Origin of the sequence: Photobacterium sp. S4TG1 (assembly GCF_036040035.1) — a bacterium.
In the GTDB taxonomy this organism is placed as follows: Bacteria; Pseudomonadota; Gammaproteobacteria; order Enterobacterales; family Vibrionaceae; genus Photobacterium.
The window spans coordinates 57,672-148,686 of record NZ_JAYXUH010000009.1; the positions used below are offsets into that span (position 1 = coordinate 57,672).

At 42.8% G+C, this 91,015-nt stretch carries 83 protein-coding genes and 1 other RNA gene (1 of these 84 running past the window's edge); 50 read left to right on the forward strand and 34 right to left on the reverse strand.

Features of this window, described 5'->3' with window-relative positions:
* The 4 genes in view from lptA to VXS03_RS12035 are tightly spaced (at most 56 nt apart) and all read right to left on the reverse strand, a layout consistent with a single transcriptional unit that may run on beyond the window.
* Positions 1-198 carry the 5' end (the start) of a lipopolysaccharide transport periplasmic protein LptA gene (gene lptA, locus VXS03_RS12020; RefSeq protein ID WP_327763971.1) on the reverse strand. The gene continues 309 nt to the left of window position 1, outside the view, so only the first 198 of its 507 coding nucleotides appear in the window; it begins with the start codon at positions 196-198; its stop codon lies off the left edge, out of view.
* The gene (gene lptC, locus VXS03_RS12025; protein WP_327763972.1) at positions 179-742 is read right to left on the reverse strand and encodes an LPS export ABC transporter periplasmic protein LptC; all 564 of its coding nucleotides are present in this window, start codon (positions 740-742) and stop codon (positions 179-181) included. Before lptC ends, lptA begins: the two co-directional genes overlap by 20 nt.
* A 56-nt stretch (positions 743-798) precedes the next feature.
* The gene (locus VXS03_RS12030; RefSeq protein WP_327763974.1) at positions 799-1,770 is read right to left on the reverse strand and encodes a KpsF/GutQ family sugar-phosphate isomerase; all 972 of its coding nucleotides are present in this window, start codon (positions 1,768-1,770) and stop codon (positions 799-801) included.
* Positions 1,771-1,785: 15 nt separating this feature from the next.
* Positions 1,786-2,745, reverse strand: coding sequence for a calcium/sodium antiporter (locus VXS03_RS12035; RefSeq protein ID WP_327763975.1), 960 nt, complete (start codon positions 2,743-2,745; stop codon positions 1,786-1,788).
* Positions 2,746-3,274: 529 nt separating this feature from the next.
* Between VXS03_RS12035 and mlaF the strand changes: the two genes are divergently transcribed.
* Genes mlaF through murA form a run of 7 tightly spaced genes read left to right on the forward strand, consistent with a single transcriptional unit; the run spans position 3,275 to position 7,959 of the window.
* The gene (mlaF, locus tag VXS03_RS12040; protein WP_327763976.1) at positions 3,275-4,078 is read left to right on the forward strand and encodes a phospholipid ABC transporter ATP-binding protein MlaF; all 804 of its coding nucleotides are present in this window, start codon (positions 3,275-3,277) and stop codon (positions 4,076-4,078) included.
* Between the two features lie 60 nt (positions 4,079-4,138).
* Complete coding sequence (mlaE, locus tag VXS03_RS12045) at positions 4,139-4,921, forward strand: lipid asymmetry maintenance ABC transporter permease subunit MlaE (RefSeq protein WP_327763977.1); 783 nt, start codon at positions 4,139-4,141, stop codon at positions 4,919-4,921.
* 52 nt (positions 4,922-4,973) lie between these two features.
* On the forward strand, positions 4,974-5,450 hold the full coding sequence (gene mlaD / locus VXS03_RS12050; RefSeq protein WP_327763978.1) for an outer membrane lipid asymmetry maintenance protein MlaD: 477 nt from the start codon (positions 4,974-4,976) through the stop codon (positions 5,448-5,450).
* A gap of 14 nt (positions 5,451-5,464) precedes the next feature.
* Positions 5,465-6,100: a phospholipid-binding protein MlaC gene (mlaC, locus tag VXS03_RS12055; RefSeq protein ID WP_327763979.1), complete on the forward strand. Its 636-nt coding sequence runs from the start codon at positions 5,465-5,467 to the stop codon at positions 6,098-6,100.
* A gap of 2 nt (positions 6,101-6,102) precedes the next feature.
* Positions 6,103-6,414, forward strand: coding sequence for an STAS domain-containing protein (locus VXS03_RS12060; protein ID WP_327763980.1), 312 nt, complete (start codon positions 6,103-6,105; stop codon positions 6,412-6,414).
* A 19-nt stretch (positions 6,415-6,433) separates the two neighbouring features.
* Positions 6,434-6,688 carry a BolA family iron metabolism protein IbaG gene (gene ibaG, locus VXS03_RS12065; RefSeq protein ID WP_232567816.1) on the forward strand — a complete coding sequence of 85 codons (255 nt, stop codon included), beginning with the start codon at positions 6,434-6,436 and terminating at the stop codon, positions 6,686-6,688.
* 11 nt (positions 6,689-6,699) lie between these two features.
* Positions 6,700-7,959, forward strand: a complete 1,260-nt coding sequence (gene murA, locus VXS03_RS12070; protein ID WP_327764047.1) for a UDP-N-acetylglucosamine 1-carboxyvinyltransferase — start codon at positions 6,700-6,702, stop codon at positions 7,957-7,959.
* Positions 7,960-8,032: 73 nt separating this feature from the next.
* Here murA and degS read toward each other — a convergent pair whose 3' ends face one another.
* The 3 genes from degS to zapG all read right to left on the reverse strand — a co-directional run bounded on the left by degS (position 8,033) and on the right by zapG (position 11,180).
* Positions 8,033-9,109: an outer membrane-stress sensor serine endopeptidase DegS gene (degS, locus tag VXS03_RS12075; protein WP_327763981.1), complete on the reverse strand. Its 1,077-nt coding sequence runs from the start codon at positions 9,107-9,109 to the stop codon at positions 8,033-8,035.
* Between the two features lie 137 nt (positions 9,110-9,246).
* On the reverse strand, positions 9,247-10,617 hold the full coding sequence (locus VXS03_RS12080; protein ID WP_327763982.1) for a Do family serine endopeptidase: 1,371 nt from the start codon (positions 10,615-10,617) through the stop codon (positions 9,247-9,249).
* Positions 10,618-10,718: 101 nt separating this feature from the next.
* Positions 10,719-11,180, reverse strand: a complete 462-nt coding sequence (gene zapG, locus VXS03_RS12085; protein ID WP_327763984.1) for a Z-ring associated protein ZapG — start codon at positions 11,178-11,180, stop codon at positions 10,719-10,721.
* A gap of 192 nt (positions 11,181-11,372) precedes the next feature.
* Between zapG and zapE the strand changes: the two genes are divergently transcribed.
* The 8 genes from zapE to sspB all read left to right on the forward strand — a co-directional run bounded on the left by zapE (position 11,373) and on the right by sspB (position 17,888).
* On the forward strand, positions 11,373-12,518 hold the full coding sequence (gene zapE, locus VXS03_RS12090; protein ID WP_327764048.1) for a cell division protein ZapE: 1,146 nt from the start codon (positions 11,373-11,375) through the stop codon (positions 12,516-12,518).
* Positions 12,519-12,816: 298 nt separating this feature from the next.
* A complete protein-coding gene (rplM, locus tag VXS03_RS12095) occupies positions 12,817-13,245 on the forward strand; it encodes a 50S ribosomal protein L13 (RefSeq protein WP_060998308.1) in 429 nt (142 codons plus the stop codon).
* Between the two features lie 15 nt (positions 13,246-13,260).
* A complete protein-coding gene (gene rpsI, locus VXS03_RS12100; protein WP_060998307.1) occupies positions 13,261-13,653 on the forward strand; it encodes a 30S ribosomal protein S9 in 393 nt (130 codons plus the stop codon).
* A 412-nt stretch (positions 13,654-14,065) separates the two neighbouring features.
* Complete coding sequence (gene petA / locus VXS03_RS12105; protein WP_327763985.1) at positions 14,066-14,656, forward strand: ubiquinol-cytochrome c reductase iron-sulfur subunit; 591 nt, start codon at positions 14,066-14,068, stop codon at positions 14,654-14,656.
* On the forward strand, positions 14,656-15,921 hold the full coding sequence (locus tag VXS03_RS12110; RefSeq protein ID WP_327763986.1) for a cytochrome b: 1,266 nt from the start codon (positions 14,656-14,658) through the stop codon (positions 15,919-15,921). The genes petA and VXS03_RS12110 overlap by 1 nt, the downstream gene beginning before the upstream one ends.
* Positions 15,918-16,655: a cytochrome c1 gene (locus VXS03_RS12115; protein WP_327763987.1), complete on the forward strand. Its 738-nt coding sequence runs from the start codon at positions 15,918-15,920 to the stop codon at positions 16,653-16,655. The genes VXS03_RS12110 and VXS03_RS12115 overlap by 4 nt, the downstream gene beginning before the upstream one ends.
* Before the next feature lie 85 nt (positions 16,656-16,740).
* Positions 16,741-17,379: a stringent starvation protein SspA gene (gene sspA, locus VXS03_RS12120; protein ID WP_080158328.1), complete on the forward strand. Its 639-nt coding sequence runs from the start codon at positions 16,741-16,743 to the stop codon at positions 17,377-17,379.
* A gap of 2 nt (positions 17,380-17,381) precedes the next feature.
* Positions 17,382-17,888, forward strand: coding sequence for a ClpXP protease specificity-enhancing factor (gene sspB / locus VXS03_RS12125; RefSeq protein ID WP_327763988.1), 507 nt, complete (start codon positions 17,382-17,384; stop codon positions 17,886-17,888).
* A gap of 73 nt (positions 17,889-17,961) precedes the next feature.
* On the opposite strand, the gene VXS03_RS12130 is transcribed toward sspB, so the two are convergent.
* Genes VXS03_RS12130 through VXS03_RS12145 form a run of 4 tightly spaced genes read right to left on the reverse strand, consistent with a single transcriptional unit; the run spans position 17,962 to position 21,258 of the window.
* Positions 17,962-18,504: a BON domain-containing protein gene (locus VXS03_RS12130; RefSeq protein ID WP_327763989.1), complete on the reverse strand. Its 543-nt coding sequence runs from the start codon at positions 18,502-18,504 to the stop codon at positions 17,962-17,964.
* Between the two features lie 3 nt (positions 18,505-18,507).
* Positions 18,508-19,098 carry a phosphoheptose isomerase gene (locus VXS03_RS12135; protein ID WP_327763990.1) on the reverse strand — a complete coding sequence of 197 codons (591 nt, stop codon included), beginning with the start codon at positions 19,096-19,098 and terminating at the stop codon, positions 18,508-18,510.
* Positions 19,099-19,100: 2 nt separating this feature from the next.
* The gene (locus VXS03_RS12140; RefSeq protein WP_442957446.1) at positions 19,101-19,475 is read right to left on the reverse strand and encodes a YraN family protein; all 375 of its coding nucleotides are present in this window, start codon (positions 19,473-19,475) and stop codon (positions 19,101-19,103) included.
* On the reverse strand, positions 19,453-21,258 hold the full coding sequence (locus VXS03_RS12145) for a penicillin-binding protein activator (RefSeq protein WP_327763991.1): 1,806 nt from the start codon (positions 21,256-21,258) through the stop codon (positions 19,453-19,455). Before VXS03_RS12145 ends, VXS03_RS12140 begins: the two co-directional genes overlap by 23 nt.
* 103 nt (positions 21,259-21,361) lie before the next feature.
* Between VXS03_RS12145 and rsmI the strand changes: the two genes are divergently transcribed.
* From rsmI to lpxC, 17 genes are all read left to right on the forward strand, one after another.
* Complete coding sequence (gene rsmI / locus VXS03_RS12150; protein ID WP_327763992.1) at positions 21,362-22,222, forward strand: 16S rRNA (cytidine(1402)-2'-O)-methyltransferase; 861 nt, start codon at positions 21,362-21,364, stop codon at positions 22,220-22,222.
* A gap of 154 nt (positions 22,223-22,376) precedes the next feature.
* An RNA gene (gene rnpB, locus VXS03_RS12155) (RNase P RNA component class A) lies at positions 22,377-22,765 on the forward strand.
* A 271-nt stretch (positions 22,766-23,036) separates the two neighbouring features.
* On the forward strand, positions 23,037-23,495 hold the full coding sequence (mraZ, locus tag VXS03_RS12160; protein ID WP_327763993.1) for a division/cell wall cluster transcriptional repressor MraZ: 459 nt from the start codon (positions 23,037-23,039) through the stop codon (positions 23,493-23,495).
* A gap of 14 nt (positions 23,496-23,509) precedes the next feature.
* Positions 23,510-24,457: a 16S rRNA (cytosine(1402)-N(4))-methyltransferase RsmH gene (rsmH, locus tag VXS03_RS12165; protein WP_327763994.1), complete on the forward strand. Its 948-nt coding sequence runs from the start codon at positions 23,510-23,512 to the stop codon at positions 24,455-24,457.
* Complete coding sequence (gene ftsL, locus VXS03_RS12170; RefSeq protein ID WP_080158320.1) at positions 24,454-24,771, forward strand: cell division protein FtsL; 318 nt, start codon at positions 24,454-24,456, stop codon at positions 24,769-24,771. Before rsmH ends, ftsL begins: the two co-directional genes overlap by 4 nt.
* Positions 24,772-24,774: 3 nt before the next feature.
* On the forward strand, positions 24,775-26,517 hold the full coding sequence (locus tag VXS03_RS12175) for a penicillin-binding transpeptidase domain-containing protein (RefSeq protein WP_327763995.1): 1,743 nt from the start codon (positions 24,775-24,777) through the stop codon (positions 26,515-26,517).
* Positions 26,518-26,526: 9 nt separating this feature from the next.
* The gene (murE, locus tag VXS03_RS12180; RefSeq protein WP_327763996.1) at positions 26,527-28,050 is read left to right on the forward strand and encodes a UDP-N-acetylmuramoyl-L-alanyl-D-glutamate--2,6-diaminopimelate ligase; all 1,524 of its coding nucleotides are present in this window, start codon (positions 26,527-26,529) and stop codon (positions 28,048-28,050) included.
* Complete coding sequence (murF, locus tag VXS03_RS12185; RefSeq protein WP_327763997.1) at positions 28,047-29,429, forward strand: UDP-N-acetylmuramoyl-tripeptide--D-alanyl-D-alanine ligase; 1,383 nt, start codon at positions 28,047-28,049, stop codon at positions 29,427-29,429. Before murE ends, murF begins: the two co-directional genes overlap by 4 nt.
* Positions 29,429-30,511, forward strand: coding sequence for a phospho-N-acetylmuramoyl-pentapeptide-transferase (gene mraY, locus VXS03_RS12190; RefSeq protein ID WP_327763999.1), 1,083 nt, complete (start codon positions 29,429-29,431; stop codon positions 30,509-30,511). Before murF ends, mraY begins: the two co-directional genes overlap by 1 nt.
* A 1-nt stretch (position 30,512) precedes the next feature.
* Positions 30,513-31,850, forward strand: coding sequence for a UDP-N-acetylmuramoyl-L-alanine--D-glutamate ligase (gene murD, locus VXS03_RS12195; protein ID WP_327764000.1), 1,338 nt, complete (start codon positions 30,513-30,515; stop codon positions 31,848-31,850).
* On the forward strand, positions 31,850-33,163 hold the full coding sequence (ftsW, locus tag VXS03_RS12200; RefSeq protein ID WP_327764001.1) for a cell division protein FtsW: 1,314 nt from the start codon (positions 31,850-31,852) through the stop codon (positions 33,161-33,163). Before murD ends, ftsW begins: the two co-directional genes overlap by 1 nt.
* Positions 33,150-34,214, forward strand: coding sequence for an undecaprenyldiphospho-muramoylpentapeptide beta-N-acetylglucosaminyltransferase (gene murG, locus VXS03_RS12205; protein ID WP_327764002.1), 1,065 nt, complete (start codon positions 33,150-33,152; stop codon positions 34,212-34,214). The genes ftsW and murG overlap by 14 nt, the downstream gene beginning before the upstream one ends.
* Positions 34,215-34,228: 14 nt before the next feature.
* Positions 34,229-35,692 (forward strand): UDP-N-acetylmuramate--L-alanine ligase, encoded by a 1,464-nt coding sequence (gene murC, locus VXS03_RS12210; RefSeq protein WP_327764003.1) that lies wholly within the window; start codon positions 34,229-34,231, stop codon positions 35,690-35,692.
* Between the two features lie 273 nt (positions 35,693-35,965).
* Positions 35,966-36,751 carry a cell division protein FtsQ/DivIB gene (locus VXS03_RS12215; protein WP_327764004.1) on the forward strand — a complete coding sequence of 262 codons (786 nt, stop codon included), beginning with the start codon at positions 35,966-35,968 and terminating at the stop codon, positions 36,749-36,751.
* 12 nt (positions 36,752-36,763) lie between these two features.
* Positions 36,764-38,020 carry a cell division protein FtsA gene (ftsA, locus tag VXS03_RS12220; RefSeq protein ID WP_327764005.1) on the forward strand — a complete coding sequence of 419 codons (1,257 nt, stop codon included), beginning with the start codon at positions 36,764-36,766 and terminating at the stop codon, positions 38,018-38,020.
* A gap of 32 nt (positions 38,021-38,052) precedes the next feature.
* The gene (gene ftsZ, locus VXS03_RS12225) at positions 38,053-39,183 is read left to right on the forward strand and encodes a cell division protein FtsZ (protein ID WP_327764006.1); all 1,131 of its coding nucleotides are present in this window, start codon (positions 38,053-38,055) and stop codon (positions 39,181-39,183) included.
* Positions 39,184-39,408: 225 nt separating this feature from the next.
* A complete protein-coding gene (gene lpxC, locus VXS03_RS12230) occupies positions 39,409-40,326 on the forward strand; it encodes a UDP-3-O-acyl-N-acetylglucosamine deacetylase (RefSeq protein ID WP_327764007.1) in 918 nt (305 codons plus the stop codon).
* 72 nt (positions 40,327-40,398) lie between these two features.
* On the opposite strand, the gene VXS03_RS12235 is transcribed toward lpxC, so the two are convergent.
* Positions 40,399-40,857, reverse strand: a complete 459-nt coding sequence (locus VXS03_RS12235; protein ID WP_327764008.1) for a DUF721 domain-containing protein — start codon at positions 40,855-40,857, stop codon at positions 40,399-40,401.
* Between the two features lie 449 nt (positions 40,858-41,306).
* On the opposite strand from VXS03_RS12235, the gene secA reads away from it, so the two are divergent.
* Positions 41,307-44,042 (forward strand): preprotein translocase subunit SecA, encoded by a 2,736-nt coding sequence (gene secA, locus VXS03_RS12240; protein ID WP_327764009.1) that lies wholly within the window; start codon positions 41,307-41,309, stop codon positions 44,040-44,042.
* Positions 44,043-44,276: 234 nt separating this feature from the next.
* Here the strand turns inward: secA and mutT are convergent, their stop codons facing one another.
* From mutT to nadC, 9 genes are all read right to left on the reverse strand, one after another.
* On the reverse strand, positions 44,277-44,684 hold the full coding sequence (gene mutT, locus VXS03_RS12245; RefSeq protein WP_327764050.1) for an 8-oxo-dGTP diphosphatase MutT: 408 nt from the start codon (positions 44,682-44,684) through the stop codon (positions 44,277-44,279).
* 133 nt (positions 44,685-44,817) lie between these two features.
* Positions 44,818-45,018 (reverse strand): DNA gyrase inhibitor YacG, encoded by a 201-nt coding sequence (yacG, locus tag VXS03_RS12250; RefSeq protein WP_327764010.1) that lies wholly within the window; start codon positions 45,016-45,018, stop codon positions 44,818-44,820.
* 7 nt (positions 45,019-45,025) lie between these two features.
* Positions 45,026-45,763: a cell division protein ZapD gene (zapD, locus tag VXS03_RS12255; protein ID WP_327764011.1), complete on the reverse strand. Its 738-nt coding sequence runs from the start codon at positions 45,761-45,763 to the stop codon at positions 45,026-45,028.
* 49 nt (positions 45,764-45,812) lie between these two features.
* On the reverse strand, positions 45,813-46,418 hold the full coding sequence (gene coaE / locus VXS03_RS12260) for a dephospho-CoA kinase (RefSeq protein WP_327764012.1): 606 nt from the start codon (positions 46,416-46,418) through the stop codon (positions 45,813-45,815).
* A gap of 3 nt (positions 46,419-46,421) precedes the next feature.
* On the reverse strand, positions 46,422-47,297 hold the full coding sequence (locus VXS03_RS12265; protein WP_327764013.1) for a prepilin peptidase: 876 nt from the start codon (positions 47,295-47,297) through the stop codon (positions 46,422-46,424).
* Positions 47,298-47,360: 63 nt separating this feature from the next.
* Entirely contained in the window at positions 47,361-48,581 is a 1,221-nt protein-coding gene (locus VXS03_RS12270) for a type II secretion system F family protein (protein WP_327764014.1), read from the reverse strand.
* A 52-nt stretch (positions 48,582-48,633) separates the two neighbouring features.
* Positions 48,634-50,319, reverse strand: coding sequence for a type IV-A pilus assembly ATPase PilB (pilB, locus tag VXS03_RS12275; RefSeq protein ID WP_327764015.1), 1,686 nt, complete (start codon positions 50,317-50,319; stop codon positions 48,634-48,636).
* The gene (locus tag VXS03_RS12280; protein WP_107295153.1) at positions 50,320-50,703 is read right to left on the reverse strand and encodes a pilin; all 384 of its coding nucleotides are present in this window, start codon (positions 50,701-50,703) and stop codon (positions 50,320-50,322) included.
* Between the two features lie 341 nt (positions 50,704-51,044).
* Positions 51,045-51,932, reverse strand: coding sequence for a carboxylating nicotinate-nucleotide diphosphorylase (nadC, locus tag VXS03_RS12285; protein ID WP_327764051.1), 888 nt, complete (start codon positions 51,930-51,932; stop codon positions 51,045-51,047).
* A 321-nt stretch (positions 51,933-52,253) separates the two neighbouring features.
* Here nadC and ampD point away from each other — a divergent pair, with 321 nt between their 5' ends.
* The 5 genes from ampD to lpdA all read left to right on the forward strand — a co-directional run bounded on the left by ampD (position 52,254) and on the right by lpdA (position 60,150).
* Positions 52,254-52,799: a 1,6-anhydro-N-acetylmuramyl-L-alanine amidase AmpD gene (gene ampD / locus VXS03_RS12290; RefSeq protein ID WP_327764016.1), complete on the forward strand. Its 546-nt coding sequence runs from the start codon at positions 52,254-52,256 to the stop codon at positions 52,797-52,799.
* 306 nt (positions 52,800-53,105) lie between these two features.
* Positions 53,106-53,879 (forward strand): pyruvate dehydrogenase complex transcriptional repressor PdhR, encoded by a 774-nt coding sequence (gene pdhR / locus VXS03_RS12295; RefSeq protein WP_080158298.1) that lies wholly within the window; start codon positions 53,106-53,108, stop codon positions 53,877-53,879.
* Positions 53,880-53,960: 81 nt separating this feature from the next.
* Positions 53,961-56,624: a pyruvate dehydrogenase (acetyl-transferring), homodimeric type gene (gene aceE / locus VXS03_RS12300; RefSeq protein ID WP_327764017.1), complete on the forward strand. Its 2,664-nt coding sequence runs from the start codon at positions 53,961-53,963 to the stop codon at positions 56,622-56,624.
* A 12-nt stretch (positions 56,625-56,636) separates the two neighbouring features.
* Positions 56,637-58,523, forward strand: coding sequence for a pyruvate dehydrogenase complex dihydrolipoyllysine-residue acetyltransferase (gene aceF / locus VXS03_RS12305; RefSeq protein WP_327764018.1), 1,887 nt, complete (start codon positions 56,637-56,639; stop codon positions 58,521-58,523).
* A 196-nt stretch (positions 58,524-58,719) separates the two neighbouring features.
* Positions 58,720-60,150, forward strand: coding sequence for a dihydrolipoyl dehydrogenase (gene lpdA, locus VXS03_RS12310; protein ID WP_327764019.1), 1,431 nt, complete (start codon positions 58,720-58,722; stop codon positions 60,148-60,150).
* 125 nt (positions 60,151-60,275) lie between these two features.
* On the opposite strand, the gene VXS03_RS12315 is transcribed toward lpdA, so the two are convergent.
* The gene (locus tag VXS03_RS12315; RefSeq protein WP_327764020.1) at positions 60,276-62,195 is read right to left on the reverse strand and encodes a methyl-accepting chemotaxis protein; all 1,920 of its coding nucleotides are present in this window, start codon (positions 62,193-62,195) and stop codon (positions 60,276-60,278) included.
* Between the two features lie 415 nt (positions 62,196-62,610).
* Between VXS03_RS12315 and acnB the strand changes: the two genes are divergently transcribed.
* Complete coding sequence (gene acnB / locus VXS03_RS12320; protein ID WP_327764022.1) at positions 62,611-65,208, forward strand: bifunctional aconitate hydratase 2/2-methylisocitrate dehydratase; 2,598 nt, start codon at positions 62,611-62,613, stop codon at positions 65,206-65,208.
* Between the two features lie 123 nt (positions 65,209-65,331).
* Here the strand turns inward: acnB and VXS03_RS12325 are convergent, their stop codons facing one another.
* The 3 genes from VXS03_RS12325 to VXS03_RS12335 form a co-directional block, all read right to left on the reverse strand.
* On the reverse strand, positions 65,332-66,465 hold the full coding sequence (locus VXS03_RS12325; protein WP_327764024.1) for a glycerate kinase: 1,134 nt from the start codon (positions 66,463-66,465) through the stop codon (positions 65,332-65,334).
* Positions 66,466-66,480: 15 nt separating this feature from the next.
* The gene (locus VXS03_RS12330) at positions 66,481-67,746 is read right to left on the reverse strand and encodes a GntP family permease (RefSeq protein WP_327764025.1); all 1,266 of its coding nucleotides are present in this window, start codon (positions 67,744-67,746) and stop codon (positions 66,481-66,483) included.
* Between the two features lie 129 nt (positions 67,747-67,875).
* A complete protein-coding gene (locus VXS03_RS12335) occupies positions 67,876-69,033 on the reverse strand; it encodes a sugar diacid recognition domain-containing protein (protein WP_327764026.1) in 1,158 nt (385 codons plus the stop codon).
* A 94-nt stretch (positions 69,034-69,127) separates the two neighbouring features.
* On the opposite strand from VXS03_RS12335, the gene VXS03_RS12340 reads away from it, so the two are divergent.
* The 6 genes from VXS03_RS12340 (at position 69,128) to VXS03_RS12365 (ending at position 75,331) form a co-directional block, all read left to right on the forward strand.
* Positions 69,128-69,496, forward strand: a complete 369-nt coding sequence (locus tag VXS03_RS12340) for a YacL family protein (RefSeq protein WP_327764027.1) — start codon at positions 69,128-69,130, stop codon at positions 69,494-69,496.
* 191 nt (positions 69,497-69,687) lie between these two features.
* Positions 69,688-70,026, forward strand: a complete 339-nt coding sequence (locus VXS03_RS12345) for a P-II family nitrogen regulator (protein WP_297479952.1) — start codon at positions 69,688-69,690, stop codon at positions 70,024-70,026.
* A gap of 50 nt (positions 70,027-70,076) precedes the next feature.
* A complete protein-coding gene (locus tag VXS03_RS12350) occupies positions 70,077-71,306 on the forward strand; it encodes an ammonium transporter (RefSeq protein ID WP_327764028.1) in 1,230 nt (409 codons plus the stop codon).
* A 175-nt stretch (positions 71,307-71,481) separates the two neighbouring features.
* Positions 71,482-72,495 (forward strand): Fe(3+) ABC transporter substrate-binding protein, encoded by a 1,014-nt coding sequence (locus VXS03_RS12355; RefSeq protein WP_327764029.1) that lies wholly within the window; start codon positions 71,482-71,484, stop codon positions 72,493-72,495.
* 170 nt (positions 72,496-72,665) lie between these two features.
* The gene (locus VXS03_RS12360; RefSeq protein WP_327764030.1) at positions 72,666-74,294 is read left to right on the forward strand and encodes an ABC transporter permease; all 1,629 of its coding nucleotides are present in this window, start codon (positions 72,666-72,668) and stop codon (positions 74,292-74,294) included.
* Complete coding sequence (locus VXS03_RS12365) at positions 74,294-75,331, forward strand: ABC transporter ATP-binding protein (RefSeq protein ID WP_327764031.1); 1,038 nt, start codon at positions 74,294-74,296, stop codon at positions 75,329-75,331. The genes VXS03_RS12360 and VXS03_RS12365 overlap by 1 nt, the downstream gene beginning before the upstream one ends.
* A 52-nt stretch (positions 75,332-75,383) precedes the next feature.
* On the opposite strand, the gene VXS03_RS12370 is transcribed toward VXS03_RS12365, so the two are convergent.
* Positions 75,384-75,992 (reverse strand): TetR/AcrR family transcriptional regulator, encoded by a 609-nt coding sequence (locus VXS03_RS12370; protein WP_327764032.1) that lies wholly within the window; start codon positions 75,990-75,992, stop codon positions 75,384-75,386.
* Between the two features lie 226 nt (positions 75,993-76,218).
* Between VXS03_RS12370 and hpt the strand changes: the two genes are divergently transcribed.
* Positions 76,219-76,752, forward strand: coding sequence for a hypoxanthine phosphoribosyltransferase (hpt, locus tag VXS03_RS12375; RefSeq protein WP_327764033.1), 534 nt, complete (start codon positions 76,219-76,221; stop codon positions 76,750-76,752).
* A gap of 40 nt (positions 76,753-76,792) precedes the next feature.
* On the opposite strand, the gene can is transcribed toward hpt, so the two are convergent.
* Complete coding sequence (gene can / locus VXS03_RS12380) at positions 76,793-77,488, reverse strand: carbonate dehydratase (RefSeq protein WP_327764034.1); 696 nt, start codon at positions 77,486-77,488, stop codon at positions 76,793-76,795.
* A gap of 119 nt (positions 77,489-77,607) precedes the next feature.
* Between can and VXS03_RS12385 the strand changes: the two genes are divergently transcribed.
* Together VXS03_RS12385 and VXS03_RS12390 are read left to right on the forward strand one after the other, a co-directional pair.
* Positions 77,608-78,546, forward strand: a complete 939-nt coding sequence (locus tag VXS03_RS12385; protein ID WP_327764035.1) for an ABC transporter ATP-binding protein — start codon at positions 77,608-77,610, stop codon at positions 78,544-78,546.
* Positions 78,543-79,313, forward strand: a complete 771-nt coding sequence (locus tag VXS03_RS12390) for an ABC transporter permease (protein ID WP_327764037.1) — start codon at positions 78,543-78,545, stop codon at positions 79,311-79,313. Before VXS03_RS12385 ends, VXS03_RS12390 begins: the two co-directional genes overlap by 4 nt.
* 101 nt (positions 79,314-79,414) lie before the next feature.
* Here the strand turns inward: VXS03_RS12390 and panC are convergent, their stop codons facing one another.
* From panC to sfsA, 7 genes are all read right to left on the reverse strand, one after another.
* A complete protein-coding gene (gene panC / locus VXS03_RS12395; protein ID WP_327764038.1) occupies positions 79,415-80,308 on the reverse strand; it encodes a pantoate--beta-alanine ligase in 894 nt (297 codons plus the stop codon).
* 10 nt (positions 80,309-80,318) lie between these two features.
* Positions 80,319-81,113, reverse strand: coding sequence for a 3-methyl-2-oxobutanoate hydroxymethyltransferase (panB, locus tag VXS03_RS12400; protein WP_327764039.1), 795 nt, complete (start codon positions 81,111-81,113; stop codon positions 80,319-80,321).
* 24 nt (positions 81,114-81,137) lie between these two features.
* The gene (gene folK / locus VXS03_RS12405; RefSeq protein ID WP_327764040.1) at positions 81,138-81,623 is read right to left on the reverse strand and encodes a 2-amino-4-hydroxy-6-hydroxymethyldihydropteridine diphosphokinase; all 486 of its coding nucleotides are present in this window, start codon (positions 81,621-81,623) and stop codon (positions 81,138-81,140) included.
* Positions 81,620-83,050, reverse strand: a complete 1,431-nt coding sequence (gene pcnB / locus VXS03_RS12410; protein WP_327764042.1) for a polynucleotide adenylyltransferase PcnB — start codon at positions 83,048-83,050, stop codon at positions 81,620-81,622. Before pcnB ends, folK begins: the two co-directional genes overlap by 4 nt.
* A 54-nt stretch (positions 83,051-83,104) precedes the next feature.
* On the reverse strand, positions 83,105-83,989 hold the full coding sequence (gene gluQRS / locus VXS03_RS12415; RefSeq protein ID WP_327764043.1) for a tRNA glutamyl-Q(34) synthetase GluQRS: 885 nt from the start codon (positions 83,987-83,989) through the stop codon (positions 83,105-83,107).
* Positions 83,990-84,309: 320 nt separating this feature from the next.
* Positions 84,310-84,759 (reverse strand): RNA polymerase-binding protein DksA, encoded by a 450-nt coding sequence (gene dksA / locus VXS03_RS12420; RefSeq protein ID WP_080158274.1) that lies wholly within the window; start codon positions 84,757-84,759, stop codon positions 84,310-84,312.
* Between the two features lie 129 nt (positions 84,760-84,888).
* Entirely contained in the window at positions 84,889-85,602 is a 714-nt protein-coding gene (gene sfsA, locus VXS03_RS12425; RefSeq protein ID WP_327764044.1) for a DNA/RNA nuclease SfsA, read from the reverse strand.
* A gap of 91 nt (positions 85,603-85,693) precedes the next feature.
* On the opposite strand from sfsA, the gene hrpB reads away from it, so the two are divergent.
* Complete coding sequence (gene hrpB, locus VXS03_RS12430) at positions 85,694-88,174, forward strand: ATP-dependent helicase HrpB (RefSeq protein ID WP_327764045.1); 2,481 nt, start codon at positions 85,694-85,696, stop codon at positions 88,172-88,174.
* 127 nt (positions 88,175-88,301) lie between these two features.
* A complete protein-coding gene (gene mrcB, locus VXS03_RS12435) occupies positions 88,302-90,728 on the forward strand; it encodes a penicillin-binding protein 1B (RefSeq protein WP_327764046.1) in 2,427 nt (808 codons plus the stop codon).
* Positions 90,729-91,015 lie beyond the last annotated feature (287 nt).

Consider the following 91,015-nt stretch of genomic DNA (forward strand, 5'->3'; position numbering starts at 1 on the left):
CACTTTATTCGCTCGAATATCAATCGTTCCTTGGCGTAACTTCACATTCCCAATAAACGTAACAATATTATTCGGCATATCAACTTGTTGACTGTCTGAATCAATATAAATGGGTTGCTTGGTATCACTTTTCATTGCCCATGTTGGTGCACTGATACACAACAAGCATAGTAGAGTACTAATTTTTAGTCGGTTCATATCTACCTTTTACATTTTTTAGAAGAGTTGCCACATTACGATTCATATTGCCTTTCATGCCATCGCCTTGATTTTGGAAAACAGGACCATTGATGCTGACATGATCATCGGTACTAAAATCTTTATTGACTAAATTTAGGCGTAAACTATCTGTTTTAATAACTTGAACATCTGAATCAGGTAATAAATTGAAAATACGAACATTACCTTGTAAGTGTAAGATTTTATCTTGTTCTAGTTTGGCATTATTGGCACTGACTCGCCATTCAGCATTTTGCCCTTGCTTAAATACCCACAACACGGGTTGAGTAAATATTGTTTCGCCACTAACATTAAAGTGTTCAAGATGTTCAGCATCAATTTGATATTGACGGGTTCCCTTCAAATCAAAGCTGGTATTACTGACTTTATTACCAATAAACATCGGTTTTTCGTCATTAGGTTTAACTTGAACATCTTGTTTCCAATGTTGTTCAAGTAGGTAGTAGCCGAGCCATGCACATATAATCATTAACAGTACATAGAATAGCTTTTTAAAAGTCATAGACTTAAGCCTTTATTTTCTTTGGTGTTACCGATGATTTCAGAGATATAATGGTGCTACAGGACACCAGCTTTAAGCAAATCATGCATATTAAGCGCCCCAACTAATTGGTTGTTTTCTGTCACCAATAAGCCATTAATTTTGTTATCTTCCATTAATTTTAGCCCTTCTGCGGCTAATAGTTGTGGTGAAATTGTTTGTGGATTGGTTGACATTACCTGACCAATACTGGTGTTGTGAATATCAATGTGATTATCCAGTAAACGGCGTAAATCACCATCTGTAAAAATACCACGTAATTGTTGGTTATGATCAACAATTGCCGTCATTCCTAGCCCTTTATGTGATATTTCTAATAACGCATCTTTAATACTGGCATGTTCTTCAATCATAGGCAGTAACTCACCGCTATGCATGACATCTGCAATACGAAGTAATAATTTACGTCCTAGTGCGCCACCAGGATGAGATAGGGCAAAATCGTCAGCAGTAAAACCACGAGCTTCCATCACCGCAATGGCGACCGCATCTCCCATAACCAGAGTGGCGGTAGTACTTGAAGTAGGGGCGAGATTTAAAGGACAGGCTTCTTTATCAACTGTGACTTGAAGATTTACCTGTGCCATTTTTGCCATACTTGATTCAGGTTTGCCTGTCATGCTGATCATGGCAATACCGAGACGCTTGATAACCGGCAGTAATGCTAGAATTTCAGCCGCTTCACCTGAGTTTGAAATCGCAATCACGACATCATTTTTTTTGATCATTCCCAAGTCACCATGGCTCGCTTCGCCCGGATGAACAAAGAATGCTGGCGTTCCTGTGCTGGCCAATGTGGCGGCTATTTTTCGTCCAATATGCCCCGATTTACCCATGCCCATTACGATCACTTTACCTTGGCAATGCAGAATTAATTCGCAGGCAAGGGTAAAGCTGTCATTAATGTAACAACGGATTTTTTCAAGTGCTTGTAATTCAGTATCGAGTACTTTTTTACCATGGCTGCAAAAATCAAATTGACCAGACATCAGAGAATGCTCCTGTTATGCGGCGATATTAAGAAATAAAAATGCTTGATAAGCGATAAAACAAATCACTAATATTCCACCTTCAATGCGGTTAATGAGGCGGCGTTTACCGAGTGCCATAAGCAGTAATAGAACGGAAATAGCCAACATAACATAAAAATCACGACTCATAGCCAGTGGGCTTAATGCTGATGGATTGAGTAATCCTGGAATGCCCATTACTGCGAGAATATTAAAGATATTTGAGCCAATAATATTACCCACCGCCATATCATCTTCGCCTTTAAAGACACTTGCGACTGAAGCGGCAAGCTCTGGTAAACTGGTACCTACCGCAATAATGGTTAAGCCAATGACCAGATCACTCATACCATAGTATTTCGCGATAGTAACTGCTGACTCCACGACCATGTCTGAAGAATATAAAAGTAATCCTAAACCAATAAATACCCAGATAATTGCTTTTGTATTGCTGACGCCAGTTGGAATTTCTGATTGTTGTTCTTCTACTAATGGATCACTTTTACTGTCGCGGCTGATTTTAAGCATTACCACAAGGAAGATAGCAAACAGAACTGCAAGGATAATACCTTCATGGCGGCTTAAATAATTATCCCATAAAATCGCGCCAGCAATAACAGTAACGCCCAGCATAATTGGTAATTCACGGCGAATAATCGTCGAACTAATGCAGAGGGGCTTTATGATTGCAGTAATACCGAGAATTAGCGCAATATTAGCAATGTTTGACCCTAGCACATTACCGACGGCTGTATCTGTTTTATCGGCCAGTGCCGCCGTGGCTGAAACCATCATTTCTGGTGCAGAAGAGCCCATCGCCAGAATCGTCATACCAATAACCAGTGGCGCAACACCGAAATTTTTCGCTAATGCTGCTGCACCATATACCAATCTATCTGCACTCCAAACCAGTAAAGCTAATCCGATACAGAGCAACACAATGGCTTCTAGCATTTTAATTCCTTTTTAGTACGACCCGCTAAAAAAGCGATTTTTAGTCAATTGATGAAATATTTACAATTTGAGTTGCCAATTTTGACGTTAACTCATGCAAAAGGGAAGCATAAGCCAATACTAATTATCATCTCGGCGTGGTTTTGGGGAGATGACTTGATTAACTGCTGCTGAATCAGAACGGATTAGGGGGAGAAAAAGGGGCTTATCTATTTACACTATTAAAACGATGTTTTATTTTAGGTGAATTATAATGAGGTTGATTTGTTTTAGAATGGAATTATGCCGTTAGTGTTAGTTTTATCGTAAATAGATTGTTTTTGCTAAAAATTCATCATTAACGCGTGATAATACAGCGCTTAGGTTGAGTTGACGTTTAATTCCTCCTATCATCAACGCTCGATTTTTATAATGTCTACTGATTGTTTTTAAGTTGTTTATTATAAAGTGACATGAAACGCTATTATGTCAAATAACATCAATATTCATCGCTTACGCAAACAAGTTAGCGAGAGGTAACGTAAACATTATGCTCAATGATGATGTACTGGTTTCGATTAAAAATCTGAGCTTTTCCCGCGGTGATCGACATATTTTTGATAATATTAGTCTTGATATTCCACGAGGAAAAGTCACCGCTATTATGGGGCCGTCAGGGATCGGCAAAACGACCTTATTACGCTTAATTGGTGGCCAGATTGCACCAGATAACGGTGAGGTATGGTTTGATCAATGGAATATACCCACATTACGTCGTAGTGAACTTTATCAAGCACGTAAACGAATGAGTATGCTGTTTCAGTCAGGCGCTCTATTTACCGATATGACTGTGTTTGAAAATGTTGCCTTTCCATTGCGTGAACATACTCAACTACCTGAAGATTTATTGCGAACATTAGTGTTGTTGAAATTAGAAGCCGTGGGGTTACGAGGTGCCGCACAATTGATGCCAAATGAGCTATCGGGCGGCATGGCACGACGAGCGGCATTGGCTCGTGCGATTGCACTTGATCCTGATTTGATGATGTACGATGAGCCGTTTGTCGGTCAAGATCCGATCACCATGGGTGTATTGGTTAAGTTAATCCGTGATTTGAACCAAGCGTTAAATATTACTTCTGTGATTGTCTCGCACGATGTGCCTGAAGTGATGAGTATTGCTGATCATGTCTATATTCTCTCAGGTGCTAAGATCATTGGTTGTGGTACACCGGATCAATTACGAACAGATACGAATCCTCAAGTTCGCCAATTTTTAGATGGTGACGCTGATGGTCCGGTACCGTTTCAATTCCCTGCACAACCATTAAGTGATGATTTATTTGGTAAGTAAGCAGCATGAGACTGTTTGTTACTTACATCAATAAATTACAACCGATAATATGAGCAAAAAATGATAATTAATGCTATTTCCCGAGTGGGACGAGCGACCATTGAAAAGTGCCAGGCATGTGGTCGTGCAAGCTTGATGTTATATGGGGCATTGGTGTGTAAGCCTCAACCTATAAAAATGTTGCCGCTATTGATTCGACAGCTGTATTCAGTTGGTGTGTTGTCAATGGCGATTATTTTAGTATCAGGGTTGTTTATCGGCATGGTATTAAGCCTACAAGGTTATTTAGTCCTTGCCGGTTATGGTGCCGAAACTAGCCTTGGACAAATGGTCGCATTATCCTTATTACGAGAATTAGGACCGGTTGTCACAGCGTTATTATTTGCTGGTCGTGCGGGCTCTGCGTTAACCGCTGAAATTGGGTTGATGAAAACCACTGAACAGCTATCAAGTATGGAAATGATGGCGGTTGATCCACTTCGCCGCGTGATTGCACCACGTTTTTGGGCAGGGGTTATTTCGATGCCATTATTGGCGTTGATGTTCTCTCTTGTCGGCTTATGGGGGGCGCAATTAGTGGGTGTTGATTGGAAAGGTATTGACTACGGCAGTTTCTGGTCGGTGATGCAATCATCGGTTGATTTTAGTACTGATATCGGTAATAGCATTATCAAATCAATCGTATTTGCTATCGTGATTACTTGGATTGCAGTCTTTAATGGTTATGATGCCGTACCGACGTCGGAAGGGATCAGCCGTGCAACAACCCGTACCGTGGTGAATTCGTCACTGGCGGTATTGGGACTTGATTTTGTGTTAACAGCATTAATGTTTGGTAGCTAAACATTCACTTAGCCGCATGCATACGACGGCATAAATTACATGGATAAAAACAATGCGACAAAATAAACGATTAGAATTGTGGGTTGGTGTATTTGTGCTAGCCGGCATTAGTGCTTTGTTAGTATTGGCGTTTAAAGTGGCTAACGTACAAAGTTTTGGTAGTGCAGAAACTTATACGCTACAAGCCCATTTTGACAACATAGGTGGCTTAAAAGTACGTTCTCCAGTCAAGGTCGGAGGGGTTACTGTTGGTGAAGTAACGTCGATTACCCTTGATGAACAGACGTATGTGCCAATTGTTACTTTAGACGTTAATAAAAAGTTTGGTTATTTCCCTGAAACCAGTTCTGCATCTATTCTGACATCAGGTCTACTAGGTGAACAATACTTAGGTATTAGTCCTGGATTTGTTGATACTGACACTGAAATGCTACATAACGGTGATTTAATTGAAGACACTAAATCTGCGTTAGTATTAGAAGATATGATTGGTCAAGTGCTGTATAGCCTTGGCGGCGATAAGAAGTAATAAGGAGAACCACCATGAAATTTGTACGTGGCTTAATGTTGTGTTTATTAGCCGTGCCAATGCTAGCTCAAGCAGCGGCGGTTGATCAGAGCGATCCCTATAAAATGATGGATCAAGTATCAGCACATTTATTTGGTACTTTAAAAGCGGAACAAGCGAAAATTCAAGCAAACCCAGAACAATTACGAGTGATAGTGAAGCAAGAATTATTGCCGTATATTAATACCCGCTATGCTGCTTACAAAGTTTTAGGCTCTAATTTACGTAATACCACAGCTGAGCAACGTGATGCGTTCACGGCGGCTTTTACTGATTATTTAGTGGCATCGTATGCACAGGTTTTAACGCAATATACCAACCAAAAAATTGAACTTGAATCATCAAAACCTATTCCAGCCGATCGTAGTATAATTTCGGTTCGCGTTGATATTATTGATCCTCAACGTCCACCTATTCGTCTTGATTTTAAATTACGATTGAATAAAAAAACAAAAGAATGGCAGGGATTTGACATGGTTGCTGAAGGTGTCAGTATGCTCTCTACTAAGCAAAGTGAATGGAGTGGACAGCTACGTACCAAAGGTATTGATGCGGTAACACAAAGTTTACGTGATTTGGCGGCTAAACCGATCCAAATTGAGAACAAATAATCATGACTGCTGATAAGATTTGTTGGCAGGTTGTCGCTGAAGGGCAATACCGCTTGTCAGGGTCGTTAGATCGTGACACAGTGCCAGCTTTTTGGCGTCAAAGAAGCGAATGGATGCCACATAATGAGCAGCTCGTGCTCGATCTTGTTGATTTATCTCGAGTAGACTCTGCTGGTATGGTGATGTTACTGCATTTGTGCCAGCACCTTAAGCAAGCAGGAAGTCACGTTATGTTGCACAATGTACCTCAACAGCTTAAGACGCTGTTTCGCTTAAGCCATATCGAACCAATGTTAACAGCTTGCATGGAGTAAGCTGTAGAGAGGATAGCTTGTGGAAATCTCTGAGATTAAACAAATTCTAGAAAGCGCTTTAGACGTTGATGAAATCATCGTTCAAGGTGAAGGTAGCCACTACCAAGTGATCGCAGTGGGTACACTGTTTGACGGTATGAGCCGTGTTAAGAAACAACAAACAATTTATGGTCCATTAATGGATCGTATTGCAGCAAACGACATTCACGCGTTAAGTATTAAAACATATACGCCTGAAGAGTGGGCGCGTGATAAAAAATTAATGTCGTTATAGAGAGCTAAATGATGCAAAAGTTTCGTATTCAGGGCAGCGGCCCATTAAGTGGTGAAGTGGCTATTTCTGGCGCAAAGAATGCAGCTTTACCGATTTTATTTGCCGCGTTACTTGCTGACGGTCCGGTAGAAATTGCCAATGTGCCTCAGCTACGTGATATTGATACTACCATGGAATTACTGTCTCGTTTAGGCGTGAAAGTATCTCGTAGTGGCTCATCAGTTAATATCGATGCTAGTGATGTTAATGAATTTTGTGCGCCTTATGATCTTGTGAAAACAATGCGTGCTTCTATTTGGGCATTAGGCCCATTAGTGGCTCGCTTTGGCCAAGGTCAAGTATCATTACCTGGTGGTTGTGCTATTGGTGCGCGTCCAGTTGATTTGCATATTGTGGGTCTTGAGCAACTTGGCGCAACAATCACCCTTGATGAAGGTTATGTGAAGGCTGCTGTCGATGGTCGTCTTAAAGGCGCACATATCGTGATGGATAAAGTCAGTGTCGGTGCAACAGTTACTATTATGTCTGCGGCAACATTAGCAGAAGGTACTACCGTAATTGAAAATGCTGCTCGTGAACCCGAGATTGAAGATACTGCTGCTTTCCTTAATGCTATCGGTGCGAAAATCACAGGCGCAGGCACAGCAACTATTACTATCGAAGGTGTTGATCGTCTTGCGGGTGGTTATCACGAAGTGGTTGCTGACCGTATCGAAACCGGTACTTTCTTAGTTGCCGCTGCGGTTTCAGGTGGCAAAATTGTTTGTCGCAATACTAAGCCTGAACTGCTTGAAGCAGTCTTAGCTAAATTAGAAGAAGCGGGTGCATTAGTTGAAACGGGTGAGGATTGGATCAGTCTTGATATGACGGATCGTGAACTTAAAGCTGTTAATATTCGCACCGCACCGCACCCTGGTTTTCCAACGGATATGCAAGCGCAATTTTCGTTATTAAACTTAATGGCGAAAGGCACTGGTATTATTACAGAAACGATTTTTGAAAACCGCTTTATGCATATTCCTGAATTGATTCGTATGGGCGCTCACGCTGAAATCGAAGGTAACACTGTGATTTGTGGTGACACCACGGGATTGAGTGGCGCACAAGTAATGGCGACAGATTTACGTGCATCTGCAAGCCTTGTGATTGCTGGCAGTATTGCTAAAGGCGAAACCATTGTTGATCGTATTTACCATATCGACCGTGGTTATGAGTTCATCGAACAAAAATTCAGTGCGCTAGGCATGAATATCGAACGCATTTCTGAATAAGTAAAACGCGTTTAAATGAAAAATAATAAAAAAGCCTCGCACTGCGAGGCTTTTTTGTGGCTGTTGATTGTGATTATTTAGGCGGATTAGCTAACGGAGGTCTATTAGCAACCGTAACCGGAATCATCATTGGTTTACCGTTACGTAGAATCTTCACCTCAATGTGAGTGCCTGGGCGAATATCAGTGACGATATCACGTACACTCTGCACATTAGTGACTTCTTTGCCTGCTATTTCAATTACAATATCATTTTTCTTAAATCCTGCTTTTGACGCTGGACCAGTTGGATCCATGCCATCAACAATAATGCCATTGACCTTTGCGACGTCATAAAGACGTGCCATTAATGGATTGATTTCACGTCCTTGAATGCCAATCCAACCTCGAATGACTCGGCCATCAGCAATCAGTTTTTGCATGATTTTAATTGTTAACTGATAGGGGATCGCAAATGAAATGCCATAAGTTTCAATATCTGTTGCTTGCTGAAAAGAAGCGGTGTTAATACCGACTAACTCTCCATCTGTGTTCACCAATGCGCCGCCTGAATTGCCTTTATTGATTGCCGCATCTGTCTGTAAAAAATCTTGTGGTCCATAAAAACTCATACCAGAGCGGCCAGTGGCAGAGATAATTCCAAAAGTGGTTGTTTGGCCAAGGTTGTAGGGATTGCCTATTGCAAGAACAACATCACCAACCGCGGCTTTATAGTGTGAATTAACTGGAATAACGGGCAGGTTATCGGCATTAATTTTTAATACAGCGAGATCTGTTAACTGGTCTAAGCCAATTAATTGTGCATTCAGCACTCGTCCATCTTGCAGTGCCACAATGATTTGATCTGCATGTGCCACAACATGGTAGTTAGTAACGATATAGCCTTTGTCACTCATTATGACACCGGAACCAAGGCCTTGGGTGCGTAACTCTCGTTCTTGGCTATTACTATTATCATAACGACGATTATAAATATTTACCACGGCAGGAGAGGCTCGGCGCACGGCATAATTAAAAGAAAGCGGGGTTGAATTGTTATCGGGTAATGATAAGGATACTGGCGTCGTCGGACGTAAATCAGGGACTGCAATCAGAACAATAATAGCAGTGATAAGGCCGAGCAAAATAGAACGACCAAGAAATGCTAGCATTAACAGTCCTTATAAAATGAGAAATAAAAAGGTGCTAACAGAATAGCACCCCTCTTAGGTGAGACCAACTATTGGCATTGATGCCGTTGTTAAATTTGTCCCACAATCAGACCGAAATACGTGTTGATAGGCTCAAATTAACGAATAATAAGATAGAGCACATTGTTGTCGCGTTGAATTTCTAGTGCGATAACTTTGGGTGGATGTGCTAATGCTTTTCGTAATTGACCCAGATTATTAATAGTGAGGCGATTAAGCCCAATAATAATATCACCTTCTTGTAATCCTGAGCGCGCAGCCGGTGATCCTTTCGTTAATTGCGTAACTTTAACGCCATGCGCCTTACCATTAACAGTGGTATTACTAAATTGTGCTCCACTTAAGCTAGAGTGAAGGTCATCAGCATTAACAATATTATCAGCACTAGCACTTAAAGTAACAGTGAATTGTTGTAGTTTACCATTTCTCATTGCTTGTAAGGTGAGGGTTTTACCTGCGCCTAAAGTCGCAACTTTTGCTCGTAATTCACTAAATGAACGAATGGGATCGCCATTTACGGCGGTAATAATATCGCCTGCTTTAAGGCCCGCTTTTTGTGCGGCTGAATTTGGCATTACTTGGTTTACAAACGCACCTTGATTGGTGTCATAGCCAAATGTTTGAGCTAATTCTGCAGTGAGTTCACGCCCTTGCACACCTAATGTGCCACGTCGAACTTGTCCAAATTTAATAATTTGTGCGGTAAGGTTATTTACCATGTTTGATGGAATCGCAAACCCAATACCGACGTTGCCTTTATCCGGCGCCAGAATAGCAGTGTTAATACCGATCAATTCACCCTTGAGATTAATCAGTGCGCCACCAGAATTACCACTATTAATTGCGGCATCGGTTTGAATAAAGTTTTCTATATTCTCAAGGTTTAAGCCACTACGACCTAAGGCTGAGACAATCCCTGAAGTTACTGTTTGTCCAAGACCAAAAGGGTTACCAATGGCAATTGCAAAATCACCCACGCGTAACTTGTCGGAATTAGCCAATTTAATTGCGGTTAATTTTTTGGGAGTATCAATTTGCAGTAAAGCGATATCAGATGATTTGTCACTGCCAATCAATTTTGCAGTAACTTCATGGCCGTCATAAAGTTGAACGGTGATTTTATCTGCGTTATTGATCACATGTTGGTTAGTGACAATATAGCCCTTGTTTGCATCGATAATAACCCCAGATCCTAGGCCACGAAAAGGACGTTCTTGTACTTGCTCTGTAGGGAAGTCTGGACCGAAGAAAAAACGATAAGCGTCTGGTACACGTTGCTTTGAAACATGTTTACCTTCAATCGCAATACTGACAACGGCAGGCGTAACTTGTTCAAGCATAGGTGCAAGGCTAGGCACCGATTGATTATTTACCGCGATAGGAAGTGCCGCATTCGCTGTCAGTGGCGCCATAAGCGTACTAACAGTTAACGCTAATGCACTAATAACGAAAAGGTTTTTTTTACGCATGATTTAACTCCGAGTTAACAAGTTAAAGTATGACTTGTTAACTGGAATTAAGTTCCCCAAATTATGATTTTGAAGCGAAGTATTGATCGTGTAAGTTAAGACTAACTTGCTTTGGCCGACGGTTCTGACGCCGCAATGTTATTTTCTTTACTGGATGTTGGCTTATCACTAAATAAGCCCGTTGCGCCATTAGCATAGTCTCGTGGTTGATGATCCATAACTTCATCTTCAACCGGTGTATCATTTTCCACTGGCTCTAAGGTGGTGATTCGCTGTGCAAATGGATTGTCTTGTGTCGGTAAATTAGGCATTAGCTCTGCAGATGTCTTGGCCATGTGCTCATAGAGTTTACCGTAATCTTTAGATACGTTGTCTAGTAATTCAGCGCTGCGAGCAAAATGGTCAACAAGTTCTTGGCGATATTGCTCTAATTCATACTTTGATTTATCAAGATCTTTTTTTAATGACGAGTGCTGATTTTGGTTTTTATTTGTTAACCGACTTATGATGGAACCAACAAAGATTCCCGCAATAAAAATAGCAATTGCAATAATCCAACTCATAACCATGATAACTCCTTGTGATTTTGGTGTTAATACGTGTTTTTCAGTCAGGTCGCTGTTTGTTCGAGCGTAATAACGCTATTACTATACCTTGAGCTAGTTGCGCATGATACTGATTCAATCATATATTGTGACGACGTATGCGCTGATTATTTCAGTAATCGATGAAAAGGATCTCATCATATGACGACGCTGACACCACTTTCTCAATATCATATGGATCTGCAACGTATTGATTTTTTTGCAGACCCAGCTCAAGCCAATGCTGTTATGCATTTGGATGATTTATATCATCGGTTATTGGAACCCCTTGCTCCCTTACCGGCAACTACGCGATGGCAACGTTTATTTTCTGCAACCAAAGCATTATTGCTAACGTCAACATTGTTAACATCAAAGACTAAAGCAGATATCGTGCCAGTTAGAGGATTGTATTTTTGGGGAGGCGTTGGCCGTGGAAAAACGTATTTAGTGGATACTTTTTTTGAATGTTTACCAACTCAACGAAAAATGCGGATTCATTTTCACCGTTTTATGTATCGAGTTCATCAACAGCTGCAACAACTTGATGGGATTGAGAATCCATTAGATCATGTGGCGGATAATTTTAAACAACAAACAGATGTTATTTGTTTTGATGAATTTTTTGTCAGTGATATTACTGATGCAATGATTTTGGCAACATTACTTGATGCTCTATTTAAACGCGGAATTACATTAGTCGCAACGTCAAATATCGCGCCCCATGACTTATATCGAAATGGTTTGCAACGTGCACGATTTTTACCTGCGATTACACTTATTGAGCAACACTGTGAGGTGGTTAATGTCGATGCTGGCATTGATTATCGCTTACGGTCATTGGCGCAAGCGGCAATATATTATTCACCATTAGGGCCGCAAGCGAATCAAAACTTAGCTAATTATTTTGAACAACTAAGTTTTGAACCTCGTTATAGTGAGCAAGCCATTATTATTAATAAGCGGTCGATCATGGCTCAACGTGAGGCGAATGGCATCGTTCAGTTTAGTTTTCATCAATTGTGCCAAACAGCGCGCAGTCAAAATGACTATATCGAAATCGCACAGCTGTACCATACGGTGTTAATTGCTGATGTGAAAATAATGACTGATCACCAAGATGCGGCTCGGCGTTTTATTGCGATGGTGGATGAGTTTTATGAACGCCATGTCACCTTAATTATGTCAGCAGAAGTGCCATTAACTGAACTTTATATTAGCGGGCGATTACTATTTGAATTTAAACGCTGTTGTTCTCGGCTAATTGAAATGCAAAGCGAACAATATTTAGCACGGCCACATTTGGTCGATGAATAAGATGAATTCGTTATTTCCAGATTTGTCGTATTAAAAGGGCAATTAACACACTTTAAATTGTGAATTATTGGCCTAATTAGCAATTAATGACCGCCGATATGAAAAAAAAACAATTTTTTTGGGAAAAAAGGTGATTTTTTCCGCACCCTTCTCTATAATCTTGCGACCCACCGTACCTGTATGGCGAAAGCCAGGAGTGCCACCCACTCGAAGGGGTGATGACTGGGCTCTTAACAGAGGAATCATCATTTGATGGTTCTAGTAAGTGAAACTATTTAAATAATGGGTATTAATTAGCATGAAAACTTTCGTTGCTAAACCAGAAACTGTAAAACGTGACTGGTATGTTGTTGACGCTGAAGGTAAAACTCTAGGTCGTCTATCAACTGAAATCGCTTCTCGTCTACGTGGCAAGCACAAGCCGGAGTACACTCCACACGTTGACACTGGTGACTACATTGTAGTTATCAATGCTGAGAAAGTAGCAGTAACTGGTGCAAAGCGTACAGATAAAATGTACCACCACCACACTGGCTTCATCGGCGGCCTTAAGTCAATCAGCTTTGATAAGCTAATTGCTAAGAAACCAGAAATGGTTATTGAAACTGCTGTTAAAGGCATGCTTCCAAAAGGTCCTCTAGGCCGTGCTATGTTCCGTAAACTTAAAGTTTACGCGGGTACTGAGCACAACCATGCTGCACAACAGCCTAAAGTACTAGACATCTAATTGGGAATTATGACAATGGCAGAGAATCAATACTACGGCACTGGTCGCCGTAAAAGCTCAGCAGCTCGCGTTTTCATCAAACCGGGTACTGGCAACATCGTAATCAACAAGCGTAGCATCGAAGAGTACTTCAGCCGCCCAACAGCGCGCATGGTAGTTCTTCAGCCTCTTGAGCTTGTAGGTATGACTGAGAATTTTGACCTATACATCACTGTTAAAGGTGGTGGTATCACTGGTCAATCTGGTGCTATCCGTCACGGTATCACTCGTGCTCTTATGGAATACGATGAAACTCTACGTCCTGCTCTACGTTCAGCTGGCTACGTTACTCGCGACGCTCGTTGCGTTGAGCGTAAGAAAGTTGGTCTACGTAAAGCACGTCGTCGTCCACAGTTCTCTAAGCGTTAATATTACGCTTCCAGATTTTATATCTGGTTTACTGTGTACAGAAAAGCTCAGCCCTCGGGTTGGGCTTTTTTTTGATTATTTTCTATAAAAGTATTATTTATTATCTTCAATAGAATATCCTCGCACCTCGCACCTCGCACCTCGCACCTCGCACCTCGCACCTCGCACCTGCTATTTCTGTATAAACTCCCGTTTATAATAACGAAAAATACCTTATATCCAACATTTGTTGCTAAACAAAGGCTTGAACTTGTGAATATGTTGACCTTTACTTATTCTTTAAATGTTGGTGATAATTTAAAACTGTAGCAAAATTGTTACTGCATTCTTTTTTAACTCGATCTCAAGTTGAATATTAGGGATATAAAAAGAACCAATAAAAAATCCAAGCAGGAGCTATTGGAGAAAATGGATGAGCAATGTGCGAATAAATAATGGAAGACGTCGCTTTTTAACGGCGACAACATCGGTTGTTGGTGGTATCGGTGCGGTTGCGATTGCAATCCCGTTTATTAAATCATGGAACCCCAGTGAAAAAGCAAAAGCTGCTGGTGCTCCAGTTAAAGTCAATATTAGTAAATTAGTTGACGGACAAATGATTCGTGTCGAATGGCGAGGAAAGCCTGTATGGATTGTGCGGCGTAGTGATGCGGTTTTACAACAGTTAACCACCCATGATAATCAGCTTCGAGATCCTACATCCGATGAACCACAGCAACCTAATTATGCCCAAAATGCTCACCGCTCATTAAAACCTGAAATCTTTTTAGCTGTCGGTATCTGTACCCATCTTGGTTGTTCTCCAACATATTTACCTAATAGTTTTAATGATCAAGTCAGTGGAATTTCTGCTGGCTTTTTTTGTCCCTGTCATGGTTCAACTTTTGATATGGCTGGACGAGTATTTGCAGGCGTACCAGCTCCGCTTAATTTGGTGGTACCACCACATCAATTTTTGGACGATGACACCATTTTGATTGGGCTTGATAAGGAGACAGCATAATGGCGGGCTTAGTTGATTGGATCGATAAACGATTACCTGTAACCAATGCGTACCGTAAGCATTTGTCTCAATATCCAATGCCAAAGAATTTTAATTTTTGGTATGTGTTTGGTTCGTTAGCGATGCTAGTACTGGTGAATCAGATTATTACGGGAATTTGGCTAACTATGAATTACGTACCGTCCGCCGATGGTGCATTTGCCTCTATTGAGTACATCATGCGTGACGTTGAGTATGGGTGGTTATTACGTTATATGCATTCGACCGGCGCATCCGCATTTTTTGTGGTGATCTATTTACATATGTTCCGTGGCCTAATTTATGGCTCTTATCAAAAACCACGCGAGCTATTATGGTTGTTTGGAATGTTGATTTTCTTAGTGTTAATGGCTGAAGCGTTTATGGGATATTTACTGCCGTGGGGGCAGATGTCTTATTGGGGGGCACAGGTTATCATTTCTTTGTTTGGTGCGATCCCTGTGATCGGCGATGATCTCACCTTATGGATTCGTGGCGATTATGTTATTTCTGGCGCAACCCTTAACCGTTTCTTTGCATTGCATGTTATTGCGTTACCGTTAGTGTTGTTATTACTGGTGGTGTTACATGTACTTGCATTACATGAGGTCGGCTCAAATAATCCAGATGGCATTGATACTAAGTTACCGAAAGGTAGCCAAGGGGATGATTATCAGACCCAGTTTACGTTTCATGAAGACTACACTAAGAAATATGACATTATTGATTCGATCCCTTTTCATCCGTATGGGACGGTAAAAGATCTGATTGGTGTGGCGGTATTTGCGTTGTTCTTTAGTTATGTGATCTTTTTTGCCCCAGAAATGGGCGGTTATTTTTTAGAAGCGCCAAATTTTGAAGCGGCTAACCCGATGAAAACGCCAGAGCACATTGCACCAGTTTGGTACTTTACTCCGTTTTATGCCATTTTGCGGGCAGTTCCCGATAAATTACTTGGGGTTGCTGCGATGGGGGCGGCGATCATCTTCCTGTTCTTATTACCGTGGTTTGATCGTTGTCGCGTTCGTTCATTTCGTTATCGTAGTAAATGGCATGTAATTAATCTGGCTCAGTTTACGGTGAGCTTTATAGCTCTGGGTATTCTAGGTGCGTTACCTGTTACTCCGTTATTTACGGTATTAGCGCAGATGTTCAGTTTTACCTATTTTATGTTTTTTATTGTGTTGTTTTTCTACAGTAAAAATGAAGCGACTCAACCGCTACCAAAGAGGGTAAACTTTAAATGAAACAATGGATTGTGGCATTACTATTGTGGTTGCCAACCAGTGCTATTGCTGGGGGCGGAAGCGCTAATTTACAAGCGGCGAATAATGATTTAACTGATCAGGCGTCTTTACAACGTGGCGCGCAATTGTTTGTCAATTATTGTGCTGGTTGCCATTCGACTCAATACCAACGTTATGAAAGGGTTGCTACCGATTTAGGGATCCCATTGGATCTTATGCAGCAAAATTTAATGTTTAACCCTAATGCAAAAATCGGCGATTTAATGACAAATGCAATGTCAAAACAATATGCAGCGGCTTCTTTTGGCGCACCTACGCCAGATTTGACCATGGTAGCAAGAGTACGAGGAACTGATTGGTTGTATACCTATTTACATTCATTTTATGCCGATCCTGAACGCCCGTTTGGAGTCAATAATAGCCTGTTTCCTAGTGTCGGCATGCCTCATGTGTTGGAAGAATTGCAAGGGGTGCCACGTAGAATTTATGAAACCCAAATGATCGATGGCAGCCCCACACAAGTTCTAATAGGTATTGAAACTGATGGTAGTGGCAGCTTAAATCCACAACAATATGATACAGCGGTACGTGATTTAGTGAATTTTTTAGATTATTCCGCAGAGCCGATGAAATTGGAACGACAGCGATTAGGGTTGTGGGTTATGGGATTTATTGCCATATTCTTAGTATTAACCGTGTTGTTGAAGAAAGAATATTGGCGTGATGTCCACTGATAAGGTAATCTAGTGGGTTAAGAATCTCGCAATGGGGGCTCAAGCCTCCATTGCTTTTTGTGTATTAAATATACTGGAGGGGTTGATGGCTGTTGCTGCCAATAAACGCTCTGTGATGACTCTGTATTCTGATGCTTCAGACATCTACAGCCATCAGGTGCGTATCGTACTAGCTGAAAAAGGCGTTAGTGTTGAAATTGAGCTGGTTGATCCAATGAGCCTGCCGGAAGATCTGTTAGAACTGAACCCATACAGTTCAGTTCCAACATTGGTTGATCGCGAATTAGCGCTATACCAAGCTAACATTATCATGGAGTACTTGGATGAGCGTTTCCCTCACCCACCTCTAATGCCTGTTTATCCTGTTGCCCGTGGTAATAGTCGTTTAATGATGTACCGTGTTGAACGTAACTGGTACTCACTAGCGAATAAGATTAACTCAGGTACTGCTGATGAAGCCGATAAAGCGCGTAAGCAATTACGTGAAGAGTTATTAGCGTTAGCACCTGTATTTGCTGAATACCCATTCTTTATGAGTGATGAATTTAGCTTAGTTGATTGCTACCTTGCTCCACTGCTATGGCGTTTACCTGAAATGGGTATTGAGCTAAGTGGTACTGGTGCTAAAGAAGTGAAAGCATACATGACGCGCGTATTTGAACGTGATTCATTCCTTGCTTCTTTAACTGAAGCTGAACGTGAAATGCGTTTAGCTGGCCAGTAATTATGGATATCGAAAATATGACGCCGCGCCGCCCTTATTTGTTGCGCGCGTTTTATGATTGGTTGGTTGATAATGACCTAACGCCACATTTAGTCGTTGATGCGACTTTACCTGGGGTTAAGGTGCCAATGGAATTTGTAAGTGATGGTCAAATCATCCTTAACATTGCTCCAATGGCGGTGGGTAACTTAGAACTGAGCAATGAAGCAGTAAGCTTTAGTGCGCGTTTCAGTGGTCGTCCACACTCAGTTATCGTACCTATGTATGCTGTGTTGGCTATTTATGCGCGTGAAAACGGTGCAGGAACTATGTTCGAGCCAGAAGCAGCATATGATACTGATACTGCTATCTATGATGATGAGCAAGCGTTAGAAGACGAGAGCAATGATGATGTTGTTGCTCCTTCAGTGTCACCATTTGCAGTCGTTACTGAAGCGGCTGACGGTGATGAACCTGATGATGAGCCACCACGTCCACGTGGTCGTCCAAGCTTACGTGTTGTCAAATAATATTGGCAATCAGCTACAACAAAAAACGCAGCCAGTGGCTGCGTTTTTTTTCGCTTAATAGTTAATAAGAGAATTAGTGCGTTAACGGTTTTTCAAATAGAGTAATAACATGCTCAACACCGGAGACATTGCGCGCAATATTGGTTGCTATAGTTGCTTGTTCTGGAGCGACATAACCTAATAAAAATACCCGTTTATTTTCAGTGATCACCTTGATAACCACATTGGTCAGTTGCTTACTGGCAATCAGTTGCGACTTCACTTTAGTGGTTAGCCAAGCATCTTCGCTAATACTTGCCATTGTTAACAAGGGGCGTACTTGAATTTGATCATAAACACGATCAACATCAGGAATATGGCGTACTTGATTAATAAAGGCTTGCTTAAGCGGTTGTGATGTTGCTTGACCAACCACCAATACCGAGCCATTTAAGGCTACGCTATCTATGCTCAATTGCTTAGTATATTCACGAGTATGGGCAATACCCGCAATATCCATGTCTATTTTTTGATCTTGCCAATGTTGAGTGTTATTTCGTGGGTCATTGGTTGAAAAAACTGAACATCCAGCGAGTGATAGACTTGATATAACGAGTAGCGTCAATAACCACTTCATTGATTAGCCTTCGTTATGTGGAAATAAAACTTGATCAATTAAATCGCATAAACAATGTATTGTTAATAAGTGACCTTCTTGAATGCGAACTGTGCGTTGGGATGGAATGCGAATTTCAACATCTTGAACACCTAATAATCCGGCCATTTCACCGCCATCTTTACCCGTTAAGGCGATGATGTTCATATCTCGTGCTAATGCCGCTTCCATTGCTTTAATGATATTTTTACTGTTACCACTGCTAGAGAGAACTAATAAAATATCTCCCGCTTGGCCTAAAGCGCGAACTTGTTTTGAAAAAACTTCATCGTGGTGATAATCGTTAGCAATAGCCGTTAAAACGGTGTTATCTGCTGTTAATGCTAGAGCCGGTAGACTTGGACGTTCAATTTCAAAACGATTAATTAAGCATGATGCAAGTTGCTGAGCATTGGCTGCTGAACCACCATTACCACAGCTTAAAATCTTATTGCCATTTAATAAGCTTTGAACCATGACTTGAGCGGCTTTTGAAATCGCATCAGGTAAAGCTTCTGCTGCTGCAATTTGGGTTTGAATACTTTCGGTAAAACTTTCTCGAATGCTCTCTAGCATGACTAACCTTCAACTAATATGTTAGTAAACCACTCAATATGGTGGTGGTGACCTTGGATGGCAATGACATCAAAACGAAATTGACAATGCTCAATTGAGTAGCCATTTTTTTTCATCCAAAAAAAGGCTGCTCGCTTGAGCTTTTGTTGTTTATGCCAATTAACGGCTTCAACTGCAGAACCATAATGAGATTGCGTTCGGTATTTTACTTCAATAAATACCAAACATTTACCTTGTTGCATGATTAAATCAATCTCACCGCTACGACAGCTAAAATTTCGAGCGATAGGCGTCAGATGATGGCGGCACAAATACTGTTCCGCCATCAGTTCATAGGCTTGGCCAATCTGACGCTTACTGGGCAGGCGTATCACCACTGATTAGATCAATACTATCAGGCATATCTGAGATAGTGGCTGCTGGCATTTGAGTGGTTGATAGCGGAGTAATGCCGTCACTACTAAACTTACCCCAATCTAGTTGTCGCTGCACGACACACTGGCTATTTACCGTTAGCTGTCCTGTTTCACCTTGAATAGCGTGATGTTGATTCACTCGCATTTCAGGTAATTGCTTGGCAATTGCGTAGGCATCCATACCAAAGGCATGTAAACGGATACTAGTGTTACCTTGATTTGGCCATAATTGATTGAAACGTTCCATATACGCTGAATGTGGGTTGATCAGTAATGGAATGTCGCTGACTTCAATACCGCGTAATTCACGGTTAGTGTTATGGCTATCAGGGTTACTGCGTGAGCTAGTATAGATCTGTGCTGGATCTCCTGTTGGCGGCATCGCAGCTTCAATGAAAGGTTTAAGCATCATTAGTTCATTGCGACTGGCTATCATATAAATTGCGTCAGCATGACTGCCTGCTCCACGACCAAAAGCACTTCTTATTTGTTGTGGAATTTGCGCTTGATTACCAAAGCTAACTGTCAATGCTGGTTGGCCATCAAGTTGAGCCCATTGTTGGTTAAATGCTTGCGCAATACGCTGGCCATAACTGTTTGAAGGGACTAATACAGCAGGGTTACGATGCCCTTGAGCATAAATACGTTCAGCAGCTTGTTGGGCTTCTTGTTCAGGCGATAACGCAAAATAACAAGCGTTAGGCTTATTATTACTGATTTGTGGCGGCATGTTTAATGCTAGGATATTGATATGACTAGTATTATCTTGCTGAAATTCAGTAATAACATTTTTACGCAATGGTCCTACAACAAACTGAGTACCGTTTTGTTGTAGTTGTGCCATGATAGTAGGGATTGATTGAGCTTCAGTATCATAAATATTGAGCTCATTATTCGTATCACGACTTTTATCATCCATCATTGCGTTGATAAAACCATCGCGAACCGCTTTACCTTGTGCAGCAAAACGGCCTGAAAGTGGCAATAACAAAGCAATATTATCCAGCTTAACGGCTTTCATTTCGATTAACGCTTTTAAATCGGCCGGTAAATATTGGTTTGCTGGATGGCTAGGATGACGATATAACCATTGTTCGATGGCTTGTTTAAGTTGCATTGGTGGCAACGTCGCACTGTTTTTCAACATTGCGAGTTCAACCCAACCTTTGAGCACACTTTCGTTATCAGTCAGCTTAACACTGCCTAATTGAGCATTAGTATAACCAGATAGGTCATGCCAAACTTGCTGCCAGTTAGCCGCTTTTTGTGATTGATCTAAATAAAAATCAAGTTTAGTACGCTCACGTGCAGCTTGGAACGGATGATTCAATTGTTCCAAAAGGTTAGCGCGTAGCATGTAATAACGTTGATACTGGCTTTTTGTTAGTGACCACGATGGCTGAAAGTTTAAACTGTTCAGTGCCGCTTGTGGTTGCCCTTGATGCTCACGTACCATTGCGCGTGCAAGTTGCCATTCCGCAATTTGAGTTGGGCTCATAGATTGCTGTGATAATTTAGCAATCCATTGATCGGCTTGTTGCCATTTATTTTCGAGGATCATAGCTTTAATAGCCATGATCTCCCAGTTAGTACGCTCTGGGCCCTCACTGGTATTAGCTTTACTTAAATAGGCGGCTGAGCTTTGAGCGGCTACCGCAGTGATATCCGTTAATGGCACCTGATTATTGTACAGGTTTGGCGTGCTACACCCTGCTAAAGCAACAGCAAGGGCTACAGGCGCCATCAGTCGTGATACACTTTTACGCTTATGGGTAAAATTGGGCATTGAATTTATTCAACTGTGACAAATTACTCTTGATATTAATTGCAGATGAGATCTTAGACAAATGAGTGAGAGCAATTCAGGCATGGTAGATGTCGCAACTTTGTACATCGTACCAACACCTATCGGTAATCTTGCTGATATAACGCAGCGCGCATTAGACGTATTAGCAAACGTAGATTTAATTGCTGCTGAAGATACACGTCATACATCGCGATTGTTGTCCCATTTCTCTATCTCGACCCGCACCTTTGCGCTTCACGATCATAATGAACAGCAAAAAGCTGACTTTTTGATTGAGAAACTTCAGGCAGGTACTAGCATAGCGCTTGTGTCCGATGCTGGTACGCCGCTGATCAGTGATCCAGGGTATCATCTTGTTAATCGCTGTCGTCATGCGGGTGTTAAAGTTGTGCCATTACCGGGTCCATGTGCTGTAATTACAGCCTTGAGTGGTTCTGGTTTACCTTCTGACCGTTTTAGCTTTGAAGGTTTTCTTCCTCCAAAAAGCAAAGGTCGCCGCGATTGTTTTCAAGCATTAGCTGATGATGCACGAACATTGATCTTTTATGAATCGCCGCATCGTATTAATGATTCCCTAAGTGATATGTTAGCCGTGCTTGGCCCTGATCGCCAAGTAGTATTAGCGCGTGAGTTAACAAAAACTTATGAAACTATCCATGGCGCACCTCTTGGCGAGTTGATTGATTGGATTGCAGAAGACAGTAATCGTGTTCGTGGTGAGATGGTGGTTTTAGTTGCAGGACATCGTGCACAGAAAGATGAATTATCAGCTGAGGTATTGCGTACACTGACCTTGCTTGCAAAAGAGCTGCCACTTAAAAAAGCAGCAGCTTTGGCCGCTGAAATACATGGTGCGAAGAAAAATGCATTGTATAAGTGGGGCCTTGAAAACCTAGAATAAGCCTTCTATGGGCAGGCTTAATTTTGCTCACAGTGTGATCATGGCGTGGATTTTATCTACGAATTAAAAATCAGCCGTTGGTTTTTTGTTCAAGCTGTAATTTTGGTGATTTTTTCACTGGTAACTGTGAGCGTTGTCTTATACAATTCGCGTCGGAGTTGGTCAGGTAATCGCTGCTTCGTTGGTAACCTTCGGGAAATCAATGAAGGGGAGGAAAGTCCGGGCTCCATAGGGCAGGGTGCCAGATAACGTCTGGGGGGCGCAAGCCTACGACAAGTGCAGCAGAGAGTAAACCGCCGATGGCCCATTGCTTGCAATGGTGCACAGGTAAGGGTGAAAGGGTGCGGTAAGAGCGCACCGCGCGGCTAGTAATAGTTTGTGGCAAGGTAAACTCCACCCGGAGCAAGACCAAATAGGTCCCTAATGGCGCGGCCCGCGTTGGGGACGGGTAGGTTGCTTGAGTCTGTGAGCGATTGCAGACCTAGACGAATGATTGCCGCCGCGAAAGCGGAACAAAACCCGGCTTATCGACCGACTCCCTACATTTAGAGAAGGTGGTGTTTGATTACAAGCACCACCTTTTTTTCGTTTTATTTTCCGCCAAAATTACATTTCGCAATCAGGTTTACTCGACCACTGTTAGAAGTGTGTCTGAATTACTGCCAATTGCTTGACATCGTTTTTGTCTCATACGTACACTTTGTGTGGGAATTTGTGGGGAAAAGTGGTGTTGTCTCATTATCTTTGTTGTTATTCTGCTAAAGTGAGTGATTAACGTACTCTTTTTATCGTGTAATTTAACCGAGATCCCCAAATGTTAAGAGGTGCCACTAACATTGTGCTTGATGATAAAGGTCGCTGGGCAATGCCTAAGCGTTACCGCGCTGCATTAATTGAACAATGTCAGGGACACTTTGTATGTACTATCGATCACCAGTTTTGTTGCTTGTTGCTATATCCCATCGATGAATGGGAACGAATTGAAGCTAAATTAGTACGTCTATCTAGCCTTCACCCCGCAGAGCGCCGATTACAACGATTGTTGCTTGGTCATGCTAGCGAATGTGAACTAGATGCGCAGGGACGGATATTAATTCCACCGACGTTAAGACAATACGCTCAGTTAGCGAATAAAATAGTGGTCGTCGGCCAGTTAAATAAATTTGAAATCTGGTCCGCGCCTTTATGGCAACAGCAAATTGAACATGATATCGACCTTCAGGCTGAGGATGCGCCGGAATGTTCCCCGCGCCTTAGTGAGCTTTCACTTTAGCTGAAATTATATTTATGTCTGAGCAATTTGAGCACGTTTCCGTTTTACTTAATGAATCAGTAGACGGGTTAGCGATTAAACCCGACGGTATCTATATAGATGGTACTTTCGGTCGCGGCGGTCATAGCCGTTTAATTCTTTCAAAACTAGGTGACAATGGTCGCCTTTACAGTATCGATCGTGATCCTCAAGCAATTGCTGAAGCGCAAAAAATTGATGATCCACGCTTTGAAATTATTCATGGCCCATTTTCTGGCATGGAAAAATACATGCAAGAGCGTGATCTTATTGGTCGTGTTGATGGTGTATTGCTTGATTTAGGCGTTTCATCACCGCAACTTGATGATGCTGAACGTGGTTTTAGTTTCATGCGTGACGGCCCATTGGATATGCGTATGGACCCAACATCAGGTATGTCTGCGGCTGAATGGCTAGCAGAAGCCGATGCTGATGATATTGCATGGGTACTAAAAGAATTTGGTGAAGAACGTTTCGCTAAACGTATCGCTCGCGGTATCGTTGAACACCGTGAGAACCCTGAAAAAGAGCCGTTAACTCGTACTCGTGAACTTGCTAGCTTAATTGCTGAAGTGTCACCGTTTAGAGATAAGCATAAGCACCCTGCAACTCGTAGTTTCCAAGCGATTCGTATTTACATTAACAGTGAATTAGAAGAGATTGATACTGCGTTACATGGCGCAATGAATACTCTTGCGACTGGTGGTCGTCTATCTGTGATCAGTTTCCATTCTTTGGAAGATCGCATGGTAAAACGCTTTATTCGTAAGCAAAGTAAAGGTCCTGATGTACCTGCTGGCTTACCATTAACCGAAGATCAAATTAAAGCACTGGGTTGTGCGGACATGAAACCTATCGGTAAGGCGATTAAACCTTCACAAAATGAACTTGGTTATAACACTCGCGCTCGTAGTTCAGTGCTACGTTTGGCCGAGCGTCTATGAAAACAACAGAATCTTCAATGAATCTGGCTAGCCTGATCGGACGAGACCTCGTCACGGTCGGGTTGGTGCCGTTGATTCTCGCCTTCACTATCCTCATTTCTGCCTTGTCTGTTGTCTATATTACTCATGAGTCTCGTCAATTAATTGCTCAGCAAGAAAAGCTATTAATGCAACGTGAAACCTATGATGTTGAATGGCGAAATCAAATACTTGAAGAAAATTCACTTGCAGAACACAGTCGCATTGAACGATTAGCTGAAACTGAGCTCAAAATGCAACGTCCATCTGTCGATAATGAAATTGTTATACATTAAAAGATGAAATTATTTAACCGTTCAAATAAAAAGACTCAGGTTAGTCCTAAGAGTACGCCATTTCTAAAATGGCGTTTTATCGTTGTCTGTGGCTTTATTCTATTAGGTTTCTTTGGCTTAATTGCACGTGCTGCCTACATTCAAGTTCTTGAGCCTGGTCGTCTTATTCAAGAGGGTGATGCACGTTCATTACGGGTTCAATTAATGCCTTCTGCACGCGGTATTATCTCCGATCGTAATGGTGAGCAACTTGCCGTAAGTGTGCCCGTACAAGCCGTCTTTGCCAATCCCGTCGAAATTTTCAAACACGGTGGTTTAAGTGAAACCAACCGTTGGAACGCACTTGCCGATGTACTTGATCTTGATCGCGCCAAATTACTACGTCGCTTAGAAAAGAATAAGACCCGTCGTTTTATCTATCTTGCACGTCAAGTTAGCCCACCCATGGCAAATTACGTTAAAAAACTTAAATTACCTGGTATTGGTTTAAAAGCAGAATCGCGTCGTTTTTATCCATCAGGTGAAGTAAGTGCACAATTAATTGGTTTTACTGGTATTGATGGTCATGGACTTGATGGTATCGAAAAAACCTATGATGGTTGGTTAACGGGTGAGCCGGGGCGCCGTACTGTGCGTAAAGATCGCTATGGTCGAGTTGTCGAAAATATTTCCCAGCAAAGTCGCCAACCAGGTAAACCGCTAGAGCTGAGTATTGATCAGCGTATTCAGGCGATTGCTTACCGCGCAGCCAAAGAAGGGGTGATGGATATTCCAGCCACTTCGGTCAGTATTGCGATTTCAGATGTGCGTACTGGTGAGATTTTGGCAATGGTCAATGCGCCGTCATTTAACCCTAATGATCGCAATGATCGTCAGCCGTATAAAATGCGTAACCGCGTGATCACTGATACTTTTGAGCCTGGCTCAACGGTGAAGCCATTTGTGGTATATACCGCCCTTAAGAATGGGGTTGTGAACGAACATACGCTGATTAATATTCCGCAGAGTAAGCACTTTCGTGTTGGTAGCAAAGTGATCACTGACGTATCACGTATTGAACCACTAGCGACCGTCCAACGTATTTTACAAAAATCGAGTAACATCGGTGTGAGTAAACTATCGCTAGCGATGCCAGTGGAAGATATTTTAGATACTTACCGTAAAGTCGGTTTTGATGAGCCATCAGGGATCAACTTGATTGGCGAAACAACGGGCCACTTTCCAAATCGTTATCGTTGGTCTGACATTGGCCGTGCCACTTTAGCGTATGGTTATGGTATTTCATTAACGCCGATTCAGTTATTGCATGCTTACACTACGCTCGGCGCTTATGGTATTAAACGTCCATTATCCATTTTAAAAACAGAAAAAGTGGTACCGGGAGAGCAAGTGCTTGATCCTAAAATTGCCAAGAAAATTCTGTTAATGATTGAATCTGTAACCGATAAAGCAGGCGGTGGTGGTGGTTGGCGAGCAGCAATTCCTGGCTACCGTGTTGGTGTTAAAACGGGTACTGCGAAAAAAGCAATTGCTGGTGGCTATGGTAATGACTACTTCTCTTATACCGTCGGCGTGGCGCCTATTAGTCATCCACGGCTAGCGATTGTAGTGATGGTGAACGAACCTAAAGGCGATAAATTCTATGGCGGTGCGGTTGCTGCGCCAATTTTATCAAAAGTACTTGGTGGCGCATTGCAAATTCTAAACGTGCCGCCAGATGCAGATACGCTAAAAATAGATAAATGAGTGTGATTCATGGCATTGGTTAAACAGGAAGTACAATTAGGCGCGGTGTTAGCGCCTTGGCTAACAGCCGCGAAAGTACCAACTGAATATTTACAGTTGGCATTAACCGCAATGACATTGGATAGTCGTCAAGTCACTGTGGGGTGTTTATTTGCTGCAGTCAAGGGACATGCGGTTGATGGACGTCGCTTTATTGATAATGCGATTGCCGCTGGTGCAAGTGCAATTGTTGCTGAAGCTGATGGCGTTGCTGCTGATGGTGAGGTTCTATTTCAAAATGGCATCATCATTATCTATTTAGACGATTTGAGTCATAAATTGTCCGCGATTGCTGGACGTTTTTACGCAGAACCAAACAGTAAACTTAAGCTTTATGCGGTTACTGGCACCAACGGTAAAACCACCATTAGCCAATTATTAGCACAGTGGGCTGACTTAGTTGGTTATCGTGCTGGAGTCATGGGTACGACGGGTAATGGGCTATTAACCGACTTGCGTCCAGCTGCCAATACAACCGGCAGTGCAATTGAAATTCAGCAGACATTAGCTGAATTGGTCGCGCAAGGCGCTAATTTTGCGGCGATGGAAGTGTCGTCACATGGCTTAGTGCAGGGGCGTGTTAGCGCGCTGCATTTTGTGGCAAGTATCTTTACCAATCTTAGTCGAGATCATCTTGATTATCATGGTGATATGGCACATTACGCTGCAGCGAAAAAAAGTTTATTTACCGAACATGACAGTGGTGTTGCGGTTATCAATGCTGATGATGTAGTCGGTCAACAATGGCTTGCCGATTTACCACAAGCGGTTGCCGTTGCGATGAATGCTGAAGCTGTAGCATTCCATGCTGGATCAAAATTATGGGCAACTGCCGTCGATTTTAGCACTAAAGGTGTCACCATTAGCTTTGAGTCTAGCTGGGGTAATGGCACATTTACTGCGCCATTAGTCGGCTCATTTAATGCGACCAATTTATTATTGGCATTGGCGACATTGTTAGTTAGTGGCCATTCACTGCCTGAATTATTAGCCGTAGCTCCGCGTTTACAAGCGGTTATTGGGCGAATGGAAGTGTTTCAATCACCGCTTGGCGATAAAGCGATGATGGTGGTTGATTATGCTCATACGCCAGATGCGCTAGAAAAAGCTCTACAAGCTCTACGAGTACATTGCGAAGGTCAATTGTGGTGTTTATTTGGTTGTGGTGGTGATCGTGATACGGGCAAACGCCCAATGATGGCTGCGATTGCAGAACAATATGCTGATCGTATTATTCTTGTTGATGATAATCCACGTAGTGAAGATCCACAGCAAATTATGTTGGATATGCAGGCTGGACTGACGGCTGTTACGACAGCAACGGTTATTCATGATCGCGCTCAAGCATGTGCTTATGCCATTGAGCAAGCAGCTGTAAATGATATTATTTTAGTGGCAGGAAAAGGCCATGAAGATTATCAAATTTTAGCTGATCGCACGATCCACTATTCAGACCGCGAAACTGTGGCCGCACTATTTAGAGAACAGGCATGATAAAGGTTCAACTAAGTTATTTACAGTCAGTACTCAATGCTGAACTTATTGGCGCGGATACTGAGATTGCAGCAGTATCAACAGATACTCGTACTATTGATAATAATACCCTTTTTATTGCTTTAATTGGCGAGCGTTTTGACGGCCATGATTTTTGTCAAAATGCCGTTGAAAATGGAGCAAAAGCATTATTAGTCAGTAAGCCATTAGCTATCGATATTCCACAATTGGTTGTTGCTGATACTCATCAAGCACTTGGCCAATTAGGCGCATGGCTCAAAGCTAAAATGACCACTGAACATGGTTTGAAAACACTAGCACTAACAGGCAGTTGTGGCAAAACCACCGTTAAAGAAATGGCAGCTGCGATTTTAGCGACTAAAGGTCAAGTGTTAGCCACTGCTGGTAATTTTAATAATGATATTGGTGTGCCATTAACATTATTGCGTTTAACTCCAGCGGATAACTATGCCGTGATTGAGCTTGGTGCTAATCATCTTGGTGAAATTGCTTACACCACCGCTTTAGTTAAACCGAATGTTGCATTAATCAATAATCTTGCAGCCGCTCACCTTGAAGGTTTCGGTTCATTAGCTGGTGTTGCTAAAGCAAAAGGTGAGATTTTTGAAGGATTGATGGCGCAAGGGCAGGCGGTCATTAACCTTGATTCTAATCAGTTAGCAATGTGGCAACCATCACTGGCAAACCACAGCGTGAGCAACTTCTCGGCGACACAAGCCAATGCTGACTATTTTGCTGCAAATATAAAAGTTAACTCTCAAGGACTGGCTTGTTTTACAATGCAAACCCCCATGGGCGCGATTGATATTAGTTTAACGTTAGCGGGTACTCACAATGTTAGCAATGCACTGGCAGCCGCCGCATTGACGATGGCATTAGGTGCGACACTTGCTGATGTAAAACAAGGATTAGAGCGTGTTGTTAATGTTAAAGGCCGCTTAGCTATCACCACATTGCCGTCTGGATTACGCATAATTGATGATACCTATAATGCCAGTGTTGCTTCTGTAAAAGCGGCAATCGATGTGCTACACGGTTTCAGCGGTAAGCGTTACTTTATTTTGGGTGATATGGCCGAACTTGGTGAAGAAAGCGAAAGCTTACACCGTGAAGTAGGTGAATATGCACGTGATAAACAGTTTGATGGCGTAATGACCTTTGGTCGTGCCAGTGCTGTGGTCAGTGAACTGAATAACGGTCAGCACTTTAGTGATAAAGCCGCGTTGATCGACGAACTTAAACAACAATTACACCAACAAATTAGCCAATCTCATACTCCTCAAGTGACTGTGCTTGCCAAAGGCGCGCGTAGCTCTCGAATGGAAGATGTTATTATTGCATTGCAGGAAGATAAATAATGATTTACTGGTTAGCTGACCACTTTCAGTCCTCAATCCCCTTTTTCCGTCTGTTTGAATACCTGACGTTCCGCGCCATAATGAGTATTTTAACGGCGTTACTATTCTCATTATGGTTAGGCCCTCGCATGATCGCTCGTTTGCAGATGCTGCAAATTGGTCAAATTGTGCGTAACGATGGCCCAGAGTCGCATTTTAGTAAACGTGGTACACCAACCATGGGCGGACTGATGATTTTGGCTGCCATTACGTTAACCGTATTATTGTGGTGTGATCTTAGTAATCCTTATGTATGGGCTGTATTGGCTGTGATGTTGGGTTATGGCGCGGTTGGTTTTGTTGATGATTACCGCAAAGTTGTACGTAAAAATACCGATGGCTTAATTGCGCGTTGGAAATATTTTTGGCAATCAGCCATCGCACTTGTGGTGGCTTTTGTGCTTTATGCTTACGGCAAAGATACCGCAGCAACCCAATTAGTGGTGCCTTTCTTTAAAGATGTGATGCCACAACTAGGGCTGTCTTACATCGTTCTGACGTATTTTGTTATTGTTGGTACCAGTAATGCGGTTAACTTAACTGATGGCCTTGATGGCTTAGCTATTATGCCAACGGTAATGGTTGCGGCTGGTTTTGCCTTTATTGCATGGGCTACGGGTAACTACAACTATGCAGAATACTTACATATTCCTTATTTAAGTAATGCGGGCGAGTTAGTTATTCTTTGTACTGCTATTGTTGGTGCGGGGTTGGGCTTTTTATGGTTCAACACCTACCCAGCCCAAGTATTTATGGGCGATGTTGGCTCATTAGCGCTAGGTGGTGCATTAGGTACGATTGCGGTATTAGTTCGTCAAGAGTTCTTATTGGTGATCATGGGCGGTGTGTTCGTGATGGAAACCGTATCGGTAATTTTACAAGTCGGCTCATTTAAATTACGCGGACAACGTATTTTCCGTATGGCGCCGATTCACCACCATTATGAATTAAAAGGTTGGCCGGAACCACGGGTTATTGTCCGTTTCTGGATCATTACGTTGATGCTGGTATTGATTGCATTAGCTACATTGAAGGTGCGTTAACATGAATGGCTTGGTAGGTATTAACAAGGTTGTTGTGATTGGACTTGGTATGACAGGTCTATCGGTGGTGAATCATTTAGTACGATTACCACAATTGCTGGATATTAAAGTAATTGATACCCGTGATAATCCGCCAGGCCAAGAACAACTCCCTGCGGGAGTTGAGATGTGCGCGGGTCAATGGAATCTGCAATGGCTACTTGATGCTGATTTAATTGTTGCTAGTCCAGGAATTGCATTAGCAACGCCGGAGTTATTGTTAGCAGCACAATCAAATATTGAAATTGTGGGTGATATTGAATTATTTGCACGTGCAGTGAATAAACCCGTGGTCGCTATTACAGGATCTAATGGTAAAAGTACGGTTACCAGTTTAGTCGGTGAAATGGCAAAACAAGCAGGCATTAATGTCGGCGTTGGTGGCAATATCGGTTTTGCGGCTTTAGATATGTTGGCTCAAAATCACGATCTTTACGTGCTTGAATTATCCAGTTTTCAGTTAGAAACCACGTCATCCTTGGTTGTTGATGCTGCGGTGTATCTCAATCTGTCGGAAGATCATATGGATCGTTATCCGGGTGGTTTAGCTGATTATAACAATGCCAAAATGCGTATTTTTGATCATGCTAAATTGGCGGTGTATAACCGTGACGATCTTGCTACTAAACCTGACTTTAACGGTAGTATGACCAGCTTTGGTTTTGATAATGCTGATTATGGACTGGTTACTGTTGATGGCGTTGAGTGGTTAGCGATTGCGGGTGAGCCATTAATGGCTGTGAGTGAAATTGCACTTGTTGGTCGTCATAATGTGGCTAACTGCTTAGCAGCATTAGCATTAGCCGATGCGGTCGGTATTGATCGCGCAGCTGCTTGCCAGACTATGCGCAGTTATACTGGATTAGCTCATCGGTGTCAGTTAGCCGTAAATTGTCACGGTGTTAAATGGGTTAATGATTCAAAGGCAACCAACCTTGCGAGTACTGTTGCAGCATTAACCGGCTTGCAACTGGCAGGTAAATTGCATTTATTAATGGGTGGTGACGGTAAAGGTGCTGATTTCAGTGAACTTAAACCGATTCTGGCTGACTTAAATGTACAACTTTATTGTTTTGGTCGTGATGGACATTTATTTAGTGATTTAGTTGAAAATGCAATAAATGTCGACACCATGAGTGAAGCAATGGATCGCGCAGCAGCTACCGTACAAGCTGGCGATATGGTTTTATTATCACCGGCGTGCGCCAGTTGGGATCAATTTGCCAACTTTATGGCACGTGGTGATGCTTTCGTTGAACAAGCCATTCGGCTACAAGATTCAATCTCAGGAAAAATGTAATGTTTAAAATGGCCCGTAACGGATTATCGGTAGTCTCTGGCTGGTTTTTAAAACCAGCCAAACCGATTCTGTATGACCGCCAATTGGTGTGGATAGCAATAGCCCTGATGATGACAGGGTTAGTAATGGTAACGTCAGCATCCATTCCTGTCGCCACTCGTCTTACTGGTGTACCCTTCTTTTTCGCTCTTCGTCACGGCTTCTTTTTAGTTTGTTCGATAGTGATCGCTGCATTTGTTATGCGAATTCCATTAGCCAAATGGGAAAAGTACAGCGTACCAATGCTATTGATTTCAATATTTTTATTGATTGTAGTATTGGCTATTGGTCACTCAGTTAACGGTGCTGCACGTTGGATTCCATTAGGGGTATTTAACTTGCAACCGGCGGAAGTCGCGAAACTGTCCCTTTTTGTGTTTCTTGCGGGCTATTTAGTTCGTCAGTATAACCAAGTCCGTGGCACTTTTATCGGTTTTGCTAAGCCATTAGTCGTACTAGGTATTATGGGCTTTCTGTTGCTACAACAGCCTGACTTGGGTTCGTTCGTGGTAATGTTTGTCGGTACTATTGGAATGCTATTTATTGCGGGGGCGCGGTTATGGCAATTCTTAGTCATGCTAGCAACGGCCTTAGTCGGCATTGCGATGCTGATTGCCTTTGAACCTTACCGTATGCGACGGGTAACCTCATTTTTAAATCCATGGCAAGATCCTTATGGTAGTGGTTATCAGCTAACGCAGTCATTAATGGCATTTGGCCGTGGTGAGTGGTTTGGACAAGGACTGGGTAACTCGATTCAAAAACTGGCTTACTTACCAGAAGCACATACTGACTTTGTATTTGCTGTTTTAGCCGAAGAATTAGGCTTAGCTGGAGTAATCGTTGTTTTAACATTATTGTTTGCATTAGTGTTTAAAGCGATTGCTATTGGACGTAAATGTCTAGAAAGCGGGCTTTTATTTGGTGGTTATTTGGCGTTTGGCTTTGGTATTTGGTTTGCGTTTCAAACCTTGGTTAACGTTGGTGCCGCTGCGGGTATCGTGCCGACCAAAGGCTTAACCTTGCCCCTGATCAGTTATGGTGGTTCAAGTCTCTTTATCATGGCTGCTGCGGTGGCGATTTTGATTCGAATTGATTTTGAACAGCGGGTCGCTGCTAAATTTGCATCAGAGCAACCAGCAGAGATTGACGATGAGGCACTAGATAATATGGAAGTAGCAGTTGAACAAGTTTCTTTAGATTCTCAAGTGCTTGCAACTGCTGATAATTTACAACTAGAACAAGATAAAAAGCATTCTAATGACAAAGAATAAACGTTTATTGGTGATGGCGGGTGGTACTGGCGGTCACGTCTTTCCTGGGCTAGCAGTTGCACGTCGATTGCAGCAACAAGGATGGGAAATTCGCTGGTTGGGTACCGCGGATCGTATGGAAGCGGATTTAGTGCCGAAACACGGTATTGATATCGATTTTATTAAAGTAAAAGGCTTACGTGGTAGCGGTATTTTATCGTTATTAGGGGCGCCATTTAAAATTATTAAAGCGATTATTCAAGCACGTAAATATATTAAAGCATGGCAACCGGATGTGGTACTTGGCATGGGAGGCTATGTTAGTGGCCCTGGCGGTGTCGCTGCATGGTCATTGGGTATTCCAGTGGTATTGCATGAGCAAAATGCAGTGGCAGGGCTAACCAATCAGTGGTTGGCTAAAATTGCGACTAAAGTGCTGCAGGCTTTTCCTGGTGCTTTTAAAGATAAGCCAGTGGTTGGTAATCCCGTTCGTGAAGATGTGACATTATTGCCTGCACCTAAACAACGCTTTGCTGAACGCACAGGGCCAATTCGTGTATTGGTGATGGGCGGCAGTCAAGGGGCACGTATTTTAAACCAGACCATGCCTGAAGTGGCAGGGATTCTAGGGGATAACGTCACCATTTGGCATCAAGCGGGTAAAGGTAGCCAACAATCAACACAAGAAGCTTATGTGAAGCATTGCCAAACACCCCATAAAGTGACTGAGTTTATTGATGATGTTGCTGCCGCTTATGGCTGGGCTGATTTGGTTGTTTGCCGCTCTGGCGCGTTAACGGTATCGGAATTGTCGGCCGCTGGTGTCGGCGCTATTTTCATTCCGTTTATGCACAAAGATCGCCAACAAGCATTAAATGCTGAACATTTAGTCGCATGTGGCGCCGCAAAAATGATTGAACAACCGCAATTAACGGTTGATGGCTTAGCCCAACAAATTAATTTATTAAATCGTATTGCGCTTGAACACATGGCTTGTGCCGCGCGTAATGCTGCTATCATTGACGCAGACCAACGTGTTGCTGATGTGATCAAATCACTAGCAAAGAATTAAACAGGAACAAAGTGATGAGTAAACTGGATAACCAGCAATTAGCAAAGATTCGAACTATGGTGCCCGAGATGCGCCGAGTCGAACGTATTCACTTTGTTGGTATTGGTGGTGCTGGCATGAGCGGCATCGCAGAAGTATTGGTTAACGAAGGTTACCGTATCAGTGGTTCTGATATTGCGCCTAATGCGGTAACAAATCGTCTTACAGCAAAAGGTGCTGAGATCTTTTTTGGCCATGCAGCTGAAAACGTCACTGGCGCAAGTGTGGTGGTAGCATCAACGGCTATCAACAAACAAAATCCAGAATTATTAGCAGCAACAGAGTTACGTATTCCGGTAGTACGTCGTGCTGAAATGTTAGCTGAGTTAATGCGTTACCGTCATGGTATTGCGATTGCGGGAACGCATGGTAAAACGACCACCACCGCACTGACAACGCAGATTTATTCGGAAGCGGGTCTTGATCCAACGTTTGTTAACGGTGGCCTAGTTAAAAGTGCAGGTACTAATGCGCGTTTAGGTTGTAGCCGTTATTTGATCGCTGAAGCGGATGAAAGCGATGCATCGTTTTTACACTTACAACCAATGGTGTGTGTTGTCACTAACATTGAAGCTGATCATATGGATACTTATGGTGGTGACTTTGAAGTGTTAAAACAAACCTTCATTGATTTCCTTCATAACCTACCATTTTATGGTTTAGCGGTAATGTGTATTGATGATCCAGTGGTACGTGAATTATTGCCACGTGTTGGTCGTCCAATGTTGACTTATGGTTTTGCTGAAGATGCTGATGTGCGTTTAGTTAACTATACTCAAACAGGGCAACAAGGTCATTTTACGGTATTGCGTAATGACAAGCCGGCATTGAATATTACCCTTAATATTCCCGGAAAACACAACGCATTAAATGCAACGGCGGCAATTGCTGTGGCGACGGAAGAAGGTGTCAGTGATGATGCTATCATGCGCGCTTTAGTTGAGTTTGAAGGTACAGGCCGTCGTTTTGATCACTTAGGTGAGTTTGAAACGGGCAATGGTAACGTGATGCTGGTGGATGATTATGGTCATCACCCAAGCGAAGTCGATGTGACCATTCAAGCTGCTCGTGCTGGTTGGCCTGATAAGCGTTTAGTGATGATATTTCAGCCTCACCGCTATAGCCGTACTCGTGACTTATATGATGATTTTGCCAATGTATTAGAACAAGTTGATGTATTGGTGATGCTGGATGTGTATGCGGCGGGTGAAACACCGATTGCTGGCGCTGATAGTCGTTCACTGTGTCGTACTATTCGTTCACGCGCGAAAATTGATCCTGTGTTTGTGCCACAGGCAGAGCATTTGCCTGCAATTTTGGCCAATATTATCCAAAATGATGATTTGGTTCTGACACAAGGTGCGGGTGATGTTGGCAAAATAGCGCGCCAATTAGCTGAATTGCAGCTGAATATTTCAAATATGCGTCAAGATGCCTAATTGGTATTTTTTGCTTTTGTTGACAGTATAAATACCGATCACTGGCTGTAAAACGGTAATTCCAGTGCCAGTGATCGCTATTTTTTGCTATTTCTCGACAAATAGATAAATTTATTGTCAGGTTATGCTCGGAAAACGCCTTATGAGTGTTGGAGTGGGTCGAGTTGCTCGGTATAATCGTTTAACTTTGCTCGTTATACCTGACTGAGCGCACCATCATAAAATACCTTTATGGAATGGTTTGGCTTAAATGGTAAGGTAAATAGACACGCGATGACTGAACAAGTCGTAAATAAAGAGCATATATCATCCTCTCCTCGTGGTTTGAAGCGTTGGGGCGGATTAGCGTTTTTTCTCTTTGTCATTGGTTTTACGGTTTGGCTTGTCAGTGCTACCAAAGACTGGATGACAGATGCAAACCGATTACCGTTGTCAAATTTAGTCATTCAAGGACAGCTACATTATCTGACTAAAGATGATGTCAGGCAGTCAATTTTACATCTTCACCATCTGGGTAGTTTTATGACCCAAGATGTAAATAGTATTCAAGCATCCGTTGAGGCATTACCTTGGGTTGCCCAGGCTGCGGTACGTAAACAATGGCCAGATACAATTAAAGTGTTTTTGGTTGAAAACCAGCCTGTTGCTGAATGGAACGGAACGTACTTAGTTAACCGTGAAGGGGCTGTTTTTAAAGCGCCAGCATTGCAAGTAGCAGGATTAGGGTTAACCAATCTGATTGGCCCTAAAGGCAGTAGTGAAGAAGTTTTAGCTGGATTGCGTGAAATGCGTCCGGTACTGAAAAAAGCGGGTTTTGGGATTGCGTCATTATCATTTAATGAACGTCGTGCTTGGCGCGTGGTATTAACAAACGGTATTAGACTTGAATTGGGGCATGAAGCTCGAATGCAACGTATAAAGCGTTTTATCGAGATTTATCCTGAGTTATTAAAGCAGGGTAAGCCGATTGATTATGTAGATTTGCGTTATGATACTGGCGCAGCTGTGGGTTGGAAAACAATGCCGGAGTATGATAAACATGCGCCGGATAAAAAATAAGAGCGTGCACTGATGACTAAGGCTGCAGATAAAAAACTCATAGTTGGTCTTGATATCGGCACTTCCAAAGTTTGCGCTTTGGTTGGGGAGGTCCTACCCGATGGCAATGTTAATGTCATTGGTGTGGGTAGCAGCCCATCACGCGGAATGGATAAGGGTGGGGTTAATGACCTTGAGTCAGTAGTGAAGTCAGTTCAGCGTGCTGTTGATCAGGCTGAGCTCATGGCTGATTGCCAAATTGGTTCCGTGTGTTTATCGCTATCAGGTAAACATATTAGTTGCCAAACAGAAAAAGGCATGGTGCCTATTTCTGATAAAGAAGTAACTCAAGATGACGTCGATAATGTTATTCATACGGCGAAATCAGTAAAAATAAGCGATGAGCAACGTACGTTGCACGTGATTCCACAAGAATTTGCGATTGATTACCAAGAGGGCATTAAAAACCCTGTTGGTTTATCAGGTGTTCGTATGGAAGCAAGTGTTCACTTGATCACTTGTCATAACGACATGGCGCGTAACATCGTTAAAGCAGTAGAGCGTTGTGGTTTAAGTGTTGATCACCTGATTTTCTCAGGATTAGCAGCAAGCCATGCTGTACTGACCCCAGATGAGCGTGAGCTCGGCGTATGCGTAGTCGATATCGGCGGCGGTACAATGGATCTTGCCATTTGGTCTGGTGGCGCATTACGTCATGCGGAAGTAATTCCTTATGCGGGTAATGTTGTGACTAGTGATATTGCTTATGCGTTTGGTACACCACCGGGTGACGCTGAAGATATTAAAGTGAAATACGGTTGTGCATTAAGTGAATTGGTGAGCAAAGATGCTAAGGTTGATGTACCGAGTGTTGGTGGTCGTCCATCTAGAAGCTTGCAAAGTCAAACACTAGCAGAAGTAATAGAGCCTCGATATAGTGAATTGCTAGGGTTAGTAAATCAAAAATTACTAACCGTACAAGATCAATTGCGAGAGGCTGGTGTTAAACACCACCTAGCAGCGGGCATCGTCCTTACCGGGGGCGCTGCGCAAATGGAAGGTTTAACTGAATGTGCTGAGCGGGTTTTCCGTAATCAAGTACGTATCGGTCAGCCTCTTGATCTGAGTGGATTGACTGACTATGTTCAGGCTCCACCCTATGCTACTGCAGTAGGATTACTGCACTACGGAAAGGATAGTCAATCATTTGATGAAAATGCACAAGAACCGAAACGCTCGGTAACTGGGCTATTTTCACGAATCAGTGGTTGGTTCGAAAAGAATTTTTAAACCTGATGCGAACAGGATAACGGAGAGAACAAATGTTTGAACCGATGATGGAAATGTCTGATGAAGCTGTAATTAAGGTCATTGGCGTTGGCGGCGGCGGCGGTAATGCAGTCGATCACATGGTACGTGAGTCTATTGAAGGCGTGCAGTTCATTAGTGTTAACACTGATGCACAAGCTCTTCGTAAAACAAGCGTAAGTACTGTTATTCAAATCGGTGGTGATATCACTAAAGGTTTGGGTGCGGGTGCAAACCCACAAGTGGGCCGTGATTCAGCGTTAGAAGATCGTGAAGCAATCAAAAAAGAGCTTGAAGGCTCTGATATGATCTTCATTGCAGCGGGCATGGGTGGTGGTACCGGTACTGGTGCTGCGCCAATCATTGCTGAAGTAGCGAAAGAGCTTGGTATTCTTACCGTTGCTGTTGTAACTAAACCATTTAGCTTCGAAGGTAAGAAGCGTATGGCATTTGCAGAGCAAGGTATTGACGAGCTTTCTAAGCATGTTGATTCATTAATCACTATTCCTAACGAAAAGCTACTTAAAGTACTTGGTCGTGGTATCACATTACTTGATGCCTTTGCGAAAGCAAACGACGTACTTAAGAATGCGGTTCAAGGTATTGCTGAGCTAATCACTCGCCCTGGCATGATCAACGTCGACTTTGCGGACGTACGTACCGTAATGTCGGAAATGGGTCATGCAATGATGGGTAGTGGTGTTGCTGCTGGTGATGACCGTGCTGAAGAAGCTGCTGAAATGGCAATTTCTAGCCCATTACTAGAAGATATCGATCTAGCTGGCGCACGTGGTGTTTTAGTTAACATTACTGCTGGTATGGATATGCGTCTAGACGAATTCGAAACTGTGGGTAACACAGTGAAAGCATTCGCTTCTGATAACGCAACTGTGGTTATCGGTACATCACTTGACCCTGATATGACTGATGAGCTACGTGTAACTGTTGTAGCTACAGGTATTGGTAAAGAGTGTAAGCCTGATATCACATTAGTAACGTCATCAAAGCCAGCACCTGCTGTTGTACAGGAAAAACCTGCTGCAATCGCTGAAGAAAAGCCTGTTGAAACTCAACAAGCTAAACCTCAGGGTGCGGATCATGACTACTTAGATATCCCTGCATTCTTGCGTAAGCAAGCGGACTAAAATAGCCAACAGATTGATTGCGTAGGCTAATTTAGCTAAGTAAGAGTTGCATCTTTTGTTTCACCACAAAAGATGCTCTTTTGTATTCGCAGTGAATTATTTTGGATATTTTTTAGGTTATGGTATGATAAGTATTCAATTCACCATTTCGGTGTTGAGAATAGTTTCTATTCACCTAATAAGTTTGCAAGCAAAAGTTTGTTTAACCGTTGAGATATAAAGCAGATGATCAGACAACGTACACTTAAAAGCATTGTGCAGACGACTGGTGTGGGCCTCCACTCTGGACGTAAAGTGACGCTTATCCTGCGTCCTGCAGCCGCAAATACTGGCGTGATTTATCGCCGTACTGACCTTAATCCACCTGTGGATTTCCCTGCAAATGCAGACTCAGTGCGCGATACCATGTTATGTACCGCTCTTGTGAATGAACAAGGCGTGCGCATTTCAACTGTTGAGCATTTGAATGCTGCACTAGCCGGTATGGGTATCGATAATGTGATTATCGAAGTTGATGCACCTGAAATTCCTATTATGGATGGTAGCGCAAGCCCATTTATTTACCTGCTTCAATCAGCTGGTATTGATACGCTAAATTCGCCAAAGCGTTTTTTACGTATTAAAAAGCCTGTTCGCATTGAAGATGGCGACAAGTGGGCGGAACTCGTACCTTTTAACGGTTTCCGTCTCGATTTTGCTATCGACTTTAACCACCCTGCGATTGATTCAGATCAGCAGCGTCTAGTGTTAGATTTTTCAAGCCAGTCTTTTGTTAAAAAGATAAGCCGTGCACGTACTTTTGGTTTCATGCGCGATATCGAATACCTTCAGTCACAAAACTTGTGTCTTGGTGGTAGTTTTGATAACGCAATTGTACTGGATGACTACCGTATTCTGAACGATGATGGCTTGCGTTTTGATAATGAACTTGTCACTCACAAAGTATTGGATGCCATTGGTGACCTTTACATGTGTGGTCACAATATCATTGGTGAAATGCGCGCTTATAAATCAGGTCATGCGCTAAACAACCAACTACTGCGTGCAGTATTGGCTGACCAAGAAGCGTATGAGTGGTCAACCTTTGAAGATGAGCGTGAAGTGCCAGTCACTTTTGCTCAACCAGGTATGGTATTGGCGTAAATCACGCAACTGCCTTGTATTAAAAAACGCCGAGCATATATGTTCGGCGTTTTTGTTTCTGTTGGTTGTGATTTAGCTGTTTTTCTTTTTAGCCAGCTTAGCTAATCGCTCTAAGCAAGCTTTGACTTTATTTGGCGCATTTTCAGCGGTGGCCAATAAATGCTGGGCGGCGACATCGCTGATTGGCTTTTGAATAATATCAGGAATTTTGTCTTGTTTTCGAATAGCGACTGCTGCAAGAGTTGGATTTACTTTTATTTCAATATCTTGCAATTTAGGTAATAGTTTTTCACGTAATTTGGTTATTAATTGGTAACGTTCATAATTAAGTCGCATTGACCACGCCGCAGATGCAGTTTCAATGATCAGTATCCCTTGGCGGTAATTACTGACGCGGCAATGTTCGGCACAATTGAGATGGGCTTTAACTGCGCTATCAAGTTTACTTAATGCCGCTGCCCGTTGTTGAATCGATGTTAGACCATCACTATCAAGTAGATGTGCTGCGGTTTGCGGACGATGATCTCTCATGATTTTAGTTCCTGAATATTCAACACAATAAAAATGTCACTTTTGCGAATATGATCTTAATTTTTCACAGATAAAAACATTTGCTGTGGCTTTTATCATAGGCGATGACACTAATATGACTTATCATATCAGGCATATAGGTTAATATATGTTGAGTGATATGTCTGCCTGGCAACAGCAAGCATTGGATTTTTTGTACTAAAGCGGCATTAAATTGTATTAGTTTAGCATTGAGCGTGATGCTTTTTGCTAGGATAGTAATGTTAGCCCTTGAAAAGCGACTATCGCGACACAATATTCAATATTACATGTTTTAGGATTAACCTCTTAGTCACCGTTGTGACGATTCCTGTGGGATAGGGATGGCTTAGGTCCCCCAAGGAATGAAACCCGAATTAAGCGATTCAGCAATAGAAACGCTGATATAACAAAGAGAAAACGGCATCACCATGTTATCAAAACTACTGACTAAAGTTATCGGTAGCCGTAACGACCGCACTCTGCGTCGTATGCGCAAAATTGTTGATCAAATCAATAAGCTAGAACCTCAGTTTGAAAGCCTACAAGATCATGAGCTGCAAGCAAAAACAGCTGAATTTCGTGAGCGTTTAGATCAAGGCGAAACGCTAGATCAACTACTACCAGAAGCCTTTGCGACTGTTCGTGAAGCATCAAATCGTGTCTATGGCATGCGTCACTTTGACGTACAGCTACTTGGTGGCATGGTCTTAAATGACTGTAAAATTGCTGAAATGCGTACTGGTGAGGGTAAAACTCTTACTGCAACCTTGCCGTCATACCTTAACGCTCTTACCGGTAAAGGTGTTCACATCGTAACGGTGAACGACTACCTAGCCGCGCGTGATGCCGAAACTAACCGTGAATTATTTGAATTCCTCGGTATGACTGTTGGCGTTAACGTACCTAATATGTCACCAGCAGCGAAAAAAGAAGCGTATGCTGCTGATGTTCTTTACGGTACTAACAACGAATTTGGTTTTGATTACCTACGTGACAACATGGCATTCCGTCCTGAAGATCGTGTTCAACGCGAACGCTTCTTTGCGGTTGTCGATGAAGTTGACTCCATCCTAATCGATGAAGCGCGTACACCGCTGATTATCTCCGGCCCTGCAGAAGATAGCTCAGAAATGTACATCAAAGTGAACAAGTTAATTCCGTTATTGGTGCGTCAAGATAAAGAAGACAGCGCTGACTACCGCGGTGAAGGTCACTACACTGTTGATGAAAAATCAAAGCAAGCGCACTTTACCGAAACGGGTCAAGAATTTATTGAAGAATTGTTGATTAAAAACGACATTATGGCTGAGAACGATACATTATATTCTCCAGCTAATATTAGTTTATTACATCACGTTAATGCCGGTTTACGTGCTCACGTGTTGTTTGAAAAAGACGTCGATTATATTGTGCAAGACGATGAAGTTGTCATTGTCGATGAGCATACTGGCCGTACTATGCCAGGTCGTCGTTGGTCTGAAGGTCTTCACCAAGCTGTTGAAGCAAAAGAAGGCGTTAAGATTCAAAACGAAAACCAAACATTGGCTTCAATTACCTTCCAGAACTATTTCCGTTTATACGAGAAATTGTCAGGAATGACAGGTACAGCAGATACTGAAGCGTTTGAATTCCAGTCTATTTACAACCTTGATACGGTCGTGCTACCGACTAACCGTCCAATGGCACGTATTGATAACGGCGATTTAGTCTACATGACTGAAGCTGAAAAATTTGCCGCGATCAGTGAAGATATTACCGAGCGTGTTAAAAACGGTCAGCCATGTCTTGTGGGTACAGTTTCGATTGAAAAATCAGAGCTGTTATCAAATGCACTGAAAAAAGCCGGTATCAAGCACAACGTATTGAACGCGAAATTCCACGAAAAAGAAGCTGACATCATCGCTGAAGCGGGTGCGCCAAGTGCGGTAACTATCGCAACTAACATGGCGGGTCGTGGTACCGATATCATGTTGGGTGGTTCGTGGAAATCAGATGTTGAGAAGCTAACTGATCCAACGGATGAGCAAATTGCTAAAATTCGTGCTGACTGGCAAATTAAACATGATGCCGTATTAGCATCAGGTGGCTTGCACATTCTTGGTACTGAGCGTCATGAATCTCGCCGTATCGATAACCAGTTACGTGGCCGTGCTGGTCGTCAGGGTGATGCTGGTTCATCGCGTTTCTATCTTTCAATGGAAGATGGCCTAATGCGTATCTTCGCCTCTGATCGTGTTTCAGGCATGATGAAGAAGCTGGGTATGGAAGAAGGCGAAGCGATTGAGCACCCATGGGTATCAAAAGCTATCGAAAACGCGCAACGTAAAGTTGAAGGTCGTAACTTTGATATTCGTAAGCAATTACTTGAATTTGATGATGTCGCTAACGATCAGCGTCAGGTAGTGTATGAACTACGTGATGAGTTGATGAATGCGAACGATATCAGTGAAATGATTGAGCACAACCGTGAAGACGTGTTAAATGCCATCATTGATAACTACATTCCGCAACAATCGCTAGAAGAAATGTGGGATATCGAAGGCCTAGAAGCACGCCTAAAAGAAGACTTTGATTTAGAGCTACCAATTAAACATTGGCTAGATACTGAAGATAAGCTTTATGAAGAAGCGTTGCGTGAACGTATCATCGAAAAAGCATTTGAACTATACCGTGAAAAAGAACAAGTTGTTGGCGCTGAAGTGCTACGTAACTTTGAAAAAACGGTTATGCTGCAAAACCTAGATACGTTATGGAAAGAACACCTAGCGGCGATGGATCATCTTCGTCAAGGTATTCACCTTCGTGGTTATGCACAAAAGAACCCTAAGCAAGAGTACAAGCGTGAGTCGTTTGAACTGTTTGAAGAGATGTTAGATAACTTAAAGAGTGATGTTGTTTCTATCCTAAGTAAGGTACGAGTACAGCAGCAGGAAGAAGTTGATCGCATGGAAGAAGAACGTCGTCAAATGGCAGAAATGCTAGCACGTCGTCAACAATTCCAACATCAAAATGCTGACAATCAGATTGTTGATGAATCATCTCAAGCAGAAGATGATGGCCAGCAAGGTACGTTTGAGCGTGAAGAGCGTAAGATCGGCCGTAACGAGCCTTGTCCATGTGGTTCTGGTAAGAAATACAAGCAGTGTCACGGTAAGATCGACTAAGATCGCCGTTAAGCTGTAATAAAAAAGGTCGCTTTGAGCGACCTTTTTTTATGGCTGTGATTTCCAGTGTAAGAAACCTACCGTCATTCCCTACAGTGAGGTTACGAACGAGATAGGGAATCTACTATTCATACGCCGTAGCGTTAATATTATTTTTGGTATCGGTTAGGCTCAACTCATTGTGAGTAGATCCCGAATAATTTCGTATCTCAATTTCCGGGATGAGGGAATAAATTATTCCCCATAAATCTCTGTTATCTTCGCCAATACCGCCATATTAGCCTCAGGAAATGGATAGTCATTAAGATCGCTAATCGCAACCCACAATCCCGCTTGACCTTCATTACCACGAGCTTCACCTGCGAATGCTGTGATGGCGAAAAAATCAAACTGTAATGCTTTATCTGGGTAGTCATGGGCGAGGCTAATGAATGGCGTTAGCGTGGTTACTTGAATGCCCACTTCTTCATTAAGCTCACGAATAACCGCTTGCTCAGCGGTCTCGTTGGCTTCAACTTTACCGCCAGCAAATTCCCATAATCCACCTTGATGGGCATTAGCATCACGACGGGTAATAAAAATTCGATCTTGGGTGGGGTTTAAAATGATCCCCGCAGCGATCCAAACCCGTTTTTTAGTCATAGCTTCTTTTGACATAAGATCCTACCTACATAAAATCAGACAAGAAAAATATTGTGATTAAAAAAGGGCAAGCTAATGTCGACATTGGCTCGCCCTTAATCAGTTATCCGTTGCTTTGTCGCTGAATGAAGAGTTAGTAGGTATCTTCTGACCAACCATCGCTATCTGACATGTCAGGTGCACCAGCAATGGATTTCTCTTCATCTGCCCACTCACCAAGATCAATCAATTGGCAGCGTTTACAGCAAAATGGGCGGTATGGACTTTGCTCGCCCCACACGACATCCGTTTTACAGGTTGGGCATTTCACCACTGTTGGTTGAGATTGTGACATAGTTACCTCAGCAAATAGCTAATTTAAAGTCGATATTAGTTGCCACTGTCGAGCCTTCTTCATAAGGAGAAAAGCGAATAGAGAAGTGACTGCGATGGCCTGATACTACAGGATAAACACCATAGCTTGCATCGATTTCAATTCGAAGTAAACACGATAAGCTAGCATCATTTTGGAAAAAACCATTATGTGCTGATTGTGGTTGGTATTGGGTTGATTGACGGACTAAGTGCAGCCATAGATTTAATGCTTCATCAACTTCAGCCAATTGGTCGAGCCATGCTTGCGTGGTTTGCTGACGTTCTTCTAATGGCAATTGACGCCAGTAGTGCAGCGCTGGCAGATCAAAACTACAAGTGCCGCCAGGAATAGAGAAACGTTGACGAATCGAGCTTAGAAAACGATCTTCACGTAGGCTTTGGCCTAAACGTGGTGCCGCTAATAAGTTTTTCTGAGCATGACTCATATTATCAAGTAAGGATTGAATCGCAGTGGGATCAACACCGTCATAATCTAACCATGCTTTTAATTTGGTACTTTGCTTATCAAGTGCTTTAGCCAGATCCGCTTTAACCGGAATTTGTTCTATTAACTCTAATAGATCAAATAGAGCGTTAAAGAAAATCGTATATTGCCATGGGTCGCTAAGTTCGCTGCTGTCATGTAATTGTTTGAGTAAGTGTTCTAGGCGTAGGTAAATACGCACTTTTTCATTCAGAGGGTGTTCATAGCGATGTATTTGCATAACGGAAACCAGTGGAAGACAAAAAAGAATAATCAATGCACGCAGAGCGTTATTTCGCTGCTTGCGCTAGAGCTAGATAACGCTGGTGTAGCTGAGCAACTTGCGTCAACAGTGCCTGATTATCACCATTATTACAAATGATATCATCGGCAGCATCGAGCCGTTGTTGGCGCGAAGCTTGCGCTGCAAGAATATTATTTATTTGCTCAAGCGATACATTGTCTCGCTGCTGGGTACGCATTATCTGTGTTTGCTGGTCAACGTCAACCACCAGTAATCGATCGGCCATGGTTTGCAGGTTATTTTCGATCATTAACGGCACAATCAGCAGGCAATACGGCGATGTTGCACGATCTATATCTGCTAACATCTTTTCACGGATCAGTGGGTGAAGCAGTTGATTGAGCCAGTTTTTGAGTTGTGGATCACTAAAAATAACCGTTCTTAATTGGCTGCGATCAAGGTTGCCATCGCTAAGTAGAATACGGTTACCGAATTTTTTGGTGATAGCGGTTAAACCAACACTGCCGACGGCCACCACTTCGCGGGCGATAATATCGGCATCAATTAAATCGATGCCATAGTCAGCAAACATATTGGCGACGGTTGTTTTACCACTGCCAATACCACCAGTTAAACCAATTACAATTGTCATCAATCAGAATCCTAAATAAGAACCAATATACCAATTTAAAATTGGTTGGCCCCATAGCATAGCAATCCAGCCAGCGACAGCAAGGTATGGTCCAAAAGAGAACGGGGTTTGTTGATCTTCATGCTTGATACGCAGCATGATAATGCCGCATATCGCACCGACAAGAGAGGAAAGTAGCACCACAAACGGCAATAATGACCAGCCTACCCACGCGCCAATCGCTGCCAGTAGTTTGAAATCGCCATAGCCCATGCCATCTTTTTTGGTCAGTAATTTAAACGCCCAAAATACTGACCACAATGATAAATACCCCGCCATCGCGCCGATAATAGAGTCGGTTAATGAAATTGGACTAATGCCGCTTAAGGCCAATAAAATGCCCACCCACATTAATGGCAGCGTGATTTGATCCGGCAGTAGCATTTTATCGATATCAATAAAGGTTAGCGCGATCAGGGCAAAGCTTGCGCCTAAGACGGCAACTGCCCACCATGTTGGCAGCAACATGAGCGCGACGGTTAAGCTAATAATCGCGGTCAGAAGTTCAATTGCGGGATAGCGCTTACTGATCGGCGCATGGCACTCGCGGCATTTGCCTTTTAATACTAACCAGCTAATAAGCGGAATATTTTCTAGCGCACTGATGGCATGGTTGCAGTGGGGGCAACGAGAACGGGGAACGCTGAGATTAAATGGTGTTGGATCATTTTGAAGTGGCACATCAAGTTCAGGAAAGCAATCGTGGCATTCTTGATGCCATTGACGTTCCATCATGATAGGTAGTCGATAAATAACCACATTTAAAAAACTACCAATCAATAAACCCAAAATCGTGGCAAACAGTGGATACAGCCACGGATAATAACTCAATACAGCCATGCAATACTCTCTTAAAAAATACATCTGATAACGTTAATGTCACGGCTATTGATTGGCTTGTAATTAGCCTATAACGCTCATTAGCGTAAAGATAGGCATGTACATCGCGACTAATAAACCACCGATAATGATACCAAGAATAATGATAATAAACGGTTCCATAATTTGACCCAGATTATCGACGGTATTATCAACATCATCTTCGTATAACTGTGCCATTTTATTGAGCATATCATCAAGTGCTCCCGATTCTTCACCAATCATCACCATTTGCAACATTAATTCTGGAAAAACATCGGCTTGACGCAGGGCTAAGTATAATGGCATACCGGCTGCGGTACTGTTATAAACTTCATCAATCGCTTGTTCAATATAAAGGTTATTACTGGTTTTTCCCGCTGATTGAATGCCCGTTAATAGCGGAATACCAGCATTAAAGGTGGTGGCAAGAGTACGAGCAAAACGAGAAATGGTCGCTTTAAGTAATACTCCGCCGACAATCGGTAGCTTTAGGCTCAGTTTATCGACACGATAATGAAAACCATAATAATGACGATAGCAATAACGGTAGATAACGATGGTCAGCACAATGCCACCGCCAAGATAATAACCATAATCAATTAAAAAATCAGACGCTTTCATTACTTGGCGTGTAAACCACGGCAGTTCTGCGCCAAAGCCACTAAAAATAGCCGCAAATTGTGGAATAACAAACACCAGCATTAACACTGTTACTAAGATGGCGGTGATAGAGACCATCGAAGGGTAGATCATCGCTTTGATGATTTTTTTACGCATTGCTTCGGCTTTTTCGCGATATACCGCAATACGACCAAATACTTGTCCAAGGTGACCGGTTTGCTCACCCGTATCAACCAAGTCACAATAAAATTTATCAAACAAAGGTGAGCTAGAGCGCATTGCTTTTGATAACGATGATCCGGCTTCAACTTGGTTGGTTACCTGAATTAGGGTGGCACGCATTTCTGCTTTGTGGTGGCTGTTTGCCATTAAAGTTAATGCTTGTACTACAGGAACGCCTGACTCAACCATGGTCGATAATTGACGCGTCACCATGGTGACATCTTCGGGCTTCATTTGATTACGAAGTCGATCTAAAGTGCCGGGAGAGGTGCGTTTGATCTTTTTGACATTGATCATTTGCTCGGTGAGCTGATGACGAACTTCTTGTTCTTGAAATCCCATTGTGACGCCTGAGACTTTGCGTCCGGCTTGATTGATGCCCCGCCATTGGTAGTAACGAATTTTAGTGGCAGCAACCATAAGAGATCCTTTTTAAAAATACAGTGATGGAAAGTAAAGTCGAATGATGTTATTAGAGTTGCAGTACCCGTTGTAATTCGACAAGGCTAGTAATGCCCTCAACTAATTTATCGACGCCTGATTCGCGCAGTCGTTGCATGCCTTGGCTGGCGGCAATATCTTCTAATTGTAAGCTGGTGGCGTTTTGCATTAATGCTTCAGCAATTTCACGGCTAAATTGCATTACTTCATAAATACCCACTCGACCAACATAGCCTTTGTTGCAATCATCACAGCCTTCTTTATGGGCTTGATAGACACTGGTGTTAAGTGGCAGTTTTAAGCGCTCACAAGTTAAGTCATCAAGCAGATGTGGTTGTTTACAGTGATTACATAATCGACGAGCTAACCGCTGTGCAATAATCAAACTTAGTGACGAGGCAAGGTTAAAATCTTCCACCCCCATGTTGGTTAACCGGGTAATGGTTTCCGCAGCTGAGTTGGTATGAAGGGTTGATAACACCAAGTGCCCAGTTTGCGCCGCTTTAACTGCAATTTCGGCGGTTTCAAGGTCTCGAATTTCACCCACCATTACCACATCGGGATCTTGACGCAAAAATGATCGCAATGCTTCGGCAAATCCAAGCCCTGCCAGATTGTTGATCTGAACTTGGTTAATGCCTTGCAAGTTGATCTCAACCGGATCTTCGGCAGTGGAAATATTGCGCTCGTCAGTGTTTAAAATACTTAAACCAGTATAGAGCGACACGGTTTTGCCACTACCTGTGGGGCCTGTCATTAAAATCATTCCTTGCGGGCGTTGCAGCGCGGTTAAATAAGCCTGCTTTTGAGCGTCGCTATACCCTAAAATATCAATGTTTAAGCTGGCACTGGAACTGTCTAAAATTCGCAGTACTACTTTTTCGCCCCACAAGGTTGGCAGGGTAGAAACCCGCAGGTCAATTGCCAGTGAATCGGATAATTTAAGTTTGATGCGACCATCTTGTGGTTGACGACGCTCGGCAATATTGAGCTTGGACATTACCTTTAAACGGGTTGATAACCGCCGCGACAAACTGGCTGGTGGCGTTAAATGCTGATGCAAAATACCGTCACAACGAAACCGAATTCGATAGCTGGTTTCATAGGGTTCAAAGTGAATGTCCGAGGCTTTACGGCGCAGGGCATCCATTAATACTTGGTTGATATAACGAGTAACCGGAGCGCTGTCTTGGCTTAAATCGGTGGCTTCATCAAGTTCAAGATCGTTGATATCAATTAAGTTACCTAAATCTTCATCACTGATTTGACGGCTGTTACCAACATCACCGATATCACTGCCGTAAACTCGGCGAATCGCCGATTCAAGTTGTTTATTGTCTAATAACAGTGCTTCAACGTTCTTACCAATAGCGAAGCGAAATTCATCTTGCGCCTCGACATTGGTAGGATCGCTAAGGCCGACGAAAAGGGTGCTATTGTCTTGCGCAAGCGGCAGCACGCGATGGCGTAACACCAGTTCACGTTGGTAGACACTTTGACAGCAACCTTGAAAGTCATAGTGGTGAACATCAACTCGATCGAGGTTGAACAGGTGCGATAATGAACGCGCCAGTTCATCATCCGCCATGATACCCAGACGAGTAATGGCGGTTGGGACATTGATCCCTTCCGCCGTCACCGACTCGACAATTTGCTGCTGCTGTTCGGCGCTGATTAACTCAGCTTGGAACAGAATCGAGGCGAGGTTGGTTTGCATTTAATCTTGGCAGCCACTTATTTTTATTGCTGTGTATGAATTAGCACAAGTCCAAAGGCCATCAGTATCTCTTGATAGGGTGATTTTTTCATTTTTAGCAGCCCCTTCATCTATCGTTGCAATTATTGAACCAGCAGCTGTCGCTGATGATGCAGCTTTAATATTACCAATCCCAAAAGCGGCACTAACACTTGGGAATGTCCCTACTGTTGCGATGCTATCTTCTACGTTTGTTTTGTGAGCGGTGACAGAAGCTAAAGCAGCCCCTAGCGCTCCTTTTTTGACATACTCTTGGTATTTAGGTACTGCAATCGCGGATAACACACCGATCACCGCTACCACGATCATTAATTCAATAAGGGTAAAGCCTTGTTGCTTTTTCATATTCCATTCCTTGAAGGTTTTAAGTCGTCCTATGTGGACAAAGGGGTAGTGCTGTGGAGCTAGAATAAGAGGCTTAAGATATTGATTGAATAACAGTGGTGGTATTGCTCGGCGCAGTTTGAATTATTTATGTGATTGTTGCAGCGGTTGCAAAATAGCGCTGGAGTTAAGGCGCAGAAATGAGGCAGGTTGTGAGGTGAATAAGGGGCGAGGGAGAGCAGGAAAAGCAAGAGAAAAGGGATTAAGGAAAACAAGGGGCGAGGAGTCAGGAAGGGCGAGTAACGAGTGGCGAGGTAAAAACTGTTCTTCCTCGCCCCTCTATACCTGCTCTTCCTCGCGGACTACTTAAACCTCATCGACAAATCCATTGCCCGCACATGCTTGGTTAGCGCACCGACTGAAATATAATCTACACCCGTTAACGCACATTCGCGAATATTATTCAGAGTAATATCGCCAGAATTTTCCAACGCTGCGCGGCCGGCGTTAATTTTTACTGCTTCACGCATCATTTCTAATGAAAAGTTATCGAGCATAATAATATCCGCGCCAGCGGCAATCGCTTGTTCTAATTCGGCGAGCGATTCGGTTTCTATTTCTACCGGTTTGCCGGGGTTTAGCTGCTTGGCAGTGGCGATTGCTTTTTCAATGCCACCACAGGCCATGATGTGATTTTCTTTGATCAAATAGGCATCAAACACGCCAATGCGGTGGTTAAAACCGCCACCACAACTGACCGCGTATTTGAGGGCGCTGCGCAAGCCGGGAACGGTTTTGCGAGTGTCTAATAAACGGGTATTGGTGCCGACCAGTTGGTTGACATATTCCGCAGTAAGGGTGGCGCAACCTGATAAGGTTTGAATAAAGTTCATCGCGTTACGCTCACCGGTCAGCAAAACCCGTGATGGCCCACTGAGAGTACATAACACTTGATTGGGTTTGACTACTTCACCATCGGCAACCTGCCACTCAATCACCACTTTACCGCCTAATTGGGCAAACACTTCATCGGCCCACAGTTGACCACAAAAAACGCCATATTCACGGGTAATAATAGTGGCTGTGCTGTGACTATCCGCGGCAATTAAATTGGCGGTAATATCACGGCTAGCATCAATCTCACCACCTAAATCTTCACGCAGAGTATCAGCAACGGCACGGGTGATTTCTAGCGGTAGTTGCTGTTTAAGGTAAGTAAGGCGAGCACTGCTGTCGTGTTTCTGTTCCATAGTCGTCATGTCGTATCCATAGCAAGAGATTGCCGGTAAGTGAATTACCGCGAGTGATAGCAAAAGCATACAGGGAATAGATTCAGTTTTCGAGGGGAGAAAGGGACGAGTAGCGAGTGATGAGATTAAGAGTTGCGAGGAAAACAGAGGCGAGGTTGATAGTTTTCGAGGGGCGAGGGAAAGCAGGAAGAGCTGGGGGCGTGTGGGATCTTTTTTTCCGTGACTATTTACAGAGAGATAGTTTTAGTTTTTCCTACGATACTCGATACTCGATACTCGATACTCGATACTCGATACTTATTTCTTTACTTTGAGGTTGATATGACTTTAACCATTAATCGCGATCACTGGCTTGATAACGTCAAACACGTGCCATCGCCATTTTTTGATACTCGTCCTGATGATGATATTTCACTGCTGGTGGTGCATAACATTAGCTTACCGCCGGGGGAGTTTGGTGGACCTTACATTGAGCAATTATTTACGGGTCAGCTTGATCCCAACGAACATGCTTATTTCGCATTAATTCATCAGTTCCGCGTTTCGGCTCACTGTTTGATTCGCCGTGATGGGAGTATTATTCAGTTCGTACCGTTTAATGCGCGAGCATGGCATGCGGGAATTTCTTGCTTTGAAGGGCGTGAGAAGTGTAACGATTATTCGATTGGTATTGAACTTGAAGGTTGTGACTATTTACCTTTTACATCGTGTCAGTATGAAACATTAGCCACTCTTACCCAAAAAATAATGCAGCAGTATCCTGCTATTACGCGCCAGCGAATTACCGGGCATGAATTTATTGCGCCGGGACGTAAAACTGACCCCGGATTAGTGTTTGATTGGCATGGCTATAAAGCCCAATTGTAAGCGGTTAATTATTAATAGATTGGTTAATTAGTACTGATAAATCATAAGCTTTTTATCTAACCCTTGTTTTACCTAGTATCAGGATTGAATTTAGTTGGCTGCTTAGTGTCTGATTGGTTGTTATCTGATGTGATTATATGTGTTTAAGTTATGTTAACGAATGCGCGTTCTATGATTTCAATCAAGTTGAGTGTGGACTTTCACGATTATTTCTGTAAACTTTCCACGTCAGCAAATTGGTAATACCAATTATCCGTATTGTTAGTTTGTTATGAAGCAGATTGATTATAAGAAGCATTCATCATAATGACCTATAAACGTATTCGCCAACCTAAGCTTTGTGAGGCTATTGAAAAAGAGCTTGAGTGTTTGATTGTCGAGGGAACGTTATCTCCGGGACAACAACTGCCTCCTGAGCGTGAATTAGCAAAGCAATTTGATGTTTCTCGACCATCAGTTCGAGAGGCGATTCAACGCTTAGAAGCCAAACATTTACTGACGCGTCGCCAAGGTGGCGGCACATTTGTCACCGAAAATTTGTGGGAAAGTTTTTCTGAGCCGTTGCTAGATTTACTGGCCGCACACCCAGAAACACAATTAGATTTAGTTGAAGCGCGCCATGCGCTAGAGGGATTAGCGGCATATTATGCGGCCCTGCGTGGTAATGATGATGACTTTGATCGTATTAAAGATTGTCATGTGCGGATTCAGCAAGCACAACAACAAGGCGATTTAGCCGCCGAAGCAACAGCAGTGATGCAATACCTTATAGCGGTCACTGAGTCGGCACATAATGTGGTGTTATTGCACATTATTCGTAGTTTAGCGCCATTGTTGGAACAGAACGTATTACAGAATTTTGAATACCTTAATCGTCATCAAGCGGTGGTGGATAAGGTGAGCAAACATAGGGCCAATATTGTTGCGGCGATTGTTTCAAAACAGCCTAAAAAGGCGCGTGAAGCATCCCATGCACATTTGGCTTACATAGAGGAAACTTTGTTGGATTTATCTCGAGAAGATAGCAGGCGTCAACGCTCTCTTCGCCGAATCCAGCAACGCAAGGACGGGCTTGACTAGGGTTCTTTATCAGCCAAAGACCATTTGCAAGTCGCGACATTGTTAGTTTAGTTGATTGATTATAACGAAAGGATAGATCGCATGTCTGAAGTCATGAAGAGTGACGTGGATGCACTGGAAACTCAAGATTGGTTAGAAGCCCTTGAATCAGTAGTCCGTGAAGAAGGTGTTGAACGCGCACAGTACTTACTAGAGCAAGTATTGGATAAAGCACGTTTAGATGGTGTTGATATGGCTACAGGTATCAACACTAATTACGTTAATACGATCCCTGCAGAGCAGCAACCTGCGTACCCAGGTGATATTACGCTAGAGCGTCGTATCCGTTCTATCATTCGCTGGAACGCGATCATGATCGTATTGCGTGCTTCAAAGAAAGATTTAGACCTAGGCGGCCACATGGCGTCTTACCAGTCTGCTTCGGCTTTCTATGAAGTATGTTTTAACCACTTCTTCCGCGCACCTAATGACGTGGATGGCGGCGATTTGGTTTATTACCAAGGTCACATCTCTCCAGGAATCTACTCTCGTGCTTTCGTTGAAGGCCGTTTAACAGCAGATCAGCTTGATAACTTCCGTCAAGAAGTTGATGGCAAAGGTATTCCTTCATACCCACACCCTAAGTTAATGCCTGAATTCTGGCAGTTCCCAACGGTATCTATGGGTCTAGGTCCTATCTCTGCGATCTACCAAGCGCGTTTCCTTAAATATTTAGAAGGCCGTGGTCTTAAAGACACTTCAGCGCAACGTGTTTACGCGTTCCTAGGTGACGGCGAGATGGATGAGCCAGAATCACGTGGTGCGATTTCTTTCGCTGCGCGTGAGAAGCTAGATAACCTATGTTTCCTTATCAACTGTAACCTACAGCGCCTAGATGGTCCGGTTATGGGTAACGGTAAGATCATTCAAGAGCTAGAAGGCCTATTTAAAGGTGCTGGTTGGAATGTGGTTAAAGTGATCTGGGGTAACAACTGGGATTCACTGCTAGCTAAAGACACTACTGGTAAGTTACTTCAGTTAATGAACGAAACTATCGATGGTGACTACCAGACATTTAAATCTAAAGATGGCGCTTATGTACGTGAGCACTTCTTTGGTAAATACCCTGAGACTGCGGCACTGGTTGCTGACATGACAGATGAGCAAATCTTTGAGCTGAAACGTGGTGGTCACGATTCATCTAAGCTATTTGCTGCATTTACGAATGCAAAAGAGACTCAAGGTAAACCGACTGTTATTCTTGCTAAAACTGTTAAAGGTTACGGCATGGGTGAAGCTGCAGAAGGTAAGAACATCGCTCACGGCGTGAAGAAAATGGACATGACTCATGTTCAATATCTACGTGATCGTTTAGGTCTACAAGATCTTATCTCTGATGAAGCAATTAAATCATTGCCTTACCTAGAGCTTGAACAAGGCTCTGCAGAGTACAACTACCTACACGCTCGTCGTGAAGCACTATTAGGTTACACACCTAAGCGTAGCCCTAAGTTCACTCAAGAATTTAAAGTACCTGAGCTAGAAGAGTTTGCACCATTGCTGGTTGAGCAAAAGCGTGAAATCTCTACCACAATGGCTTACGTTCGTACGCTTAATATTCTATTGAAAGATAAGAATATCGGTAAGAACATCGTGCCTATCATCTGTGATGAAGCACGTACATTTGGTATGGAAGGTCTGTTCCGTCAAGTGGGTATCTACAACCCTGCGGGTCAAACTTACACTCCAGAAGACCGTGGCGTTGTTTCTTACTACAAAGAAGCAAACTCAGGTCAGGTACTGCAAGAAGGTATCAACGAATTAGGTTCAATGGCATCTTGGGTTGCTGCTGCAACATCATACAGCACTAACAACCTACCAATGATTCCGTTCTACATTTACTACTCAATGTTTGGCTTCCAACGCGTTGGCGACATGGCGTGGATGGCAGGTGACCAACAAGCTCGTGGCTTCCTATTAGGTGCTACTGCAGGTCGTACTACCCTGAACGGTGAAGGTCTACAGCACGAAGATGGCCACTCACATATCATGGCTAACACAGTGCCAAACTGTATCTCTTACGATCCAACGTTTGCTTACGAGCTAGCGGTTATCATGCAAGACGGTATTCGTCGCATGTACGGTGAGAGCCAAGAGAACATTTATTACTACCTAACAGTAATGAATGAGAACTACGCCATGCCGGGTATGCCTGAAGGCGCTGAAGAAGGCATTCGTAAGGGTATCTACAAGTTAGAATCTTATGCTGGTAGTAACAAAGTTCAGCTAATGAGCTCTGGTACTATCATGAATGAAGTGCGCGCTGCGGCTCAAATTCTAAGTGATGATTACGGTGTTGCATCTGATGTTTACTCAGTAACATCATTCAACGAATTAACCCGTGACGGTCAAGATGTAGAGCGTTACAACATGCTGCACCCACAAGCGGAGCAGAAAGTACCTTACATCACAACGGTTATGGGTTCTGAGCCTGCAATCGCTGCGACTGACTACATGAAGAACTACGCAGAACAAGTTCGCGCGTTTATGCCTTCTGAGTCATTTAAAGTACTGGGTACTGATGGCTTCGGTCGTTCAGACAGCCGCGCTAATCTACGTCGTCACTTTGAAGTTAATGCAGGCTACGTTGTTGTTGCTGCACTTTCTGAATTGGCAAAACGTGGTGACATTGAGAATTCAGTTGTTGCAGATGCAATTGCTAAATTCAACATTGATGCAGACAAGATCAACCCGCTATACGCGTAAGAGGCAAATATAATGGCAATCGAAATTAATGTACCTGATATCGGTGCGGATGAGGTTGAAGTAACTGAGATTCTTGTTAGCGTTGGCGACAAGGTTGAAGAAGAGCAATCACTGATCACCGTTGAAGGCGATAAAGCATCAATGGAAGTGCCTGCTTCACAAGCGGGTATCGTAAAAGAAATTAAAATCGCGGTGGGTGATTCAGTCTCTACTGGTTCATTGATCATGATCTTTGAAGCTGAAGGCGCAGCGGTAGCGGCACCTGTAGCAGAAGCAGCACCAGTTGCCGCACCTGTGGCAGCGGCAGCAGCTGAGCTTAAAGAAGTACATGTGCCTGATATCGGTGGTGATGAAGTTGAAGTCACTGAAATCATGGTTGCTATCGGCGACAGCATCGAAGAAGAGCAGTCACTACTTACTGTTGAAGGCGATAAAGCATCAATGGAAGTACCTGCACCGTTCGCTGGTGTACTAAAAGAAATTAAAATCGCAACGGGTGATAAAGTTTCAACTGGCTCACTAGTGATGATTTTTGAAGTTGCTGGCTCAGCGCCAGTAGCGGCTCCTGCTCAAGCAGCTGCACCTGTAGCAGCTGCTCCTGCTGTTGCAGCAGCAAAAGAAGTTCACGTGCCTGATATCGGCGGTGATGAAGTTGAAGTCACTGAACTCATGGTTGCGGTTGGCGATACAGTAGAAGAAGAGCAATCTCTAATTACTGTTGAAGGCGACAAAGCATCAATGGAAGTACCAGCACCGTTTGCAGGTACTATCAAAGAAATCAAAATCGCGGCTGGCGACAAGGTTTCTACTGGCTCACTAATCATGATCTTTGAAGTTGCTGGCGCAGCACCGGTTGCGGTTGCAGCAGCTCCTGTTCAAGCAGCGGCAGCACCTGCACCAGTTGCAGCGGCTCCTGCTCAAGCTGCTCCTGCAGCAACAACGGGTGACTTTGAAGAAAACAACGATTATGCACATGCATCACCGGTTGTGCGTCGTCTAGCTCGTGAGTTTGGCGTTAACCTGGCGAAAGTTAAAGGTACTGGCCGTAAGAACCGCGTACTGAAAGAAGACGTTCAAAGCTTCGTTAAAGATGCACTTAAGCGTCTTGAATCTGGTGCAGCAGCATCGGCTTCAGGTAAAGGCGATGGCGCAGCTCTAGGTCTACTACCTTGGCCGAAGATTGACTTCAGCAAGTTTGGTGATACCGAAGTTAAGCCGCTGTCTCGCATTAAGAAGATTTCTGGCGCGAACCTGCACCGTAACTGGGTAATGATTCCACACGTTACACAGTGGGATAATGCAGATATCACTGAGCTTGAAGCATTCCGTAAAGACCAAAACGCTATTGAAGCGAAGAAAGACTCTGGCATGAAAATCACGCCACTTGTGTTCATTCTTAAAGCAGCTGCGAAAGCACTAGAAGCGTTCCCTTCATTTAACTCTTCACTATCAGATGATGGCGAGAGCTTGATTTTGAAGAAATACATCAACATCGGCATCGCGGTAGATACACCGAATGGCTTGGTTGTTCCTGTATTTAAAGACGTGAACAAGAAAGGTATTTACGAGCTATCTGAAGAGCTAATGACTATCTCTAAGAAAGCACGTGCTGGTAAGCTAACTGCATCAGATATGCAAGGTGGCTGTTTCACTATCTCAAGCCTAGGTGGCTTAGGTGGTACTGCGTTCACACCAATCGTGAATGCGCCAGAAGTAGGTATCCTTGGTGTATCTAAGTCTGAAATGAAGCCAGTATGGAACGGTAAAGAGTTTGAACCGCGTCTACAACTGCCATTATCACTATCATACGATCACCGTGTGATTGATGGTGCTGAAGGTGCACGTTTCATTACTTACTTAAATGGTTGTCTATCTGACATCCGTCGTTTGGTACTATAAGGTTTCACATCCACAACGCCATGCCTACCTTAAGTAGGCATGGAATTGTTGTTTAGCTCACAGGCTGCAGTAATTTATTTTTCATGTTGTTAACAGGTCTGTAAACTTGTTACTCAATTTGACGGTGAATTTAGCATTAAAAAGTACAGCGTAGCTGATAGCCTGTTAGGGATAAAAGACTTACAACGAGGTCATGATGAGCAAAGAAATTAAAGCCCAGGTAGTGGTGTTGGGTTCAGGCCCTGCTGGTTATTCTGCGGCATTCCGTTGTGCAGACTTAGGTCTAGATACGGTTCTAATCGAAAAATTTAATACTCTTGGCGGCGTATGTCTTAACGTCGGTTGTATTCCATCAAAAGCTCTGCTTCACGTAGCGAAAGTTATCGAAGAAGCAAAAGCGATGGCTGAACATGGCGTGATTTTCGGTGAGCCACAAACCGATATTAATAAAATCCGTCTATGGAAAGATAAAGTAATTACCCAACTTACTGGCGGTCTTGGCGGTATGGCTAAGATGCGTAAAGTTAACGTGGTTAACGGTTACGGTAAATTTACTGGCCCTAATTCAATCGTTGTTGAAGGTGCTGATGGTCAAACGACAGTCACATTTGACAATGCAATTATCGCTGCGGGTTCACGCCCAATTAAACTGCCTTTCATTCCACATGAAGACCCACGTATTTGGGATTCAACAGATGCGCTAGAGCTTAAAGAAGTACCTCAAAAGTTACTGATTATGGGCGGCGGTATCATCGGTCTTGAAATGGGTACGGTTTACCACGCGCTAGGTTCTGATGTCGACGTTGTTGAGATGTTCGATCAAGTTATTCCAGCAGCTGATAAAGATATCATTAAAGTATTCACGAAGCGTATTGCGAAGAAATTCAACTTAATGCTTGAAACGAAAGTGACAGCAGTTGAAGCGAAAGAAGACGGTATCTACGTTTCAATGGAAGGCAAGAAAGCGCCTGCTGAACCTACACGTTACGATGCAGTGCTTGTTGCTATCGGTCGTGTACCAAATGGTCAGCTAATCGATGCTGAGAAAGCGGGTATCAATGTTGATGAGCGTGGCTTTATTCACGTTGATAAGCAAATGCGTACTAACGTTGCTCACATTCATGCGATTGGTGACGTTGTTGGTCAACCAATGCTTGCTCACAAAGGTGTGCATGAAGGCCACGTAGCGGCTGAAGTTATTTCAGGTAAGAAGCACTACTTCGATCCTAAAGTTATTCCTTCAATTGCCTACACTGAGCCAGAAGTTGCGTGGGTAGGTAAGACTGAGAAAGAAGCAAAAGCTGAAGGTCTAAACTACGAAGTTGCTACATTCCCATGGGCGGCATCAGGCCGTGCTATCGCATCTGATTGTGCTGATGGTATGACTAAGATGATCTTCGATAAAGACACTCATCGCGTTATCGGTGGTGCTATCGTAGGTACTAACGGTGGTGAATTATTAGGTGAAATCGGTCTAGCGATCGAGATGGGTTGTGATGCGGAAGATATCGCATTAACTATTCACGCTCACCCAACATTGCATGAATCAATTGGTCTTGCAGCAGAAGTATTTGAAGGTTCAATTACAGACCTGCCAAATGCAAAAGCAGTAAAGCGTAAGAAGTAATTCTCGTTTAATGCTCTGTGAATAAAAAAAAGCGCCTAAGGGCGCTTTTTTGTTAGCTATCGTTTTGTTAGTTATAGTTTTGTTCGCTATAGCTTCGTAAACCGATAGCAATGTAAGGTTGATAATTACAATTTAAAGGTGCCGACCATATCATCTAAACGCTGTGACAGTTGGCGTAATGATTGGCTTGAATCTGCTAGCTGCGCCGCGGTTTCTGCCGTTAATTGAGTGGTTTCATTGATCTCTTCAATGTTGCAATTAATATCGCGCACTACAATGGACTGTTCTTCAGTTGCCGTTGCCACTTGAGTGTTCATATCTGCAATTAAGCTAATACGATCCGCGATTGAAATTAAAGCGGTTGAGGCTTGATCTGATGCCGAGACGCCATTGTCTGATAGCTGACGACTTTGCTCCATCGCAGAGACAGCATTTGATGCTTCTTGTTGTAAGCGGTTAATCATTGCTTGAATTTCATCTGTCGAAGTTGCTGTTCGGCTCGCAAGGTTGCGTACTTCATCAGCGACCACGGCAAACCCGCGTCCTTGTTCTCCTGCTCGTGCCGCTTCAATGGCAGCATTTAATGCCAACAGATTTGTTTGTTCTGAAATTCCTCGAATCACATCTAAAATACTGCCAATCGATTGGGTGTTATTGGCTAATGAATCAATCACGTCACTGACTTGGCCAATATCGGATGACAGTTGATTGATGGTATTGCGCGCTTCACTCACCACTTGCTGACCATCATGGGTTTGCTGTTCTGCTTGTTGAGTTGATTCGGCGGCTAAGGCTGCATTACTGGCAATTTCATTAACCGTTGCTCCCATTTCATTGATTGCTGTTACAACCAATAAGGTTCTATCGCGTTGGCTATGGCTATTATCAAGGGTTAATTGAGCTTGAGATGCCACAGATTCTGCTGCTTGACGCAGTGCGTTTCCGGTTTCTGCTACTTCTATTACTGAGTGGTGGATCTTGCCAATAAAGCCATTAAACCCAGATGATAATTGTCCAATCTCATCATTAGCTTCAACGGTTAAACGGTGGCGTAAATCACCATCGCCTTCTCCAAGATTCTTAAACATTAACGCTAGATTTTTAATTGGGCGAGTAATACTGCTAGCGAGAAAAATAGCGATAACAATAAAGATTGCAGCAATAATGGCAGTAAATAAAATAACTTGATTACGAATAGTTGTGAGGGCAGCAAAGGCTTCTTTTTTTGGAAGTTCACCAATCACATACCAATCCATAGCGGGAATGTAGCTCGCCGCTAAAAAGACATCTTCGTGATTACTCTTTGTTTCTATCACACTAAAACTTTGTTTGTTTAATAAAATATTGGCAACGGTTGAATCAAATAAGGTCGTAATTGAATTGTGACCTAGCATTTTGTCGTTATCACGGTGGATTTTAATGGTGCCTTTACTATCGACTAAATAGACAAATCCGGTCTGTTCAATTTTAAATTGGCTAATAAAACTCGCCATATCATCAAGGGATTTAGAGAGCCCAGCTAAAGTATCCCCCTGTGGTTGTTGATAGTTAACAAACAGTTTTACCTCACCAGTTTTTTCTCTAAAGATGCTGAGACTGCGAGTGTGGTTCGCTTGAATCGCGTCAAAGAACCATTGATCTTGTTGTGGTGTTAACTGGCGCAAAAAACCATTTTGATTCCAGTAGTCGCCATTATTACGGTTAGCAATAGAAACATCTAATAACTGATATTGATTCTGAATATTACGTAATTCTTTGACTAAGCGGGTTTTATCTTGCGGGGCTTTGGTGGCTAACACACTGTCTATAACGTAGCTGTTATTGGCAAGTTGCTCTGCGGCTGATTGTAACTGAGTGACTTCTTTTTCAACGTTATTGCGAATTTGCAGCAAAATAGAGGGCAATTCTAAGTCTAAAATTCGAGTGGTAATAGCAGCGCGGACTTGGCTTTGACTGAGGACGCTGACTAAGGTTGTTGAAGCTAGTACCGCCAAGGTGATGGCGATGATCAGTTTTGATTTGATGCTTAAATGTTTGTAATTCATAAAACGGCTTATATTTATGAGCAAATGAACAGACCATGCGCGATGACGTCATGATGGTCAGTTAAATGAAAATACAGACTCATGTATCGGCGTATTTATGAAAAAACTTTAGTGATTTATGGTGTGCAATATGATCAAGCGCTAACTTTAGTGACAAATATCGAGACTCGTCACACGATATTTAGTGGTAATTTAACTGTGATTGAAGCGGTATTTATCTAAACTGTGAATGTTGTAAAACATCGATTTATTTTAATTTTAGGTTAAAAATGCTATGGTATTTAACAGTTTTGATCTCTAGTTAGCCGTTAAGATGTCAGGTATAGATTAAATCGCAATGACTGATCAGTGAGAGATCATTTAACTTCCAAGGATGTTCGACGTTATCGTTGAGCCAATATAAGAGGAATATGTCGTGCTTGAAGCCTACCGTAAACACGTCGAAGAGCGTGCGGCAGAGGGGGTTGTTGCTCAACCTCTTAATGCTGAACAGGTTGCCGCTCTGATTGAGCTATTAAAAAACCCGCCGCAAGGTGAGGAAGCGGCACTACTGGATTTATTAGAAAACCGTATTCCACCTGGAGTGGACGAAGCTGCTTATGTAAAAGCGGGTTTTCTGGCTGCAATCACTACTGGTGAAGCCCACTCGCCATTAGTTGACAAAACCAAGGCCGCGCAGTTATTAGGTACTATGCAAGGTGGTTACAATATCGAACCATTGGTGTCATTACTTGATGATACTGAACTTGCCCCTATTGCTGTTAGTGCGCTATCTCATACTTTACTGATGTTTGACTCATTTTATGATGTTGAGCAAAAAGCCAAAGCGGGCAATGTTTTTGCCAAGCAAGTGATGCAGTCATGGGCTGATGCTGAGTGGTTCTTATCTAAGCCCGCCCTTGCTGAAAAAATCACGCTTACCGTATTTAAAGTCAGTGGCGAAACCAATACTGATGACTTATCTCCTGCGCCTGATGCGTGGTCACGCCCAGATATTCCGTTACATGCATTAGCGATGCTAAAAATTGAGCGTGAAGGGATCACACCCGATCAAGGGGGAGTGATTGGTCCGATTACGCAAATTGAGACCCTTAAACAACAAGGTCATCAATTAGTGTATGTTGGTGATGTAGTGGGAACCGGATCATCAAGAAAATCAGCAACTAACTCAGTGCTATGGTTTATGGGGGATGATATTCCTTATGTACCTAATAAGCGTGCTGGTGGCTACGTGCTTGGCGGTAAGATCGCGCCGATCTTCTTTAATACTATGGAAGATGCTGGTGCACTGCCGATTGAAGTTGATGTAACTAAGCTTGCCATGGGTGACGTGATTGATGTTTATCCATTTAAAGGTGAAGTGCGTCGTCATGATAACGATGAATTGGTTTCAACCTTTAAATTAAAAACCGATGTTCTGATTGATGAAGTGCGTGCTGGTGGGCGAATTCCATTGATCATTGGTCGTGGCCTAACCGATCGTGCTCGTCAAGCGTTAGGCTTACCTGCATCTGATGTGTTCCGTCGCCCAGTGGCAGTGGAAGATAACGGCAAAGGTTATACTCTAGCGCAGAAGATGGTCGGAAAAGCATGTGGCGTTGAAGGGGTTCGTCCTGGCACCTATTGTGAACCTAAGATGACCACCGTTGGTTCGCAAGATACCACTGGCCCCATGACGCGTGATGAACTGAAAGACTTAGCCTGTTTAGGTTTTTCTGCCGATCTAACCATGCAGTCTTTCTGTCATACTTCTGCTTATCCAAAACCGATTGATGTTAATACGCACCATACATTGCCTGATTTTATTATGAATCGTGGTGGAGTGGCGTTACGGCCTAAAGATGGTGTTATTCACTCATGGCTTAACCGCATGTTGTTGCCAGATACCGTCGGTACGGGGGGCGATTCACATACTCGTTTCCCATTAGGTATTTCATTTCCAGCAGGCTCTGGTTTAGTGGCATTTGCTGCAGCAACGGGTGTGATGCCGCTTGATATGCCGGAATCTATTTTGGTGCGTTTTAAAGGTGAGATGCAAGCGGGAATCACCCTGCGAGATCTGGTTCATGCGATTCCTTATTTTGCGATTCAGCAAGGGCTATTAACGGTTGAAAAATCGGGTAAGATCAATGAATTCTCAGGTCGTGTACTTGAGATTGAAGGGGTTGAGCACTTATCAGTTGAGCAAGCGTTTGAGCTTTCTGATGCATCGGCAGAGCGAAGTGCTGCAGGCTGTACCGTTAAATTGTCGCCAGAATCGATCACTGAATATTTAAACTCAAATATTGTAATGCTGAAGTGGATGATCGCTGAAGGCTATGGTGATCGTCGTACCATTGAGCGCCGAATTACTGCGATGCAAGCATGGTTAGCCAATCCTGAGCTCATGACCGCAGATAAAGATGCTGAATATGCGCATGTGATCGAGATTGATCTGGCAGACATTAAAGAGCCAATTTTATGTGCGCCGAATGATCCTGATGATGCGCGTTTATTGTCTGAGGTGGCGGGAACTGCGATTGATGAAGTATTTATCGGCTCATGTATGACTAACATTGGTCATTTCCGTGCGGCAGGTAAGTTACTTGAGAAATTTGGTGGCCAACTAGATACGCGCCTATGGGTGGCACCACCAACTAAGATGGATAAAGACCAGCTTACCGAAGAAGGCTATTACGGTATTTTTGGTCGTGCTGGGGTACGTATTGAAACACCGGGATGTTCATTGTGTATGGGTAACCAAGCACGAGTGAAAGATAAAGCTACGGTAATGTCGACCTCGACCCGTAATTTCCCTAACCGTTTAGGTAATGGTGCCAATGTGTATTTATCTTCGGCTGAGTTAGCCGCGGTCGGGGCTATTTTAGGTCGTATTCCAACTATGGATGAATACCTAACTTATGCTAAACAGATTGATGCAACAGCGGCTGATACTTACCGTTATCTCAATTTTGATCGCATGGCGGATTACACTAACAAAGCTGATGAAGTCATTATTCAGCAACCGGTTTAATCGACATTATTGTTGATGTAACGGTTATTGAATAAAAATAAAAAGCAAAAAACGCCGCGAACAATCGCGGCGTTTTTATTAGTATTGCTTAATTATTTATTAGCGTATTAGCGTATTAGCGTATTAGCGGTTCAAGCAATACATTGCTGCCACATTACGGGCGGTTAATTCAACATTGATTGCCGCATTGCTAAAGGCTTGTTCAAGACTCATTGCTGCGGGAACAACACTAAATACCGCGTCAATTCCATGGTCATAAACCACGCCACAATCTTGGCTTAAACAACCTGCAATACCAATTACGGGTTTATGGTATTTCTTGGCTGTACGTGCGACGCCAATCGGCGTTTTACCATGAATGGTTTGGCTATCAATACGTCCTTCACCAGTGATCACTAGATCTGCATCCTGAACAATGTTGCCCAAGTTAACCGCGTCGATCACGATCTCGATGCCTGAGCGTAATTGAGCATTAAATAAACCTAATAACGCCGCGCCCATACCGCCAGCAGCACCTGCTCCTGCTGTATTTTTAATATCTACACCTAAGTCTTGTTTAATGATTGCGGCATAGTGAGCAAGATGCTGATCAAGCGCGGCAACCATTGCTGGGGTAGCTCCTTTTTGAGGGCCAAACACCTGTGATGCCCCTTTTTCACCACAAAGGGGATTATCAACATCACACGCTACTTCCAGTTTTATGTTGGCAAGACGAGGATCGACCGTTGTGATATCAATGGTCGCCAGTTGTGCTAATGCTTGACCACCAAACTCAAGCGCTTGACCATTGCTATCTAATAATTGTACGCCAAGTGCTTGCGCCATACCGATACCGCCGTCATTGGTCGCACTGCCACCGATACCAACAATAATATGGTCAACACCTTGATCTAATGCCGCTAAAATCAGCTCACCGGTACCAAAGCTGGTGGTAAGCATTGGGTTACGTTGCTCTGGGTTAACAAGGTGTAAGCCAGATGCCGCTGCCATTTCAATAACCGCAGTTTTACCGTCACCCATGAGGCCAAAAAAGGCGTTAACTTGGCCTCCCAAAGGACCTGTAACCGCGTGCTCTATGATGGTGCCGTTACTGGCATCAACCAGTGATTGCACTGTACCTTCACCGCCATCAGCCATTGGTAATTTAATGTATTCAGCCGTTGGCATCACTTGGCGAAATCCTGCTTCAATTGCAGTTGCCACTTCCATTGCGGTCAGGCTTTCTTTGTATGAGTCAGGAGCAATAATAATTTTCATAATCAATCAGCCTTGTTAAATAGTGAAGCCAAATACGCCAAAGATAAGAGTAGAAACGGTGGCAATCATTAAGCCAACAGCGGTTTCATAGGGGATCAGTTTTAAACGTTCATGCATATCCATATGAACTGAGCCACCTGTCGCATGGAAGAAGCTACCGTGAGGCATATGGTCAAATACGGTTGCGCCAGCATGGATCATTGCCGCACCAGCAATGGCAGGGACACCTAATTCTAAAATAGTATGACTAAACACGCTTGAGGCTACCGCAGTACCCGCGGTGGTTGATGCTGTGGCTAGTGACATCATGGCACCAGAGATAGGCGCGAGTAAGTAAGAGGGTAATCCCGATGCTGTTAATACATCAATTAAGCCACTTTTTAAGCCTGAATTGGCAATGATGCCCGCGAGAGTACCAGTACCTAATAACATCACCGCTACTGGTGCCATACGGTTTAATCCAGAAACCGCAAAGTGGTTGGTATCACGAAAACGCTTCATGGCAATTGCGCCCATTAAACCGCCTAATGGAAGGGCGATAAGTGGATCGACATTAATACCAGCGATAGGACGTAGGGCTAATAAAGCAATGGCAACCAATGGCGCAACAATGGCGGTAGCGAAAGAGGGTAAACGGCTCAAATCAACATCAATAACTTCATGGGCTTGAACTTTACTGCCTTTGTTGACTAATTTTTTAGCAATAAAGTAAGCAAATAACATTCCGCATAATCCCGGAATAACACCGGCGGCCATCACCGATGTTAGAGGGACATTAAACGCATCTGCCGCAGCAATAGAGTTAGGATTTGGTGACATAACGTTACCCGCTTTACCGCCACCAACCATCGCTAATAGGATCGCCATTTTAGAAAGATCAGCACGACGTGCAATGGCTAATGCAATTGGGGCAACAGTAATAACCGCAACGTCAACAAAGACGCCAACCGCGGTAAGGATCATGGTTGCTATTGCAAGTGCTAATAACGCGCGCGTTTCACCGACTTTTTTGACAATTGTTTCTGCAATGGAGGTTGCGGCACCGGATTCAATTAATACGCCAGCCAAGACACCAGCGGCGAGAATACGTAATACTGCAGTGACAATACCTTGGGCACCGCCAATCATCATGGTGACGGTATCGGTTAAAGAGATACCACCAACAATGCCGCCCACCAGAGCACCAATGATCATGCCGTAAGCGGGTGGTACGCGTTTTAAGATCAATCCGATAGCGACGATCAGTGCTGCGAGGGCACCAAGGGTGGATACTTCAACCATGTTCCATTCCAGTGAAAAGTTAAGAGGGCTGCACTGTAGTGAATTTTGAGATGAGAAGCTTTAGGCAAACTAACAAATAAAGTGTGGTTAGCTTACTAGTAATTTGTGCATTTGCACAAATTACGTTAATTATGGTTGACTGATGATAGCTAAATATAAACGAGTAATATCGCTTATCTTATTGATTTGTAAGTTGGTTTGTTGCTCTATTTTATCAAGTCGATAGCGAAGTGTATTTCGGTGAATATGTAGCACTTGGCAGGTTTGAGCTAAATCACAATTTTGATCAAAAAATGCCGTTAGGGTTTTGACTAAGATTCCACGCGGATCATGGTGCTTTAATTTTTCAAGTGGCGCTTGCAGTTGTTGGTAACGCCACGACTCTGAAGTTATTTTATTGAGAAGCACGGGTAGAATATGATCTTGGTAAAAAAATACCTGTTGTGATGTTTGTTGATGGTGATTAAGTGCCGCTTCCATGGTTGCGGTGGCGGTTAAATAAGATTGTGCCAGTCCTTGAATTGTCGGGAAATAATCGCCTAGCGCAATTTTAATGGTGTAGTTGGCTTCTTTGTTAATACGTTTTAGCAGCTTATAAACCCGTTTTTGTTCAAGATCCCGTGACCAACCATTGTTAGTGAGTGTGATTGGTTTAAGTACCACCACTTCGTTGCGAGAAACTGAACTAATTGCCACTAAGTTATCCCGCTCAGGGTATTCAAGTAGATGAACTAAATGCTGCAAGTTTTCTAAAGAAAAAGCTTCACTATCATGAGGTAGCACTTTAATGACAGTCGCAATCCGTGGTTGTTCGAGCTCGATTTCTAATCGCTCAGCAATCGTATTTAGCTGCATGTCATCAAGGTTATCGTTATTGATGAGCTGCATCACCAGTTCTTCACGATGACGTTTATGCCATTCTACTTGGGTCATTAAAGCGGCTTGCTCAACAATAAGCTCGGCTGTCATTTTGACTAATTCACCATAATTACGCACGTCATCAGGATCTCCTGAAATACCTACGACACCAATAGCTTGTTGTTGAAAAATAATCGGTAGATTGATGCCCGGCTTGACCCCTTGCAGTTGCTGAGAGGTTGCTTGATCTATCTCGATAATATGATGATTATTCAGCGCCAAAATCGCACCATCATGGTATTGGTTTAGACGTTGTGGATCGCCTGAGCCAATAATACGCCCATGGCAATCCATCACATTGACTGAATGTTTGATGATTTTCATAGTACGGGCAACGATTTGTCGAGCAATGGTGGTATTGAGTTGCATTTTAGTGAGAGATCCTGACAATGGGCGCCAAGCGCATTCTGCGAGCAGTGTAGCAGTTAACAACGAAGATGATCAGAGATGAGGTACTAAAGGTATGGATTACGAGTTTAAAAAAAATACCTTGGACGGTAGTTATCATGCCATTTTTTCAATGGGCCATGAAGTATTAGGCCATTGGATCATTGACGAGCTTGGCAAAGATGTCAATAAAATAAATATGGTAATAGATCAACTTAGTGCATTGAAAAATAGCACCAAAGAGTGGCGATTAAGCGGTGAAGAACTGACGTTATGTTTACAAGATAACGAAGCTTTAGTTCAAGCTAACTGCTTGTTTTCTGATGAAGATGAAGATTTTGAAGAAGATTTTCATTTTTATGATGAAGAAAGTATGTCGGTATGTGGCTTTGAAGATTTAGCACAAGCATTAGAAGCTTGGCGAGCATTTGTGATCCGTTTTTAATCAGGTTATTTATCAGTAGCCGTTAGATGCTATATAACAGTGAAAAGGCTGCACCGATATGGTGCGGCCTTTTTTTGTTTATGGTGATTTGTTTTTTAATTTCTTTATTAAACAGTAGGTTAAATAGTTGGCATGATGATTGTTTGTTGTTTAATCATAACGGGGAATATATTGAAAGTAAGGAGCAAATCATGAAAATAATTAATGCAATTATTAAACCATTTAAATTAGATGATGTGCGCGAAGCATTAGCTGTTGTCGGTGTTGAAGGAATGACAGTATCTGAAGTAAAAGGGTTTGGACGTCAAAAAGGCCATACCGAACTGTATCGTGGTGCTGAATATCAAGTTGATTTTCTGCCGAAGGTGAAATTAGAAATCGCGACTCAGGCTGAAAATTTGGATGATATTGTTGATGCTATCAGTAAGGCTGCGCAAACAGGAAAAATCGGTGATGGCAAAATATTTGTTTATGATCTTGAACATGCAGTACGTATTCGAACAGGAGAAGTAGACAGAGAAGCACTTTAGTCGCAGCATGGATATAGGATCATAAACACAGGTATAAAGGGAAGGTTACCATGGAATTATCAACGACAGTAATTGAATTACGCTACGCACTCGATACATTTTTCTTTTTGATTTCTGGTGCATTAGTGATGTGGATGGCAGCAGGTTTTGCCATGTTAGAAGCAGGTTTAGTCCGTTCAAAAAATACCACTGAAATATTAACCAAGAACTTTTGTTTATACGCCATTGCGTGTACGACATTTTTATTAGTCGGCTATAACATTATGTATGTCGATAATAGCGGCGGCGGTTGGTTACCCTCATTTGGCGCATTAATTGGCACTCAAGCTGAAGGCGCAGATCACTCTTTAGAATCCGACTTCTTTTTTCAGGTCGTCTTTGTTGCTACCGCAATGTCAGTGGTATCAGGTGCGGTTGCTGAGCGTATGAAGTTGTGGTCATTTTTATTATTTTCAGTGGTATTAACGGGCTTTATTTATCCGGTTGAAGGTTATTGGACCTGGGGCGGTGGTTTTCTTTCAGAAGCCGGTTTTAGTGACTTTGCTGGCTCTGGTATCGTTCATATGGCAGGTGCTGCCGCAGCATTAGCAGGTGTATTACTGCTTGGCGCTCGAAAGGGCAAATACGGTAAAAATGGTGAAGTACACCCTATTCCTGGCTCAAACATGCCTTTAGCCACTGTAGGTACATTTATTTTATGGTTTGGTTGGTTTGGCTTTAACGGTGGTTCACAGTTAATGCTGTCTGATTTTGAAAATGCGACAGCAGTTGGACAAATATTTTTAAATACTAATGCTGCCGCGGCGGCTGGTGCCATTATTGCACTTGCGGTGTGTAAAATCTTATGGGGTAAAGCTGACCTTACTATGATTCTGAATGGTGCGTTGGCTGGCTTGGTTGCGATTACTGCTGATCCATTATCACCATCACCATTAGCTGCGGTTGCGATTGGTGGTGCTGCTGGCGCATTAGTGGTGTTTAGTATTATTGGCTTTGATAAGGTAAAAGTTGATGATCCCGTCGGTGCGATTTCTGTTCATGGCGTGTGTGGTCTATTTGGCTTAATGATGGTGCCGTTAAGTAATCCAGATGCCGATTACATGACCCAGTTATTTGGTGCTGCAGTTATCTTTGGCTGGGTATTTGGTGCAAGTTTAGTGGTATGGGGAATATTGAAATTCACTATTGGTATTCGTGTGAGTGAAGATGAAGAGCTTGAAGGTATGGATTCACACGACTGTGGTGTTGATGCTTACCCTGAGTTTGTCAGTCTAAAATAGTGAAAATAGCGTCATTTTATTGCTATTAAAGTGTAAAAAAACGTCATCCCTAGTGGTGGCGTTTTTTTGTAATGAAGTGTTACAGCTTGATTGTGTTCAAAGAGGAAAGCCGTATAATCTGCATTAATCTAATTGAGAAACATTATCATTACATTTTGCATTAAAGGATTTAGCAATGAAAAAACTTTTAACTACAGCTGTGTTATTGGGTTTGTCTGCACCTCAAATCGCGACAGCTGCTGAAGAAGTGAATGTCTACTCATACCGCCAGCCTTTTCTTGTTGAGCCAATGTTTAACGAGTTTACAAAAGAGACGGGTATTAAAGTTAACGTTAAGTTTGCTAAAGAAGGCATTGCTGAAAAACTACAACAAGAAGGTGAGTACAGCCCTGCGGATGTGGTACTGACAACCGATATTAGCCGTTTAGTGGAATTGTCGGATAAAAAGTTGGTTCAGCCTGTTGATAGTAAAGTTATTGATACGAATATTCCTGCACAATATCGTGATAATGAAGATGAGTGGTTTGCATTAACACTGCGTTCTCGTAATGTTTATTCATCAAAAGATCGTGTCGGTAAATTACCTGCATCTTTTGATTACAGTGATCTAGCTAAACCTGAGTGGAAAGGCAAACTTTGTACACGTTCAGGTAAGCACCCATATAATGTTTCGCTTGTTTCAGCGATGATTGCTCACAATGGTGAAGCGGCAACGAAGACATGGCTTGAAGGTGTGAAAGCTAACTTAGCTCGTAAACCTCAAGGTAATGACCGCGGTCAAGTACAAGCAGTGAAAGAAGGCTTATGTGATATTGCTATTGGTAACAGCTACTACCTAGGCAAAATGGTTAACGATCCAAACCAAAAAGCGTGGGCTGAAGCGGTTGAAATTAACTTCCCAGGTCAACAAGGTAACGGCACTCACGTTAACGTCAGCGGTATGGCAATGGCAAAATATGCGCCAAATAAAGATAATGCGCTAAAATTAATGGAATTCCTAACGGCGACCACAGCCCAACAAATGTATGCTGAAGTAAACTATGAATACCCAGTTAAAGCGGGTGTTAAGCGTTCAGAGCTTGTAGCGTCATGGGGCGAATTTAAAGCTGATGATGTATCGTTAGACCAAGTAGCGCAATATCATAAAGCTGCGATTAAAATGCTTGATGAAGTGAAATTTGATCTGTAATTAGTTACAAAATAAATGGGGTGTAAAGCCCCATTTTTCAGTTTAACTTAGTCTCTTTTGCAATAAGTTGTGGTAGCTTCTCATGCTTACTTTCAGTGAGTAATTTTACTGATAAAGTGGCCTGATGTTGCGGGCTTAAATATATTGAAAAACGTACTAAGTAGTAGTAAATGAAAGAAAAGTTTTTATTCTGGCGAATTAACAGTTGGTTGTTTGGCTCGCTGTTAGTGTTGCCTATTATCGCTATATTTATTACCGCCATGGGTAATTCAGATCAAGTGTTTTCACACTTGATGAATACAGTGATGTCTACCTACGCGTTAAATACCCTTGGGCTGGTGGTTGGCACGGTGTTACTCACCTTAGTTTTTGGGCTTCCAAGTGCATGGTTAATGGCGATGTGCCGTTTACCAGGTGAAAAAATACTTCAATGGGCACTCATTTTACCTCTCGCAATGCCTGGTTATATCGTCGGCTACCTTTATACCCATTGGTTTGATTACGCTGGGCCAATTCAAATTTGGCTGCGTAATTTTTTTGGTTGGCGGCATATTAGCGATTATTGGTTTCCTGATTTACGTTCATTATGGGGCGCATGTTTTGTTCTTGCTTTAGTGCTTTATCCTTATGTGTATTTGTTAGTTCGCGCAGCTTTTATGGAACAGAGTAATAATTTGCTTCAGTCTGCGCGCTTACTTGGCTGCTCACCATGGCAAAGTTTTCGTCGCATTTCATTACCGTTAGCGCGCCCTGCGATTGCTGTTGGTGTGTCATTAGTGGCAATGGAAGCTTTGGGTGATTTTGGTACTGTGAGCTATTTTGCCTTAAATACCCTCACGACAGCGGTATACGATACTTGGCTTGGTTATTCTAATCTCAATGCAGCTGCCAAAATTTCAGCAATTATGCTGTTGGTGATTTTTTTACTGATCAGCAGTGAACGCTTTAGTCGCCGTAAGCAAAAAATGTTTCAACAACAATGTGGTAATGATAGCCATACTAAATATCAATTAAGTGGCTGGAAAAAATGGCTGGCTGTTGGTTGGTGTTGGGGTTTAGTTGGATGTGCCTTTATTTTACCAATGCTGCAATTAGGCTCTTACGCTATTGATTATTTCTCTCAGAGTTGGACGGCACAGTTTAAAACCTACAGTTTTAATAGCTTAGTGGTGTCATTGGCTGCCGCAATCGTTGCTGTGTGTCTTGCTTTGATGGTTAATTTTTATCAACGTTTAGATGGTCGTAGTGTCAGCACTGTACCGATGCGATTGGCTTCATTAGGTTATGCTGTACCCGGTACCGTATTAGCGATTGGAGTGATGATCCCTCTAACCAGTGCGGATCATTTAGTTAATGATATTGCTCGAAGTTTAGATCTGGGACGTCCTGGACTTATTTTTTCTGGATCAATGTTTGCGATTATCTTTGCCTTTGTGGTGCGCTTTGCTGCGGTAGCGATTGGTAGCGTTGAAAGTAGTTTAGTGAAAATTCCGCCATCATTGGATATGGCCGCAAAAACCATGGGTTATGCATCGACGGCAATGTTACGCAAAGTGCATTTACCTTTGATTCGTCGAGGATGCTTAATTGCAGGTTTGCTGGTATTTATTGAATCGATGAAAGAACTCAATGCGGCAATCTTATTGCGACCGTTTAATTTTGAAACCTTAGCTACTTACGTGTTTAATTTCGCTTCTGATGAACAGTTAGAAGTGGCGGCTTTTCCCGCTATTTTATTAGTTATTGTAGGGTTGATCCCGCTGGTTATGGTTAACCGTTCTTTGGAGCAAAAAAATTGATGAAACATGCATTATCTGTCACTGATTTAAGCTGTTGTTACCACGGCGTGCCGATATTACAAGATTTATCATTGGCGGTTGAACGGGGTGAGATCGTGTGCTTGCTTGGCGCGAGTGGTTGTGGCAAGACAACATTATTAAAAGCCATCGCAGGACTATTACCACTTGCTAATGGCAGCATGGCAATCAATGACCGTACCATTGTTGATCAGCAATTATGTTTACCTCCTGAGCAACGTAATATTGGAATGATCTTTCAAGATTATGCCTTATTTCCTCATTTAACCGTGGCTGAAAATATAGCGTTTGGTTTGCGTCATTGGGATAAACCACGAGTGACGGCCAAGATTAAGCAGATGCTAGAATTGGTACATTTAACGGAGCTTGATGATCGTTATCCACACCAGTTATCGGGTGGCCAACAACAGCGGGTTGCGATTGCACGGGCATTAGCCAATGAACCAGACTTAATTTTATTAGATGAGCCGTTTTCTAATATCGATACTCAAGTGCGTCATAGCTTGATTCGTGATATTCGCCAAATATTTAAAGACCAAGGTGTTACTGCTATTTTCGTTACTCACAGTCGAGAAGAAGCGTTTGCTTTTGCTGATAAAATGGCGGTAATGAACCATGGCGTAATTGAACAATTTGGTACGGCAACTGAACTTTACTATCAACCAAGTAGTCGTTTTGTGGCTGAATTTTTAGGTGTCGGATCATATCTACCAGCAACGGTGACAGCAAATCAACAATTACTGACGCCATTTGGTGAGCAAACATGCGCGGCAGAGCCATCATTGATGACTGGTACGGATGTGGATTGGTTATTACGGCCACAACATTTGACTGTGATGCCGGAAACTGAAGGTAGTGCGGTAATCATTGAACAGCAGTTTATGGGGGATAGCTGTCGTTATGTCGTTGAATTTGAAGGGCATAAATTAGTGATTAATTCTAATTTATTATTAAATGTCGGTCAGCGAGTAACGGTTAATGTGACCCCACATTCCGCGGTTATATTTGCTCAAGCATAAATAAATCAAGGCTTGTCAGTGCAAGCCTTGATTGTTTGCATTAGCTATTTATTTAGTTTTTCTGAGTAAGCAGTTGTAGATAAGTTTGCGCTTGTTCACGTAAAATATCTTGATCTGGGTGCTGATTTGCTTGCATGTAAATCACATAACATATGCCATGCAGCATTTTGGCTAAGTTCTCAGGAGTTTGATTAGACGTGATTTCGCCGCTATCGATTGCTTGAGAAAAGGCTTGCTGCACTTGCTTGAGGTTCTTTTTGTTGCTTTCAATAAATTGAGGCCACACTTCATCACGTACGGATGTGCTCCATTCAAACCATACTTTGATCCAATCTTGTTGTTCTAATACGGTATCAATCAAGTTATTAGTGATGCAAGTTAAGCGTGCATATAATGCTTTATTGGGGGCGCCAATACATTCGGTAAGCAAGTCATTAAATTGGGTTGAAACTTCCATTAAGACTTGTTCAACCAATGCTTCTCGTGTTGGAAAATAGTTAAAAACAGTTGCCACTGATACATTTGCCATTTCTGCAATATCAGCATGGCCTGCACGACCAATACCGCGACGAGAAAAAACTTCAATTGAGTAATCAAGAAGTTGTTGCTTTCTTTTTTCTGGTGATAAGCGTGTACGTGGTTTCTTAGTAATCGTATCCATAATTATTTATTCCCTAACCCAGTTTGTATTTACTTTATTTATGTTTGTTTTTTATACATAAACACTACAACAGCAACCGAGTTGATTCAAACTGAACTATCAATAAGTGTTTCGGATTTTGGACACTATTGATTAAATAACGCTTAAGATGAATGAATGCTACAATAACGACCTTTGGAATATATAGCCTTAATTGGCTAACGCGGTCGCGTTGATGGAGAATAAAATGAAGCACACAATCGAAGTAATGATTTCTGAGCAGGATGTCCAGGAACGCGTCAAAGAGCTAGGAAAGCAGATCACGGAACATTATAAAGACTCTAAAGACTTGGTAATGGTTGGCTTACTGCGTGGCTCATTTGTCTTTATGGCAGATTTAGCACGTGCAATTGATATTCCACATGAAGTGGATTTCATGACGGCATCAAGCTATGGTAATACGATGCAAAGCAGCCGTGATGTTCGTATTCTGAAAGACTTAGATGACGATATCAAAGGCAAAGATGTGTTATTGGTAGAAGATATTATCGATACAGGTAATACACTAAGTAAAGTGTGTGAAATCTTATCCTTACGTGAACCAAAATCAATCAGTATCTGTACGCTATTAGATAAGCCTGAACGTCGTGAAGTTGATGTGAAAGTTGATTGGTACGGCTTTGTTATTCCAGATGAGTTTGTGGTTGGTGTGGGTATTGATTACGCACAAAAATACCGTCATTTACCGTTCATTGGTAAAGTTATTCCTGACGCAGAATAAAATAAAAAAGCGACCATGATGGTCGCTTTTTTTATGATTGTTATTTGTTATTTTCTAGCGTGGCTTGATGTTGTATTACCTGCTCTTCAAGTGGCGGTAATAACGATGACATTGCTGCTTGATAAGTGATTTCAAGACTTTCGCGGCTGGTCGCTGTTACGCCCAAATCTTTTAAAATACCGTTGCTGGTACCATAAATCCAACCATGAATTTTGACATCTTGGCCACGGTCCCATGCTTGTTGCATGATAGTGGAATTACCTAGATGATAAACTTGAGAGGCAACATTAATTTCACACAGTTTGTCATCCCACTTTTCACGCGGTAGGCTACCTAGATCTGAACGGTGTTTAAGGTACAGATCGCGAATGTGTAATAACCAGTTATTGATAAGCCCTAAAGGTGGGTTTTCGATGGCGGCAGTCACACCGCCACAGCCATAGTGACCACAGATGATAATATGCTTAACTTTTAGTACATCAACTGCGTATTGAACCACAGATAAGCAATTTAAGTCAGTATGGATAACTTGGTTAGCAACATTACGGTGTACAAATAGTTCACCGGAAGTTAAGCCTGTTAGGCGTTCAGCTGGAACTCGACTATCAGAGCAGCCAATCCAAAGATATTGTGGGTGTTGTGCTTCTGCGAGGTGGGAAAAAAATTCCGGATCTTCATCTTTAATGTTTTCTGACCATGAAAGGTTGTTTGCGAAGAGCTGCTTTATATCTGCCATGATAATGCCTTATTATTAATATGTTCCTTACTATACACAAGCTGCGCTGATAGCAAATCGGATTAGTTGTTAGTGTTTTGTCACTAGCCTATAAATATTTAACAGAAAGATTGCATATAATGAACGCTTTAGAAATAAAAAATGTAAGCAAAACTTACAAAGGCGGCGTTAAGGCGCTGAAAAATATGAGTCTCAATGTCGAACAAGGTGACTTTTTTGCTTTACTCGGACCCAATGGTGCGGGCAAGTCAACCACCATTGGTATTATTAGTTCGCTAGTTAATAAAACCTCGGGTAGCGTCAGTATTTTTGGTTATGACTTAGATTCTCAAAAAGTAGATGCCAAAAATCAACTCGGTTTAGTGCCACAAGAATTTAATTTTAATCCGTTTGAAACTGTCGAGCAGATTGTGATCAATCAAGCTGGTTTCTATGGTGTTGAACGAACACTGGCGAAACAGCGAGCGCAAAAATATTTAACCCAATTAGATTTATGGGGTAAACGTCATGATCGTGCTCGTAATCTTTCTGGTGGTATGAAACGTCGATTAATGATTGCTCGTGCATTAATGCATGAACCAAAGTTGTTGATTTTAGATGAGCCTACCGCTGGGGTTGATATTGAATTACGTCGTTCAATGTGGACCTTTCTCCAGCGCATTAACCGTGAAGGAGTGACGATTATCTTAACCACTCATTACCTTGAAGAAGCCGAAATGTTGTGCCGTAATATCGGTATTATTAATCATGGTGAGTTAGTTGAACATACGTCAATGAAAGCTTTGTTGAGTCAGCTTGAGTTAGAAACCTTTATTTTAGATATTGATACCACAACGGTCACACCGACTCTTGCTGTGGGTGAGTGTCGCTTGATTGACAGTCATACTCTTGAAGTCGATCTTAATAAAGGCGATGACCTAAACCGTGTTTTTAGTACCTTAACGACCCAAGGTATTGTGGTGCGTTCAATGCGAAATAAAAGTAACCGTTTAGAAGAGTTATTTGTAAACCTAGTTAATACAGATCGACCTTCTGCTATGGCAGGTGATAAAGAATGAAAAAACAATATTGGATTGCATTTAAAAGTTTAATTAGCAAAGAAATTCATCGGTTTACTCGAATTTGGGTACAAACATTAGTGCCGCCCGCAATTACGATGACGCTGTATTTTATTATCTTTGGTAATTTGATTGGGCAGCGCATTGGTGACATGGAAGGCTTTAGCTACATGGAATATATTGTGCCCGGACTGATTATGATGTCGGTGATCACTAACTCTTATTCTAATGTTGCCTCCTCTTTTTTTAGTGCCAAATTTCAACATAATATCGAAGAGTTATTAGTCGCGCCGGTGCCTAACTATATCATTATTGCCGGTTATGTTGGTGGTGGTGTACTGCGTGGTTTAGGGGTTGGTCTGATTGTTTCTGTGGTGTCATTGTTGTTTGTTTCACTTAATATTGCTCATCTATGGGTGATTATCGCAACGGTGGTGATGACATCGATTGTGTTTTCATTAGGGGGACTCATTAACGCTATTTTTGCGCGTACTTTTGATGATATCAGTATTATACCAACCTTTGTATTAACCCCATTAACATATCTTGGTGGTGTATTTTATTCGATTAACTTGTTGCCTGAAGTGTGGCAAGTGGTGTCAAAGGTCAATCCAATTGTGTATATGGTCAATGCCTTTAGATATGGTTTTTTAGGGGTGTCTGATGTAGGTATTGGAACGTCATTTGCGGTATTAAGTGTGTTCGTTATTGCACTTTATGGTGTGGCTTATTACCTGATTTCTCGTGGGATTGGCTTACGTTCATAAGCATATTGAACACGAACTTAAGCTACCTAACAAATAATAGTTAAAAAAATACCGCCCGTTAATGGTTAATGGGCGGTATTTTTTTAGTCAGCATTTAGCTATTAATTAGCTTCAGCGACTTCTTCTTCAACCGCCACAGCAGGGGATAAGTCTACTACTTGGTTGTCGATTAAACGTGCTTTACCTAATTGTGCTGACATTAAAATAACCGCTTGTTGGGTTGTGTCAGTGATAGGCAATAAGGTTACTGCATCACGAATAAAGCTTTTATCTGGTTGCAGACCAGCGGCACGGAGTTGATCGTTAGCATCAACAATTAATTCGTCATAGTCATTACGACCACCACGCATTTGGCTGCTGATCCAACGCATTGTACGGGCTAAAACGGGTGCACGTTGGCGTTCATCAACGGTTAAATTACCATTGCGTGAACTCATGGCTAGGCCATCCATTTCACGTACCGTTGGTACGCCAACAATTTTAATATCCATTGCTAGATCAATCACCATTTGACGAATAAGCGCCAATTGTTGGTAATCTTTCTCGCCAAAACAAGCCACATCTGGTTGGACGATATTAAATAACTTATTAACGATGGTTGCTACGCCACGGAAATGACCCGGACGTAATTCACCTTCTAAAATAGTTGATAATCCAGGAACGTCGATGAACGTTTGGTTGTTAAGACCGGCTGGATACATGATTTCTGGGGTTGGCGTAAATACCACATCCACCATATTTTGCTGTTGTAACTTAGCAATATCTTGTTCAAGAGTACGTGGATAATTGGTTAAATCTTCCGCTTTTTCAAATTGCATTGGATTAACAAAAATACTCGCAACAACAACATCAGCATGCTTACGTGCTTTTCGCATTAACGTAAGATGGCCTTCATGTAAGTTACCCATGGTTGGAACAAAGGCAATTCGACGGCCTGCGCGGCGCCACGTCGTAATTTGCTCTCTTAACTGGGCAATATCGGCGAATGTTTGCATCTCTTATTCCTTATTCAAAGGTATGCTGAGATCCTGGAAATGCACCAGACTCAACATCTTCAATGTATTTAGTAACCGCAGCACGCATATCTCCTGTTTCTGCAAGGAAGTTCTTAGAGAACTTCGGCATGTAGTTTGCAGAAATACCAAACATGTCGTGCATAACCAGTATTTGGCCATCGGTCGCATTACCCGCACCGATACCAATTACAGGCACATCCACCGCCTTGGTAATACGTTCAGCAAGGCTTGCTGGAACACATTCCAATACGATGATTTGGGCACCAGCTTGAGCGAGAGTAATGGCATCATTAACCATTGTCTCAGCTTGATCCAAATTGCGGCCTTGAACTTTATAACCGCCAAAAATATTGACAGACTGAGGTGTTAAACCAAGGTGAGCACATACAGGTACAGCTCGTTGTGTTAGGGTTGAAATTGTTTCAGCAACCCAAGCGCCACCTTCGATTTTGACCATATTTGCCCCTGCGCGCATTAGTTTTGCGGCATTTTCACAAGCTTGTGCTGGGGTTGCGAAGGTCATGAATGGCATGTCAGCCATTAGCAGCGAGTTAGGGCTGCCTGCACGAACGCTACGCGTATGGTAAGCGATGTCATCAATGGTTACTGGAAGGGTATCGTTGTGGCCTTGGAGAACCATGCCTAACGAGTCACCGACTAACATAACCGGCATATTCTGCTGCTCAAATAATTGAGAAAAACTCGCGTCGTATGCTGTTACTGATGCAAATTTACGACCTTCTTGCTTCCATTTTAGGAGATCGTTGATGGTGATTTTTTTCATAGCTTCTTTCTCGCTCTGATGAATTTATGCTTGCCAAATAGCTAAGCCATTACGGTTAACCTGAGTCAATAACGTGCATAAAGAAGTGTGATCAGGCAAAACTAAAGCAGGGTTAATTTCGGCAAGTGGATACAGTACGAACTCCCGTACTTTCATTCCATAGTGCGGCACAGTTAAGCGCTCACACTGGTGCTGTAGATCACCATATAAAATAATATCGAGATCTAGTGTCCGTGGACCCCAGCGTTCATCTTTGCGAACACGTCCTTGTTCGAGCTCAATTGCTTGTGTGTGATCAAGCAATTCAAGCGGTGCTAATGTGGTGTCGATAGCAACAACCGCATTGATGTAATCAGGTTGATTTTGCGGTCCCATCGGTGTACTGCTGTACAGCGAGGATACGCTAATAACTTGTGTATTGGGTAGATGTTGCAGTGCTTTGATAGCGGTTTGAGCTTGGGCGACAGGATCGCCCAAGTTACTACCAATCGCAATATAAGCGCGAATCATGATTTTACTTGCGGTTTTTTACGACGTGGTTGCTGTGGGCGACGACGACGTGGACGGCGAGTACCACCATCATTGATGTGAGCCACCATTTGACCGCGTTGGTTGTAATCCGCGTCTTGGAACTCATTCCACCATAGTGCTAATTCTTTGATATCGCTGCCTTCAAACAAGCTACGCATTTCTAAGAAATCATAAGCGGCACGGAATTTAGGGTGTTCCATGGTCTTAAAGGCGCGTTTACCGCTACGACGACTAAAGCGCAATTGTTGCTGCCAGATATCGCGAACCGTAGTGGTGTGGCGACGTGGAATCGCAATTGAGCGCACTTGCTCGTCAAGAATGTCGTTACTTGCAACCATAAAGGCATCATAGAATGATAAACCACTAGCAAAAGAGACTTCTTCTGCACGGGTCATCATTGGATACCACAGCATTGCAGCATAAATGAAGGCTGGATTAACACGTTTGTCTTCAGCCATTCGTTTATCGGTCGAGGCAAGGATATGCTCGATCATTTTCTCTGTTTTACTGCTGTTATTCTCCGTGAAATGGTCAGATAAAATGGGGAATAACTGCTGGAATAAGTTGTATTCACGCAGCATACGGTAAGTTTCTAGACCTTGACCCGATTGCAGTAGCTTAAGGCTTTCTTCAAACAGACGCGCAGATGGAATATCTTGCATCAGTGTTGCGAGTTCACGAATTGGCGCAGCAGTAACAGGATCGATATCCATGTCTAGCTTAACCGCAAAGCGTACTGCTCGTAGCATACGTACTGGATCTTCACGGTAACGGGTTTCTGGATCACCCATTAATCGAATTACACGATTATTGAGATCTTCAATACCTTTGGCATAGTCAGTAACGGTGAAGTCTTTAACGCTGTAATAAAGTGCGTTAATAGTAAAGTCACGGCGCTCTGCATCTTCTTCGATGGTACCGTAAACATTATCACGTAATAACATGCCTTCTTCACTACGAGAAGAGAGCTGCGGTTTTTGCTTATCTTTAGGTGGTGTCACTTGTACTGGCGCGTCTGAGTGGTGGCCTCGAAAGGTTGCCACTTCAATAATGTCACGTCCAAATAGGATGTGAGCAAGACGAAAACGACGGCCGATTAAACGACAGTTACGAAACAGTTTTTTGATTTCTTCTGGGGTTGCATTAGTTGCAATATCGAAATCTTTCGGCTGTTTGTGAAGCAATAAATCGCGGACGCCGCCACCAACAAGGTAAGCGTCGTAACCAGCTTTGTTTAGACGGTATAGTACTTTCAGCGCATTTTCGCTGATATCTTTTCGTGAAATGCCGTGCTCTGGGCGTTGGTAAACTTGCAAAGTTTGTTCCTCTGGAACGCGAGTACTACTGTCGCGATTCAATACTTTACGGCAAAAGTTGGCTACTCGATTAAAGATAATACACCCCATTTTGTGCACATGGTTCAACAAACAGCCGTGTATGATATATCACGGCAGACTATTTTAGAATGCTAGTGTGATAGCAGTTGTCTTTGGTAGCTGTTTAAGCTGCCAATGAGTGATGCCCCACTGTAAAATTTGTTCTACGCTTTCAGAGACAAGTTCTGTCGGAGGCGAAAAGCCTAAAAAGCGTAGCGCTGCCATTAATGCAGGCCGAGGATTGTGTTTATCAATCGCTGGTGCATGGTTTTGCTTTGACAATTTATTGCCATTGTCTGTAATGGCGAGCGGTAAGTGCAAATAGCTTACTTCAGGATGTCCAAGTTGCTGGTAAAGACCAATTTGACGCCCAGTAGGCTCAATTAAATCAGCCCCTCGTACAACTTCGGTTATCCCTTGTTCGATATCATCTAGCACTACAGCAAGATTATAAGCAAATAAGCCATCGCGACGACGAATGATAAAATCTTCACTCGCCAACGCTAATGGCAATTCGATACGACCATGTAATAGGTCATCGAAATGGGTTATTGGTGTGTCTACTTGTAATCGAACCGCACCATTGCTGTGCCGTTGATTGAGGGTACGACAGGTACCAGGGTAATAGCCGCCCGTTTGTTTAATGTCTTTTCGACTACACTGACAATAGTAAGCATTACCTTGTGTTAACCAAGTATCGATCTGCGCTTGATAAGCGTTTAGACGTAAACTTTGGTAGATGATATTACCATCCCACATGAAGCCAAAAGCTTCTAATGTGCGCAGAATATCATCAGCAGCCCCTTGCATTTCGCGAGGTGGATCAAGATCTTCGATCCTGACTATCCATTTTCCTTGCTGAGATTTTGCTTGGAGGTAGCTGCCAAGTGCTGCAATTAACGATCCGAAATGCAATGGCCCTGAGGGCGATGGTGCAAAACGACCGACATATTGATTTGTGTTAGTCATACATTAATGAACGGTTATAAAATCCAAATAGATTATTATCTAACTTGGTACGGCAATGTAAATGTCGCCCAGAGTCAGGGGTAAATATAACAAGATATATTCCCTCCAAACTGAATAAGACTCTCGGCTATGAGAGCACTATTCAGTTTGGTGCCTAGTTATCTATAACGCGTGGTTATGACTACAAGGCAGAGCTCGTGCGACATCGGTAAGTAAACAACCTTTAGGTTAATTACTGCGTGTTATTTTGAGCGCTAGTGTAAACGAAAGAGGGAGCTTACGCTCCCTCTAAAATTAGCTTTGACCTGATAATGGCGTAATTAGCCAGCCATTTGCTTTTCTTTGATCTCTGCAAGGGTTTTACAGTCGATGCAAAGATCTGCAGTTGGACGAGCTTCAAGACGGCGAATACCAATCTCTACACCACAAGAATCACAGAAGCCGAAATCATCTTCTTCGATACGCTTGATTGTTTTGTCAATTTTCTTGATCAGTTTACGCTCGCGGTCACGATTACGAAGTTCAAGGCTGAACTCTTCTTCTTGTGCGGCACGATCCACTGGATCGGGGAAGTTAGCGGCTTCATCTTGCATGTGGTTTACAGTGCGATCAACTTCAACGCGAAGTTGGTTACGCCATGCTGATAGAATTTTATGGAAATGCTCTAATTGAGCTTCGCCCATGTATTCTTCGCCAGCTTTTTCCTGATAAGGTTCAACCCCAGCAATAGCCAGGATGCCTAGTGATTTTTTAACGTTGGTCTCTGGCATATAGCATCTCCTAATGTACCTAATAACCGTCACTGGTTAATTTTGGGCGGTATCTATACCAGAAAGGTTACTGCGTGGCAATTAATGTATAACTTCAATTCTACGTCAATGTGAAGAAAACAGCATTTTTTATGTCAAATGCTGAAATTGTATACAGTCTTCGAGTTTTATTTCATCAGCATCGATAGTTGCTCGATAGCAAAGAATTTCGACTCCTGCGTTGATGGCTTGATGTAATAATTGTGCATATTCGGCATCAATATGCTGCGCAACATTGACTTGATTAATTCCCGTGTGTAATACCGCAAAAAATAAAATCGCTCGTGATCCTTGTTGTGCCATTGCGGTCAGTTCGCGTAAATGTTTTTGACCACGAGTGGTAACTGCATCTGGAAAATAACCTTGGCCATTATCAGCCAGTAGGGTCACGCTTTTTACTTCAATATAGCAGGGCTGACGGTTTTGTGATTCAAGTAATAAATCGATACGACTATTTTCAGTGCCGTATTTTACTTCTGTACGTAAATTGTCATAGCCAGTGAGCTCGATGATACGTTGTTGTTCTATTGCTTCTTTCACTAGGTGATTAGCTTGAATGGTGTTAACGCAAATCCAATCATTATGCTTTGTTTGAGCTAATTCCCAGCTATTAGGATATTTACGTTTTTTATTATCAGAGGTTGAATACCACACCGTGGTTTCGGGTTCTGCACAACCTGTCATTGCACCTGTATTAGCACAATGAATGGTTCGAATTTCACCATCGTCTAATGTGACGTCGGCTAAAAAACGTTTATAGCGTTTAATTAAGGTTGCAGCTTGTAGTGGCGGAGCAAATTTCATTTTGGCCTCAAGTATGGATTATTATTTTTAGTTGTCGGCAGGCTTTCGTTACAATGTGATTCCGTTTTGATCATGACATAAGGTGACGCCCTTGTCACAACTCCCTATTGATGACGTTTTAGCGCATTTATTTGCAGCATTCGCTAACCATACTCAAGTGATTTTAAAAGCACCACCGGGGGCAGGTAAATCGACCCGTTTGCCATTGGCTTTATTGGCAGAAGCAACAATACCTGGGCGAATCATTATGTTAGAGCCTCGACGGTTAGCGGCAAGAAATATTGCGAGTTATTTGGCGCAGCAATTGGGTGAACGTGTTGGTCAAACTGTTGGCTTACGAGTGCGTGGCGAAACTAAAGTCAGTGCCCAAACACGGTTAGAGATTGTGACGGAAGGCGTTATGACGCGAATGTTGCAGCATGATCCCGAACTGGCTGGCATTGGGCTAATTATTTTTGATGAGTTTCATGAACGCAGTATTCATGCCGATACTGCGTTAGCGTTAGCGATTGAGGTTCAGCAAGCCCTGCGGGATGATTTACAATTATTGGTAATGTCAGCCACTCTAGATCAAACCGCATTGGCACAGCTACTTCCTACTGCGGCTTATGTTGAGTCACAAGGACGTTGCTTTCCGGTGGAATATCGCTACCAACATGTTAATGATCCTCGGGATGTGATTGAGCAGATGGCGATAGCAATTAACCAGTTGTTGGTTCAAGAAACCGGATCAATATTGGCTTTCTTACCCGGTGTTGGTGAAATTAAACGGCTTGCGCAAGCATTAGCGGCACGTTTATCTAATAACAATATCAATATTTGTCCGTTGTATGGCCAGTTACCAATAGAACAACAACAGCAAGCCATTAATCCTGCTCCAAGCGGTCAACGCAAAGTGGTGCTTGCAACCAATATTGCCGAAACAAGTTTGACCATTGAAGGAATTCGATTAGTGGTTGATAGTGGCTTTGAACGTATCGCGCTGTGGGAGCCTAAAACAGGGATTAGTCGCTTACAGCAAGTACGTATTGCCCAATCATCTGCTGAGCAGCGAGCAGGCCGTGCTGGACGCTTAGAGGCGGGTATTTGTTTAAGGATGTACAGTGAGGAATTACTACAACGTCAACCAGCAACGCCTCAACCTGAAATTTTACGTAGTGATTTAACATCTCTTGCGATGGAGTTGGTGCAATGGGGATGTCATGATCCACAAGATTTACAATGGCTAGATGTGCCACCGATGATTGCATTGCAACAGTCACAGCAATTGTTACAGCAATTAGGCGCGATTGATGAACGTGGTCAACAAACACCACGTGGGCAAGTGATGCAAACTATAGGCGCAGATCCACGTCATGGCGCAATGCTGGCTTTTGCTCAACAAAGCGCACATCAGCAACAAGATCTCACTATGGTAACGACAGCAGCAATGCTGGTGGCGTTATTAGAAGATCCACCACGTGGTATTGATAATCCAGATCTAGCGTTTCAGTTACTTGAGACTAAAAAACTCGCTAGAAGTCATGCTTATTTGCAACGGGCGCAACAACACCTTACAACGCTAGCGGTATCTAAAAACACACAGCTCAAGGTTAATAATCATTGGGCGGCTATTTTACTTGCGGTTGGTTTTCCTGATCGTATTGCGCAATCCCGCACTGATGATGGTCGTTATCAGCTAGCCAATGGTCAAGGGGTAGTACTTGATAGTAGCCAAAGCCTAGCCTCTCAACCATTGTTAGTGGTGGCTGATGTTGTTAAAACTCGTCAAGGTGATAGCCGTATTTTCTCAGCCATTGCAGCTGACGTCAGTGTATTACAACAAACTTTACCGTTATTGTTTACTGAATGTGATTGGCTCGATTGGGATGATAAAAAAGGCCGTTTAAGTGCTGAGCATCGAGTTTATTGTGGCAAATTAATTGTCGCGCGTAGCCTTGCTGCCACGCCAGATCCCGCATTAGCCAGTGAAGCATTACTTAACGCCGTTAAACGTAAAGGATTGAGCGTTTTAAATTGGACAGAAAAAGCTAACGCATTATTAATTCGAGGTCGTAGTGCCAATGAATGGTTACCTGAAATTGGTTTACCTGCGTTAGACGAGGCGAGTTTACTTTGTCATGCTGAACAATGGTTATTGCCTTATCTAAACGGAATGACAACCTTAAAAGGCTTACAAAAAGTTAATCTGGTTGCGGCATTAGAGGCTTATATTGGTTGGAATCAAAAACAACAGCTCGATCAATTGTTGCCAACTCATTATCAGGTGCCAACCGGATCAAATATAGAGATCCGTTATCAACCGCAGCAACAACCTGTATTGGCGGTGAAGCTACAAGAAATGTTTGGTGAGCTAACAACACCGACGATTGCTAATGGTAAGGTTGCTTTGGTGTTGGAATTGTTATCACCGGCGCAACGACCATTACAAATTACACAAGATTTAGCGGGTTTTTGGGCTGGATCATACAAGGAAGTTCAAAAAGAAATGAAAGGGCGTTATCCCAAGCACCCTTGGCCGGATGATCCTGCAAATCATATTCCAACCCGCAAAATTAAAAAATATCTTTAATGACGATAAACAAGCTCGATACCTGTATATATAATCAGGTATAGTGTTACAGTAAATTTACATTAATGATGCTGTGCAGTGTTATTACTGCCAGCTTAAATATAGGAATGACGGTAGTTGATTGATTATGATTAAGTTGTCGCAACCAAAAAAAACACCCGCGAAAACTCCCTCGCCTTCGAAAAAAAAAGCGGCGTTAAAACCTGCGGCAAAAAAAGCATCTCCTAAAAAACCAGCAGCAAAAAAAGCGCCCGCAAAAAAAAAGTCTTCTAAAAAAGACGCCTCGCCTCATCCATGGCTGCGAAAAATTGGGCGTTTAAGTTTTAAAATAATGCTAGTTGTCGTCGCTATTTTATTGGTTATCGGTATCTATTTAGATACGGTGGTACGCAATAAAATGGATGGCCAAATTTGGGATTTACCTTCGGTTGTCTATGGTCGCGTGTTGACCTTACATGCGGGTCAAGCAATGACCTTAAATGATGTTCGCCATGAATTGAATGTATTGCAATATCATAAAGTAGCAACGCCCCAGCGTATGGGTGAGTATTCTGCATCATCAACCCGAATTGAATTAATTCGTCGTCCCTTTAAATTTGTTGATGATCCGCAGCCGCAACAACATGTCATGTTAACTTTTGCTGGTGGCACTCTGACTACCATTACCGATCTGACAACCAAGAAATCATTAAAAACCCTCAAGATAGAACCCAAACTATTGGGTATGTTAGGGCTTACAGGCAATGAGCAACGAATCTTCATGGCGCGGGATCAATTTCCACCATTATTAATCGATGCACTACTAACAACCGAAGATCGTGATTTTTATCAGCACGAAGGTGTATCACCGCTGGCAATCTTACGGGCGATGGTGGTTAACCTCAAAGCGGGACATACCGTACAAGGGGGCAGTACGCTGACTCAGCAGTTAGCGAAAAATTTATTTTTAAGTCGTGAACGTAGTTTATGGCGCAAAGTGCGTGAAGCGTATATCGCTGTCATTATTGATTATCGTTACAGTAAAGATCGCATTTTAGAAGCTTATTTAAATGAAATTTATCTTGGGCAAAATGGTGCCAAAGAAGTGCATGGTTTTCCTCTTGCTGCGCGGTTTTATTTTGGGCGTCCGTTAGAAGAACTACGACCAGATCAACTCGCGATGTTGGTTGGAATGGTGAAAGGGCCATCACAATTTAATCCTTGGCGTCACCCAGAGCGCACCATGAAACGCCGTGATTTAGTGTTGATGTTGCTGCTGAAAAATAATTACCTTACAGGCGCTGAATATGAAAAAGCCGTATCAGAGCCATTAGGTATTCAAAAGACACCGAAGATAGCCAGTCGTCAGCCTGCGTATTTTCAACAGTTACAACGTGAACTAGAGCAAGATGTTGGTGATATTTACAAATCAGGAAAAGGATTACGTATTTTCAGTACTCTTGATCCGGTGTCGCAGCAAGCTGCAGAAAAAACCATTGCGGTAATGGTGCCACGATTAAATAAAAAAGCCGGTGTTAAAGTTGAAACAGCGATGGTGGTGGTTGATCGTCAATATGGTGCAGTAAGAGCACTGATTGGTGGTAGTCGCCCCGGTTATGCTGGATTTAACCGCGCGCTGGATGCTAGCCGTCAAATAGGCTCGCTTGCTAAGCCCGCTGTTTATTTAGCAGCATTGAGTCAGCCGCAAAAGTTTACTTTGGCGACAACTCTGAGTGATAGTGCCATTGTGCTAAAAGGCAGTAAGGGAACGTCATGGCGACCAAGAAACTATGATCGTAAATTCCGTGGTCAAGTACCGTTATATTATGCTTTAGCGCATTCATTAAATGTGCCAACGGTAAACTTAGGTTTAAAAGTTGGGCTAGGAACGGTAATTAATACGATGGCGAAGTTGGGGGTTAAGCGAGATGAAATTCCTCACTTACCCTCAATATTGCTTGGTTCATTTACATTGTCACCGTTTGAAGTTGCGCAAATGTTCCAGAGTATCACTAATAACGGCCGTAAAGCGCCGCTATACAGCTTGGATGCCGTTGTTGATAGTCGAGGGCGAGTCCTGTATCAACATCAGTCTAAGATTGAACAAGTAGTACCAGAGCAAGCAGCTTGGTTAACGACTTATGATATGAAAAAAGTCGTTAGCCAAGGTACTGCACGTTTTCTTCAGAGTAAATTCAGTTCAGCTAAGCTAGCGGGGAAAACGGGAACAACCGATAATAACCGCGATAGTTGGTTTGCTGGGGCTGATGGCCGCGAAGTTGGCGTTGTATGGGTTGGACGGGATGATAACACCCCTGTGCGTTTGACGGGCTCTAGTGGCGCATTACGGGTTTATGCTGATTATCTTACTCGTCGTCAACCAGCACCATTAAACATCGGCTGGCCACCTTACATCACCACAATTAAGTATCAACGAACATCTAATGGCAGTTTGCAGTTTGATTGTAATGGTAATGTCGCGCTCCCTGCATGGGATCGTAATGGGGATTTAAAAGCGAAGTGTAATGATAATCAACCAGCAACATGGATTAAGCATATGTTTGCGGGTGATTAGAAGAAGATAGGTAACAGCAGGGACGAGTTTTCGAGGGGCGAGGAAAAGCTGAAGATAGGAAAAGCAGGGGTGAGTTTTCGAGGGGCGAGGAAAAGCTGAAGATAGGAAAAGCAGGGACGAGTTTTTTAGAGACGAGGAAGAGCTGAGCAGGGATGAGTTTTTAGAGATGAGTAAGGGCAGTGGCAAGATTATCATTGACAATGATGTTGCTGGTGCTGAAAATTTCGAACCCTCGAACCCTCGAACCCTCGAACCCTCGAACCCTCGAACCCTCGAACCCTCGAACC

Excerpts from the sequence above, each read along its gene's own strand:
- lptC (WP_327763972.1), bottom strand. The coding sequence starts at position 742 with ATGACTTTTAAAAAGCTATTCTATGTACTGTTAATGATTATATGTGCA.
- VXS03_RS12030 (WP_327763974.1), bottom strand. The coding sequence starts at position 1,770 with ATGTCTGGTCAATTTGATTTTTGCAGCCATGGTAAAAAAGTACTCGAT.
- VXS03_RS12035 (WP_327763975.1), bottom strand. The coding sequence starts at position 2,745 with ATGCTAGAAGCCATTGTGTTGCTCTGTATCGGATTAGCTTTACTGGTT.
- mlaF (WP_327763976.1), top strand. The coding sequence starts at position 3,275 with ATGCTCAATGATGATGTACTGGTTTCGATTAAAAATCTGAGCTTTTCC.
- mlaE (WP_327763977.1), top strand. The coding sequence starts at position 4,139 with ATGATAATTAATGCTATTTCCCGAGTGGGACGAGCGACCATTGAAAAG.
- mlaD (WP_327763978.1), top strand. The coding sequence starts at position 4,974 with ATGCGACAAAATAAACGATTAGAATTGTGGGTTGGTGTATTTGTGCTA.
- mlaC (WP_327763979.1), top strand. The coding sequence starts at position 5,465 with ATGAAATTTGTACGTGGCTTAATGTTGTGTTTATTAGCCGTGCCAATG.
- VXS03_RS12060 (WP_327763980.1), top strand. The coding sequence starts at position 6,103 with ATGACTGCTGATAAGATTTGTTGGCAGGTTGTCGCTGAAGGGCAATAC.
- murA (WP_327764047.1), top strand. The coding sequence starts at position 6,700 with ATGCAAAAGTTTCGTATTCAGGGCAGCGGCCCATTAAGTGGTGAAGTG.
- degS (WP_327763981.1), bottom strand. The coding sequence starts at position 9,109 with ATGCTAGCATTTCTTGGTCGTTCTATTTTGCTCGGCCTTATCACTGCT.
- VXS03_RS12080 (WP_327763982.1), bottom strand. The coding sequence starts at position 10,617 with ATGCGTAAAAAAAACCTTTTCGTTATTAGTGCATTAGCGTTAACTGTT.
- zapG (WP_327763984.1), bottom strand. The coding sequence starts at position 11,180 with ATGAGTTGGATTATTGCAATTGCTATTTTTATTGCGGGAATCTTTGTT.
- rplM (WP_060998308.1), top strand. The coding sequence starts at position 12,817 with ATGAAAACTTTCGTTGCTAAACCAGAAACTGTAAAACGTGACTGGTAT.
- rpsI (WP_060998307.1), top strand. The coding sequence starts at position 13,261 with ATGGCAGAGAATCAATACTACGGCACTGGTCGCCGTAAAAGCTCAGCA.
- petA (WP_327763985.1), top strand. The coding sequence starts at position 14,066 with ATGAGCAATGTGCGAATAAATAATGGAAGACGTCGCTTTTTAACGGCG.
- VXS03_RS12110 (WP_327763986.1), top strand. The coding sequence starts at position 14,656 with ATGGCGGGCTTAGTTGATTGGATCGATAAACGATTACCTGTAACCAAT.
- VXS03_RS12115 (WP_327763987.1), top strand. The coding sequence starts at position 15,918 with ATGAAACAATGGATTGTGGCATTACTATTGTGGTTGCCAACCAGTGCT.
- sspA (WP_080158328.1), top strand. The coding sequence starts at position 16,741 with ATGGCTGTTGCTGCCAATAAACGCTCTGTGATGACTCTGTATTCTGAT.
- sspB (WP_327763988.1), top strand. The coding sequence starts at position 17,382 with ATGGATATCGAAAATATGACGCCGCGCCGCCCTTATTTGTTGCGCGCG.
- VXS03_RS12130 (WP_327763989.1), bottom strand. The coding sequence starts at position 18,504 with ATGAAGTGGTTATTGACGCTACTCGTTATATCAAGTCTATCACTCGCT.
- VXS03_RS12135 (WP_327763990.1), bottom strand. The coding sequence starts at position 19,098 with ATGCTAGAGAGCATTCGAGAAAGTTTTACCGAAAGTATTCAAACCCAA.
- VXS03_RS12145 (WP_327763991.1), bottom strand. The coding sequence starts at position 21,258 with ATGGCGCCTGTAGCCCTTGCTGTTGCTTTAGCAGGGTGTAGCACGCCA.
- rsmI (WP_327763992.1), top strand. The coding sequence starts at position 21,362 with ATGAGTGAGAGCAATTCAGGCATGGTAGATGTCGCAACTTTGTACATC.
- mraZ (WP_327763993.1), top strand. The coding sequence starts at position 23,037 with ATGTTAAGAGGTGCCACTAACATTGTGCTTGATGATAAAGGTCGCTGG.
- rsmH (WP_327763994.1), top strand. The coding sequence starts at position 23,510 with ATGTCTGAGCAATTTGAGCACGTTTCCGTTTTACTTAATGAATCAGTA.
- ftsL (WP_080158320.1), top strand. The coding sequence starts at position 24,454 with ATGAAAACAACAGAATCTTCAATGAATCTGGCTAGCCTGATCGGACGA.
- VXS03_RS12175 (WP_327763995.1), top strand. The coding sequence starts at position 24,775 with ATGAAATTATTTAACCGTTCAAATAAAAAGACTCAGGTTAGTCCTAAG.
- murE (WP_327763996.1), top strand. The coding sequence starts at position 26,527 with ATGGCATTGGTTAAACAGGAAGTACAATTAGGCGCGGTGTTAGCGCCT.
- murF (WP_327763997.1), top strand. The coding sequence starts at position 28,047 with ATGATAAAGGTTCAACTAAGTTATTTACAGTCAGTACTCAATGCTGAA.
- mraY (WP_327763999.1), top strand. The coding sequence starts at position 29,429 with ATGATTTACTGGTTAGCTGACCACTTTCAGTCCTCAATCCCCTTTTTC.
- murD (WP_327764000.1), top strand. The coding sequence starts at position 30,513 with ATGAATGGCTTGGTAGGTATTAACAAGGTTGTTGTGATTGGACTTGGT.
- ftsW (WP_327764001.1), top strand. The coding sequence starts at position 31,850 with ATGTTTAAAATGGCCCGTAACGGATTATCGGTAGTCTCTGGCTGGTTT.
- murG (WP_327764002.1), top strand. The coding sequence starts at position 33,150 with ATGACAAAGAATAAACGTTTATTGGTGATGGCGGGTGGTACTGGCGGT.
- murC (WP_327764003.1), top strand. The coding sequence starts at position 34,229 with ATGAGTAAACTGGATAACCAGCAATTAGCAAAGATTCGAACTATGGTG.
- VXS03_RS12215 (WP_327764004.1), top strand. The coding sequence starts at position 35,966 with ATGACTGAACAAGTCGTAAATAAAGAGCATATATCATCCTCTCCTCGT.
- ftsA (WP_327764005.1), top strand. The coding sequence starts at position 36,764 with ATGACTAAGGCTGCAGATAAAAAACTCATAGTTGGTCTTGATATCGGC.
- ftsZ (WP_327764006.1), top strand. The coding sequence starts at position 38,053 with ATGTTTGAACCGATGATGGAAATGTCTGATGAAGCTGTAATTAAGGTC.
- lpxC (WP_327764007.1), top strand. The coding sequence starts at position 39,409 with ATGATCAGACAACGTACACTTAAAAGCATTGTGCAGACGACTGGTGTG.
- VXS03_RS12235 (WP_327764008.1), bottom strand. The coding sequence starts at position 40,857 with ATGAGAGATCATCGTCCGCAAACCGCAGCACATCTACTTGATAGTGAT.
- secA (WP_327764009.1), top strand. The coding sequence starts at position 41,307 with ATGTTATCAAAACTACTGACTAAAGTTATCGGTAGCCGTAACGACCGC.
- mutT (WP_327764050.1), bottom strand. The coding sequence starts at position 44,684 with ATGACTAAAAAACGGGTTTGGATCGCTGCGGGGATCATTTTAAACCCC.
- yacG (WP_327764010.1), bottom strand. The coding sequence starts at position 45,018 with ATGTCACAATCTCAACCAACAGTGGTGAAATGCCCAACCTGTAAAACG.
- zapD (WP_327764011.1), bottom strand. The coding sequence starts at position 45,763 with ATGCAAATACATCGCTATGAACACCCTCTGAATGAAAAAGTGCGTATT.
- coaE (WP_327764012.1), bottom strand. The coding sequence starts at position 46,418 with ATGACAATTGTAATTGGTTTAACTGGTGGTATTGGCAGTGGTAAAACA.
- VXS03_RS12265 (WP_327764013.1), bottom strand. The coding sequence starts at position 47,297 with ATGGCTGTATTGAGTTATTATCCGTGGCTGTATCCACTGTTTGCCACG.
- VXS03_RS12270 (WP_327764014.1), bottom strand. The coding sequence starts at position 48,581 with ATGGTTGCTGCCACTAAAATTCGTTACTACCAATGGCGGGGCATCAAT.
- pilB (WP_327764015.1), bottom strand. The coding sequence starts at position 50,319 with ATGCAAACCAACCTCGCCTCGATTCTGTTCCAAGCTGAGTTAATCAGC.
- VXS03_RS12280 (WP_107295153.1), bottom strand. The coding sequence starts at position 50,703 with ATGAAAAAGCAACAAGGCTTTACCCTTATTGAATTAATGATCGTGGTA.
- nadC (WP_327764051.1), bottom strand. The coding sequence starts at position 51,932 with ATGGAACAGAAACACGACAGCAGTGCTCGCCTTACTTACCTTAAACAG.
- ampD (WP_327764016.1), top strand. The coding sequence starts at position 52,254 with ATGACTTTAACCATTAATCGCGATCACTGGCTTGATAACGTCAAACAC.
- pdhR (WP_080158298.1), top strand. The coding sequence starts at position 53,106 with ATGACCTATAAACGTATTCGCCAACCTAAGCTTTGTGAGGCTATTGAA.
- aceE (WP_327764017.1), top strand. The coding sequence starts at position 53,961 with ATGTCTGAAGTCATGAAGAGTGACGTGGATGCACTGGAAACTCAAGAT.
- aceF (WP_327764018.1), top strand. The coding sequence starts at position 56,637 with ATGGCAATCGAAATTAATGTACCTGATATCGGTGCGGATGAGGTTGAA.
- lpdA (WP_327764019.1), top strand. The coding sequence starts at position 58,720 with ATGAGCAAAGAAATTAAAGCCCAGGTAGTGGTGTTGGGTTCAGGCCCT.
- VXS03_RS12315 (WP_327764020.1), bottom strand. The coding sequence starts at position 62,195 with ATGAATTACAAACATTTAAGCATCAAATCAAAACTGATCATCGCCATC.
- VXS03_RS12325 (WP_327764024.1), bottom strand. The coding sequence starts at position 66,465 with ATGAAAATTATTATTGCTCCTGACTCATACAAAGAAAGCCTGACCGCA.
- VXS03_RS12330 (WP_327764025.1), bottom strand. The coding sequence starts at position 67,746 with ATGGTTGAAGTATCCACCCTTGGTGCCCTCGCAGCACTGATCGTCGCT.
- VXS03_RS12335 (WP_327764026.1), bottom strand. The coding sequence starts at position 69,033 with ATGCAACTCAATACCACCATTGCTCGACAAATCGTTGCCCGTACTATG.
- VXS03_RS12340 (WP_327764027.1), top strand. The coding sequence starts at position 69,128 with ATGGATTACGAGTTTAAAAAAAATACCTTGGACGGTAGTTATCATGCC.
- VXS03_RS12345 (WP_297479952.1), top strand. The coding sequence starts at position 69,688 with ATGAAAATAATTAATGCAATTATTAAACCATTTAAATTAGATGATGTG.
- VXS03_RS12350 (WP_327764028.1), top strand. The coding sequence starts at position 70,077 with ATGGAATTATCAACGACAGTAATTGAATTACGCTACGCACTCGATACA.
- VXS03_RS12355 (WP_327764029.1), top strand. The coding sequence starts at position 71,482 with ATGAAAAAACTTTTAACTACAGCTGTGTTATTGGGTTTGTCTGCACCT.
- VXS03_RS12360 (WP_327764030.1), top strand. The coding sequence starts at position 72,666 with ATGAAAGAAAAGTTTTTATTCTGGCGAATTAACAGTTGGTTGTTTGGC.
- VXS03_RS12365 (WP_327764031.1), top strand. The coding sequence starts at position 74,294 with ATGAAACATGCATTATCTGTCACTGATTTAAGCTGTTGTTACCACGGC.
- VXS03_RS12370 (WP_327764032.1), bottom strand. The coding sequence starts at position 75,992 with ATGGATACGATTACTAAGAAACCACGTACACGCTTATCACCAGAAAAA.
- hpt (WP_327764033.1), top strand. The coding sequence starts at position 76,219 with ATGAAGCACACAATCGAAGTAATGATTTCTGAGCAGGATGTCCAGGAA.
- can (WP_327764034.1), bottom strand. The coding sequence starts at position 77,488 with ATGGCAGATATAAAGCAGCTCTTCGCAAACAACCTTTCATGGTCAGAA.
- VXS03_RS12385 (WP_327764035.1), top strand. The coding sequence starts at position 77,608 with ATGAACGCTTTAGAAATAAAAAATGTAAGCAAAACTTACAAAGGCGGC.
- VXS03_RS12390 (WP_327764037.1), top strand. The coding sequence starts at position 78,543 with ATGAAAAAACAATATTGGATTGCATTTAAAAGTTTAATTAGCAAAGAA.
- panC (WP_327764038.1), bottom strand. The coding sequence starts at position 80,308 with ATGCAAACATTCGCCGATATTGCCCAGTTAAGAGAGCAAATTACGACG.
- panB (WP_327764039.1), bottom strand. The coding sequence starts at position 81,113 with ATGAAAAAAATCACCATCAACGATCTCCTAAAATGGAAGCAAGAAGGT.
- folK (WP_327764040.1), bottom strand. The coding sequence starts at position 81,623 with ATGATTCGCGCTTATATTGCGATTGGTAGTAACTTGGGCGATCCTGTC.
- pcnB (WP_327764042.1), bottom strand. The coding sequence starts at position 83,050 with ATGGGGTGTATTATCTTTAATCGAGTAGCCAACTTTTGCCGTAAAGTA.
- gluQRS (WP_327764043.1), bottom strand. The coding sequence starts at position 83,989 with ATGACTAACACAAATCAATATGTCGGTCGTTTTGCACCATCGCCCTCA.
- dksA (WP_080158274.1), bottom strand. The coding sequence starts at position 84,759 with ATGCCAGAGACCAACGTTAAAAAATCACTAGGCATCCTGGCTATTGCT.
- sfsA (WP_327764044.1), bottom strand. The coding sequence starts at position 85,602 with ATGAAATTTGCTCCGCCACTACAAGCTGCAACCTTAATTAAACGCTAT.
- mrcB (WP_327764046.1), top strand. The coding sequence starts at position 88,302 with ATGATTAAGTTGTCGCAACCAAAAAAAACACCCGCGAAAACTCCCTCG.